At 37.2% G+C, this 115,343-nt stretch carries 99 protein-coding genes (1 of these 99 running past the window's edge); 28 read left to right on the top strand and 71 right to left on the bottom strand.

Going from position 1 to position 115,343, the window contains the following annotated elements; genetic code table 11:
• On the bottom strand, nt 1-2,097 hold a 2,097-nt coding region (locus IM793_RS18990), incomplete at its 3' end, for a putative Ig domain-containing protein (RefSeq protein WP_193424100.1).
• A gap of 388 nt (nt 2,098-2,485) precedes the next feature.
• Here IM793_RS18990 and IM793_RS18995 point away from each other — a divergent pair.
• Complete coding sequence (locus IM793_RS18995; protein ID WP_193424101.1) at nt 2,486-5,077, top strand: hypothetical protein; 2,592 nt, start codon at nt 2,486-2,488, stop codon at nt 5,075-5,077.
• A gap of 670 nt (nt 5,078-5,747) precedes the next feature.
• Here IM793_RS18995 and IM793_RS19000 read toward each other — a convergent pair.
• The 28 genes from IM793_RS19000 to IM793_RS19135 form a co-directional block, all read right to left on the bottom strand.
• Nucleotides 5,748-6,587 (bottom strand): OmpA family protein, encoded by an 840-nt coding sequence (locus IM793_RS19000; protein ID WP_132403022.1) that lies wholly within the window; start codon nt 6,585-6,587, stop codon nt 5,748-5,750.
• A gap of 129 nt (nt 6,588-6,716) precedes the next feature.
• A complete protein-coding gene (locus IM793_RS19005) occupies nt 6,717-7,379 on the bottom strand; it encodes a DUF2461 domain-containing protein (protein WP_193424103.1) in 663 nt (220 codons plus the stop codon).
• 129 nt (nt 7,380-7,508) lie between these two features.
• Nucleotides 7,509-7,907: a DUF983 domain-containing protein gene (locus tag IM793_RS19010; RefSeq protein WP_121283982.1), complete on the bottom strand. Its 399-nt coding sequence runs from the start codon at nt 7,905-7,907 to the stop codon at nt 7,509-7,511.
• A 4-nt stretch (nt 7,908-7,911) separates the two neighbouring features.
• The gene (locus IM793_RS19015) at nt 7,912-8,184 is read right to left on the bottom strand and encodes a hypothetical protein (protein ID WP_193424105.1); all 273 of its coding nucleotides are present in this window, start codon (nt 8,182-8,184) and stop codon (nt 7,912-7,914) included.
• 96 nt (nt 8,185-8,280) lie between these two features.
• Complete coding sequence (locus IM793_RS19020) at nt 8,281-8,664, bottom strand: hypothetical protein (protein WP_193424107.1); 384 nt, start codon at nt 8,662-8,664, stop codon at nt 8,281-8,283.
• 30 nt (nt 8,665-8,694) lie between these two features.
• Nucleotides 8,695-10,014, bottom strand: coding sequence for a hypothetical protein (locus IM793_RS19025; protein WP_193424109.1), 1,320 nt, complete (start codon nt 10,012-10,014; stop codon nt 8,695-8,697).
• 466 nt (nt 10,015-10,480) lie between these two features.
• Nucleotides 10,481-11,812, bottom strand: a complete 1,332-nt coding sequence (locus IM793_RS19030) for a DUF4302 domain-containing protein (protein ID WP_193424111.1) — start codon at nt 11,810-11,812, stop codon at nt 10,481-10,483.
• Nucleotides 11,813-11,884: 72 nt separating this feature from the next.
• Nucleotides 11,885-13,249 (bottom strand): substrate import-associated zinc metallohydrolase lipoprotein, encoded by a 1,365-nt coding sequence (locus IM793_RS19035; protein WP_193424113.1) that lies wholly within the window; start codon nt 13,247-13,249, stop codon nt 11,885-11,887.
• An 11-nt stretch (nt 13,250-13,260) separates the two neighbouring features.
• The gene (locus IM793_RS19040; protein ID WP_193424115.1) at nt 13,261-14,754 is read right to left on the bottom strand and encodes a RagB/SusD family nutrient uptake outer membrane protein; all 1,494 of its coding nucleotides are present in this window, start codon (nt 14,752-14,754) and stop codon (nt 13,261-13,263) included.
• A 10-nt stretch (nt 14,755-14,764) separates the two neighbouring features.
• On the bottom strand, nt 14,765-18,370 hold the full coding sequence (locus IM793_RS19045; protein WP_193424118.1) for a SusC/RagA family TonB-linked outer membrane protein: 3,606 nt from the start codon (nt 18,368-18,370) through the stop codon (nt 14,765-14,767).
• Between the two features lie 348 nt (nt 18,371-18,718).
• Nucleotides 18,719-19,876 carry a FecR family protein gene (locus IM793_RS19050; protein ID WP_193424120.1) on the bottom strand — a complete coding sequence of 386 codons (1,158 nt, stop codon included), beginning with the start codon at nt 19,874-19,876 and terminating at the stop codon, nt 18,719-18,721.
• A 62-nt stretch (nt 19,877-19,938) separates the two neighbouring features.
• Nucleotides 19,939-20,538 (bottom strand): RNA polymerase sigma-70 factor, encoded by a 600-nt coding sequence (locus IM793_RS19055; RefSeq protein WP_193424122.1) that lies wholly within the window; start codon nt 20,536-20,538, stop codon nt 19,939-19,941.
• Nucleotides 20,539-20,717: 179 nt separating this feature from the next.
• Nucleotides 20,718-21,260, bottom strand: coding sequence for a DUF420 domain-containing protein (locus IM793_RS19060; protein ID WP_132402995.1), 543 nt, complete (start codon nt 21,258-21,260; stop codon nt 20,718-20,720).
• Between the two features lie 73 nt (nt 21,261-21,333).
• Nucleotides 21,334-22,029 carry an SCO family protein gene (locus IM793_RS19065; protein WP_193424124.1) on the bottom strand — a complete coding sequence of 232 codons (696 nt, stop codon included), beginning with the start codon at nt 22,027-22,029 and terminating at the stop codon, nt 21,334-21,336.
• Nucleotides 22,029-22,382: a cytochrome C oxidase subunit IV family protein gene (locus tag IM793_RS19070; RefSeq protein ID WP_187591832.1), complete on the bottom strand. Its 354-nt coding sequence runs from the start codon at nt 22,380-22,382 to the stop codon at nt 22,029-22,031. The genes IM793_RS19065 and IM793_RS19070 overlap by 1 nt, the downstream gene beginning before the upstream one ends.
• Before the next feature lie 24 nt (nt 22,383-22,406).
• Nucleotides 22,407-23,114, bottom strand: a complete 708-nt coding sequence (locus IM793_RS19075; protein ID WP_132402986.1) for a cytochrome c oxidase subunit 3 — start codon at nt 23,112-23,114, stop codon at nt 22,407-22,409.
• Between the two features lie 31 nt (nt 23,115-23,145).
• A complete protein-coding gene (locus IM793_RS19080; protein WP_132402983.1) occupies nt 23,146-23,712 on the bottom strand; it encodes a cytochrome c oxidase subunit 3 in 567 nt (188 codons plus the stop codon).
• A 15-nt stretch (nt 23,713-23,727) separates the two neighbouring features.
• On the bottom strand, nt 23,728-24,636 hold the full coding sequence (gene cyoE, locus IM793_RS19085; RefSeq protein ID WP_193424126.1) for a heme o synthase: 909 nt from the start codon (nt 24,634-24,636) through the stop codon (nt 23,728-23,730).
• A 12-nt stretch (nt 24,637-24,648) separates the two neighbouring features.
• Nucleotides 24,649-25,707: a heme A synthase gene (locus tag IM793_RS19090; protein ID WP_193424128.1), complete on the bottom strand. Its 1,059-nt coding sequence runs from the start codon at nt 25,705-25,707 to the stop codon at nt 24,649-24,651.
• An 82-nt stretch (nt 25,708-25,789) separates the two neighbouring features.
• Nucleotides 25,790-27,670, bottom strand: a complete 1,881-nt coding sequence (locus IM793_RS19095; protein WP_193424130.1) for a cbb3-type cytochrome c oxidase subunit I — start codon at nt 27,668-27,670, stop codon at nt 25,790-25,792.
• Nucleotides 27,671-27,693: 23 nt separating this feature from the next.
• Complete coding sequence (locus IM793_RS19100) at nt 27,694-28,926, bottom strand: cytochrome c oxidase subunit II (protein WP_193424132.1); 1,233 nt, start codon at nt 28,924-28,926, stop codon at nt 27,694-27,696.
• Between the two features lie 69 nt (nt 28,927-28,995).
• Nucleotides 28,996-30,249: a quinol:cytochrome C oxidoreductase gene (locus tag IM793_RS19105; protein WP_193424134.1), complete on the bottom strand. Its 1,254-nt coding sequence runs from the start codon at nt 30,247-30,249 to the stop codon at nt 28,996-28,998.
• A 16-nt stretch (nt 30,250-30,265) separates the two neighbouring features.
• Nucleotides 30,266-30,871: a cytochrome c gene (locus IM793_RS19110; protein ID WP_193424136.1), complete on the bottom strand. Its 606-nt coding sequence runs from the start codon at nt 30,869-30,871 to the stop codon at nt 30,266-30,268.
• Nucleotides 30,843-31,379 (bottom strand): DUF3341 domain-containing protein, encoded by a 537-nt coding sequence (locus IM793_RS19115; RefSeq protein WP_187591840.1) that lies wholly within the window; start codon nt 31,377-31,379, stop codon nt 30,843-30,845. The genes IM793_RS19110 and IM793_RS19115 overlap by 29 nt, the downstream gene beginning before the upstream one ends.
• A gap of 2 nt (nt 31,380-31,381) precedes the next feature.
• Nucleotides 31,382-32,854 (bottom strand): NrfD/PsrC family molybdoenzyme membrane anchor subunit, encoded by a 1,473-nt coding sequence (gene nrfD / locus IM793_RS19120; protein ID WP_193424138.1) that lies wholly within the window; start codon nt 32,852-32,854, stop codon nt 31,382-31,384.
• A 26-nt stretch (nt 32,855-32,880) separates the two neighbouring features.
• Complete coding sequence (locus IM793_RS19125; RefSeq protein WP_193424140.1) at nt 32,881-35,919, bottom strand: TAT-variant-translocated molybdopterin oxidoreductase; 3,039 nt, start codon at nt 35,917-35,919, stop codon at nt 32,881-32,883.
• Nucleotides 35,920-35,967: 48 nt separating this feature from the next.
• Entirely contained in the window at nt 35,968-37,269 is a 1,302-nt protein-coding gene (locus IM793_RS19130) for a c-type cytochrome (RefSeq protein WP_193424142.1), read from the bottom strand.
• A 255-nt stretch (nt 37,270-37,524) separates the two neighbouring features.
• Entirely contained in the window at nt 37,525-38,505 is a 981-nt protein-coding gene (locus IM793_RS19135; RefSeq protein ID WP_121284005.1) for a deoxyhypusine synthase family protein, read from the bottom strand.
• Between the two features lie 530 nt (nt 38,506-39,035).
• Between IM793_RS19135 and IM793_RS19140 the strand changes: the two genes are divergently transcribed.
• Nucleotides 39,036-40,166 carry a BamA/TamA family outer membrane protein gene (locus IM793_RS19140; protein WP_193424144.1) on the top strand — a complete coding sequence of 377 codons (1,131 nt, stop codon included), beginning with the start codon at nt 39,036-39,038 and terminating at the stop codon, nt 40,164-40,166.
• A 355-nt stretch (nt 40,167-40,521) separates the two neighbouring features.
• Here the strand turns inward: IM793_RS19140 and IM793_RS19145 are convergent, their stop codons facing one another.
• The 6 genes from IM793_RS19145 to IM793_RS19170 form a co-directional block, all read right to left on the bottom strand.
• Nucleotides 40,522-42,900, bottom strand: a complete 2,379-nt coding sequence (locus tag IM793_RS19145; RefSeq protein ID WP_193424146.1) for a TonB-dependent receptor domain-containing protein — start codon at nt 42,898-42,900, stop codon at nt 40,522-40,524.
• A 5-nt stretch (nt 42,901-42,905) separates the two neighbouring features.
• A complete protein-coding gene (locus tag IM793_RS19150) occupies nt 42,906-45,080 on the bottom strand; it encodes a M56 family metallopeptidase (protein WP_193424148.1) in 2,175 nt (724 codons plus the stop codon).
• A gap of 11 nt (nt 45,081-45,091) precedes the next feature.
• Nucleotides 45,092-46,645 carry a M56/M15 family metallopeptidase gene (locus IM793_RS19155; protein ID WP_193424149.1) on the bottom strand — a complete coding sequence of 518 codons (1,554 nt, stop codon included), beginning with the start codon at nt 46,643-46,645 and terminating at the stop codon, nt 45,092-45,094.
• Nucleotides 46,642-47,010 (bottom strand): BlaI/MecI/CopY family transcriptional regulator, encoded by a 369-nt coding sequence (locus IM793_RS19160; RefSeq protein ID WP_193424151.1) that lies wholly within the window; start codon nt 47,008-47,010, stop codon nt 46,642-46,644. The genes IM793_RS19155 and IM793_RS19160 overlap by 4 nt, the downstream gene beginning before the upstream one ends.
• Before the next feature lie 775 nt (nt 47,011-47,785).
• A complete protein-coding gene (locus IM793_RS19165; RefSeq protein WP_193424153.1) occupies nt 47,786-48,454 on the bottom strand; it encodes a DUF1345 domain-containing protein in 669 nt (222 codons plus the stop codon).
• Nucleotides 48,455-48,458: 4 nt separating this feature from the next.
• Nucleotides 48,459-49,241, bottom strand: a complete 783-nt coding sequence (locus IM793_RS19170; RefSeq protein ID WP_193424155.1) for an O-methyltransferase — start codon at nt 49,239-49,241, stop codon at nt 48,459-48,461.
• A gap of 44 nt (nt 49,242-49,285) precedes the next feature.
• Here IM793_RS19170 and IM793_RS19175 point away from each other — a divergent pair, with 44 nt between their 5' ends.
• Both IM793_RS19175 and IM793_RS19180 read left to right on the top strand, forming a co-directional pair.
• On the top strand, nt 49,286-50,155 hold the full coding sequence (locus IM793_RS19175; protein ID WP_193424157.1) for a transglutaminase-like domain-containing protein: 870 nt from the start codon (nt 49,286-49,288) through the stop codon (nt 50,153-50,155).
• Between the two features lie 52 nt (nt 50,156-50,207).
• Nucleotides 50,208-51,302 carry a glycoside hydrolase family 18 protein gene (locus tag IM793_RS19180; RefSeq protein ID WP_193424159.1) on the top strand — a complete coding sequence of 365 codons (1,095 nt, stop codon included), beginning with the start codon at nt 50,208-50,210 and terminating at the stop codon, nt 51,300-51,302.
• On the opposite strand, the gene IM793_RS19185 is transcribed toward IM793_RS19180, so the two are convergent.
• From IM793_RS19185 to IM793_RS19215, 7 genes are all read right to left on the bottom strand, one after another.
• The gene (locus IM793_RS19185) at nt 51,269-51,751 is read right to left on the bottom strand and encodes a CAP domain-containing protein (RefSeq protein WP_193424161.1); all 483 of its coding nucleotides are present in this window, start codon (nt 51,749-51,751) and stop codon (nt 51,269-51,271) included. The genes IM793_RS19180 and IM793_RS19185 overlap by 34 nt on opposite strands.
• A gap of 66 nt (nt 51,752-51,817) precedes the next feature.
• On the bottom strand, nt 51,818-52,645 hold the full coding sequence (locus IM793_RS19190) for a glycoside hydrolase (protein WP_193424163.1): 828 nt from the start codon (nt 52,643-52,645) through the stop codon (nt 51,818-51,820).
• A 406-nt stretch (nt 52,646-53,051) separates the two neighbouring features.
• Nucleotides 53,052-53,963 (bottom strand): alpha/beta hydrolase, encoded by a 912-nt coding sequence (locus tag IM793_RS19195; RefSeq protein WP_193424165.1) that lies wholly within the window; start codon nt 53,961-53,963, stop codon nt 53,052-53,054.
• 2 nt (nt 53,964-53,965) lie between these two features.
• Nucleotides 53,966-54,355 (bottom strand): type II toxin-antitoxin system VapC family toxin, encoded by a 390-nt coding sequence (locus tag IM793_RS19200; RefSeq protein ID WP_193424167.1) that lies wholly within the window; start codon nt 54,353-54,355, stop codon nt 53,966-53,968.
• On the bottom strand, nt 54,337-54,537 hold the full coding sequence (locus tag IM793_RS19205; protein ID WP_193424168.1) for a hypothetical protein: 201 nt from the start codon (nt 54,535-54,537) through the stop codon (nt 54,337-54,339). The genes IM793_RS19200 and IM793_RS19205 overlap by 19 nt, the downstream gene beginning before the upstream one ends.
• Nucleotides 54,538-54,611: 74 nt before the next feature.
• A protein-coding gene (gene prfB / locus IM793_RS19210; RefSeq protein WP_132399187.1) for a peptide chain release factor 2 occupies nt 54,612-55,686 on the bottom strand; the annotation gives its coding sequence in 2 pieces (ribosomal slippage) (nt 54,612-55,625 and nt 55,627-55,686; 1,074 coding nt in all).
• A 141-nt stretch (nt 55,687-55,827) separates the two neighbouring features.
• Nucleotides 55,828-57,132, bottom strand: coding sequence for an amidohydrolase (locus IM793_RS19215; protein WP_193424170.1), 1,305 nt, complete (start codon nt 57,130-57,132; stop codon nt 55,828-55,830).
• Between the two features lie 274 nt (nt 57,133-57,406).
• On the opposite strand from IM793_RS19215, the gene pgi reads away from it, so the two are divergent.
• From pgi to IM793_RS19245, 6 genes are all read left to right on the top strand, one after another.
• Nucleotides 57,407-59,053, top strand: coding sequence for a glucose-6-phosphate isomerase (pgi, locus tag IM793_RS19220; protein ID WP_193424172.1), 1,647 nt, complete (start codon nt 57,407-57,409; stop codon nt 59,051-59,053).
• 886 nt (nt 59,054-59,939) lie between these two features.
• Nucleotides 59,940-60,485: a hypothetical protein gene (locus IM793_RS19225; RefSeq protein WP_193424174.1), complete on the top strand. Its 546-nt coding sequence runs from the start codon at nt 59,940-59,942 to the stop codon at nt 60,483-60,485.
• Nucleotides 60,486-60,765: 280 nt separating this feature from the next.
• A complete protein-coding gene (locus IM793_RS19230; protein ID WP_193424175.1) occupies nt 60,766-61,128 on the top strand; it encodes a hypothetical protein in 363 nt (120 codons plus the stop codon).
• A gap of 57 nt (nt 61,129-61,185) precedes the next feature.
• Complete coding sequence (locus IM793_RS19235) at nt 61,186-61,728, top strand: YceI family protein (protein WP_132399179.1); 543 nt, start codon at nt 61,186-61,188, stop codon at nt 61,726-61,728.
• 5 nt (nt 61,729-61,733) lie between these two features.
• Entirely contained in the window at nt 61,734-62,681 is a 948-nt protein-coding gene (locus tag IM793_RS19240; RefSeq protein WP_193424176.1) for a DUF5777 family beta-barrel protein, read from the top strand.
• A gap of 36 nt (nt 62,682-62,717) precedes the next feature.
• A complete protein-coding gene (locus tag IM793_RS19245; RefSeq protein WP_193424177.1) occupies nt 62,718-63,170 on the top strand; it encodes a ubiquinol-cytochrome c reductase iron-sulfur subunit in 453 nt (150 codons plus the stop codon).
• 59 nt (nt 63,171-63,229) lie between these two features.
• Here the strand turns inward: IM793_RS19245 and IM793_RS19250 are convergent, their stop codons facing one another.
• From IM793_RS19250 to IM793_RS19260, 3 genes are read right to left on the bottom strand one after another with little or no spacing between them, the layout of a single operon-like run.
• On the bottom strand, nt 63,230-64,372 hold the full coding sequence (locus IM793_RS19250; protein WP_193424178.1) for an ABC transporter permease: 1,143 nt from the start codon (nt 64,370-64,372) through the stop codon (nt 63,230-63,232).
• On the bottom strand, nt 64,372-65,508 hold the full coding sequence (locus IM793_RS19255) for a glycosyltransferase (RefSeq protein ID WP_193424179.1): 1,137 nt from the start codon (nt 65,506-65,508) through the stop codon (nt 64,372-64,374). Before IM793_RS19255 ends, IM793_RS19250 begins: the two co-directional genes overlap by 1 nt.
• Complete coding sequence (locus IM793_RS19260; protein WP_193424180.1) at nt 65,486-66,463, bottom strand: lysylphosphatidylglycerol synthase domain-containing protein; 978 nt, start codon at nt 66,461-66,463, stop codon at nt 65,486-65,488. The genes IM793_RS19255 and IM793_RS19260 overlap by 23 nt, the downstream gene beginning before the upstream one ends.
• 41 nt (nt 66,464-66,504) lie before the next feature.
• On the opposite strand from IM793_RS19260, the gene ruvC reads away from it, so the two are divergent.
• The gene (gene ruvC / locus IM793_RS19265) at nt 66,505-67,092 is read left to right on the top strand and encodes a crossover junction endodeoxyribonuclease RuvC (RefSeq protein WP_187591872.1); all 588 of its coding nucleotides are present in this window, start codon (nt 66,505-66,507) and stop codon (nt 67,090-67,092) included.
• A 118-nt stretch (nt 67,093-67,210) separates the two neighbouring features.
• On the opposite strand, the gene IM793_RS19270 is transcribed toward ruvC, so the two are convergent.
• From IM793_RS19270 to IM793_RS19280, 3 genes are all read right to left on the bottom strand, one after another.
• On the bottom strand, nt 67,211-68,110 hold the full coding sequence (locus tag IM793_RS19270; protein WP_193424181.1) for a DUF4349 domain-containing protein: 900 nt from the start codon (nt 68,108-68,110) through the stop codon (nt 67,211-67,213).
• Between the two features lie 507 nt (nt 68,111-68,617).
• On the bottom strand, nt 68,618-68,836 hold the full coding sequence (locus IM793_RS19275) for a hypothetical protein (RefSeq protein WP_193424183.1): 219 nt from the start codon (nt 68,834-68,836) through the stop codon (nt 68,618-68,620).
• A 57-nt stretch (nt 68,837-68,893) separates the two neighbouring features.
• A complete protein-coding gene (locus IM793_RS19280) occupies nt 68,894-69,658 on the bottom strand; it encodes a 5'-nucleotidase, lipoprotein e(P4) family (protein WP_193424185.1) in 765 nt (254 codons plus the stop codon).
• A 201-nt stretch (nt 69,659-69,859) separates the two neighbouring features.
• On the opposite strand from IM793_RS19280, the gene IM793_RS19285 reads away from it, so the two are divergent.
• Entirely contained in the window at nt 69,860-70,555 is a 696-nt protein-coding gene (locus tag IM793_RS19285; RefSeq protein WP_193424187.1) for a hypothetical protein, read from the top strand.
• Nucleotides 70,556-70,624: 69 nt separating this feature from the next.
• Here IM793_RS19285 and IM793_RS19290 read toward each other — a convergent pair whose 3' ends face one another.
• From IM793_RS19290 to IM793_RS19330, 9 genes are all read right to left on the bottom strand, one after another.
• Nucleotides 70,625-71,752 carry an ATP-binding protein gene (locus IM793_RS19290; protein ID WP_193424188.1) on the bottom strand — a complete coding sequence of 376 codons (1,128 nt, stop codon included), beginning with the start codon at nt 71,750-71,752 and terminating at the stop codon, nt 70,625-70,627.
• A gap of 205 nt (nt 71,753-71,957) precedes the next feature.
• Nucleotides 71,958-72,854 carry an ATP synthase F1 subunit gamma gene (gene atpG / locus IM793_RS19295; protein WP_193424189.1) on the bottom strand — a complete coding sequence of 299 codons (897 nt, stop codon included), beginning with the start codon at nt 72,852-72,854 and terminating at the stop codon, nt 71,958-71,960.
• 87 nt (nt 72,855-72,941) lie between these two features.
• Nucleotides 72,942-74,516 (bottom strand): F0F1 ATP synthase subunit alpha, encoded by a 1,575-nt coding sequence (gene atpA / locus IM793_RS19300; RefSeq protein WP_193424190.1) that lies wholly within the window; start codon nt 74,514-74,516, stop codon nt 72,942-72,944.
• A 135-nt stretch (nt 74,517-74,651) separates the two neighbouring features.
• The gene (gene atpH, locus IM793_RS19305; RefSeq protein WP_193424191.1) at nt 74,652-75,191 is read right to left on the bottom strand and encodes an ATP synthase F1 subunit delta; all 540 of its coding nucleotides are present in this window, start codon (nt 75,189-75,191) and stop codon (nt 74,652-74,654) included.
• A 92-nt stretch (nt 75,192-75,283) separates the two neighbouring features.
• On the bottom strand, nt 75,284-75,778 hold the full coding sequence (locus tag IM793_RS19310; RefSeq protein ID WP_121284033.1) for a F0F1 ATP synthase subunit B: 495 nt from the start codon (nt 75,776-75,778) through the stop codon (nt 75,284-75,286).
• A gap of 89 nt (nt 75,779-75,867) precedes the next feature.
• Nucleotides 75,868-76,080: an ATP synthase F0 subunit C gene (gene atpE / locus IM793_RS19315; protein ID WP_133260945.1), complete on the bottom strand. Its 213-nt coding sequence runs from the start codon at nt 76,078-76,080 to the stop codon at nt 75,868-75,870.
• A gap of 41 nt (nt 76,081-76,121) precedes the next feature.
• Nucleotides 76,122-77,255 (bottom strand): F0F1 ATP synthase subunit A, encoded by a 1,134-nt coding sequence (gene atpB, locus IM793_RS19320; protein WP_193424192.1) that lies wholly within the window; start codon nt 77,253-77,255, stop codon nt 76,122-76,124.
• Nucleotides 77,256-77,269: 14 nt separating this feature from the next.
• On the bottom strand, nt 77,270-77,659 hold the full coding sequence (locus IM793_RS19325; protein ID WP_227256322.1) for a hypothetical protein: 390 nt from the start codon (nt 77,657-77,659) through the stop codon (nt 77,270-77,272).
• Between the two features lie 211 nt (nt 77,660-77,870).
• A complete protein-coding gene (locus IM793_RS19330) occupies nt 77,871-78,092 on the bottom strand; it encodes an AtpZ/AtpI family protein (RefSeq protein WP_193424193.1) in 222 nt (73 codons plus the stop codon).
• Between the two features lie 110 nt (nt 78,093-78,202).
• On the opposite strand from IM793_RS19330, the gene IM793_RS19335 reads away from it, so the two are divergent.
• The 4 genes from IM793_RS19335 to uvrC all read left to right on the top strand — a co-directional run bounded on the left by IM793_RS19335 (nt 78,203) and on the right by uvrC (nt 85,966).
• Nucleotides 78,203-80,965 carry a gliding motility protein gene (locus IM793_RS19335; protein ID WP_193424194.1) on the top strand — a complete coding sequence of 921 codons (2,763 nt, stop codon included), beginning with the start codon at nt 78,203-78,205 and terminating at the stop codon, nt 80,963-80,965.
• Nucleotides 80,966-80,976: 11 nt separating this feature from the next.
• Nucleotides 80,977-81,705, top strand: coding sequence for a hypothetical protein (locus IM793_RS19340; RefSeq protein ID WP_193424195.1), 729 nt, complete (start codon nt 80,977-80,979; stop codon nt 81,703-81,705).
• 44 nt (nt 81,706-81,749) lie between these two features.
• On the top strand, nt 81,750-83,969 hold the full coding sequence (locus IM793_RS19345) for a transglycosylase domain-containing protein (RefSeq protein WP_193424196.1): 2,220 nt from the start codon (nt 81,750-81,752) through the stop codon (nt 83,967-83,969).
• A 194-nt stretch (nt 83,970-84,163) separates the two neighbouring features.
• Nucleotides 84,164-85,966, top strand: coding sequence for an excinuclease ABC subunit UvrC (gene uvrC / locus IM793_RS19350; protein ID WP_193424197.1), 1,803 nt, complete (start codon nt 84,164-84,166; stop codon nt 85,964-85,966).
• A gap of 296 nt (nt 85,967-86,262) precedes the next feature.
• Here uvrC and IM793_RS19355 read toward each other — a convergent pair whose 3' ends face one another.
• The 9 genes from IM793_RS19355 to IM793_RS19395 all read right to left on the bottom strand — a co-directional run bounded on the left by IM793_RS19355 (nt 86,263) and on the right by IM793_RS19395 (nt 95,381).
• Nucleotides 86,263-87,372 (bottom strand): serine hydrolase, encoded by a 1,110-nt coding sequence (locus tag IM793_RS19355; RefSeq protein WP_193424198.1) that lies wholly within the window; start codon nt 87,370-87,372, stop codon nt 86,263-86,265.
• 267 nt (nt 87,373-87,639) lie between these two features.
• Nucleotides 87,640-88,551 (bottom strand): gliding motility protein GldN, encoded by a 912-nt coding sequence (gldN, locus tag IM793_RS19360; protein ID WP_193424199.1) that lies wholly within the window; start codon nt 88,549-88,551, stop codon nt 87,640-87,642.
• Between the two features lie 7 nt (nt 88,552-88,558).
• Entirely contained in the window at nt 88,559-90,091 is a 1,533-nt protein-coding gene (gene gldM / locus IM793_RS19365; RefSeq protein ID WP_193424200.1) for a gliding motility protein GldM, read from the bottom strand.
• Between the two features lie 40 nt (nt 90,092-90,131).
• On the bottom strand, nt 90,132-90,938 hold the full coding sequence (gene gldL / locus IM793_RS19370; RefSeq protein ID WP_193424201.1) for a gliding motility protein GldL: 807 nt from the start codon (nt 90,936-90,938) through the stop codon (nt 90,132-90,134).
• Nucleotides 90,939-90,974: 36 nt separating this feature from the next.
• Nucleotides 90,975-92,300: an SUMF1/EgtB/PvdO family nonheme iron enzyme gene (locus tag IM793_RS19375; RefSeq protein ID WP_193424202.1), complete on the bottom strand. Its 1,326-nt coding sequence runs from the start codon at nt 92,298-92,300 to the stop codon at nt 90,975-90,977.
• A 183-nt stretch (nt 92,301-92,483) separates the two neighbouring features.
• The gene (locus tag IM793_RS19380; protein ID WP_193424203.1) at nt 92,484-93,254 is read right to left on the bottom strand and encodes a uroporphyrinogen-III synthase; all 771 of its coding nucleotides are present in this window, start codon (nt 93,252-93,254) and stop codon (nt 92,484-92,486) included.
• A gap of 13 nt (nt 93,255-93,267) precedes the next feature.
• Entirely contained in the window at nt 93,268-94,245 is a 978-nt protein-coding gene (locus tag IM793_RS19385; protein ID WP_193424204.1) for a DUF4271 domain-containing protein, read from the bottom strand.
• A gap of 90 nt (nt 94,246-94,335) precedes the next feature.
• Nucleotides 94,336-94,932 (bottom strand): mobile mystery protein B, encoded by a 597-nt coding sequence (locus IM793_RS19390; protein ID WP_193424205.1) that lies wholly within the window; start codon nt 94,930-94,932, stop codon nt 94,336-94,338.
• Nucleotides 94,923-95,381 (bottom strand): mobile mystery protein A, encoded by a 459-nt coding sequence (locus IM793_RS19395; RefSeq protein WP_193424206.1) that lies wholly within the window; start codon nt 95,379-95,381, stop codon nt 94,923-94,925. Before IM793_RS19395 ends, IM793_RS19390 begins: the two co-directional genes overlap by 10 nt.
• A 184-nt stretch (nt 95,382-95,565) precedes the next feature.
• Between IM793_RS19395 and hemW the strand changes: the two genes are divergently transcribed.
• The 6 genes from hemW to IM793_RS19425 all read left to right on the top strand — a co-directional run bounded on the left by hemW (nt 95,566) and on the right by IM793_RS19425 (nt 101,265).
• Complete coding sequence (hemW, locus tag IM793_RS19400; protein ID WP_193424207.1) at nt 95,566-96,699, top strand: radical SAM family heme chaperone HemW; 1,134 nt, start codon at nt 95,566-95,568, stop codon at nt 96,697-96,699.
• 98 nt (nt 96,700-96,797) lie between these two features.
• Entirely contained in the window at nt 96,798-97,580 is a 783-nt protein-coding gene (locus tag IM793_RS19405; RefSeq protein ID WP_193424209.1) for an SDR family oxidoreductase, read from the top strand.
• A 323-nt stretch (nt 97,581-97,903) separates the two neighbouring features.
• Complete coding sequence (locus IM793_RS19410) at nt 97,904-98,455, top strand: fasciclin domain-containing protein (protein WP_193424211.1); 552 nt, start codon at nt 97,904-97,906, stop codon at nt 98,453-98,455.
• Nucleotides 98,456-98,759: 304 nt separating this feature from the next.
• Nucleotides 98,760-99,545, top strand: a complete 786-nt coding sequence (locus IM793_RS19415; RefSeq protein ID WP_193424213.1) for a DUF3050 domain-containing protein — start codon at nt 98,760-98,762, stop codon at nt 99,543-99,545.
• A 127-nt stretch (nt 99,546-99,672) separates the two neighbouring features.
• A complete protein-coding gene (locus IM793_RS19420) occupies nt 99,673-100,551 on the top strand; it encodes a cupin-like domain-containing protein (RefSeq protein ID WP_131529445.1) in 879 nt (292 codons plus the stop codon).
• A 99-nt stretch (nt 100,552-100,650) separates the two neighbouring features.
• Nucleotides 100,651-101,265 (top strand): sugar O-acetyltransferase, encoded by a 615-nt coding sequence (locus IM793_RS19425; RefSeq protein WP_193424215.1) that lies wholly within the window; start codon nt 100,651-100,653, stop codon nt 101,263-101,265.
• 608 nt (nt 101,266-101,873) lie between these two features.
• Here the strand turns inward: IM793_RS19425 and IM793_RS19430 are convergent.
• The gene (locus IM793_RS19430; RefSeq protein ID WP_193424217.1) at nt 101,874-102,299 is read right to left on the bottom strand and encodes a DUF4440 domain-containing protein; all 426 of its coding nucleotides are present in this window, start codon (nt 102,297-102,299) and stop codon (nt 101,874-101,876) included.
• Nucleotides 102,300-102,392: 93 nt separating this feature from the next.
• Between IM793_RS19430 and IM793_RS19435 the strand changes: the two genes are divergently transcribed.
• The 5 genes from IM793_RS19435 (at nt 102,393) to IM793_RS19455 (ending at nt 108,188) form a co-directional block, all read left to right on the top strand.
• Nucleotides 102,393-103,274, top strand: coding sequence for a carbohydrate kinase family protein (locus IM793_RS19435; protein WP_193424218.1), 882 nt, complete (start codon nt 102,393-102,395; stop codon nt 103,272-103,274).
• A gap of 164 nt (nt 103,275-103,438) precedes the next feature.
• Complete coding sequence (locus tag IM793_RS19440; protein WP_193424219.1) at nt 103,439-104,536, top strand: VWA domain-containing protein; 1,098 nt, start codon at nt 103,439-103,441, stop codon at nt 104,534-104,536.
• Nucleotides 104,537-104,635: 99 nt separating this feature from the next.
• Entirely contained in the window at nt 104,636-106,123 is a 1,488-nt protein-coding gene (locus IM793_RS19445) for a sigma 54-interacting transcriptional regulator (RefSeq protein ID WP_193424220.1), read from the top strand.
• Between the two features lie 6 nt (nt 106,124-106,129).
• A complete protein-coding gene (locus IM793_RS19450) occupies nt 106,130-106,888 on the top strand; it encodes an AAA family ATPase (RefSeq protein WP_193424221.1) in 759 nt (252 codons plus the stop codon).
• Between the two features lie 58 nt (nt 106,889-106,946).
• Nucleotides 106,947-108,188: a metallophosphoesterase gene (locus tag IM793_RS19455; protein ID WP_193424222.1), complete on the top strand. Its 1,242-nt coding sequence runs from the start codon at nt 106,947-106,949 to the stop codon at nt 108,186-108,188.
• An 84-nt stretch (nt 108,189-108,272) separates the two neighbouring features.
• Here IM793_RS19455 and IM793_RS19460 read toward each other — a convergent pair whose 3' ends face one another.
• The 3 genes from IM793_RS19460 to IM793_RS19470 all read right to left on the bottom strand — a co-directional run bounded on the left by IM793_RS19460 (nt 108,273) and on the right by IM793_RS19470 (nt 112,619).
• Nucleotides 108,273-108,962, bottom strand: a complete 690-nt coding sequence (locus IM793_RS19460) for a response regulator transcription factor (RefSeq protein ID WP_193424223.1) — start codon at nt 108,960-108,962, stop codon at nt 108,273-108,275.
• Between the two features lie 97 nt (nt 108,963-109,059).
• Nucleotides 109,060-110,733 carry a sensor histidine kinase KdpD gene (locus IM793_RS19465; RefSeq protein ID WP_193424224.1) on the bottom strand — a complete coding sequence of 558 codons (1,674 nt, stop codon included), beginning with the start codon at nt 110,731-110,733 and terminating at the stop codon, nt 109,060-109,062.
• 2 nt (nt 110,734-110,735) lie between these two features.
• Nucleotides 110,736-112,619: a prolyl oligopeptidase family serine peptidase gene (locus tag IM793_RS19470; RefSeq protein ID WP_193424225.1), complete on the bottom strand. Its 1,884-nt coding sequence runs from the start codon at nt 112,617-112,619 to the stop codon at nt 110,736-110,738.
• Between the two features lie 229 nt (nt 112,620-112,848).
• On the opposite strand from IM793_RS19470, the gene IM793_RS19475 reads away from it, so the two are divergent.
• A complete protein-coding gene (locus IM793_RS19475) occupies nt 112,849-114,672 on the top strand; it encodes a tetratricopeptide repeat protein (protein ID WP_193424226.1) in 1,824 nt (607 codons plus the stop codon).
• A gap of 262 nt (nt 114,673-114,934) precedes the next feature.
• Here IM793_RS19475 and IM793_RS19480 read toward each other — a convergent pair whose 3' ends face one another.
• Nucleotides 114,935-115,343, bottom strand: the 3' portion of a protein-coding gene (locus IM793_RS19480) for a hypothetical protein (protein ID WP_193424228.1). It continues 248 nt past the right edge of the window; the window shows 409 of its 657 coding nt (coding positions 249-657); its start codon lies off the right edge, out of view; it ends in the stop codon at nt 114,935-114,937.

Below are 115,343 nucleotides of genomic sequence, written 5' to 3' on the forward strand. Positions count from 1 at the left end.
TAAAGTTTGCGTAGTGTAAACTGCTCCTTCTGTTCCATCTGGCAAAGTTGCAGCTGGCAACAACAATGGGTTATTGATGTTGATGGTATAATTGGTTGTCACCATTTTTCCATCAGCATCTGTTACTGTAACGGGCACTGTATAAGTACCAATAGTTGTTGGTGTACCGGTAATGGCTCTGGTTGATGGATTAAAAGTTAAACCCGGAGGAAGACCTGTTGCCGAATAAGTATAAGGTGTAGTTCCTCCGGCTGCACCTGGAATAATCTGCGTAGTATAAACTGTTCCTGTAGTTCCATCAGCTAAGGTCGCTGTAGGTAACAATAGAGGATCAGTAATTTTTATGGTATAGCTGGAAGTAATGGTATTACCGTTTGCATCAACAACCGTAACCGGTATCGTATATATTCCAGGTTGGGTTGGTGTTCCGGTAATTTCTCTTGTTGTTGGATTAAAACTTAAGCCAGGAGGAATACCTGTTGCTGTATAAGTGTACGGCCCTGTTCCACCAGTTGCAGCCGGGATAGTCTGTGTTGGATAAACAGTTCCTGTTAAACCATCAGGTAATGCGCCCGGTGTAAGTACCAATGCTGCGGTAACCGTTAAATTATAAGTTGCGGTTGCTTTACAACCTTTGGCATCAGTTGCAACTACAGAAAAAGTGTAAGCATTGGCTATGGTTGGTGTTCCGGTAATTACGCCAGCTGATGACAAACTTAAGCCTGTTGGCAGTGTACTTCCTGCAGCCAGGGCATAAGTATAACCCGCTGTTCCACCTGTAGCTACATCTAATTGTTTAGCATAGGCAAAACCTCGAGTGGCATTTATTAATGTTGCCCCATTAAAAATAATTTGTGGATTTACGGTAATTACAACGGGTATTCTTGCCGATTCGGCTGTACAGCCTACTCTTCTTGCAGCAACATAATAAGTTTTAGTAGCCGTTAATGCTGGTGTAGTAAAGGTACCATTAAAAGCAACTGTTTGTAATGCTGTTCCTCCTTCTATTGCTTCATACCATCTTAATTCGTTGGTATTTGGAGTAGTAGCGTTTAAAGCTACTGTAGTATTGTAACATGCGGCAATTGCTGCACTTACCGGCGTTGGCCTGCCCGCAGAGCGGATTACCCCATAAACATTAATGGTTTGTGTAAGGTTTAGCGCAACTACAGATCCCAATGTAACCTTCACCCTATCGTACACTACATTTGTACCTGGAGAAAAAGGTATCGATACTGGTTGCCCGCTATTTAGTAAACCTAATAAATCCAGATTTAAAGTATTTGGGAATGAGCCTGTGTATACCTGGGTACCGCCATTATATGCAGTTATAGAAATGTTTTGTAAAAGCCCTGCCGTTAGTAATGCAGGAGAAGCGCTAAGTCGCAGGTTAATATCTTCACCAGGATTTGATGCTGTTGCAAAATAGAAATTTTGGCTAATGGATGATCCCACGCCAAGCACCCCTAAACTAAGTTGAGAAAAATTATTTGGATCTGAATCTATTGCCCTTTCACTATTTGTTACGCCAGAACTTCCCAGCTGTAAGGCATCGAGTGTAATACCTGTTCCTTCATAACCAGTAGCAAATGCCTGGGCACAAGGATCAGTACCTGAAGTATAAAAAGAATAATAAACCTTTGTATTATTAGCAACCGAAACCAAAAGTGCATTGGTTACATCTTTTATAAATACCCTATCATAAGCTTGTGTGGGAGTTATTGCGATATAAAAAAAACCATTTGCATCTTTTACCAAACGCAGATTATCTGAAGAAAATCCATTAACACTGTTACCGCCGTTTGGGGGAACTGCAGAAGCACCGTTTCTGGCGCCCACCTGAAATGAATGATTCCCAAGAACTACCGTTCCGCCTACATTAGCCAGCAAGGTTCCCAAACTTCCCCCTAATAAACTGTTCAGTACACCTCCATCAAAATCTATTCTGATATAAGATGTTATTCCCGCAGCTACAGCTGCTTGATATTTTAATTCCAGTTCACCGCTATAAGAGCCTACACCAACGGCAATTCCGCCATACGAATTAACCGTAGCAAAAGTATTGTCGTTTAAAGTTGCATTTAATGCATTGTCCACTCTGCTCTGAGCAGATACAGTATTTGCAAAAATTTTAGTTTGAGCATACGATTTGGCAGAGAAGAGCGTTAATAGAACGATGAATGCAACACAAGTATTGCGAATTATCCCTAGTCGGGATGAGAAAGTACGGGTTTTCATCATGTCAGGCGTTATTTTGGAAGACTTACTATGTACTAATACTAGAGTTTGGTAATGTTTTTCATGTGGTATGATATCATCATGACAAATCTAAATCTAGAATAGCTAGCTATCCTATCCATTACTATTCATTTTTATCTTGTTGCATTTCATTCATTTTATTCATACGAGGCTTTCTCGATGAATAGATTTCTTCAATTGTGAAATTATGATGACATTAGCTGTAAGTCATCCCATCTGTTAATTAATGAACGCTAACGATCTCCTTATCGAACTCCGGAAGTTTGTCCTTTTAAAATCAGGTTTGAGAAATATCGACCCGGCTCATTGTAAGATTATTTCTGAGTATGTATATCAGGAAACCAAAAACTACGTAAGTGAAACGACGATCAAACGATTCTTTGGCTTTGCGAACACATTACATAAATTCTCATTATTTACTTTAAATAGCCTGTCACAGTATATAGGTTATAATGATTGGGACTCATTTTGTAAGGACAAAAAAAACCAAACCACCTCTGTTCAAAGTATCTGGCAGGATTTAAAGCTAAAAGCACATGCCATTACAGAAGTATCGTTAATTGCTAAAAAAAATAATTCAGGTGTGCCATTTAATGCTACTGCGAACAGAAGTTTTTTTTATCCTGACTTTGATTATTTCTTAAAAAACAATTACCAGTTTACAACCGTAAGTGCCCAACCGGGTCAGGGAAAATCAATACTGCTTGCACACATGGTAGAGTATTTTTTCTTTTCAGAAAATGCCCTTTATAAAAATGATATTGTTTTATTAATTAACTCTGCGAGCCTTAATACCATTATCCAAAATGGAGGTACTTTAAAAGAGTGGTTTTTAAAAGAATTTAAATTTCGAAGCCTTAGCGAATTAATCAGTTTTTTTAAAAAAAATCCTGAAAAGAGGGAAGGTCGTTTTATTATTATTGTTGACGGTATTGATGGACATTTAGCCAGAAGTCATCATTTTAAAGCATTTATAGACTTCTTATATAGCATAGAGGAAAATAATTTTGTTAAGCTCATATTTGGATTGCGAACCGATAGCTGGATTAATCTTCAGCCTGCTATTTATGGTTCTGCATCTTTAACTAAGGCCTGGTATATGGGCTTATTTTATGATGAAGACACCCTAAGTAATGTACCATCATTAAATGTTGAGGAAGTACTCTACACCTTAAGCCAAATAGAAAACAGGATTATCAATAGGGCAGACGTAAGTTTGCCCCTGTTGAACCAGTTTAAAACACCATTCTGGTTACAGGTGTATTTCAAACTCAAAGATGAGCAACAGCACCTTGAGCTGAATAACCCCTTGTTATGTTATGAATTAATTAGTTATTTTTTAGAAAGGCGCGTATTTATGGCAAAAAAAAGCACCGAAAAAATATTTCTCCTCAAAAAAATAAGTGATTGCATTTCAGAAGGAAATAAAAAATTAAGGGTTGCTAAAGAAAAAATCCTCAGCTACATCAATTGTTATCCTGATGCGTACGCAGAACTTTTAAATAATGGGATTATCATCGAAGAAAAAAGGTTAAGTACAACCATTCCTACAGAAATTGTCCGCTTTTTAAACGACGATATTTATACCTATTTTCTATTTATACAGATTACCGATAAATTTGAATATAAACCAGGTAAACTATTTTTCGAACACATCTTAAACAGTTTTCCTGGCCAAAATCCCCAAAGAGATCATATCCTTAACTGGTCGATCAGATTCGCGATCAACCGTAACGAAATTTCTGCTTTAAAAAACATCTTTAAACTGCCATTTTCAAACCGTGAAAAAAACAGTGCTTTTGATTTTATTTGCTCTGTATCGAAATACGAACTCAGCAAACCCAATTCTAACTTCAATAAGTTGAGCATTGGTATCGATTTTATCGACCTTATGACTACAGGGCGGACCATGAGCAACCTGTATAAAGAAACCATCAAAAACATATCGGAAAATGTACTGAATGAAGACGTTCAGATTATGCTGCATGTAATAGAATGCAACCTTAATCTTATTGATGTAGATAAAATTGGCTTAGCCAATACCATGCAGCTGTTAAAGAGAAATTATAAAAGATTAAACGAAATATTTCCAATTAATCCTTACGATTTAATCCTTTATTTTTATAATAACCTGATTAATAAACCTAACGAGAGCAAAAGCCTTGAAGATAAAATTGTAAAACTTTGCCAGGAGATAGATCAAAGTAAACCGCGAAGAAATGAAGAGATCACCTCTGCCGAAATACTCTCCTACAGATTGGTATTGACTGCCTTATTTTCTCAGAAAAATTATGCAGGATGCCATCGTTTTATTATGGCCATATTGACTAAATATCCCAATATTTTTTACGTAAGACATTCGGTATTTTCTCCTTTTTTATTGCTTCATTTAGGGCAAACCTACATCAAGCTCAACTATTTTAAAAAAGCGCAGCGCATTATGCAATTCGTAGATAAAATCATCAGCAGCGATTATACCTATTATACCAACTTTATATTGGCCAGCTTTAATGTTTTTAAAGCCAGCTTTTATAATGCCACACATCATTACGAACAAGCGCTTATAGAAACTAATATCGGCTTGAGTATTACCAGAAAGAATAATTTTAAGATGTTAGAAATAACCTTACTGTTAAGTAAGATCGATACCCTAAAACATACCGATGAATCGGAAGAAGTATCAAGCGTTATTAAAGAACTCCTAAACTTTTTAAATACTCATAAACTCTCCATGCCTGATTATTCTAACCTAAGCAGTCATGAGTTCGATCATACCTTTAAGATTTTAAAATCTTACCGCAGGCACCAAAACCAATAAAAGAGGCTTTCTCCTCCAAAAACTATATTCTCTTAATTCCTAATTAAAAACTTTTTCCCGTTTGGAGCGCAAGGCCTGTACAAAATACTAAATTTCTTCCCGTTTTTCGCGTTTACGCTTCGCTTCCTCGTACCTCGTTGCTGCAGGGTAAATGCTTCAACCGGGGCTAAAGGGGCTAAGACAGTTTTTCATTTTTGAGGCTTTAGGGTGTACAAACCCTTGTGCCTAAACCCGACAGCAGCGAAAATACTTTTTGTTGCAGCAACCCTGAATCTGCTGTCATGCTGAGGTACGAAGCATCTGTAACCTATGAACAGATGCTTCGTACCTCAGCATGACAGCGGCACAAAAAGATTGAAGTGAATGGCGGGGCTGCAAGATGCCAGAAACTACTGCACCTTCATTTCCTGATCATAAAAACATGATTATTCTAATAGCCTGAGTTCGATAATTATTTGCTGAAAATTATATCTTATTTACGCCTAATCCCGCTTTATCGTCCTGCTGAATTTATTTCAGCATCTTTTTAGCGTGAAAGACCCTGAAATAAATCCGATAGCTATCGGATCAGGGTGACGACCGCTTTAACAGAAAACTTGATTAAAATGCCACAAAATAAGATTTAATAATAGAACTCAGGTTAATAGGTTCTTCATTAATTATTGTTATCTTATTTAATCAAATTATACAGTTCATCCAGTTTTGGAGAAAGCACGATTTCGATCCTTCTGTTTTTGCTTCTTCCATCTGCATTTGCATTTGTACCCAAGGGTTGAAATTCACCTTTACCAGTTGCCGTCATCCTTACACTTTCTACTTTTTCATTCTCTGTTAAATAACGTACAACAGAAGTAGCCCTCAACACACTTAAATCCCAGTTGTCTTTAATCTGCCCCAGATTATTTATTTTCTGATTATCGGTATGCCCCTCAACTGCAATGTTAATTTCAGGCTGCTGTTTTAAAACATTAGCCAGTTGCGTTAAAGCTTGTTTACCCTTTTCATCAATGATGATACTTCCTGAAGGGAATAAGAGTTTATCGGTTAGCGAAACATATACCTTCCCATTCTTAATTTCAACAGTTAAACCGCTTTTGGTAAAGCCCAATAAGGCCTGCTGTAGTTTCTCTTTGAGTGAGTTGGTGGCTTCATCACGTTTGCGCAGCACCTCTTCCACTTCTTTTAAACGTTTCTCACGGGCAGCTAAATCGCCTGATAGTTTGGTGATCTCACTTGAAGAATTATTTTTAAGTTTTTTATAGTTCGCATCAACGGTATTGTAATTACTTTGCAAATCGCGAAGCTCTTCAGCCATTAAAGTCGTATCCTTTTTCAATTTTGCTACTTCTTTTTCAAGGTTTTCGATTTTAATTAAACCTTCATTAAATGCGGTATAAAGTGAGTCTTTAGTTCCCAACAAAGCTTTATACTTTTTTGGAGATAATACAACACAAGAAGTTAAGGAAGAAAAAAAGAGGAGAACGGCAAAGGCAAAAAAGGTATTTTTCATGTTTAAAGTTTCAAGAGTTTAGTATGTGGTATTCAGTAATAAGTATTCAGTAATAAGTATTTAGTAGCAAGTATCAAGAAGGTATTCTGTTTGATCATTGCTAATTGGTTATTGGTTATTTTTAATTAGTTATTGTTCTATTGCATTTCTTAAAAATGCAACTAATGGCTGTACTGTTTTAAAAGAACTTATCAACTTATTAACGAGGTTCGGTTTCAAAAATTCTTCATCATCGATTTTTGTGGTGGCTTCAAAGCTTTTCAGCTTTAAAAATTCGATGTTTGGATCTGCAGGATCATAACCTTTTGGTGCATTTTTAAGTGCATTATCCACACCTAGTTTAAAGTTTTTCTTAAAATCCTTTTCGTTGATAATTTCTTTAAAATCGCCAATATTATAATCAATCTCTTGTCTGATCAATTTTAAATGCGATGCTTCAGGCATCCAGTATCCACCCGCAATAAAGCTTTTTCCTGGCTGGATGTGCAGATAATAACCCGGTTCGTTCCCTCCTTTGCTTTTGGCCGAAAACCAGATACCGAAATTATTTTTATAGGGATCTTTATTTTTACTGAAACGCACATCGCGGTAAATACGTAAAAGGCTTTTTTTAGGATCAGCCTCTGCCGATAGCAGTGGATCTACCTTAGCCAGATCGGGGATTAATTTTGCTACAAGTTCGAGTACATCGGCTTTTGCAGCTTCATAAACATCTTTATTGGCAGCAAACCACTCACGGTTGTTGTTTTCCGCAACGTCTTTTATAAAGTTTAGGGTTTCTTTTTTTAACATTGCTAAAAATTGAAAGATTATATTTAAAATGGTTGATCGTTCATGGTCAATAGGCTAAAGCCCCATCAAACAGTTTCAACAGTCAACCTATACCTCTTGACTTCGGACTCCCGACCTCTGGCTCCCGACTTACTTATCGTAATATGGCTTATACTTAATGTTCGGCGATAACACATGGAGCAGTATAATTCTTGAATATCGATAGTTAAACGGGTACAGGATAAAACAACCTGCAAAAATAACAATCAGATAAGGCCAGAAAGTTTCATCGGTAAGCGGACCAAAAACTAAATAGGTGAGAAAACTGGCAAAAAGCATTTCGATTACATTCATCGCATAACTTACATACATCGCTGCATAAAAGTAACCAGGTTCAATTTCTATGCGTTGAGCACAATGCCCGCAAATTTCTTTAGTATGCTGAATGTTCCAGCCATACATACTGCCTGTAAAAATAGCTCCTCTGCGGCAATGCGGGCATTTACAATGTACAATAGCGTAAAGTTTTGAGGTAGTTTGCTCAGACATACTTTTAATTTAAATTAAAAGGTTCTTTTTTCATATTAAGATGGACATTCTTTTTGCGGTATTTCTTATACCAGACTACGCCAACAATAACAGCCATTAAATAGGGAATAGATAAAAGATACAATACGCCTGTATTTAAGCCTGCAGTTTGTGTATTCCCGTTTTTAACACCTTGTTCGGCATTAATGGTACACATGGAACATTGGGCGTTAACATTGGGACTTACCGCAAAGGTTAATACCAAAACAAACAGGATAAAAATTGCTTTCTTCTTCATCGTTTACAAATATAAGAATAAACGGATGGAGGGGTTTAAAAATTATGTCATAAAAAAACCTCACTTTTTAGGGTGAGGTTTTAGAGAGGATAACTTTTATTGTGCAATTAATGCCGAGTTGTTACTCGAGTTTAAAGTTAATGTAACGGAGAAACTAGAGCCAGAAGAACCATAAATATTTCCATCAAAATGGGTAATCTGATTGTTTATTAATGAACGTGATAAATTTCCATTCACTGAATTAATGGTATACATTCTATATAATCCACCTCCATTAGGAATTGCTTTACTTACACTTCCGCTTAAAAATTGGTCTGTTGCATCATCAAAGTACAATTCACCCGAGTAGCCATCAACGCTTACTGCGATAAGTACTGGCTCTGTGTGCCGTTGTATGGTTTGGTTTGAAAATGGTTCAAATGAGGATAATCCAACTACGGAAAATACACTCAATACAAAAAGCAATAATAATTTTTTCATGGTTATAAAATTTTATAATGACAAATAGACCTATCGATATACTGCAACGCCAGTTGATGCGACTTGACCATTAACAATACGATAATATTTTTTAGACAAAAGATCATCAGGTAACACATAATAACCATTTTCTAATAGAATTTGAAAAGCAGCGTCTGAATAGTATTTTCTATCCGTCGAACTGTAAAATATTGGCTTTTTACGAGATGGCTTTATTAAGTTTAAAACAACTAGAGATTGGGCATAATATACGGAATCTGGTAAAGGCTGTGGCAAAAAGATTAAATTAGCTTCGTTTTCTGAATCCTCAATTAAAGTAAAAGGTTGTGGACCAAATTCAGATGATGTTTTATCTGGTATGCAACCACCTAAGCAAAACCATCTGGGTGTGCATTTTTTACATATTTTATCATGAATGTAGCAGATTGGATGCCAAACTTTACAGCTTCCAACATAGTTACCACAACAACCATGATCACTACCGCTTGGCCACCAGCCTCCAAAACTATCGATCAACTCTGGATGTAAGGCTCGGTAAGTATCTATTTCTCGTAGAAAATCCTTAAGCGTAAAGGTTGACTGATTTATACCATTAAGTACTGTTTGAAAGATGTATAATCCTTTGCTATCTTGTCCAATAGAGGAAAGATCTTGAGAAATGACTAATAATAAATCTTCTTTGTTGATAATAATATCTTCATTCAAAATAAACGGAGACAAACCGATTGTTGTTCCCTCATAAACATCTTGCTCGTATAGGTAGGGTTGGATTTGGTTGGGTGGTGTATCAAAAGGATTTACAACAGTACTAAGAGTATTTTTATTGCGTAAACCAGTTAAATTTGGATACGTGGCCGATTTATTTTTCAATAATCTCCTTGCAAAAGACAGACTTAAATATAATCCCTGAATTTTAGGGCTTTTTATCTCATCAGGTGATAGTGATTCTATTTTTTTAGTAATCATATCTTTAATTGCATTGCAAATTATCTTTACATCGTTTGAACTAAGTTTATCATACTCAACATTTTTTGATTTCTCTTTCAAAATGTTAGCAATATTTTTATTAAAACTATTTTTCCGCATATCGATATCGAATGTTTCATCTATCTGCGTTAAGTGATTATCATTCTTGTAAACCTTAATTTTAAAATGCAATGTACTATCGGAGAGGCCGGCACTATAATCTATGCTGTGTGTGTTTGTGCTAAAATTGCTTTTTTCATTTTGATTCTCATCAAGAGAGTAAATTTTTCGACAGGCATTAAAGCAAAAGAGTAATGTAAAGATTCCAAAAAGAACAAACAAAATTTTTGTTCTTTGAGGCAATAGGGTAATACGTTTTTTCATATTAGAAGCTGTTTAAAGGTTAAAGATGTATTTAATAAGTGTCTTGTGTAAAGGAATGTTTCTATAAAACCTGAATCAAATTTGACATTAATATTGGCTATTTCCGGCAGGAATCAACTATTTATTAATAAACATAAAAGAAAAAATCAAAACAGATATTACAATTGTTGTTATTAAAAAAAATATTTGCTGTTTACTAGTAATCACTTTATATATTGAAAAACACAATATAGTCAGTTGAACGACTACCAATGGTATGGTAAAAAATTCGAATAGCCCATTGATTACAGGCGAATTAAGCTGCGAAAAGCCTCCATTAAACGTAAGGAAAAAATATAAACCGCTAAATATGCTGAAATAGAATATTATTTTTACTAAAAGCACATGTCTCATAAATCAATTTTAAAATACAGATATTATTTAAAAAGCCTCACCCCAAGGTGAGACTTTTAAGAGCTATTTAATATTATTGTAAAGCTCCTGAAAAAGTGAAATCTGGGTGTTGTACACTAATAAATTGCCCCAAAATGGCTCCTGTGGTAGGATTAATAAAATAATCAAGTTTAAAATCATCAGCATTTATACGATCAGCCAATAAAGGATTCATTCCCGGGATAATTAAAGATCCATTTCCATTGGCACCAATGTAAGTGAATTTAAATGTACCATCTGCTGCTTTAGCATAGGTGTAAGAATATACTGCTAAAAATCCATTCGCATTCTGATAAATGGCTGCATTTAATGTTAATGTTTTGGCTTTACCATTAAATATAAACTGCATCATATCCAACCTTAAATTGTAACCTCCAGTTAATATTGCAGAGGCAGCACTAGCCCTTCTGGTCACAAAATTTGCAGACCAGCCAGGATATTGCGTAGCATTTGGCAAGGTTAGAGACGAGTATACTGAGCCAATTAGGATATCTAATGGCAGTATAGGCGTATTTGAAACCAGAATTTGAACCTTAGTTCCTGTACTTGAAACCAGATAAAGTTTTTCAGCTACATTATCCCAGCTTAGACTCGTATAGGTTACATCGCCCTGCTTAACAGGTGTATTTAAACGTGCGCCCGCATCTGAAAATGAAAACACACCCGAATTCGTAATAATTTCGCCTGCGTTTGTAGAAATCAGCGCAAAAGATCTTGATCTAACATCCGGGCTCATTGATACCTGTATTTTTTTAGTATTATCTTTTGGATCTAAGATGTAGGTAAACGGATTATCAGCTAAGAAAGTGCTAATGCCCTCAATATTGTCAGAAAATTTATCGCTGGTATAAAATGCTTTCTGATCTGCTGTAGCTTTTACCAAAATAAGAGGTGCCTTACGTTTTTTACCAATCAATTTCAAGGTATCACCAACCTGCTCTCTAATTTCAAATTCAAAATCAGATCCATACCCTACTGAGTAATCTCCATCAAAAGAACCTGGATCTGGATCTTGTAATCGATGTAAAAGTGTATAGGTATCAAAAATCAAAGAAGGAGCCAATACCTGTTTTACCCTATAGGTGCTTTCTATTGTTTCAAGGGCAACATCGCTGTTGTAATCGGCTCGCATTACCACTCTATTGTTTTTGTCGAATGACATATAAAAATTATAGCCGCCACCAACTAGGGTTGTTCCTAAATATGCCACCCAACCATTTGGGCTACTGGTTAGTTCATTTCTGTACTTTTCCAAATTTTCTGCAACTCTTTCTTCCGGCCGTTTTCCATCAATTAACTCTTGATCTTTTTTACAAGCCTGAATAATAAGTAATGCAAAAAAACCTATTATAAATATTTTTTTCATGTATAATCTTATTTAAAGTAAAACACTTTTATTTTACGTGAATGATATAAAATTCATCAAACATGCCATTTGTTAGTTTCTTATTATTGTACCATAAAAACCAAGCTGATTGTTAGCTGTATCAAAAAACCCGAGCGATACATCTTTCGAGTTGGGAACAATGGTATCAACCCAGTTAAGCGCAAACGTTTTTGTAGTTAGATAATCTAATAATGGTTTAAATCGTGTTTGAAATGCGGTTCCATTCGAATATTGAGTTGCAGTACCTGGGGTTCCTAATGCATATTTTACCGTGTTTCCAGATACAGAAATTGTTCCTCTTAAATTATACCAAAACTCCACAGCAGTATTTGTTTTCACTTTAAGCACCATATCAGTTCTATTGGCTGCCCTGTTTACAAAACTGAGTTCAACAATATTCTGAATCGGGTAACCCCCTGCAGTAGTTAATGTATTGGTAGAATTAAATGCCGTAACATAAGCAGTTCCCTGGTTTGTTGCGGTTTTATCAATAAAAAATCCACCGTAAGAACCTGCGTTATAATTACTGATAGGAGGAGTGATAACTACCGGCGCATAAGTTTCCATTGCTAACTTAACCTTTGCTTGTAAAGCCCTGAAATCGATACCAAAAGCAGACTTAAAATAATCAACAACCATCTGTTCTTTTTTGCGCAACTTGGCAATTGCTGTAGGATCAGTAGCGGTACTTACGTAAGCATCGAATACATCTTGTCCCTCAACCAACAAAGTAGAGGTCATCTCAGCAAAATCTTCGTCCTTATTATTTCTAGAGTACCTGGTTATAAAGCCTAAAGATTTTGCGAGCGAAGCAGGATTACCAGCTCCAACCCAGGCAGAGCCGATATAGTTAGAAGAAATTGCTTCAAACGCTGGCGGAACTGGTATATTCTGGTTAAGAATATGGGTAAATTCATGGTGCATAGTATGAAATGCAGCTGGCCTGTCTAAAGTTCCTAAAACACTAAATCTATTATTTCTATCATATTGATTCACCTCGTAAAGGTTAATCTGCCTTCCGGCATCTGCAGTTCCCAATGTAATCTGCTCATCAGAATATTCGCCTGTACCAAAGAGTGCAATTTCTTTAGGTAAAATAGGCAGAAGAAAGGCTTTGTTTGTTATATCAAGATAGGGCTTTATAAATATAGCACTTACGCCTTCCATTATCGGCTGCACGTTTTCTTCCAATACTGGCGAAACTTCCTTATCAATACTGGCCTGGTACCGATCAAAACGATACAAAACCTCTATATTATATGGATTTAAAAAGTTTACATCCAGCCATTTATCCAGTTCGCCCTTCGCATAGGTATCTAAATTAGATTTTGTAATATCAACATTAAGTGCTTTCTCCTTTTTACATGACACCAATACTGTAGTTAACAGTGCAAGGCATAAAAAAATCTTTTTCATTTCTATATAATTTATCTAGGATTAAGAGTTAACCCTGCCTTAGTTGCAGGAATTGGTAATTGAAAAACCCTACGGGGGTCATCAGCCTTAAGCTCAATTGTAGTACTTGCGCCATTTTCATCTAAAACGCTATGCTTAACCGTCAAATCATGGCGGATAATATCAAACCAGCGCAAACCCTCTGAAATAAACTCAGCTCTTTTAAGATCCAAAATAGTCTTGATTAAACCCGCTTTAGGGTCAGTAATGCCATAATAAGCAGAAATTTTCTCTAAGGTAATACCATGTGTTGATGAGTTGTAGTTTGTAATCCTGGTACTTAAGAAAGTATTGATATCCTGTAATGCTAAATCATACTGATCTTTTGAGGCATAAGCTTCTGCCCTGTTCATAATCAACTCATCAGAAGTTAATAGCGGAACCATGATATATGGCTGTCCAAAACCTGAACCAATTTTACTTTCAAAGAATAGTTCGGAAAACTTACAGCTGTCGTAATAAGGTTCAACATAAGGAGTTGGCTTATATGAATAATTACCTCCGGTAATATTTGGACCTAACAAAATAGTATTACTGATTACTTTTCCCAGACCATATCTGATATAAAAGTTCCTTCCCCAAATTGAATTAGCTTCTCCCATCAGCAAATTAGAATTTTGTGAAGATTGCGTAAATGCTGTTCTTAAAGCGGCTGCAATGTAAGGTAGATAAGTACTGTTCCATGGCCTCAACATTCCTTTAGCTTGCGCATTATCCAACAATACTTTTCCACTATGTTCAATTACCTTATCGTAGTTACCTTTAAACAGATAGAACCTTGCAGCAAATGCATTGGCAGAATTGAGACTAAAGTGATATTTTTGTGCAGTTTTATAAACAGAATTATTGATAAGCGGTAAACCTTCAGTTAAATCGCGTTCTATTTTTGCATATACTTCTGCAACAGTACCTCTTTTGTATTGTGGGGAAACTTCAATTTCAGGATCGGTTACAAAAGGTACTCCCGGCGAATCATTTGCCTGCCCCGGTTTATATACTTTTGCATACAAGCTTACCAACATAAAATGTGCATAAGCCCTCGCCATTAGTGCTTCGCCTTTGTATGGCAATAAATCAGTTTCACCAGGATGTTTATCTATATATTGCAGGGCAGTATTAGCTGCCGCAATAGCCAGATAAGTTTTATTCCAATAATCATCAGTTGAACCGCTTATCTCCACTCCATTTTGGAAATCGCGCCAAAAATAGGCACTGGTCCACGATAACTCTGTTGAAACCGGAGAATAATCTGTTCTTGGTCCTTTATCTTCAGCATTATCAGAAGAATTTTCTGTAAAAGAGAGGTATTCTGCCTTTGGATATGCAGAAACTAGCAATTGGGCAACCTTTTCTTTAGAATTTAACTGCGTTCTTAAATCTGGACTTGTTTCCAGAAATTTCTTGCAACTGGTTCCAGCAATAATCATTACAGCAGCCAGTGTATAATATTTTAATGTTTTCATCATTTGTTATTAACTAAAAACCAACCTTTAACGATAAAGTATATTGACGTGGAATTGGCAATGCGACTCCTCCAGAACCAAAGAACTCAGGATCTTGACCGTTCAACTTTTTATCTGAATATATTAACCAAACATTATTACCTACAAAACCTACTGAAGCATTTGTTGCTCCTATAGCAGATGCCCATATTTTTGGCAACTGATAGAATAACATTACTTGTTTCAATCGCGCAAAACCACCATCTGCAACGCGAACGGTAGAGTAATTATAGGCATTGTAAGGTTTTTCGGTACCAGCGAAATTTCCAATAACAAACCGGTCAGCAATTGATGGCACATCTGTTAATAGCTCATCGCCTGGCTGTGTCCAGCGGTTTAAGAATTCTTTAGAAGTTGCGGTTAGATCGGTATAACGATCACTAAAATTAGGATTTAATCTTACAACATTACCTGCACTAAAAGTAACCAAAGCTGATAAGCTAAAATTTCCATAACTGAATTTATTTGAAAAACCACCGGTAATTTTAGGATCAACCTGTCCTTCGTACTTTAAATATTGTAAATTGTTACTCTGAAAATAAACTTCTGTAGCTTTCTTATTACCATTTTCATCAATAAATGTCGGCACGCCTGTGTTATGATCTAAACCATCAAACACTATAGAGAATAATCCACTTTGCGGATAGCCTAATCTATAGCCACCGCTAGGTGTAACTAATCTAAAAATATTAGGTTCGTAATCTAATCTGGTTACTTCACCTTTGTGGTAGCCAAAGTTTAAATTAGTACTCCATTTAAATTTATCCTGATTAATTACCCTTGCATTTAACGTAAATTCGATACCCTTTGATTTCATATCAGCATAATTGGCATCTTTTAATCCCTGACCACCAATACCTGCGGTTGGAAATTGACCAATTAAATCAAATCCATTACGTCTGTACAAATCTATTGATAGTGATAAGCGATCTTTAAAAAAGCCCATATCGAAACCCAAATTGGTATCATATGTTTTTTCCCAAGTCAACTGAGAGTTCTCTAAAGCATCAATATAGATTGATGATTCTTTATCAATATCGTCAGTTCTACGCGTTGTTTGATTACGTAAAATTAAGCTTGAGTTTTTAGCATTGGCTGTACTTGCAGTTAAGCCATAGGTTGCTCTGATGGTAGCTCTATTTAATATACTTTGGTTTTTAAAGAAATTTTCTTCGTGAATGTTCCATGCGCCCGATACGTTCCAGGTAGGTAGCCATCTTGCAGTAGGGGACTCTCCCAATAAATTGGACCCATCATAACGGCCAGTTGCATTAAAACTATACTTTCCTTTGTAAGAGTAAGCGGCCTTTAATGCGTATGAAAGGAAACGGTCATAATTTTTTCCCATTCCATAAGGGTATGAATTCGCTTCGATAGCCTGCTGATAGTAATCGGAATTAATAAATGGAACCCCGCCGTTATCGAACTGATAGCCGATACCATTACTAAAACGGTTTTGCCTATCGTTGGATCTCATTTCTACCACACCTAAAACATTGAATAAGTGATCTTCATTGAATACTTTATCATATTCCAAATCGTGACGCATGAAATAATTTACTAAACCGTTAGAAGTCACATTATAAAAACCTCCTTCAGGCAATACGATGCTTGGCAAAGATCCTGGCTTCGAAGGATCTCTGTACAAGAACCTGTTATTTTCTATCACATTACTATTACCATAAGCACGGTAGGCGTTCGCCGCGTTTGAGTATTCAGTAATGCTATGCTCCTGATCAGATTTAACATAACGATATGCACCAGTAAATGAATATTTAAGGCCGTCGATAATTTTATACTTTACACCGCCCTGAATTTTCAGATCGATTAATGTGGTTTTAATACTATTGTTTTCTAATTCCTGCAGGATGTTAAATGGTGCATAATTTTGAACAAAATACTCTCTGTTTCCATTCACATCATATGGCGTAAGCGTTCTACTGGTTCTTAAGGCATAATTAAAAGGATTAATATCGAAATCACGGTCTACCTGACCTAATACTTCATTATTTTCCTGATTGTTAGTACCTGGACTACGTTGATCACGGATTGATCCCTGAGATAGGATTTCGATCTGCAGACGGTCTGTTATATCAAAATTTCCCCTTAACATGCCGGTAAATCTTTTTACACCGTCGCCAACTGTCCAGCCATTATCATTTAAAAAACTGGTAGAGGCATAAAATTTAGATTTGTTCGTTCCTGCCATGATGCTTACAGAATGATCCTGCATTAACGAGTTGCGGAACAATACATCAAACCAATCGGTATTTGCATTGGCATATCTATTTAAAAACTGAAGACGGCTTGGGGCATCATTTCTCAAAGCGAATTGATCCGTTGCAGGATTATAATCATACATCGAATCATACATTTTACGGTATACTCCACCGCTTGCAGCTTTTGATACATCCGAATGTCTAAGCCATCCCTTATTTTCCATATCTAAATAAACCTGCATCTGATCTGCAGAATTCATAATATCGAACTGGTTATAATTCGGTTTTAAATAGGTGGTAAAGTTACCTGAGTAAGATACTATTGGTTTACCTTCTGTGTTTTTACCCTTTTTTGTAGTTACAACAACAACACCATTCATTGCTCTTGCGCCATACATAGCTGTAGCTGCCGCATCCCTTAAAATTTCAAAGCTCTCAATATCATCTGAGTTTAATCCGGCAACCGATGATCCGATCAACGTTGAAGCATCACCACTTGATAATTGTTCGTTTGATACATTCACTAAATCTTCAAGCATTATACCATCTACTACCCAAAGTGGCTTATTATCTCCATTTAATGAAGATGCTCCACGGATACGGATTTTTGGTGCAGCACCGAAAGTACCCGACACGTTTTGTACCGATACACCTGCAACCTGCCCTTCTAGCATACGGCTAATATCCTGTACACCATTTCTTTGTACATCAACTGCCTTTAATTTAGTCGAAGATCCTGTAAATAATTTCTTATTCAGTTCCTGATAACCTGTTGAAACTACATTTACCTCTTTAAGTTGGGCAGCATCCTCTTCTAAACTTACATTTACAATCGTTTTGCCACCAATTTCTACTTCGAGTGTTTTATATCCAATGTAGCTAAACACCAACGTAGCGCTCTCTTTAACAGAAATTGAATAATCTCCATTGGCACTGGTAGATACTGCATTGGCTGCTCCTTTTTCTCTTACACTTACACCAGGAAGTACCGCTCCATTTTTGTCTTTTACTTTTCCCGTTACCCTAACAGCAACGAAATAGCCCAATAACTTATCAAAAACAGATTTTTCTTTTAATTTAATTAAAATCGTTCTGTCTTCTACAGTATAGCTTAAGTCTCTACCGGAAACAATTTTGTCCATCACCTCTTCAACAGTAGAATTACTAAAGTCAACGTTTAAAGTGGTTGAGGTTTTAATTTTATTGGTTGATAAAAGAACATCATAACCAGATTGTTTTCTGATCTCTTTAAAAACCTTTTCTAAGGTTACATTTTTTTCTTTTAACGTAACCAGCTGGCCAAATGAAGCTGCGCTTACCTGCATTAAAGAGACAAGCAGTATGACCGTAACTAACTTCATAATTAATAGCAATTTAGGTATGTAGCGTCGGTGCGTACATAAAATTTCAATATAAATTTTGTACATTTAATAGTCTGTTTTTTTTTGCGAAGCGCAATGAAGTTTGGACGCCAAAAAGCGTTTCGCGGATTATCCAAGAAATAATTGATTTTTAATCGATTCCGGTTTCGGAATAGCTAAACAGATAATAAAGGGGGTGTTGCAAGCACTCCTTTTTTTATTCATTTATCTTCGAATCGTCAGGAGGTTTGTTGAGGTCTATTCATAATTTGTAAGGTTTAGGTTAAGGTTGATTAAGTTGTTTTATTTTTAGAGATAAAGGTTAGTTATGCCTTCATCTGTTATCATTTATTCTTTGTGAACAATTAATTTATTGCCCTTAATATCAAAATGCACCTCCCCTGTTTGTTCAAACTTGGTCAGCACTTTTGATATTTTTTCGAAACGGCTTACTGTTCCGTAATACATTACATCTTTTGCAGCAGGATCTGCATATTCTATTTCTACATTATACCAACGGGCAACTTTACGTAAAATGCTTTCCTGCCTTTCGTTATTAAACATAAAATAACCCTTTTTCCACGCTATTGCTTCTTCAACATCCACTTCTTTTATGGCAATACCCGAAACTGATACCAGTGATTGTTCTCCAGGTTTAAGTACTTCGCTCTCATTGGTATTTTTATGCAAAACACGCACACTTCCTTCCAACAAAGTAGTTTTAGTTACCTTTTCATCTTTATAGCTGTTAATGTTAAAGTGCGTACCCAAAACCTCAACAGCTTGTTTATCGGTTTCTACAATAAAAGGATGTGCTGCATTTTTGGCGACTTCAAAATAAGCTTCACCATCCAATTTAACTACACGCTGTTTTGCGGTTCCAATGTTTAATGCGTATTGAATTGAAGAGGCTGCATTTAGCCAAACCGTAGAACCATCAGGTAACTGGATTTGCCACTCGCCGCCATTTGGGGTCGAAATGGTATTTAATCTGGTATCATTTACATTTTCAGATCCGGCAACGTTATACACCAACTGGCCATCGGCAGTTTTAGTTATAGAGAAACCAGCTTCTTTGGCTATATCGCCTTTCATCGCGTCTGAAAGTGAAATTCTCTTTCCATCAGCCAGGGTAAGAATAGCTTTATTTTTTCCAGGCGCTACATCAGTAGCAAAAACATGCTCTTTCTTTTTCTGTAAAGAGAGATAAGTCGTTAAAGAAAATGCAATAAAAACAACAGCAGCGGCAGCCCATTTTAAACTATTCATTAAAATTCGCTTAGGCGACCGGGTTGGTTTATCTATCGTCAGAATTTTATTGAGAACAGGATTCCATTTTTCCTCAACAACATTAACTGCATGCGCTTCTTCTGCGATAATCATTTTCACGATTTCGTCAGAAAGTAGTGATGTGCTGTTTTCGGCCAAAACTAAAAGTTCTTCCTTTTCGGACAGACTTAAGGTCTTAGCTGTAAACTGTTGCAATAGATAATGTATACGTTCCATAAAGATTCTGATACTAAGAAGCAGCAAAAGAAAATCAGGACTATCGGGATATTAATTTTTTTCTATTTTATTCTCAAAAAGAAAAAAACAATTGGGAAAAAGAACACAATTCCATGTTGGTCGAGGTGTATACGTATCGATTTTAAGGCAATTACGAGTGCGTTTTTAACTGTATTAGGAGAAATATTAAGTATTTCTGCTATTTCAGGAATAGTTTTACCATCGCGCCTGCTCAATTGGTATATATTTTTCCGCTGATCAGGCAATTTATCAACTGCAACAGCAATAATCTTAGTTACCTCATTTAAATTAATAGTTTCTACAGTGCTATTATTGCTATTTTGTTGCTTAGCCGTAAATGCATCAACAACCCTATCTTCTTTTAATTTTTTACGCAGGTAGCTTAAACATTCATTAGAAACATATTTATATAAATAGGCCTTCACATGATCTACTTCTGCTAATTTATCGCGATTAAGCCAGACTCTTAAAAATGCATCCTGAATAATTTCTTCGGCAGCATCATCAGACTTGGTGAACTTAGTAGCAAAAATATGGAGTACAGGAAGATATTTGAAGAATAAAACAGAAAATGCCTGCTCATCTCCCTCTACGATTTTTTCTATAAGCTTACGTTCATCTTCTATCCTTCCTTGCGCCATAAATTAGTCGATTGGTTATTCATATACAAATTCTATGAATACCTTTGTGTGATATGATATACATAAAAGTGAAAAAAAAATTGGGTTAAAGCAAATATCTTCTGCAAGCAAAAATCTAATAACCAAAAAAACCTTACGTTTTTGAGTAAGGCTTTCAAATTTTTATCGCTAATATATCTTTAGTATTGATAATATGGCGAAATCATCAAATAAACCACCACACCAGTTATAGCAACATACAGCCATAACGGAAATGTTATCCGTGCAATTTTTCTGTGACGATCAAAACGCTCGGCTAAAGCCCTCACATAGGTAACCAAAACCAAGGGAATAATTGCAATTGACAATAAGATATGTGTTAATAAAATAAAGAAGTAAGCATATTTTATTGCACCATCCCCTCCAAACTTTGTAGAGGGCGTAGTCATATGGTATGCGATATACATTACTAAAAACAATAAAGAACAACCTATGGCTGTTTTCATTAAATTTTGGTGCAATTGTATCTTTCCATTTTTTATTGCCCAAACCGCAATTACCAATAGTATGGCTGTAATCCCATTTATGGTAGCGTATATTGGTGGTAAAAAAGGCAAGGTTGGTGCATCAATACCTAAATCTTTTAACTTTACTACAAATAAAAAGGCTACAGCTACCGGTATCAGGATAGAAAGAATTATGATCCATTTGTTATATTTTTTCTCAATCGGGCTATTTTCCATGAGTTTTTAAATCTCTTTTATATTAAATTATTTTGTATCGACTTCTGACTCCAAACGCTAACTGCCAAGCCAACTACCTACCATCTTTAACGTTCCTTAAATACTCCGCAATAAGCACTTTTATCTCATCTTCTAACTTAGCGTTCGCTCCTGAATCGTCGGCATCATAAATACCCCGTATACGGTGAAAATTATCGATCAGTACTATCTTATTGCTAAATATAAAGCTGTTCTTTCCATTGGACTCATTTGCTATTACATCAAGCAACAGGCCTTGCCTAATCAGTGGATAAGTTTGTGCAGTATCGCCAGCTAAAAAATCCCACTTACCTTCTTTTGCTTTAAAATTAGCTGCAAAATCTTTGATCTGACCTGTATCAGCCGGATCAACAGATAGGCTTACAAATTTAACCAGGGGCTTCTGTTCATAGCCATCAGAGAGTTGTTTGATGTATTTACTCGCCTGCTGTTTCTTCGCTCCGGAATGAAATAAGTTTAATACTACAATCTTGTTCTCAAACGATTTCCAGCTAACCGTGTCGCTATGTTGGTTTAAGAGTTTAAAATCAGGAACCAGATGGTAAATGGTATCGGGTATCTTCTTGCCCTTTACACTATGAAAAGTTGCGGCAACAACCTTTTCACCAAAGATTGGTAAACTCTTATACCTGTTTTTTGCAAAGTGTGGCAATAAGTAAAAAAACAAAAATCCCGGTATAGCTAAAATGCTTACCAGGATTATTACCTTTTTTATAGGGCTTCTTTTCATTAATGGTTCATCATGTGGATGTTTAAAAACCCACCTTCTATCAGCATTAAAACAATAAAGTAACCAATGAAAATAAATGAAACGGTTAATGCAAGCTGCAAGCCTAATTTCTCATATTTTAAGTGCATAAAGTAAGCAACAATATAAAAAGCTTTTACAAGTGTTAAAGCGATATAAATATAGTTACCTACATGCTGAGGAATATGATGACCAGGGATTGCCCATAGTGCTATGATAAACTCAATTGCAGTAATTAAAGTTAAAATACCAGCTACTTTCCAGATTTTAGCTTTATCTAATCCTGCATGTTCGCCATGCTCGTGTCCTTCTGTTGTATGTGAGTGATCTGACATATTAAATATTTTATATAATTGAAATTAAACCAAATAGAAGAATGTAAATACAAACACCCAAACTAAATCTACGAAGTGCCAGTATAAACCAACTTTTTCTACCATTAGATAATGACCTCTTTTTTCAAAAGTTCCGTTAATCGTCATGATTAAAATAATCACATTGATCATTACCCCACTAAATACGTGGAAACCATGGAAGCCTGTAATGGTAAAGAATAAGTTTGCAAATTGTTGCGCAGCAACCAAAGAAACTGGCCCATCAAATAAATGTTTTAACTCTTCAGCAGATGGAATTGTACCCCACCAGAAACCTTCATGGTGCAAATGGGTCCACTCTAATGCCTGACAGCCTAAGAACATAAATCCTAAAACAATTGTAGGAATTAACCAAGCAATTACTTCTTTTTTAGAACGACGATGTCCGGCCTCTACAGCCATAACCATAGTTACTGAACTTAAAATCAGGATAAAAGTCATGATCCCCACAAATACTAGTGGTGCACCTGTATCTTTAATACCAGGGATGGATTGGAAAACCAAATCCGGATCTGGCCATGTTAATTTAGAAAAACGCTGAGCGCCGTAGTAGATCAATAAAGATGAAAAGGTAAAAGCATCTGATAATAGGAAAAACCACATCATGATTTTACCATATTCTACCGACCACGGAGAACGACCACCATTCCATGGTCCGGTTTTAACTTGATCTAATTGTGATACTGCATTCATTTGGAAATAGTATAATAGTTTGTTAACAAATTTAACGGTTCAAAAGTAAAAAAACATACAGATATATCCATAATATATCTATAAAATGCCAAAAAATAGAGGCAATTTCCATTCTGTATTGGACTTTCGCAATAGGCAGGCTTTTATAGCTACCAGCTAAAGCATTAATAATAAGGCCTACCCCAGCAATAATATGCAAAAGGTGCATTCCGGATACCACATAAATAAATGATATTGCGGCGTTATTTCCTACCAGTGTAGCTCCGGTTCTCACCATACTCCCCCAGGCATTAAACTGCATCACACCAAAGGCAATGGCCAATATTACGGTAATCCAGAGCATGTTGCGCTGTAAGCTAAAATTTAGTTTTTTTAACGCCCGCGAAGCTAACACTAGAGTGATGCTGCTCGCAATAATAACCAAACTAGAGTAAATAAAGGCATCAGGCAACACCAAACCGTGTCCTTTTCCTTTTGAAGCGGCGAATACCAGATAATAACTGGTAAAGCCTCCAAACATAATTGTTGACGATACGACAAATAACCAAACAATAAATTTCCTTGGTTTAGGGTCAAACGTATCCTGCATCTTTTCCATTGTTAGCACCATAAATTATTTTGCTATAAAATTTAATAATAAGCCCAACTGTACAGCCGGGATGTAAAAAAACGAACAGAACATCACTTTCTTCGCGTCGATCAGCTCTCTGTTCATTAAAAGTTTAAAAGCCAGCCAGCTAAAAATAAGTCCTGCTATTAAAGATAAGCCAGCAATGTAATAACCACCAAAACCATAAATGGTTGGCAATAAACTTACCGGGATTAAAACCAGCGTACTTAAAAAAGTAAGCAGTGCTGATGTTTTATCTCTTTTCTTTGTTGGTAGCAGCCTAAAACCAGCTTTTTTGTAATCATCATCCAACACCCAGGCAATGGCCCAGAAGTGTGGAAACTGCCATACAAACTGGATTAGAAATAAGATAACAGCAATGTAATAATCAATTTCGTGGAACATCTCTGCCTTTAAACTACCAAAAGCAGCTAAATAACCAATAAGCGGTGGCAATGCGCCTGGAATTGCTCCTACAAAAACAGCAATAGGCGATTTTCTCTTTAATGGTGTATAGGCAAAAGCGTATAGCAAAATTGAAAATACAGATAACAAACCTGTTTCAAGATTTAAATGCCCCAATAACCAGGTACCTAAAAAAGCCATAAACACACCTAAAATCAGTCCTTGGCCTGTCGTCATTCTACCCGCAGGCATAGGACGATCTTTGGTTCTTGACATTAATTTATCCAGGTCTTTCTCAATAATTTCGTTAAAACAGTTTGCTGCGGCAGTTACTAAAAAACCACCAGCAATCAAGATTAGCCAGTTTCCCCAATCAATGCTAGGAATATGGCCTCTACCCACCTGCATTTTCTGCCCGATCAAAAAAGAGATCGACGCCGAAAACACCACCGTAAACGATAGTCTGAATTTGATAAGCTTAGAAAAATCTGAAAGATATTGCTTCAATTTTCTTAAATATTATTGTTTATATGTACTTGTTCTGTAAACCAATAAGTACAGGTAAAACTGTAAACTAAATAGCAGCGTAGAAAACAAAATATGTAATGCCTGCGCTACAGGCGGGAAAGCAATGTATGCTAAAGCTAAACCACTTAATAACTGAACTAAAAGCGTAATTAAAATAAATCTGGCTGTTAATAACGGAGCAGCTTTACCACTAAAACGATCAATAACCATTTTATAAACCACACCATTGGTGACTATTACCAATATAGCCAAATCGCGGTGATAAGAAAAAACACTTCCTATCTTCGATATCCATAATGCTTTTCCACTATAAGCCAGAGACTTTGCAATTACATCAACAGCTTCCCTCACATCAGTACCCAAAACGATCTGAACAATACTGACTACCAGTGTAAAGAACAAAAAGCCTTTCAGCCATAGTATCCTATACATAATTACTGAAGGTGCTTTATTGAGCTGTTTCGCGTAGTTGTATGTATATATAGATATCGCTAAAATAACCAGTGCTAAAAGCATGTGTACCGTTACTACCCATTGTGCCAGATTGGTTGATACCACGATGGAACCTAGCCAAGCCTGATAACCTACTACAAAGATGTTCAGGATACTTAGCAAAATAATCCGTTTTGCTGTTTTACGGTAAGTAAAAGAATAAACGGCTGTTAACAACAGGAATATTCCAGCTGCTACCCCAGCTAATCTGTTTAAGTACTCGGTCCAGGTTTTAGCCGGATTAAATTCTTCGGGTACAGTAATGCTCTGATCGTGCCTGATACTATCAGCTAAGGCTACTTTGCCCATGCTTTCTAAATACCTGGCAAACTTTTCATTCTTTTTTAACCTGCCTGCAACATATTTTTCTTTATAGTTGGCTGGAAGCTGAGATACATCAGTTGGCGGAATGTAACGGTCGAAACATTTTGGCCAATCCGGACACCCCATGCCTGATCCGGTACTGCGAACAATACCGCCGGCAAGTATAACCAATAGCGTAACTATGATGGTTATAAGATTAATTCTAATGAAACGTTGTTCTGATCTGCTGACCATATATCTATTAAGATGAAAAGGGTATCCGGATAAGCAGAAACTTAATCAGATACCCCTTTTAAAATTGTTTTTTAAGCTTAAACTAGCCTTTGTTTTCTTCAACAGGATTAGCTAGTTCCCAATCTTGCTGTATTTTTTCTGCTTCTTGATTTCCTTCAAAATCGTGAGGTAAATTAGAGCTCATGGTTTGCGAAAAAGGAACAGTTTGAGGAATAAAGTCCGCATCATGTCCTGGCTTACTATAATCATATGGCCATCTGTAAACAGTTGGGATTTCTCCTGGCCAGTTACCATGTAGATGTTCAACAGGTGCAGTCCATTCTAAAGTATTAGATTCCCATGGATTTTGAGGTGCAACTTTTCCTTTAAAGATTGAATAGAAGAAGTTAAACAAGAACGCTACCTGCGCAAGCGCGGCCATAATAGCTGCCCATGTTACAAATATGTTAACGGTTAACCATTTCTTCATGAATTCGAACTCTGTAAATGCATAATAACGACGAGGTACACCATCTAAACCTAAGAAGTGAAGCGGGAAGAATACCAGGTAAGCTGCAATAAAAGTTAACCAGAAGTGTAAATATCCCAACTTAGGATTCATCATTCTACCGAACATTTTAGGGAACCAGTGATACACACCTGCAAGCATACCGAAGATTGCTGCAGATCCCATTACCAGGTGGAAGTGAGCCACAACAAAATAAGTATCGTGTAAGTTAATATCCAACGAAGCATTTCCTAAGAAGATACCGGTTAAACCACCAGAGATAAAGAATGAAACTAAACCGATAGCAAATAACATTGCCGGAGTGAAACGGATATTACCACGCCATAATGTAGCCAAATAGTTGAATGTTTTTACAGCTGATGGTACCGCAATGATCAACGTGGTAATCATAAACACACCACCTAACAATGGGTTCATACCGGTTACAAACATGTGGTGACCCCAAACGATGAATGATAATACGGTAATACCAATTAAAGAGTAAACCATCGCGTGGTAACCGAAGATCGGTTTACGTGAGTTTACAGAAATAACCTCAGATGAGATACCCAAAGCTGGCATAATTACAATGTATACCTCAGGGTGACCTAAGAACCAGAATAAGTGTTGCCATAAAATTGGAGAACCACCTTCGTTTGGTAAAATATCAGTACCCATTACGATGTCTGATAAGTAGAAACTTGTACCAAAGCTACGGTCGAATACCATTAATACCACCCCGGCTACAAGAACAGGGAATGATAAGATACCTAAAATAGCGGTTAAGAAGAAAGCCCAAATGGTTAATGGCATTTTCCAAAGGTCCATACCTTTAGTACGCATGTTTAAAATTGTACTTACATAGTTAATACCACCCATTAAAGATGATGCTACGAAAAGTACCATACTGATTAACCACAAAGTCATACCCATTCCTGAACCTGGCATTGCCTTGGCAACAACAGATAGTGGCGGATAAACCGTCCAACCACCCGATGCAGGACCTGTTTGGATAAAGAATGATGACATCATTACTACACAAGCAGTAAAGAAGAACCAGTATGAAAGCATGTTTAAGAATGGAGAGGCCATATCTCTTGCACCGATCTGAAGTGGAATCAATAAGTTACTAAAGGTACCACTTAAACCGGCGGTTAGTACAAAGAATACCATGATGGTACCGTGAATGGTTACCAAAGCGAGGTAAAAATCGGGTTTGATACGGCCACCTTCTGCCCATTTACCTAAAAATGTTTCTAAGAATGGGAAGTTTTTATCTGGCCATGCCAATTGAATACGGAATAAAATGGATAAGCCCATTGCAATTACAGCCATAATAATACCGGTAATCAAAAATTGCTTGGCAATCATTTTATGATCCATACTAAAGATGTACTTTGAAATCAAAGTCTCTTTATGATGCCCATGATCAGCGTGATCGTGATTGTGTTCGTCGTGTAATGCTATTGTTGACATAATTCTTTCGCTCCTGCTTAATATTATTTATTTAAAGCCATTTGGTTAGTTTTCACAGCTGCTGAATCTTTAGCTGCTGAATCTGCTACTGATTTTACAGGCGCAGGTGCTACTGGCAAATTAAATTGTTTTCTTAAATCGTCGTTTAAGTATGTTTTCTGCTCTGCAATCCAGGTTTTGTATTCAGCTTCTGAAACTACACGTACCACTTTCTGCATGTTCCAGTGACCTGATCCACAGATTTTAGCACATAAGAAAAGGTACTTAAAGTTAGGATCATTGGTTTCTTGCTGCATTTCTGCAGTAGTTTTTGTAGGCGTAAACTCAAATATACTTCTCATACCTGGTACGGTATTTAACTGTACTCTGAAGTGCGGCATATAAAAACTGTGAATTACATCTTTACTGGTTAAGATCAGTTTTACCGGTTTTCCAACAGGAAGCACCATCTCATCAGCCATTTCATCATCACGGGAGTTGATATCTTTAAAATCGATACCCAATGGATTGGTAGCTGTAGTTAACTTGTAGTTTTTGTTACCTACTACACCATCAGCTCCCGGGTAACGGATAGACCATTTAAACTGCTCTGAAGTAACTTCGATCTGCAATGGTTTATTTTTAGGATCTTCAACTTTAAAGAAAATAGATCTCCAGGTTAAGAAACCCATTAACACCAAAACTGTTAATACTAAAGCCGGAACGATTGTCCAGATTTTTTCGATTGTATTATTGTGTGGGTAGTAGTAAGCTTTTCTTTTAGCTGAGTATTTATAGATATAAGAAAATCCAAACAATAAAATATGTGTAGCCACAAATACGATCGTTGTGATGATTAATGTTAAGTTAAACATCTCGTCAATTTTCTTTCCGTGCTCTGATGCTGCATCGGGAAGTAACATTGATCCATGCACTGTATATTCCCAATATACACCATATAAACCGATCACTAAAAACAGCGCAAATAAACTTGCGTGTACCCCGTTCCAGTTAATACCAACCGGTTTACCTTGTGCTTCGCGGCTTAACTCATACACTTTTATTGCTTTACCAATAATGGCAATGAATAAGCATATAGCAAGGAAAACCAGAATATAAAATATTACCGATTTATAAACCTCGCCCATATCAACCTTCGGTGCCGCGGCAGCACCTGCTGCTGCATCTTGCGCAAATACGCTAGTGTTTGCAAAAGCAGTAATCAATACTGCTAAAGCTGCGGTCGTTTTATTCGTTATAAACTTTCTTAAACTCATTTTCTTAAAAGTAGTACGCTGTACTGCTAATTATAATAATAATTAAATATTTGCCCTATCCTATCACCACTATAGTTGATGATGCAAACTTTCTTGTAATAATGGGTGATTCTTTGCAATTAACGGCTTCTTGCTTAACGATGTTAAAACCGTAAAGGTAAACAATCCTACGAAACCTATTGCAGTACCAATTTCAACTACACCAAAACCATTATGTCCTTCTTCTACTGCTCCTGGCATAATCATTTGGTAGTAATCTACCCAGTGACCTAACAATACCACGATAGAAACGAATAATAATTTTGCATCGGTTCTTTTGTTATCTCTATCCATTAATAATAATACCGGCGCTAAGAAATTCATGGCCAGGTTTAAGAAAAACCAGAACTTATAATATTCAAAACGCTTGTAGAAATATACAGTCTCTTCAGGCATGTTCGCATAGTAGATCAATAAGAATTGAGCAAACCATACATAAGTCCAGAAGATAGAGAAACCAAAAATAAACTGACCTAAGTTGTGCAAGTGGCTATTGTTAACCCACTGCATATAACCCGCTCTTCTTAATAAGATAATGATAATGGCGATAGTAGCTAAACTGCTTACCCACATTGCTGCGAAGTTATACCAACCAAACATGGTTGAGAACCAGTGTGCTTCTAATGACATGATGGTATCGAAAGCAAAAATCGGTGTTGTAAAACCGTAAATTACCAGGAAGATACAAGCATTTTTAAAGCTCTTTCTGTAAGAATTTAAACCACCAGTTAAATCTTCATTATATGAAAACTTAACAAACATCATTGCAAAAATGCTGTAAACACCTAAAAACAATAATTGACGACCTAAAAAGAAAGGCTTATTTAAAAATACAGATTTACCAGCAATAATAGCATCATAATGTTCAGAACCTTTTTCTGCTAAACCCTGAGTTGCCCAGTGTTTATAAAGATAAGGTACGCTAACGCTGTGTCCATGTTCTACAATTGTATGCTCCATGAATAAACCTGCAGATACGATAGCAATAAGTATGACTGCTGCAATTGGCAATGTTTTGGCCATTGCCTGTGGTACACGTAAAATTGATGCAGACCAACCTGCCTGAGCAACAAATTGAACAGCTAAGAAAAACATTCCCGACATACAAACGCATGCGAAGTAATATCCCATAAGCAACAGGTTGGCAAAAGTGCGCTCTTGAATGCCACTTAAGAAACCAAAAGCAACAGCTGCAATACCTAAAGCGATACCAACTATACTTAATGTTTTTACTTTACCTGTAAACTCAAACTGTTCACTAAAATTAATATTGTGAGTTCCCATTTATATTCTGCTTTACTTATTGTTGTTTTTGTAATTCCTGAACATACATCACCACTTTCCAACGATCCACTGGCGTGATTTGTGAAGCATGCGAGCCCATATTATTTACACCGTATGTAATGGTGTGGTAGATTTTACCGGCAGTAAGTGCTTTCATATCTCCACCTCTTGATGAACTTCCTGAGAAGTACGAAGGTACACCACTAAATTTCTCAATTTTAACCAGGTGTCCTTGTCCATCACCTTTTTCTCCGTGGCAAGGGCTACAGAAAACTTTGAACAGGTGTTGTCCCTGTGCTAAATTAATAGTATCAACTGGTAAAGGGTTAACCATGCTTACACCTGCAGCTTCATATCCTTCTTTTGTATTAGGAAACTCATCATACTCGGTAAAACCTACCGGTTTAGTATGCGCAGGTGGCAACTGTGCAGTTTTACCATCTTTAAAATTCTTATTTGGCTGATCCGGATTGTAAGCAATCGGATCATACATGTTTCTGGCATATTCTAAGCCAGTACTGCGCTTATCTTTACAAGCAGAAAAGGTTGCTGCAAAAGCGATAGCTAAAAACGCCGTGTAAACAAATTTATTATTATTCATAGCTAATGTACTTCCTTTCATTATACTTTACTTCTAAAGCACCTGCATCTTTTAACAATCCATCAATTACAGTGTGTGCTGCGTTGTCTTTTGCATCAATTGCAATTACAAAACGATCATCAGTAGCCCTTAAATCCATCACTCTTGGTGCTCTTCCTGGAAATAAGTGAGTAGATGCATAATAGGTTAACACCATACCGAAAGCACAGAACAGTACTGTAAGCTCGAACATTATCGGAATAAAATCCGGTAATGCGAATGATGGTTTACCACCTATGTTTACCCTCCAATCGATTACTGCGCAGAAATAAATCAAAGCGAACGCACAGCAAGTACCGGTAATACCAAAGCAAAATGCTGCGATATCGATTCTAGATCTTTTAATTCCTAATTTGGCTTCTATTCCGTGTATAGGCATTGGAGTATATACATCAAAAATGCTGATGTTATTTTCCTGAAGTTTTTCGATGCCATGCATCATTTCATCAGGATCGCCAAAGCTGCCTAAAATATATTTGATATCACTCATTGTTATATTTTTGCGTAATCTTCTTGTTTAACACTATCAAATTTTTCTAAAGACTCTATGTACTCAGCTACATATTCTTTATTCTCATGCCCTTCTTTAATCTGTTTCATTTTAGCTTGCTCACTTGCAGATTTCAATAATAATTTAACCTCTGCGATAGCGATTGATGGCAATACCCTTAAGAATAATAAGAATAAAGTAAAGAACAGACCGATTGAACCTACGAATACACTGATGTCAACCCAGGTTGGATAGAACATTGCCCAACTTGAAGGAATATAATCGCGGTGTAATGAAGTAACGATAATTACGAAACGCTCAAACCACATACCGATGTTTACTACGATAGACAAGATCCAGGTAGCACGGATGCTTAAACGGATTTTCTTGAACCATAACAACTGTGGAGAGATTACGTTACAGGTCATCATCATCCAGTATGCCCACCAGTATGGGCCTGTAGACCTGTTGATGAAAGCATATTGTTCATATTCAGAACCTGAATACCAGGCGATGAAAAACTCTGTTAAATAAGCCACACCTACGATTGATCCTGTTAAGATGATGATTTTGTTCATCGATTCAATATGGAACATGGTGATGTAGTTCTCTAAACCCAATACTTTACGTGCAACCAATAATAAGGTTAATACCATCGCAAAGCCTGAGAAGATCGCCCCAGCCACGAAATATGGAGGGAAGATGGTGGTGTGCCATCCAGGGATTACCGACGTTGCAAAGTCCATTGATACAATGGTGTGTACTGAAAGTACAAGTGGTGTAGAGATACCTGCTAAGATTAACGACACCGCTTCGAAACGTTGCCATGTTTTAACACTTCCACTCCACCCAAAAGAGAAGATAGAATAGATCTTTCGACGTGTGCCTACTGCACGATCGCGGATGGTAGCGATATCTGGCAATAAACCTGTGTACCAGAACAATAATGATACAGAGAAGTATGTAGAGATCGCAAACATATCCCATACCAATGGTGAGTTAAAGTTTACCCAAAGTGAACCGAACTGATTTGGTAAAGGTAAAACCCAATAGGCTAACCAAGGACGGCCCATGTGTGATACAACATAAGTTGCCGCACAGATTACGGCGAAAATCGTCATCGCCTCTGCCGAACGGTTAATGGAGTTACGCCAGTTCTGACGGAAGAGTAATAGTACTGCTGAAATTAGTGTTCCAGCGTGACCAATACCTACCCACCATACGAAACCGGTGATATCCCAAGCCCAACCTACTGTTTTATTTAAGCCCCAAGCTCCGATACCGTTCCAAAAGGTGTAGCTTACTGCAACCACCCAAAGTAAAGCACCCAATGAAGCAAAGGTGAAACCAATCCACCAAGCCTTGTTTGGCTTGTTTTCTACCGGGCCTAAAATATCATCCGTAATTTTTGCATACGTGATGTTATCGCCGGTAATTAATGGTTCTCTAAGTATTGATTCGTTATGTCCTGACATAATTTGTATTTTCTTTATACTAAAGCTTACGCTTGTACTGTTGTATCTGTATTTCTAATTTTTGTCATGTAGCCGATACCCGGTTTCACATTGATCTCTTCTAATACGTAATAGATACGCTCAGAACGTAATGCTTTTGAAACCTCTGAATTTGGATCGTTTGCATCACCAAATACAATCGCATTTGCTGAACAAGCTTCCTGACAAGCCATTTTAATATCGCCATCTTTTAATGGACGTTTCTCCAGTTTAGCTTTTAATTTGCCACCTTGTATACGTTGAATACACATTGAGCATTTTTCCATTACCCCTCTTGAACGTGTAGTTACATCAGGGTTTAAAACCAATTGGGTAAACTCGTTATTTAAATAGTTATCGAAACGTGAATCGTTCCAGTAGTTAAACCAGTTGAAACGACGTACTTTATACGGACAGTTATTTGCACAGTAACGTGTACCTACGCAACGGTTGTAAGCCATATGGTTTAAACCATCACTTGAGTGTACAGTTGCCAATACCGGACAAACTGTTTCGCAAGGTGCGTGATCACAGTGTTGGCACAACATTGGTTGGTGAACTACAGAAACGTGATCTAAGTCTTCTAACTTGGCGATTTCTTTCTCTTTGGTTACATCACCATCTTTAGTTTCGTAGCTGTAATAACGATCGATACGGATCCAGTGCATTTCACGACGACGGCGAACCTCATCACGGCCTACAACAGGAATGTTATTTTCTACGTTACAGGCAACAATACAAGAACCACAACCTGTACAAGCATTCAAATCGATTGCCATAACCCAGTTATTACCTGGTTTTTCGTATTGATCCCAAAGATCGTAATCTTTATGCTCGCCTTTTTCGTTACCAGCACCAGGATTTTTTAAGTACTCTTTGAAAGTAGCTTCTTTAATCACTGCACGGCCTTCGAAAGAGTGGTGAGTTTGTGTTTGTGCAAGCTCATAGTAACCGCCTGTTGGGGTAATGGTTACGTTTGTAGCATATTGCATGGTTCCGTTTACGAAAGAAACAAAAGGGAAAGCATTTTTACCCACATCGTTACCCGCTTTTCCAACTTTGGTACGGCCATAACCTACTGCGATAGATGCAGTTCCTTGTGCTTGTCCTGGCTGGATCAATACCGGAAGATCTACTGAATATCCATTGCTTCCTTTTACAGACACAACATCAAATTCTTTAACTTTTAATTTCTCTGCAGTTTTAGGTGCTAGGGCAACAAAGTTATCCCAGGTTACTTTCGAAACCGGATCAGGTAATTCTTGTAAAAATGCGTTGTTCGCATTTTTACCATCACGCATCGGTACATTTTCGTAAACCTGTAACTCAATCTGATCGCCACCTTTAAAGGCTTTGCTGCTGTTTGTAATTGAAGTAGCAACTTGTGCTAAAGATTGCGTGAATGAATAAGCACCAGCAGTTTTAGCTGTTGAAGTAACTACACCTTTTTCTAAAACCTCTTCCCATTTCAAACCAACAGCTGGTAACATTTTAGCTTCCCAGTTGCTGCGTACAAACTGATAGTAGTCTTTAACAGGAGCATCAGCCCAGGTTAATAAACTCTCTTCCGCCTGACGGCTATTGAAAACAGGGTTGATAGTTGGCTGAACGATTGAATAATACCCTTCGTAAGCATTTGCATCACCCCATGATTCTAAATAGTTATGGTTAATAGCAATAGCATCACAAGCGGTAGCCGTTTCATCTGCACGATCAGCGAATGAAATTTTTGCAGGAACTTTAGCTAATGCATCAGTAAATGCTTTTGTATTTGCAGCATCGTAAACCGGGTTGCTGTTTAAGAATAAAACAGCACCAACTTCGCCACGATTCATTTCAGCAACTAAGCCATTAAATTCGGCATCATTACCTGCATATAAATAACATGGGTTATCTAAATCGATAGTAGTACCATAACTTCCGATAGCGGCGTTAATGGCATTTACTAAAATCTGAGTAGAAACATCGTTCGAACCGCAAACTACAAGGCCTTTACCTTTAGCTTGTACTAATTCTTTAGCTACAAGTTTAATTACTTTATCGGCAGTAGTATTGTTACCTAACGTTCCGCCAGGTAAAGCACCACCGGTAATTGCATTATACAAAGCAATTAAAGCAGGTCCTTCTTCCGATAATTTAACCGGAACACGGGTATCTGCATTGGTACCTGTTAAGCTCATCCCACTTTCGAACTGAATGTGGCGGCTCATTTTTTTATTTTCTAACGATTTGTAGTTACGGTTAGCAGTATATTGAGCAGTAAACTCTTCTCCGCTAATCCAGGTTCCTAAGAAATCGGCACTGAAACTTACAATTAAATCGGCCTTATCAAAATTGTATTTAGGTAAAACTGCTTTACCGAAACTGTTTTGGTTAGCCTGAATAATACCAGTATAAGAAACTGCATCATACTGAACCAATTTAGCAGCAGGATATTTTGCAATAAACTGTGCAATAACGGCATTAGTTGACGGGCTGTTTACAGTTGATGATACAATACGGATTTTCTTTCCACCTGCCTGTGCTTTTGCCAACCCGCCTTTTACAAAGCTGTCGATTTTTGCCCAGGTAGTTTCTTCAACTTTTCCATCTTTTACTAAAGCTGGTGCTTTTAGTTTAGATACATCATATAAATCTAAAACCGAAGCTTGCGCTCTCGCATCTGTACCACAGTTAAATTGACCCGCATTTGGATTTGGTTCAATTTTAATTGGGCGCCCCTCTCTGGTTTTAACTAAAATACTCTGGCCATTAAAGCTCGAAGTATAATAGTTAGGAATACCTGGAGTAACCTCTTCAGGTTTTACCAGGTAAGGAATAGATTTATGAACAGGGGCAGTTTGACAGGCTGCTAAAGTTACTGCACCTAAACCAAAACCCAACGCCTTTAAAAAGTCGCGGCGTGGGGTAACGGTACTTAACCCTGCTTCATTTAAAACATCTTCTATTGGAAGTGGCTCGGCGAATTCGTTTTTGTTATTCTTAACAAAATCGGGTGTATTGTTATACTCCTCTAAGCCTTTCCAGTATTTTTTGTTGCTTTCCATTTAAGCTATATTACTGTTTATTCGAACGTTCTTACTAAACTCTATCTATTAATAGTGGCATTTACCACACTCTAAACCACCCAATAACGCTGGTGTAATTTTCTCGCCTTTTTTAATCTTTTCGTGCGCTTCGATAACCTTAGCGTAAAAAGCATTATTTTTCTGACCAGAAATATCTGTTTCTTTATGGCAGTTAATACACCATTTCATGGTTAATGGAGAATATTGATAAATTTCTTCCATGGTATTAACCGGACCGTGACAGGCGAAACATACAGGCTCGTTTGGTTGTAATCCTTTTGCTTTACGGATGGCATCTTCTGCAACAACTACGTGCTGAGAGTGATTGAAGTAAGCAAAATCAGGAAGGTTGTGTACACGTACCCACTCCATTGGCTTAGCTTTACTCTCATCATATTTCTGCGTTTCCGGATCGTAACCTAAAGCATTATAGATTTTTTTGATCTCAGGAGAAATCTCGCCATCATATTTATCTCTTGCCTGAACAGCTTTATGGCAGTTCATACAAACGTTTAATGATGGGATAGTTGCATTTTTAGATTTAAACGCTCCGTTGTGGCAATACTGACAATCGATCTGATTGATACCAGCGTGCAACTCGTGAGAGAATTTAATTGGCTGAACTGGCTGGTACCCGGTATGAACACCAGTATTCCACATGCCCATCCAACCGAATGAACCTAAACAGATGATTAAACACAAGATAAAGAACATCACAAATTTCTTGTTTTTGAACATCTTGCGCACACCAACCTTTAATGGCACATCTTCTTCAATCTCGATACCTTGTTTTTGTAAAATCAGGCGCTCTAACAATTTAGAAGCACGGCCTAAGATTACTAAAATAACAATCGCCAATGCAACGATAGCTACAATACCAGCAATTGATAAACCTGAAGTGGTATCATCTTTTGAAGCAGAAGCAGCAGAAGTAGCAGCATCACCAGGTGCTTTTGGCTCGCCTTCTTTAATGTATGCTAAGATATCTTTTACTTTCGCCTCATCTAACTCAGGGAAGGTAGTCATTGCTACTTTACCATTATCGTTAAACAATTTAACAGCTGCAGGATCTCCGGCAGCAATCATAGCCGCGTTGTTAGGAATCCATTTTAACAGGAACGCTTCAGGGTGACGATCGCTTACTCCTTCTAATGCCGGACCAATAACTTTGTGATCTAACGCATGGCACGAAGAACATTTTGCTTTGAAAAGCGTTCTTCCTTCTTTAGCATCCTGCGCATTTACGGTAGAAACCGCTATTACGGAAATTGCTGAAAATACGAATAACGACTTCCAAACGCTTTTTAAAATCATCGAGATATCTCTCATAATGAACACTTTATACTTATTTAATTTACTTTTTGTTGTGAAATTGATGCTGAACTAGGGGTAGCCCCACCAAAACTTGAACAAAAGTATAACTTATTAATAAATCCCATGACATAATAGTGACTTGAAATACAATTTATAATCATTCTAAACAAATGCCAATTCAAGCCATTCAGGCAATAAAAATGCCCATTTTTGACAGGTTATCTCCAATGGGCATACTATAAACCAATTTGGTTTATTTATTTTTTCTGATTATTGTTTTAATATCCAGGCAAACATTAACGGTGCTACAATTGTCGCATCACTTTCTACGATAAATTTTGGCGTGTGGATATCCAGTTTACCCCAGGTAATCTTTTCGTTTGGTACAGCACCAGAATATGAGCCATAAGAAGTGGTCGAATCAGAGATCTGGCAGAAATAACTCCAGAAAGGAATATTTTCCATTTCCATATCCTGATAAAGCATTGGCACCACACAAATCGGGAAATCGCCGGCAATACCGCCACCAATCTGGAAGAAGCCGATTCCTTTACCACCACTATTTGCAATATACCAATCGGCCAACCAGCCCATATATTCAATACCACCTTTTACCGTAGTTGCAGTAAGTTCCTTTTTCATTACATAAGAGGCGAAGATGTTACCCATAGTAGAATCTTCCCATCCTGGCACCACAATTGGCAAATTCTTTTCTGCCGCAGCTAACATCCATGAATTTTTAGGATCAATTTCATAGTATTGCTCCAAATCGCCGCTCAAAAGCATTTTGTACATAAATTCATGCGGAAAATAACGCTCACCTGCAGCTTCAGCATCCATCCAGATTTTATGGATGTGCTTTTGCAAACGGCGGAAAGCTTCTTCTTCAGGGATACAGGTATCGGTAACGCGGTTGTAATGGTTCTCTAAAAGATCCCATTCATCCTGCGGACTTAAATCGCGATAGTTTGGTACACGTTTATAATGGGAATGTGCTACCAGGTTCATAATATCTTCTTCAAGGTTTGCACCTGTACAAGAAATAATAGCCACTTTATCCTGGCGGATCATCTCTGCAAGTGAAATTCCCAATTCTGCAGTACTCATCGCGCCAGCAAGTGTGATCATCATTTTACCACCTTCATCTAAATGCGTTTCGTATCCTTTAGCCGCATCCATCATTGCCGCAGCATTAAAATGGAGATAATTACGCTCCATAAACTGAGATATTGGTCCTCTTGTATTGCTCATTTTGTTTTGTATTGTTTGCCGCAAAAATAGGTATTTAGGCCGAAAGGTGAAAACGTAAAAGCGTTTAGCGTTTGGGGCATGGTGTTTGGCGCATAGCGTTGGTTAGTCCAGAGTCCTCAGTCTGTAGTCTAAAGTCGATTAAATCATAAAAAGTGAGCTTTACCAGCGATCGTCATCCTGAACGAAGTCGAAGGATCTTTTTTGGAAAGCAATAGCCATAGCCATTATTAAAGTTAGTCCGGCTCGTTTGTAGTGCCGGCGTGAAGCCGGCAGCTACCACTTCAATCGGGTTTAGGTGGCGGCAGGCATTGCATGAAATCCCCAGCGATCGTCCTCCTGAACTTGTTTCAGGATCTGTGAAAAGGAAATTTAATAATAGGGATAATTTAATTTCAAGTTTAAACCAGTTAACCAACTTCTTACTAAATTTCCTTTTCTTTGCGGTAATGAAAACCATCATGAGCAAACCACTTACAATACGAGGATATGCTAATGATAGCTTCATCGCCTATAAAATCAAAAAAAACTTGATGAAAAAATATTATCTGATTATTTTACTTGCGCTCATTTCAGGAAATTCGTTTGGACAGATGAAACTGATCAAAAAAATGCTCTCAAACGAAAAAGATACTACCCGTAAAGCAAGCTTTTTACCTTTACCAGCCTTTGGCTATAGTCAGGAAACAGGATTTGAGTTTGGCGTGGGTGCGATTTATTCTTTTTATGTAGACCGTAAAGACACACTAAACCGCAGTTCGAACTTCGCGTTGAATACCACCTACTCCACCAAAAAGACAGCAAACTTTATGCTTAAAGGCGATATGTGGTCCAAAGGCAACAAATACCACTTTATTGGCGATATCCGTTTTAAAAACCAGCCCTTTAATTTTTATGGCATAGGCAACGATGCTAAAAAAATAGATGAGGACAAACTAGACCAAAGGATTTTTAAAACACTTTTTGATGCCGAAATGAATACTTTACCCAAAGCTTATACAGGTGTTTCATTAGGTTTTGAGAATTATCATTTTATAGACAAGCAAGCCGGAGGCATTTATACCACTAACCCACAAATTTTAGATAAAGATGGTGGTTCGGTAGCCTGGATCGGTGCATCGCAAAGTTACGATACCCGCAACAGCAACAATTACCCCACCAAAGGTTTTTTTGGGAGAGCAACCTACCAATATGCGCCTGATTTTTTTGGTGGAGAAAGTTTTAACGGCTCTCAAATTAAGTTAGACCTTCGTGGTTTCTTTAGTTTAGCTCCGAAAGTGGTTTTGGGCGTTCAGGGTATTTATTACACCATCCAAAGTAAAAGCACGCCATTTTATCTGTTGCAGCAGTTAGGGAACGACCAAATGATGAGAGGCTATTACAGTGGCCGTTACCGTGATGAAAACCTGATGGCAGCACAGGCCGAAATCCGCTACCGTTTTATGAACCGTTTTGGGATTGTGGCTTTCGCTGGTACGGGTAAAGTATTTGCTAATGGCCAATTTAATGGCGATGGATTAAAACCAAATTTTGGTGTTGGCGGTCGTTACTTTTTTGATCCGGCAAAAGGTTTAAGCGTCCGCTTAGATTATGGTATAGGAGAAAAATTGCCAAATGAAAAACGCCAGGCCGGGTTTTATATCAGTTTAGCGGAAGCGTTTTAAGGGGATGGACAATGTAAGAGGGAAAAGGGATGATGGCATTTTGAGTTCTTCCCATCTGTCTTGTCATCTTTAGGGGTTAATTATTGTATAAAATCAATATAAATGACATAGAAGCTTTAGGAGATAACTACCTCAAGTAATCGTCATTTCGAGCGGAGTGTAACGTAGTCGAGAACCACGAAGTGCTCAGCGAAGCTAAATCTGCCTAGATAGATCTCTCCATTCCGCTACGCTTCAGTCGAGATGACGACTTTTCCTTAGATCTATCATTCATAACGCAATCGAAAAATTTTAATCATAGATACACACGGATCAACACAAATCCCTTCCATCTTCCATATTACCTCTTCCATAATTAATTATTTCTCCTCCGCTCCTCTTCATTCCCCAACTTCCTATCCTGCTGTTTAATTTTCTCATTACCGAAATTATAACGGAAGGTAAGCCGTATCTGGCGGCTATCGTAATAGTTGTTGTATTCCTGCCTGATGTTATTTACCAGACTATTAAAACGGTAACGATTTGTTTTTAAAACATCACTTGCCGTAATCGCCAATTGTATTTTTTTATTAAGGAATAAAGCTTTAATCCCCAGATCGAGGTTATATTGACTTTTATTTTGATTCAATCCATCAACAGTTGGGAACTGGTACCAGAAATTGGCTTCACCCAAAATGGTTTTAGATTGGTTAAGCACAAATTGATTGAGCGTAGAAAAATAAGCGCCAAATCCGTTCAGACTACTTTGGGTTTGTGCAATGCCAGAATGAGATGCGGTATAAAAAACATCTGCTTGATTGATACTCTCCCACCATTTCAAAGGATTTAGCGTAATGGCATTGCTGAACTGGTAATGATATCCAGTGATAAAGTTCAGGGGTTTGGCAGCCTGAATATTCGTGCCAGCATCAATAAAATTGACATCATTAAAGCCGTTTGTGGTATGACTAAAAGATAATGTCGTGGTGAAGACATTATTGTAAGTATGAGAAATTTCGATGTTGTCGTTATACGATGGCTGTAAAAAAGGGTTTCCTTCGGTATAAGCATATTGGTTGCTATACCAGCGGAAAGGATTTAGTTTGCGATAAGCAGGCCGGTTGATCCGGCGGCCATAATTAGCAGAAAAAGTGCTTTTGTTATTTACACGGTAACCGATGTAAAGCGTAGGAAAAAGCCTGAAATACTCACTTCGATTTTGTTCATTAACCGAAACGCCATCAATCTGTGTGTATTCTCCTCTCAGACCAGCCTGAAAATCCCAGCGCTTTAGGCTTTTATTATAGTTAATGTATAGGGCTTGTGTGTTTTCCTGATAATTAAAGAGATTCGTTTGGCCGGGTTCCAACTCATAAACCGTATTGCCAACTTTATAAAAAGCAAGATCACTCTCATTATGGATAAAACTCAGCTTTGCGCCAAAAGATAGCTTAAAGGTTTTATAAGGCAAATCTACATCAGCTTTTACTGTAAATAAATCTATATTTTGTTTACTGGCCGATAGATATTCGGCAAAAGAATTCGGGCTCACTATTCCATTTTGGAAATAACTCGTGTTGTTAAAAAATCTTTCTTTATCATCCCTGTATCTAAACCAATCGCCATTTATAATCAGCTGTTTCCCTGCAAAATCTAAGGCTCTTTTTAAATAAACGTTGGCCGAGTGATAATGAGATCTGATTTTGGCATAAGCATCAGAATTCAGCACTGAATCTAAACTACCTGTTTTATTATAAACAGTAGTTTTAATATTTTCTTCAGAATGGAAGTTGGTTAAGCCACCGTTGTAAGAAAATCCCAGTACCGTTTTTCTGGAGGCCTGGTAATCCATTCCGATCTGTCCACTTGGCACCGTCCTAAAATTCCGGTCTTTATTTACAATGTTCCAGGTTTGTGTTGGATAAAAAACATCACTCTGCTCTAAAGGAACCAGAGATCCTTTCCGTATATTAAAGTTTGTGGAAAGCGTAATCTTATTTTTCCTGTAACTTAAACTCCCACCTGCAGATACCGTTGGATGAATAGCTTTTGTAAAAGCGGTATTTATCGACCCCTTAAATCCTTCGGCAGCAACTTTCTTTAGTACAATATTGATCAAGCCATTATTTCCCTGTGCGTCGTATTTTGCCGGGGGATTGGTAATCACTTCAATCCTGACGATGTTATCTGATGAAATTGACTTTAAATAATTAGACAGCTCATCATCAGATAAGAGCACCAATTTATCATTAATCATAATATTAACAGCACCTTTGCCCACCAATGAAACCCTATCATTCAAAACCCTAACTCCTGGCACTTTAGAAAGCAATTCCAAAGCATCTGTTCCGATGGCAGAAACACTGTTCTCCACATTAAAAACGGTCCGGTCGATCTGTTTTTCTATTAAAGTTTTTCTGGCACTGATCTGAACGTCAGTAAGCTTGTTTGGATTTTCCTGGAGCTGAATGTTGATCAGCGTATCTCTGCTTAAGGTCATCAACCTGTTCTCAACTTTGAAATTGAGTGCAGCATAAGTGATCGCATATTTTCCAGACTGCAAATTGCTGAACTGGTAAAACCCGAGGCTGTCTGTCTGTGTATAATTGACCTGATTTTTAGCGCCCGAAATTTTAACGGTAATGAATGGCAAAGCTTTATGCTCATGGTCAGTTATCTTCCCCGAGAGTTTAAATTGAGCATTGCAATTGGTCATGATAAAAAATGAAGCAAGAAGGGCTAATGTTCTTATCATTCAAACTATTTATTGCCCTGCCAAACTTCAACTTTACCATTAATATCAAATTCACCATAAGAACCGATCGTTGTTATTCCGGTTAGTTTGTTTCGAAGGATAAGATTTTTAGCCGTTATTTTTTCCGTATTCTTATTATAGGTAGCTTCATCGGCTGATATGGTAAAATTTTTATAATCCAATTTTGCTTTCCCATAAAGCGTAACAATTGATCTGTCCCTGCTCATCTTTACAGAATCCCGGGCACTATAAGCTGCATCTGAATTGTCGATATTATCAATATAAGCAATAGAATTAATCAATTTTTCAAGATCATTGCCTGTTTTAGTTTCATCACCGATATCAATACGATAATCTCCTTTTTTTAGGTCAAACGTCATGAGGTTAGACTTTACCATGACGTTTTGTTTAGAATTTTTAAGCGATGCATTTTTGGCGATCATTTTATTGTTAGCTTGATCCAACTCAACATACCTGGCCTCTAACCTACAGTTGCTAATATCAATAACCACATTTTCCAGGTAAGAAACTTTATGCTGCACATCACCAGTCATTTTTTTGAAGGAAATGATTTTAGGCTCAACCGGTTCCAAAACTTTTGCTGCTTCGTTTTTTACTACAGCTACTTTCTGTTTCCCGTCACTAAAATAAAACCGATTATAAAGTGCTTCATTTTTGATTGTATATTTTTTAGGTTCAGAATACAGCACAATCATTTTATCGGTAGTGTAAGTATTCTTCGACACCAATTTTTCGCCAATAAACTTAACCAATACATGATCGCCAATTTTTAAATAGTTGTTATGTATGTTTTGCACCTTAAGATTTAAGTTGATGGTAAAAAGGCCATCATTCAGAACGATCTTTTCAATCTTACCATTAACATTTTTCTCTATGGATTTAATTTTAGATGAGGCAGAACGCGCTTTATTGGCTTCGTATAAAAAGGCATGGTTTTCTATTTTCTGCTCGTAAATTAAACTTCCGGTTAAGGTGGTAACTTTTGATACGTTATAGATCGGCCCATTAGTTTCTGCGATAACTTTGCCGCTTTTATCCGTTTTTTTCATAATAAAGCCTTTCCCTGATATATAAACGATAAGTTCATCGCCAACTTTAATCTTTTCTTTAAAATTGGTGGCTTCAATCGGGTAAATTTTTCCATCCGATAATAAATCGAATGTATAAAGACCTATAGTTTCTTTTTTAATGTTAAGGACTTTCCCCTTCAAGGCTCCTTCGTAAAAGTCTTTCGAAGGCTTGCTTTCATCTTTTATATTTTGTGCGTACACTACCTGCACGGCAAATAACCAGACCAATCCCACAGCAACGGGGATAGCCAATAAGTACATTAATTTTTTCATGTTTTTAGATTTAGCGTGGAACAACATTTTAATCCGGGCCTTAATCGGGCTCTTCACAAAGTTGTGGATTAGTGGCATATTACTTTTGCTTATCGCCAGTTTTAAGAGTAGATTGGCGTATGCCCCACTCCCATAATCTGCGGAAGTAATCTCATCTGCCTCATATTCATGCGCCTGCTCTAAAGCTTTATCATATAAGTAAACTATGGGATTAAACCATAAAACGGATTTAAAAACCATTAAAATAATTTTATCTATCGAATGGTATTGCCTGGCGTGTACCTGCTCGTGTTTAAGCAGAACCGATAAATCCGTTGCACTTAAATCCGCATCGTTTATAAAAACATAGTTAAAAAAGGAGCAGTTGGTAAAACCTTCTGTTTTGGTAATCAGCTTTAGTCCACTACTATTTTTGGTATAATTCCATGTATGTTTAAGCAAAACGAATAAGCGCAATAGGCAAAGGAGCAATAAAAGAAAAGCGATGCCACTATAAGCATAAGCCATTATTCCCACCCAATCAATTTTAGATGTCACCTCTGGCTGGTATTCGACCATAATGGGCTGAATAAGTTGCACAGGGGCAGGTTGAATTGGTTTTAAATCAGGCATATCAACAAGCTCAGTTTCTAACATTGGCATTTCACGTTTGACCTCAAGCTGCAAAGCAGGAATAATAAAACTCAGGAATAAAGAAGCCAGCAAATAAAAACGGTTGATTTTAAAGAAGGTGAGCTTTCTTAAAACCACCAGGTAAAAACCAAAAAATAATGCCGTACAGGTAGTAACTTTAAGCAGATAGGTTAACCATTCCATAACTATAATTATTAACAGCCCCGTTTAGAAAAAGATACAAATCCATCCAAAATCAAATTACTGATTCTCCGGATATTTTTTTCCTGATTGATGTAATTTAATGTTTTACTGTCGGATATATTGCCGAGTTCAATTAAAACTGCCGGCGCCTTTGATTCTCTCAATAAAAATAAACTTCCGTTTTTTAAAGAATCTCTTACTTCCATTCCATTAAGCTGTTTTAACTTGCTTAAAATACCTGCACCCAGATCTTCAGCAGCCTTAATATTACTGTTCTGTTTCGAAACATAAACCTCAATACCATCGAAAGGCACAGGTGCATCTACCTTTGTTACATTATGATGAATGGATATAAATGCTGTAGCTTCTACCTTAGGTAAACGATCTCTAAGTGATAAAAACTGATCGGTACTCCTGGTTAATATTACTTTTATCCCTCTTTTTGCGGCTTCTTCCTGTAATATTTTCACCGCCCTTAAGTTCAGGTCTTTTTCTTTTTGCCCATCAAGTGCAGAACCAGCTCCGTCTTTCCCTCCATGACCAGCATCAAGAACCAATATAGGGTCTACTTCGTTATAAGCAGCATTTGGATTCACCTTAATATTGCTCTTTAAATAGTTCATAGCATAAACATTCGGCCTTACCGCCGCATCTGCAGAAGCCTGATTCCCTGCCGATTTTCTCTCAATAATAATTTCTTTTCGGTTTATAAATGCCATAAAGCAAAACATTAAAACCGGAACAATAACTAAATAAGCAAGCTTTTGCAGTTTTGCGTTTGGTTCTTTGTACAACATCATGATTCTGTTTTTTAATGGGAGTTTACTAAAACTATTCATAGCTAAATTTTGGGCTGGCATAGCCAGATTTAAAAGTAAAGAAGCATAAACCTTCTTATCTGCAACTTTAGCGGTTTCACGGTCGGCCAGAAATTCGTGATTATGATCAATGGCATTCCGCCAGAAATAAATAATGGGGTTAAACCAAAGGATTGCCGTAACGAAATTGACTAAAAGTTTGTCGACGACATGCAGCTGCTTCACATGAACCAATTCATGTTTTATGACCAGATTCTTTTCTTCACACTGCAAAGAGGAGTCGATAATAATCTGGTTAAAAAAAGAACAGTTTTTTATGTTAGATTTCTCATTAACCAGGATAACAGCTCCGCTCCTGTTAATAGCGTGTTTACGCAGCTGGATCTGAATACGTACCATCACAAACAGCATTCTAAAAACAAAAAAGACTAAAATTGAGCAATAACCATACATAAACACTTGATCCCAGTTTAGGCTATTATTGGCGGCACTGCCTTCATCCACAAAATCCTGCTCAACAACACCATCATTACTATAGGCCATTTTTGATGGAATCTCCTGGTTACTTACCATTATTTCATGGCGGTTTTCGATCGTAAGTGCTGGAATAGCAAAACTCAAAACCAACATCAATAATAAATAAATACGATTCAGGTTAAAAAACGTGAGCTTGGCAAGCAATAACCGATATACAGCAAAGAATATGAGTGTACAGGCCGAAACCTTTAATAAATAAATTAAAATCATGATTTCGAATCTTGGTTAATGATTTTCTTAATTTCTTCTATATCTTTTTCACTTAGTTTTTCCTCTTTTACCATAAATGACAACAGGCTGGTTGGAGAATTATTAAAATAGCCGGCAAAAAGCTTAGAGAAAGTGGTTTTGGCATATTCATCCTTTGTGATGCCCGGAAAGTACTCGTATGTTTTCCCGTAAGCTTTATAACCAACATAGCCTTTCTTTTCTAAAAGCCTTACAATTGATGAGATGGTATTATAAGGCGGTTTAGGTTCGTCTTCAAGTTCATCAATAATATCTTTCACAAATGCCTTCTGCAGTTTCCATAAAATCTGCATAATGCGCTCTTCTGCTTTGGTCAATTCTTCCATACTCAAATCTATAACTTACTTTTCAGTTTTACAACTAAAAAACAAGTTATATTACTGAAAAATCAGTTTAAAATCATAAAAATCTGATATACAGTGTTATAAAATTAAAAACATACACCTATTTGAAAATGAATGACCTGTGGCTCTTGGCTCTTGTAGCCCTGCCATTCGCTTTACTTCGTTACACTACATGTTCGCTGCTGACAGGTTTATGACCGAAAGGCTTGCCCCTGATATGGAGCCAAAAGTATTTAACTGTTGCTTCTAAACCCGATCGAAGCGGGATGCCGATTCTTCATCGGCAGAAGCGGGAGCGGGACCGAAGCCCGCCAAAAGAAAGGACTGCTCATTTCCTAATCCTAAACATTAACATTTTTATTTGAAAATGAACGGCCTGTGGTTCTTGGCTCTTGTAGTCCTGCCATCCGCTTTATCCCGATGAAAAAATCGGGATGTTCGCTGCTGTCAGGTTTATGACCGAACGGCTTGTCCCCTGGTATGGAGCCAAAAGTATTTAACTGTTGTTTCTAAACCCGATCGAAGCGGGATGCCGATTCTTCATCGGCAGAAGCGGGAGCGGAACCGAAGCCTGCCAAAAGAACTGGACTGTTCATTTCCAAAAACTGCTCTAACTGGTTGGAATAAATCTTTTCACGGCATCTCCTCCTGTTAAAAATGATGCATTTTAAAGATCCTTCACTGTGTTCAGGATGACAAAAAATGTGGGGTGATAGATATCTCCACTTCGCGATGCTTCAGTCGAGATGACGATTCGTTACTTGCTTAGCCCTGCCAATGCATTAATGGTTAATGCTACAATAACGGTATTGAAAATAAAGGCGATTAAACTGTGCAGGAGGGAAAGTCGTCTAAGCTCCCTATTCGAAATTTCGACATCAGAAACCTGGAAAGTCATGCCCAGAACAAAAGAAAAGTAGGCAAAGTCGATAAAATCAGGTTCATCATTGCCTGGAAACTCCAACCCCGAGCCACCTTTTTCCGATTTTTCCTTCCGCTTGCCGCCATAATACAAATGGGCATAACGCATGGTAAAAGTAGTATGTACTAAAAACCATGATAAAAACATGCCAAGTATGGCAATGATTAAATCTAGCGGTTCAATATCCTTATTAATTAGCAATAGAATTACCGCCAGTAAACCGGCGAAAGTAGAAACCACTACAATGACAAAAATTTCTCCACGGGTTTCATCCTGCATTTTGGCTTTTAAATGAGTTTCGGCAGCAGAGGTATGAAAAAACATATACCAATGGAGGGTATTTAACACCACACAAAAAACATCCCACCCAAACATAATATGCGTAAGGGTATCCATTTTACAAAGAAATGAAAGCAGGTAAGCTGCAATTCCTGAGAAAAGGCTAAGCAGCAAAACAAAAAGTGCTGATCGTTTTTGAATGCCTGCTAATTTCGGTTCCTGCATGGGTTTAAAACTTAAGTTTAAAATGTTCTTTAACCTGCCCCTTTTTAAAATAAACCAATCCAATCCAAAATAAATCGATGGTTACCGTAACATCAGGGTGGTTTTTAATTTCAGTCCAGGCTTCTTTCATTCCTTCGCTCCAATAAATATCGTCAAAAATGAGTAACGAATTTTCGGTAACTTTTGGCAGGCACCATTTAAAATAATTCAAAGTAGCATCTTTCCGGTGGTTTCCGTCGATATATACAAAATCGAGGCTGGGCTGGCGGGCAATAATATCGGGTAAAATTAAGTCAAAGTTGCCCACATGGAGTTCAATATTTTCTAAATCCAAATCCTGGAAATTTTTCCTGGCTACCTCTGCAGTCTGCGGACAACCTTCTATGGTGATGATTTCGATCTGTGGATCTGTTTTAGCAAGATAGGCAGTGGTAATGCCTAAACAGGTACCCAATTCAATTGCACTTTTTGCCTGGGTATTTTTAGCTAACCGATAAATAAGCTTAGCTAACTTTGGGCTTTTTAATGCATTCTTGGCAATCTGACTCACCTTCTTGGTACGGCTTTTATTAAGATGAGAACCTGCTCCAAGATCTGTAACGTTGATTATTGAATCGTCATTAAAAAGTTTTTTTCGTTGCTCTTCTATATTTTTATATTCAGATTTGTCGTTAAAGTCGTAAATTACCTCATCAGCGAGCTTGTACACAAATGGCGAATGCGTTCCATGTCTGCTCTTAGCTGTTAAACGGTGTTTAAGGTAATCTTTAATAAATTGAAATAGCATAATATTGCAAAAGTAATTAAACGCCGCAAACGTATGTATGTTTTATGGAAAATATCGCAGAGATAAGTGCTTTAGTAAAACTGTTGGATGATCCGGACGAGGAAGTATTCCAGCATGTAGAAAAGAAACTGCTTGAATATGGTGGTGAAGTAATCCACTATTTAGAAAATGCCTGGGAACAATCTTTCGATGGCTTGATGCAGGAGCGCATTGAAAATATTGTCCATCAAATTCAGTTCAAAACTGTTAAAGAAGATCTAAACCTTTGGTATTTAAGTGGTGCTTTTGATTTATTACAGGGCGCTATGATTATAAACCGTTACCAATATCCTGATTTAGACGAGCAAAAAGTAATTAACCAAATTGAAGAGATAAAAAGGGATATCTGGCTGGGGCTGCAGTACGAAATGAGTTCTGTTGAGAAAGTAAAACTGATTAACCACGTTTTATACCAGCAATATGGCTTTGGCGGCAACACCAAAAACCACCACGATCCTCAAAACTCTTACTTAAATCAGGTTTTAGAAAGCAAAAAAGGCAACCAGATTTCGCTGGCCATTATCTATTCTACCCTGGCTCAAAAGTTAGATCTGCCCGTATATGGGATTAATTTGCCGCAGCATTTTATTTTAGGTTACATTGATGATAGTAAGCAAGAGGGCGCTGAGTATGGTGTGCTATTTTATATCAATGCTTTTAACCGTGGTAATATTTTTGGCAAACATGATGTGGATCAGTTTTTGCGTCAGCTTAACTTAGAAGCTTTACCCGAATATTATAAACCCTGCAGTAATACCGATATTATCCGCCGCGTAATCAGAAACCTGATTTCGGCTTATGAAAATGCCGGAGCAACTGAAAAAGTAGCTGAATTAAACGAACTCCAAAACATTTTAGCAGAAAATAGCATTTAAATTCCCCCAACCAGTGTACAAGAAAATTAGTAGTTTACCTAGAATTTGCCTGATGGCTTTAATGCTTTTCGCTGGTAGCCTAAAGGCGCAAAAAACGGTAAAACCCAATGTAATTGCCTATTATAGCGGGCAAAATACGGTAATAGATCGCTTCCCGATTGAAAAACTGAGCCACCTGATTTACAGCTTTGGGCATTTAAAAGGCGATAGTTTAAACATCACATCAGCTGAAGATTCGGCTTTGATTTCGAAAATGGTAAAGCTCAAAAAACGTAACCCCAACTTAAAGGTAATGATTGCCATGGGTGGCTGGGGTGCCTGCGCTTCTTGTTCAGAAGTATTTAGCAGAGCTGATGGGCGAAAAACATTTGCTGAAACAACTAAAGCACTTTTAGATTTTTTTAAGGCCGATGGTATAGATATCGACTGGGAATACCCGGCTATTTCAGGTTATCCCGGGCACAGGTACACGCCTGATGATAAGCATAACTTTACTTTATTGATTAAAGAACTGAGAGAAAAGCTCGGCAAAGAAGCAGAGATTAGTTTCGCAGCCGGAGGATCCCAAAACAGCATCGATTCTTGCTTTGAATGGGACAAGGTGATGCCACTGGTAAACCGGGTAAATGTAATGAGTTACGATCTGGTAGGTGGATATGCATCACAAAGTGGACATCATTCACCTTTATATTCTAGCCCACAACAAACTTTATCAGCCGATTATGCTGTAAAAGCTTTAATTGGTTTGGGGGTACCTGCGCAAAAAATTGCTTTAGGAGCAGCATTCTACGCCCGTATTTTTCAAAACACGACCAATGCGAACCAGGGATTATACCAGCCAACAAAATTTTTAAGCAGCCTTGCTTTTAAGGATTTCAACAAACAGTTCTCAACCAAAAATGGCTATACTTATTATTGGGATGAGGTAGCGAAAGCTCCTTATTATTATAATCCGAAAACCCGGTATTTCGTTACTTTTGATGATCCAAAATCAATTTCATTAAAAACCAAATATGTAATTGATCAAAATTTAAATGGCATCATGTTCTGGGAATTAGCTAATGATTTGTATAGCAATGGCTTACTGAACGTGATTGATAAAACAATAAAAGATTATAAGGACCTACCAAAGGCTACTACCCAATAGTTTTGCGCCATACCTGCACCAGCTTCACTACTTTTAGCATCCATCATGGCTTTACAATGGCTTATACTATTTTTCCACGCGGTAATGACCTGATCTACCTTAGAATATCCCTTGGCTAAATTTTCTGCCCTAAAATCACCTTTATAACCTGCGCTTAATGCACGTTCGGCGGGAGTACCGCCATCTGGAGATAAATGATCAAAATAGTTTTGTTCTGCCATGTCTTTTGCATGCATTATTGCTGCATTTTGCAACTGGTTATTTGAAGATAAGCTGGGTACCGGTGCCATATATTCAGCTCCACAATTACATCCGCTCTGTCTTAGCAGATTAATCCTGTTAATCAATAAAGCAACATTGTTTTGTGGCGTTGTTATTTCATCCTTTTTGCACTGCGTTAGTAAAACACAGAGCAATATACCGCCAAGAAAGAATAAATATTTGTTCATATTTTATTTATGATACAAATGGAGGCAGCTGCAATGCTACCTCCAAATTAATTATTGTTTAAGCAACTAGAAAGCTCTTTCTCTACCCAGGTAAATGTTTTTACCAGTGTACAAAGTATTACCAGACGGACCAGGAGCGCCACTATCACCTTCCATTTGCATGTTGATGATTAGCCACATGGGTTTATTTACCGAATTACTCATGGTATGCTTGGCCACCCAAACATTATCAATGTAATAATGGCAATCTACATCAGTTGCACTTACTTTGTTGTACCAGCATTTATAATTGTGGTACGAACCTGCACTAGAAACTGCTGTAAGTTTATTTTCCCAACCACCATCATAAGTGTTTTGCCAATTGGTATTATTGCCTTTAAATTCCATAATATCGCTTTCTGGTGGCCACGAATTAACGCCCGTAATCCAGAATGCAGGCCAGGTACCTTTACTTGTTGGCACGGCAAAATCTCCTGAAATGGTATAACTGGGAAACTGATCATTAATGAGCACCTGTTGCTTGGCATGGCATGCGCCGGAGTTATACCAAATGGCCACATTGGTAAAGCCATTAGCTGTACTATTTCCAGGTGATGTAGCTAAGCGGGTAGCTTTAATTGTTAATACTCCTCCACTTAACGAGATCTGATTATGGTTAGAAGAACTGCCCACCATACGTGCCGAACCATTATGATCAGTACCCCAGGGATAGTTGTAATTCCACTGTGCCTCAAAATTAGCATAGCTGGCAAAAGAATTGCCATCAATTAATGTCTCCCAGGCTTTAACCTGGCCATTTTCAGATTTAATTTCAGCCTTATCTTTTTTGCAAGATAAAAGCCCGGTAAACAAGCATACCAATAGCAGGCTCCATTTCATTGTTTCTTTTCTCATTTTTTTTGAATTAGGTAAATATTTGGTTAATTGTAAAAGCATTACGTTTGACCTAACTTCATAAAAACTGAATAAAAGCATATTAAATTCAAAACTGTAAATCTGCTTGTATATTTTACGTATGTGGTTAGATCATTTGCAGCATCAAAGTCAAAAATGACATATACGTAAGCAAATTTATACAAACCATAACTAAAAAATAAGGGGTTAAATCGTAAAAATAGAGTGGTAAAATGGGATTTATAGCTTGTTCACCGAAAAATGTAAAAACGATATAAAAGCAAGAGCCTGACCACAAATCATGATCAGGCTTTATTTAAATGTTTAAATTTCTATTTGGCTTATCAAATAAGTTTAAAGTGGTTTAAATTAAATCAGGTGAAGAGGTTAAAAATCATTGAGGATATCAAAATTTCTCTTTCTTCATCCAGGTAGCCAATAAGTTAAACCAGTCTACATCTGAAGTTTTATTAATCAGACCAAAGCCATGTCCACCTTTTTCATATAGATAAATATCAGTATCTACCTTATTCTGCTTTAGTGCTTCATTCATTAAAACACTATTTTCATAAGGAACGGTTTTGTCATCTTTAGCATGTACAAAGAAAACAGGGGGCGTTTTTTTATTCACATTTTTATTGGCCGAGAAATAATGTTTTAAACTATCAGCAGGATTTGGCCCCAATAAATTCTTCATAGTACCTGTATGTACTGATTCTTCGAAACTAATTACAGGATAAATTAATGCAGCAAAATTTGGTTTCAGATTTATCTTTTCTGGATCAGAAATTTTGAGATCGTTATAATGAGCAATCAAAGTTGATGCAAAATGTCCACCTGCAGAAAAGCCCATAATCCCAATCTTATTGGTTTTAATCTTATATTTTTTCGCATTTTTTCTAACCAGATAAATGGCTTGCTGTGCATCTTGCAGCGGTCCATAGGTCTTATCAACCATAATTTCATCGCTCGGCAAACGGTATTTCAATACAAAGGCGGTTACTCCAATGGCATTAAAGCGTTTAGCTACATCAGTTCCTTCATGACTAAAAGCCAAGGCGCCATAACCACCACCCGGGCAAATGATTACCGCTGTACCGGTGGCAACGTTTTTAGGTGCTTCGAAAACAGTTAATGTAGGTATTGATACTTTGGTAATACTTAAAGTGCCATTTGAGCGAATTTCGGTATTTTCTAAATAATCAGCAGGAGTTGGCTTAGCACCTGGAATTTCTCCCTGGTATAGGGGCACAATTTCCTGGGCATTTGCTGTAATGAAATAAAGAAGCATTATTGATATTAAAAAAAGTTTATTCATAACTATAAAGTACTCGGATTAACACATTTCAAGGATGTAACTTTAGCAAAATCTTTATCATTATCTGCTATAAGAGTCAGGTTATTTACTAAACAAGTTGCAGCTATTAATGCATCAGGCAGTTTTAAGTTGTGTGTTTTTCTAACCCTAATCGTTTCAGCAATAATTCCATCCTGCAGGCCTAAAATAATTGAAATTGATACAAATTTTTGATATACAATAATATCATCTGGATTTGTTGGCTTCCATACCTGTAATTCTATTTCTGAAATAAACGACATCACAGATTCTACATCCACGATATCATCCATATATTTCAAACCTTTTGGAGAGAAGGTTCCATTTAAATATTTTATGGCCGCCGACGTATCAATTAAATATCTCTCTGCCATTCTCCACGCAAATCATTTAATTGTGCATCAATGGCTTTCTCATTCATCTGATTTTTAATTTGATTGCGAAGTTCAGAAGTTTTGATGTTTTTTTTAATCACTCGGATAAGATGCAATTCTTCCAATTCCTTCAAAAGTTTATAAGCTTTTTGATTGGTTAATTCTATGATCAATGTATCCATAATGGTTGAGATTAATAAAGCCCTGCTTTAGTCAAATATACAAAATTTACAATTAATTGAGCTGAGGGCTCAATTTAAAACTCCATTAAATAAGCCTTCAAAAAATCATTTATATCGCCGTTTAAAACTGCGTCAGGATTAGAGGTCTGGTAATTGGTACGGTGGTCTTTCACGCGCCTGTCGTCCAAAACATAACTTCTGATTTGCGAACCCCACTCTATCTTTTTCTTCGATCCTTCTACTGCAGCAATTGCTTCATTACGTTTCCGTTCTTCGATTTCATACAATTGAGATTTAAGCAACCGAATCGCATTCTCTTTATTCTGTAATTGCGATCGCGACTCCTGGTTTTTAATAATAATACCCGATGGTTTATGGTATAAACGTACTGCGGTTTCAACCTTGTTTACATTTTGTCCGCCGGCACCACCCGCCCTGAATGTTTCAAATTCAATATCGGCTGGGTTGATATCAATCTGAATGGTATCATCAACTAAAGGATAAACATATACCGAGGCAAAAGAAGTATGTCTACGGGCGTTCGAGTCGAAAGGCGATATCCGTACCAAACGATGCACCCCATTTTCACCTTTTAAATATCCGTAAGAAAAATCGCCATCGAATTGAAGCGTTACCGATTTTATCCCTGCAACCTCCCCTTCCTGGCTATCCTGCTCGGTAATTTTGTAACCGTTCTTTTCACCCCACATCATGTACATCCGCATGAGCATGTAAGCCCAATCGCAACTTTCAGTTCCACCAGCCCCGGCAGTAATTTGTAATACCGCAGAAAGCTGATCCTCTTTGCTACGCAGCATATTTTTAAGTTCGAGTTCTTCTACAGCAGTTTTGGCAATCTCGAACTGATCCTGAAGTTCAGCTTCTGAAGCATCTCCGGATTGAAAAAACTCAAACATCACCACTGCATCCTCTACCGCGTTGCTGGTTTGGTTAAAGCCATCCGTCCATTTTTTCTTTGAACTGATTTCGGCAAGAATTTTTTCTGCTTTTTTAGGGTCGTCCCAGAAATCGGGCGCCATTGTTAATTTTTCTTCTTCGCGGATGGCGTAAAGTAGCTCATCAACGTCAAAGATACCTCCTCAGCGACGTTACTCTGTCCCTTAAATCCTGAATATTTTCTTTGGTCATGGAACAAATATATAAAATCGCTTTGAGCATAGCGCATGGCAGAAAGCAATTTCAATTAAAACTGATCCTTATTGTTTGTTAACCAATTTTATTTTCTTTATTCATGCACCATGACTAATAAACCAATAACAAATGAACCTCTTATTTTTTCATCGACATATAATCCAACGTTAGATTAGAGAGTAATTTAACCCCTAAAACAAACCCGCTTTCATCAAGGTAAAAATCCGGAGTGTGGTGCGATGCTGCTTTTAACGGATCTTTACCTTTTGGCATCCCTCCTAAAAACACAAATAAACCAGGTACTTTTTCCTGAAAGAAAGAGAAATCTTCTGCACCGGTAACTGGTGGTTTTAATTTCACATGATTTTTACCTGCTGTTAATTCCATGCTTGGCAACATCTTTTCGGTTAGTGCAATATTATTAAAGGTAACCGGATAATGATTACTGTAAGGAATTTTCACTTCGGCTGTTGCGCCACCTGCCTCAGCTGTTTTGATAGCGATGGTTTTAATCCTTTCGATAAACATGGCCTCATCTTCCTTACTAAAGTTGCGCACTGTACCTAACATTTCTACTTTTTCGGGGATAATGTTCGATCGCACACCACCATTAATGGCTCCAATGGTAACCACTCCGGGGTTTTCGGTCACATTTAAATTCCTACTCACGATGGTTTGCAGGCTATTGATAATCTGAGCGGAAACCACCACCGGATCGATACTGCTCCAGGGGTAAGCCCCGTGCGCCTGGCGACCGATAACAGTAATCTTCATATCGTTAACTGCAGCCATTGTTCCACCCGGGCGATAAGTTACATCACCAACTTCAGTTTGAGAGTTGATGTGTAAACCGAAAATCACATCAACTTTAGGATTTTCGAGCACACCTTCCTTAATCATTAATGCTGCGCCACCTTCATCTCCCGCAGGCACACCTTCTTCAGCAGGCTGAAATATAAATTTCACCGTCCCTTGAATATCTTTTTGCATAGATGCCAGCACTTCTGCTACCCCCATTAAAATGGCCACATGACTATCATGCCCACAGGCATGCATGACACCAACCTCTTGTCCGTTATACTGTGTTTTCACTTTCGATGCAAATGGAACATCTACCCGCTCGGTAACCGGTAAGCCATCCATATCAGCACGTAAAGCTACTACAGGGCCTGGTTTCCCTCCTTTTAGCACACCAACTACTCCTGTTTTGGCAACGCCGGTGGTTACTTTTATCCCTAAAGATTCTAAATGTTTTGCAATAATACCGGCTGTTCTTACTTCGGTATTTCCTAACTCTGGGTGTTCGTGAAAGTCACGTCGCCAGGCAATTACTTTTTGTTCAATGGCATCCGCTTTTTTTGAAACCAATGGCCTTAAATCTGATTTTTGTGCAAAAGAATTTAACGCCAGTAGCGAAAAACCGATCAGGGATATTTTCTTCATAAATGAATGGTTTAGTTTAGGTTGCCCTAAGATAATCAATTTTAGGAAGAGATGGAATTTGGTTTTACCTGAACAGATAACGATAGGAGTCTGCAAGTATCGGCACTAAGGTTTCCAAAATGGATTTTAGAGTTGTCAACTTTAATGGCAGGTTTGCTATTAAAGTTGACAACTCTTCTTAGTTTAATCAACATTAAAAATTCTTATTGATTTAGAACAATAAAAAGACAATTTTAAATTTTTGCTTTATTACTTTTACAAAAAAACAAAGATTATGTTACCTAAAGTAAATTTCACAGAAACTGAGGCCTATAAGTATTTAGCCGATCATTTTATAGATATTAATCAAAAAAGCATTAAAGATCTTTTTGCTGAAGATGCAGATCGTTTCAATAAATTTTCTGTTTTTTTTGAGGATATTCTACTGGATTACAGCAAAAACCGCATAAGCGACGAAACATTAGCACTCTTAATTCAATTGGCGCGAGAGTGTAAATTGGATGAAGCCATAAAATCAATGTATAACGGTGATAAGATTAATGAAACCGAAGACCGTTCGGTACTTCACATCGCCTTACGTAATTTAAGCAATACGCCAATTTTAGTTGATGGCAAAGATGTAATGCCTGAAGTAAATGCAGTATTGACTAAAATGGAGAAATTTAGTAATAGCATCATCAGCGGTGAATGGAAAGGTTATACTGGCAAAGCCATTACTGATGTGGTAAATATTGGAATCGGTGGATCGGATTTAGGGCCTGTAATGGTTACCGAAGCTTTGAAACATTATAAAAACCACTTAAATATTCACTTTGTTTCGAATATTGATGGCACACACATCGCCGAAACTTTATCGGGATTAAATGCTGAGACGACTTTATTCTTAGTTGCATCAAAAACTTTTACTACGCAAGAAACCATGACGAATGCACACTCTGCCCGTACCTGGTTTTTAGATAAAGGCGGCAAAGAAAGTGATATTGCTAAACACTTTGCAGCATTATCGACCAATGCCAAAGACGTTTCTGCTTTTGGTATCGATACCGAAAATATGTTTGAGTTTTGGGATTGGGTTGGCGGTCGTTACTCTTTATGGAGTGCTATCGGCTTATCGATCTCATTAAGTATAGGCTTCGATAATTTTAAACAACTGCTGGCTGGTGCACACGCAACTGATAACCACTTTAAAACTGCCGAATTTGAAAGTAACTTACCGGTAATATTAGGTTTATTAGGCGTTTGGTATATCAATTTCTATAATGCTGAAACGCAGGTTATCTTACCTTACGACCAATATATGCATCGTTTTGCTGCTTATTTCCAACAGGGAGATATGGAAAGTAATGGCAAACATGTTGATAGAAACGGCAACGAGGTTGATTATGAAACCGGGCCGATTATATGGGGTGAACCAGGTACAAATGGTCAGCATGCCTTTTATCAGTTAATTCATCAGGGTACCCGGATTATCCCTGCCGATTTTATTGCTCCGGCACAGAGCTTAAACCCACTGGGCGATCATCATCCTATCTTATTATCGAACTTTTTTGCACAAACAGAAGCATTAATGAACGGTAAAACCGAAGAAGAAGTAACTGCCGAATTAAAGAAGGAAGGTAAATCTGATTCAGAAATTGAAAAAATTGCTCCGTTTAAAGTATTCGAAGGCAATCGTCCGACAAACTCAATATTGTTAAAAAAAGTAACTCCATATACTTTAGGTAGCTTAGTAGCCATTTACGAACATAAAATATTTGTTCAGGGAATTATCTGGAACATCTTTAGTTTCGATCAGTGGGGAGTAGAACTTGGCAAACAATTGGCCAAAAAGATTCTTCCTGAACTGGCGGACAACGAAAAAGTTTCGAGCCATGATAGTTCTACCAACGGATTAATTAACCAATATAAGTCCTGGAGATAAAATATATTAAAAAAAGCGAGTGTTAATACTCGCTTTTTTATTTAAAATCATGAAAGAAGACTGCAGCATATCCCACCATTAGGACAAACAAGACCTCCCATCGGCCAACCAGGTGTGCAAGGGTAACTTGTATCTTGAGGGCCAGGTATGCAAAATGTATGAAACATTGGCCCATTAGGCCCACAAATATCCTGCCCAGATCCTGTTCCAGATCCAGACCCAGTATCTCCTCCAAATACTTTTTTTAATTGTGCTCTAGTTAACACTTCACCTCTGTTAAAGGTGCTTGTACTTAATTTTAATTTTTTCATTGTTTTGTTTCTTATTAATAGTATTAAAACGATATAAGTAGTATCTATCCCAAGTGCCTTTTACTCAAATTAAGAATAAAAATAAAGAAATCAAAATTATTTTTTCACCTAAACAAATAATTATATTATTAAAAAGATGACTAACTTGAAAAAGTTTAGCTAATAAAATTACATAAGTCTCATAATTCACAAAATCATCCATATATTATAAACTACCAGTTGTATTAAATGAGCAAAAAAACTTAGATAAGTTGAATTGAAACCAATATCTCACGACGATAAAATATAAAATGAGAGTTTAAATAATTACTTTTTTCATTTAAACCCATATTTAAGTGGCAATCATTATTTTCTATTCACCCTCAATGGAAAAACCGAAATTAACTTATTTAGAAATAATTCCTCGCTTGTGCCTTGATCGTTTCGCATCATTAAAAACAATGAAACCACAATGGGTGCGATAATCTAAAACAGCGGAAAATATGCTCAGGATTTTGTCATAACCTCTATAAAAAATTAAGAAATTCTTTTTGCTTTGGCCATTTCCTTCATTACAGCAAAACGGTGAAATGGAAATGCAAGGTCAAAAGCTTGCCGTTACCATTAAAAATATGGCCCCTAACTTAAGCAGCATGGAAATTTCTATGGGTGGCCAAACTGCGATGAAACAGGCTTACAATGGTAAAACAGGATACACAATGCAAATGGGCCAGAAAGCTGAATTATCTGGCGATGATTTGACTGAAAAGAAAGAGGATAAAGGTTATGGTAATCAACTGTATTATGCTACTGATGGAACTAAAATTGAATCTGCAGGTACGGCAAAAGTTGGTACTGCTGATGCTTTTAAGTTAAACATCACTTCTCCTTCTGGCAAAAAGAAAACTGAATATTACGACACCAAATCGGGTTTACTTTTAAAAGATGAGCGTACCATTACCAAAGGTGGGGCTGAAATTAGTCAGTCTACCGAATATTCAAACTACAAGAAAGTTGGCGATGTGTTATTTCCGTTTACCTTAACTCAATCGGTGACAAGCCCACAAGGTTCCCAGGAATTTTCAGTTGTGATTAAAGACATTAAAGTTAATCCGCCTTTAAAAGCCGAAGATTTTAACTAGGTTTCAGATACAATTTATCCCGAAAGCCGTTCCGATGTAAAATCGGAACGGCTTTTTTTTTATTCCAGGCAACCAATCCCAAGAAAGCTACGTAACGATTAAGATTTCAGCAAAAATTACATAAAAAACTATGCTTATTTCAAAAACAGTTATGCTTTTCAAACAAACAGAACATAAATTTTAAAAATCGGCCATCGCCATAAAATTTCAATTGCACCTCAATCGAACATGAAGATATAGAAATGAATCTACCACCAATTTTAACCTTAATTAAATATCTATGAAAAAACAAAATTCAATCTTTTTATTAGCCGCAATTACGGCCTTACTTTTTGCCTGTTCTAAAAGGCAGGCTGAGGAATTAAAACCAGCAGCTCCTACGGGTCCGACAGCGGTAACCACTGCCAATGTAACCTATACCAATTTTGCAGGTGCACTTTTCCAAACCAAATGTAACAACTGTCATGGTCCAAATGGCGCACTTAAATCTATCTGGTTATTTAATGGCTTTGCCTCTGTAAAAAATGATACCCGCGTAGCTAATGCTGTTCTGGTTACCAAAACAATGCCAAAAGGTGGATCTCTAACAGCCAGTGAAAGAGAGTTATTACAAGCCTGGGTTGATAAAGGCATGCCAGAATAACAAATAAACATTAACGCTAAATCAAGATGTTTCCATTAAAATTTAAACAAAACACCGATGCAAAAACTATTTTTCACCTTAATAGCCTTGTTATTATGCACAGGCATAAAAGCGCAGATCTGGGTAAGTAAAAGCGTAACCTCTTCATTTTTTTCTTCAACACCTGTAGAAGATATCGATGCACAGAGTAAAACAGGTGCTTCGGCACTTAATACCAAAACCAACGATATCATTTTCAAAATCAACAATACTTCTTTTCAGTTTAAGAAAAAACTGATGCAGGAGCATTTTAACGAAAATTATATGGAGAGCGATAAGTTCCCAACTTCTGATTTTAAAGGAAAAATTGTAGAACAGATCGATTTTTCAAAACCTGGTACTTATCCTGTTACGGTTAAGGGTAACCTGCAAATCCATGGCGTAACCAAAGAATATACAACAAAGGGATCGTTAGTAATTACCGGCGATGAGGCAAAAGCTACTTCTACATTTAATGTAAAACTGGCCGATCATGGTATCAAAATCCCAACGATCGTTTTTAAACAGATTGCAGAAACCATACAGGTAAAAATGACCGCTATTTATCAACCCAAAAAATAAAACTTATGAAATTTCGTCTAAAATCTCTTTTATACCTATCTATTACCCTCTTGCCAACTTTAGCTTTTGCACAAGATTCGCTCGAAAAAGCATTACAAATGCCTGCTGAAAAAAAGAATGTACAGGCTACTTTTAAGGCAACCAAACTGATCAACATCCAAACCAATGAAACCATTTATAAAAATGAACTGGATTTTAGGGTAGATCACCGTTTTGGCGATATTGCAGGCAGTGCAGGTGGTACCAAAAACTTTTTTGGGCTGGATCAATCAACAGATATCCGAATTGGCTTTGAATACGGAATCAGCGATAGACTTTCCGTTGGTTTATCAAGGGCAAAAGGAGCCGGTGTGGTAACACAGCTTTACGAAGGGAATTTAAAATACCGTTTGCTGGAGCAAACTGCTGATGATAAAATACCTGTTGCAGTAACCTTATTCGGCAGCACTACCGTTTCTGCAGCGAAAGCTTCAACCGACCCCACCGCTGCAAATGCATTTAGCGAATTCCAGGATCGCTTAACTTATGTGGTGCAAGCCGTAATTGCCCGTAAGTTTAATTCAAACTTTTCAATGCTAATAATGCCATCGTATGTACACCGCAATTTTACCGTTTTTGGTGATCAAAACGATATGCTTGCCTTGTCTGTTGGTGGCCGTATTAAAATTACCAAACGCATGGCTTTTGTAGCCGATTATACCATTCCATTCAGGGATAAAAACAAAGAAGCTTATCTCGAAAGCACACTGGGAACACAATATTACAAAACGCTTGGTGCCGGGTTGGAGTTTGAAACCGGAGGTCACATTTTTCACCTCAACTTCACCAACGCCACCGCAATACAGGAATCACAGTTTATTACCGACACCAATACTTCTTGGCTTAAAGGGCAATACCGCTGGGGTTTTAGTATAGCACGTAGGTTTTCTTTCGATAAGAAAAAAGCAAAGTAGTTCAAAATCAACCAAAAACAAACCAACAAAACAATTATGGAACGTAATGAATTTATCAAATCTTTAGGCCTTGGCGTAGCCTTGGTATGCACAGGTGCCTGCTTTTCGGCCTGTGGAAAAAAAAGCGATTCACCAGAGCCCAGTAAACCAAATGGCGGTGGTGTTCCTTCAGGCACTACCGCAAGTGTTGATCTGAGCACGCAATTACTAACAGTTGGCGCATCTGTCACCGTAAACAGCATATTATTCATCCGTACTGCTGCTGGAAATGCCAACACCTCATTTGTAGCCACACAAGCGGTTTGCCCGCACCAGGGTGGTGCATTAAGTTTTATTCAGACCAGTAATTATATTCAATGTGGCTTACATAGTTCGAGGTATACCACTTCGGGAAGCATTTTGGCCCAACCAAGTGACGGCGGAACCACGAGCGCACTAAAAGTTTATCCGCTTACTGTTTCAGGGAACACGCTAACTGCAACGGCTTAACTTTTGCTTTTAAGGATAAAGCAGTATCGTAATGGTACTGCTTTTTTTATGGAAGAATTTTAGACAGTTACATTTTGCCCTTTTACATCAAAGGCATCACGTAAACCTATGGCAAGTACATTAAAGGCATATACTGTAAACATAATGGCTAAACCGGGCAAAACGGCGAGGTAAGCTGCATCCATAATAATATAACCATAATGTTCTTTAATCATGCTCCCCCAGCTTGGCATAGGTGGTTGCGCACCAAAGCCTAAAAAGCTTAAGCCGGTTTCTAACAATATAGCAGATGCAAAATTGGATGAGGCCACCACTAAAATCGGACCGGCGATGTTTGGCAATATGTGTTTGATAATCGTTCGGCTGGTGCTAAAACCTAAGGCTCTGGCAGCTTCAACAAACTCTACTTCTTTTAAAGCCATCACCTGCCCACGCACTAATCGGGCTACATCTACCCAGGTTGATAAACCAACTGCAATAAAGATCTGCCAAAAGCCTTTCCCCAAAGCGAAAGATATCGCAATAACGAGCAGCAATGACGGTAATGACCAAACCACATTCATAAACCAACTGACGGCTGCATCTACGCGGCCACCAAAATAACCCGCAATGGCTCCTAAACTCACGCCAATAAAAAGAGAGATGAGAACCGCCATTAAACCCACCGATAATGAAACACGAATACCTAAAATCAACCGGCTTAATAAATCCCGGCCATAAATATCAGTTCCTAAAATATAAGTCTTTTTGTATATATTATTTTTTTCGAAGAGTGCTTGTGGTGTTCCTGTTTTGGAGGGCACTATGCAAGCAGGGCACAAATCCTTAAGTTCATACCTGGTTCCCTTAGCTTTTTCATCCTCACCAATATATTCCTGTACAAAAACATCTTTATCTTTTATCTGGTAAGAAGTAATTGGGATACTTTTAAAGCTTGGTGTCTGCCCATTCAGCATCCGCTCAAAAAAGTTAAGCTTTTCTATTTTAGGGTTCCGGCTGATAATTAAAAATGTAAATGTACTCCCCGGTTTCTTTTTATTTAATTGAAGAATCTGAACATTTGCATTTGGAGAATCATCTGGCATAATCAGGTAGCCCAAAATGCCCATTATCATTAACAGTAAAATAAAAACCAATCCGCCGAAAGCAAATTTATTCCGCTTAAACTTTAACCATACTTTTTTTGACGGGCTATTATCCATTACCTAACCATTCTGCCTTTCCAATTGTATTTTCCGCTGTTTCCGGCAATGCCGATGTACACCATGTAAACTACATGAAGCACATTTAAAACAGGTATTAAAATGAGTAAACTGCGCCTTTTGGCAAAGCCGGTTACATCCCATAAAAATAATGTTTCTAAAACCATTTTAACCAATAATTGATAAAATGTGATGGTTAAAAAACCCGGAATAAAAAGTCCGGTAATAAAATTTGCAAGAATAGATAGGTTGAAGATCCAGATCAACACTCCCAAAACAATAATCGCCTTGTTTTTATAACGGGTACTCTTTGAAGCCCAACGTTTGCGCTGCTGTATAAACGAGCCTAAGGTTTCTTTTGCATGAGTGTACACAATGGCTTCTCTATTTTTAAGGAAACCAATCTGATCTGGATATTTGGCCGCAATTTTATGCAGCAGCAACTCATCATCGCCTGATGCCAGATCATCTATTCCCTGAAAGCCACCAACTTCATAAAAAGTTGTTTTTTCGTAGGCCAAATTTGCACCGTTACAAGTAGATGGCTGTTTGTTTCCTATAGTAGATGCTCCTAAGCCAATAAGATAAAGAAATTCCAAGGATTGTAATCGCTCAAAGAAACTTTTCTCCTGAAAATAAGCTACAGGCGAAGAGATCATTTTATAGTTCTTTTGCTCGTATAAATTTACAATGGTAACCAGCCAATTATTTCCCATCCTGCAATCCGCGTCAGTGGTAATGATCAGATCGCCGGAGCAGGTGCCGATAGCTGTTTGTATTGCTTTCTTCTTATACGAGTTTAATGCCCTATCCTCATTTAACTTAATTAGCTTCACATTACTGTCGGCATAGCTCAACACAATTTCTGCGGTTCTATCAGTAGAATGGTCATCAATAATAATAATCTCTGTTAAAACTTTAGGATATTGCTGAGCAATCAGGTCATTAATTGTTTTGGCGATATTCTCTTCCTCATCCCTTGCAGCAACTATAATAGAAGCTTTGGTTCGGGGATCAGATTTTTGTGGCGTAAAATAGACGAGGTTATGCCATCCTCTGATAAAATTAAGCACTAAAAAACCATAAATTAAGGTTAAAGCAGCAGATATAAGACTAATTAGATTTAAGATTTCCAAAAAAATTGAGTTTAAAAACGAAATAAGTGCCTAAGATAGCAGGAATTATAATATTTATGAGCCAGATACTTGCGGTACATGCAATAACAGCCACATGTTGATCGGTTACATGTTTAAACAGCTCAACTGCAGTAACACTTCTAATACCAACATCAAAAAGATCCAGTGAAGGCAGTGCCGATTGTACCAAAAATAGCAAACAGGTCATCATCACAATATCTGCATAGTGCAATCCAGGCACCAGCCAGATAAATAGAATAAAATATTGCGAACTGAATATCAGGTAACGGGCAAAACAATAAGTAATAATTTTGAATAGTTCCCGTTTTTTATACCTGGCCAAAATGCTATAAAATTTCTTATATTTCCTGGTGAATTTAAAGGATAATAAAATCCCGTTTAACCAACGGATGTTAAAGTAAAAAACCAGAAAAAACAGGCAAAAAATTACCGCAAAAAAAACCAAAGCAACAAATAGTACCCTATCGATCGGGATAAAGCGGTACACGAAAAAGCAGGCTGCAATGGCTCCGAAAACATTGGTCAGCACCAATTGACCGATGCTGCCCACACTCATGGCCACTATCCCAACAATTCTTCTTCGGGGAGAGAGGAAAAATACACGGCCTCCATATTCTCCTAGTCTGTTGGGTGTAAAAATAGCAAGCGTTAAACCACAGAAAACAGATTCGATGGCCCTGTAAAAACTGATGGGTTCGATATGGCTCATTAAGTATTTCCATTTACCTGCCTCTAAAAACCAGTTTACAAACATCAGAAATACCACTATACCGATTACCGAGATTATTTCTATCTGAGGGATATCTTTTAATAATGTACTGAAATCGTGAAGATTTTTATTCGCAACGAGTTTATGGTAAATAAACCAAAAGGCAAACATTACAATTGCAACTTTGATAAAAAGCGATAATATTTTTTTGTTCTTGCCTGTCAAGATTATCTTTTTAGTTTGCAAATATGCTTAATATTGCTGTAATGTTGAACGAAAAAAAGGAACGGGTGATTATGGGCATTGATCCAGGAACGGCGGTGATGGGTTATGGCGTAATTTTAGAAAAGGGAAATAAAACGGAATTGATCAGTTTGGGAGTGGTTAAAATGACCCACTTAGACGATCCATTCCTCAAACTTCAACGGATATTCGAAAAAACAGTGGTTTTAATCGATCAATATAAACCTGATGTTCTGGCTATCGAGGCACCATTTTATGGTAAAAATATTCAGGTTTTATTAAAACTTGGCCGTGCGCAGGGTATTGCTATTGCAGCAGCGTTGTCCAGAAATATTTCAGTTACCGAATACTCTCCACGTAAGATCAAACAATCCATTACCGGCAGTGGAAACGCCACTAAAGAACAGGTAGCAGCCATGCTGCAACGCTTATTAAATTTTAAGGAAACACCCGAATTTTTAGATGCTACCGATGGTTTGGCTGTTGCTGTTTGCCATTCTTTTCAGAAAATTACCACAGGCGGTAAATCAAAAACCTATTCGGGCTGGGAATCTTTTGTAAGCGATAATAAAACTAAGGTTAAAGGTATAGCGGTTAAGGCGAAAAAATAATCTTAAAGAATTCGTAGTTCGTGAGTCTCCGATCATAAGAGTGAAGCAATCTTTCTTGGTAGAGAATAAAATGGTTCGTGCGGACACGAACCATGGCGCGATAATGAAATGAAATAAGCTATTTATTGTTGGCAGCCTGATCAATCCTATTTTTAGTTGCTTCTTCGATTGCTAACTTTTTCTTACGAATAAAATATTTTACAGTGAAGAAGATTGCAAAACCAACTAATATTAACATCCATAAATTGGAAATTGCGATGATGATTTCTTTAAAAATCGTCCATCCGTTTACAATCCCCAACCAAAGCCTGTTTACAAATGCCGGGCGGTAGTCGTACAGATTGTCATTGGCCACAATCATGGTTTTTACTGTATTGTCCTGATAAAAATTAAGGGTAATGGTACTGAATTTCACACGGCTATCAATCTGCATGTTCTCAATTTTCTTATCTACATAATCATCTTTGATATAAAGAGACGATTCGACGTTGGCACTTTTTTTCGAGGCTACTTTATTAATTTTTCCAATCGCATCTACTCTGTTCTGCGCCTTTAGTTTATTGGCTAAATAAGCAATACTTTGATCGTCCATCTTCATCGATTGGTGATCGACAAAAACAGCCATTCTTGCAATGGTATTGGTAAATTCATCCAGCTTCTCTGACGGAACTTTTGCCACCAGATAACCCTGGGTGCGATAGGAAGTAATTTCTTTTAGTGAATCGGTAGATTGTTTAACCTTATCGGTTTCCTGGATAGTACTTTCGATCGAGAACTCTGCAACAGTTCCCCCTTCCGCTTTAATGGTTTTGCTAAGCTGTTCTTTCGTGTTTTGAACGTCTTTCACCCTAAACCGCATATCAGCAGTTTTGATGATTTTCTCAGCGGCAGTACTATCTGCAGATTCTTTGCTCAAAGGCTCCAGCACCGCGGTATCAGCGCTTGCATACTTTTCATTCGATTTCTGGCAGCCAAAAATTGTTAAAACTATGGCTATAGCAATAATATTCCTTTTCATGATTTTGTGGTTCAAAATAAATAATCATTTTAAATATTTGCTTCAAATGGCCATAAGAAGTGTAGCGTACTTGGTTAGTTTTAACGCTGTATTTACCCTTAATACGGAAATTATATTTAGGTAACCCAATGTTGGGTTTAGTGACGTGAGAAGGGTGTTTTAGCGGTTTCAGCTAGTATTAAACCTCGCAGGTTTAAATGAAGTTTTTATGGCGTTTTTTTTTGAAAAGCAGGTTACTGTGTTTATCGGTTCCGAAAGCCTTGCCATCCGCTTTACCTCACTACGTTCGGCGTCCGCTCCTGTCAGGTTTAGATTACATAGGCAGACCTTTCTATCATAAACCTGACAGGAGCGGCAGCCTCCGATTTTTCTATCGGAGCTACAGCGGATGGCGGGACTACCTTAACCTAATACCTACTGAATTTGCTTTTCAGAAAAGAAGTGTATATAAACAAAAAGCCGGTCATGAATGAACATGACCGGCTTTATATTTTGATAATAGAACGCTTATGCGTCTAATATTTTGAATACACCTTTAATAGCAATAATTGCACCAATGAACAAAACAATCCAGGATGCTAATGACACTTGCCACGAATCGTAAGCGAAACGTGCGTAAGTACCCACCATGCAAACCAGTACACCAAAAATTATTAATTTATAAATTCCTGGCTGGTTAGCCGTTTTCATACTTTCTGTATTGTGCTTTAATTCGTTGTTCTCCATAATGTTTATTTTTATGATGCTGCAAAAGTAATACTTATTGCTGAATAATTATAAAACTTAGTAACTTTTTAATCGTTCTAACCTTTGCTTCGCTTTATCTTTATCGCTAAGTTTTTCTCCCTGATATAAAGGCTTTTCCCAATCCCCGTACATTGGGTTGGGCAACACAATATACTTTTTTCCGAATAGGTGCTGATTTGTGTTTACCTGCTCGAAGGTATTTTTATTTTCGCGATAAAAAATGTTACTGAAATCGCTTAAATTATCGCCACATAGCAATAGAATATTGTGCGTTTCTGTAATTTTTTGGCGGCGCGGTTCTTTATTTGAGGTTCCTTTTGAAACCACTAAATGTGCATCATCTGCATAAGGAAAGCCAAAGTGCTGCAGATTTTTTAACGTAGCTGCATAGTCTTTCTCATCGCGATTACTCACATAAAATGTTTCGATGTTTTTTGATGCTGCAAACTTTAAAAAAGCCAATGCACCCGGAACAGTATCGGCCTGAGCAAGATTGGTCCATTCTGTCCAGTCTTCAGATACATAACTTAGTCCTTTTTTAATTTCGTGCCCCTGGAAAGCAGAATTATCCAAAACGGTTTCATCGATATCAACAATTACACAATTTGGTTTTTTACTGGTATCGGCCCATAAAGCTTCTTTTAACGATAAACGGGCAAAGTTATAAGCCTGGAAACATAAGGCCCTGTATTCGCCTGAAGTTTGCTGCCAAAGTACCGCATTGGTATAATCCCGTGCAGGATTTTGGGCTTTAACAAAAAATGGAACAGTTAATAAGATAATGAGGATGTATTTTTTCATAACCTGATATTAGGCTACAAAGATATTAAAAGCCAATAATTAACCGTACCAAAAAAAATCTATAAAATTTGAAACAAAATACATTTCCGTCATAGGATAACTACTAACCTTAGCCAATAATCAGAATAATTTTACTGTCAATTAAAATTTTAGTTATAAAAATAACTACTTTTGGGTACACACAAATAAAATCATTTTATCATGAAATCTAAAACTCTGATAGGGATGGCTATTGCCCTATTTTTCCTTGCGGCCTGCAAGAAGGAAAGTCCTAAAGTTGAACCAAAAGACTCATTAGAATTACTTAAAGATTCGGCATCATACTCAATTGGTGGAAAAACCTATAGTGCTATTGGTTTTGAAAAGAACTGGACTTATACAACGCAATCAAATCTTAAAATTACTTCTGGAGTAAACTTCAACTATCTATTAGAAGGGGACAAAGATTCTCTACTATTTGTAAGAGAATATAGTATTAGAGCACCATATACAAACATTGCTATCTCATTTATAAAAATATACAATAAAAATGAAACAGAATTAACAAATGAAAATAATGGTGGTCATCTAAATTATCCAATAAACAAAACAGATATATTTTCTCCTGGTTTATATAAATATTCAACTGAGTTTTATAGAAGCAATTCTGCTTCTGGAATTGCATTTACAGTTATAAATCAACAAGGTGTTTATAAATCATATAGTCAATCAGATTTAAGCAAACCTGCTTCAGTTACGCAACTTGATCAAAAGGATTCCAAATTTGAAATTATTAGTTTAAAAAAACGAAAATCAGGATATTTATTAGAAGCTAAATTTAATGTAAATGTCTTTGATGAAAATAAAAAACCGCTGAAAATAGAAAATGGATATTTAAGACTAAGCATACTAAAATAATTAATTCTCATTTATAAATCAAAAGTCCCAATTCAATTAAGAAATGGGACTTTTTTTTTGCAAAAACATTTAACCGTTCAAAAAAGTTCCCCTATCAGCTTTCGATATTAACAATGTTTCTGCATCGGGGTAAGCATGCGTAAAAGTAAGTGGAATTTTATTTTTTCCCCTTTCGCTCCATTTAAACTCGACAGCCAAAAATTTTTCTTTTGTTTTTTCTATATAATCAATTTCCTGTTGTTGCGTGGTACGCCAGAAAAAGCATTCTGCTTCTATCTGGTTCTGGTGCAAAAACTTCATCCGTTCAGCAATCATATAATTTTCAAATAGTGCGCCAACATCATTCCTGTTTGCTATCGGGTTAAAATTACGTGTAATTGCATTTACAATACCCGTATCATAAAAATAGATTTTCTTATTTTTTTTAATTTCGTTACGCACATTACCTGCAAAGGCAGGTAAGCTAAAAACCACGAAAGATTTTTCGAGTAGGCTGATGTATTTATCAACCGTTTTCTGATCGGCTTTTACCAGTTGGGCCAGTTCAGAAAAGTTAACTTCGCTACCAATCTGTAACGCCAAAGCCTTTACAATTTTTTCGAATAACAAAGGCTTTTTAACATCTTCCAAAGTAAAAAGATCTTTGTACAAGTAACTATCGGCAAGTAATTTTAAATGCTCTTCTGCGTTCTGCGAATCGTTAATAATCTCGGGATAAGAACCATAAATTAAACGTTGTTCCAATAATCTTTCTTCGGTAATAAAATCAGTATCATTTACCAGTTCTGCATATGAAAATGGCAAAAGCATCATTTCATATTTTCTACCGGTTAAGGGCTCGTTTATTTTACCTGACAACTCAAATGCTGATGAACCCGTAGCAATAACCTGAACAGGCTTAAAGCGATCTACAATAATTTTAATGAGCAAACCCACATCACTAATTCGTTGGGCCTCATCTATAAAAAGTACTTGGTAGCCTGCGAGCATTTGTGCGATTTGTGCCGCATTGGGTTTAGCCAAAGCTTCGCGCACGTCAGCATCATCCCCATTGAGGTACAGGGTCTTTTTATCAACCTTCGCCAATAACTGTTCAACAAAAGTAGTTTTACCTGTTTGGCGTGGCCCAAAGATGATAAAGGCTTTCCCTTTAAAAAGCCTTGAAAAAGCATAATCCAACTGTTTACGAACAATCATAATAAAAGATTCTTACACAAAAGTATAATAATTTTGGATTACAATCCATAAAAAATATAATAATTTTGGATTACAATCCATAAAAAACATAATAATTTTGGATTATAAAATCAAACGATAATAAAAAAGCCCATCTCAATTAAGAAATGGGCTATATATTTTATGCAATTAATACTGCAAACTCAACACTAAGAACTGCAAACTATTATCCGTTCAATGCTGCTGCACCACTTACAATCTCAGTTAACTCAGTTGTAATTGCTGCCTGACGTGCCTGGTTGTATGAAAGTTTTAAAGCTTTCAATAACTCCCCTGCATTTTCAGTTGCTTTGTCCATCGATGTCATACGTGCACCGTGCTCAGAAGCATGAGAATCTAAAACGGCTTTATATAACTGAATTTTTACTGATTTAGGAATTAACTGCTCTACAATTTCTTCTTGAGAAGGCTCTAAAATATAATCAACGTTTGTTGTTTTCTTATCAGTTTTTAGATCCGCTGCTGTTTCTTCTGTTTTAGGCAAAGGCAACAACTGCTCAGAAGTAATAATTTGAACTGCCGCATTTTTAAAACGGTTGTAAACAACCTCTACTTTATCAAAGTCTCCTTTAACAAAGCCCGCCATAATGGCATCGGTAATCTTAGTTACGTTTTCGAAAGTTAGAGCAGCATATACTTCATTATTATTACCAATTACGTTATAGTTACGTTTTTCGTAAAAATCCTGTGTTTTCTTACCGATAGAAATAATGCTCACATTACCGTTTTTCAACTGTTCGCTATATTTCTCAGCAATTAAATTGTTGGCCGCTTTAATTACGTTCATGTTAAAAGCACCAGCCAAACCACGGTTTGAAGATACAGTAACAATTAAAACCTTATTGGGCTCACGCTCCTGGATAAAAGGCGATGACGATCCCTCTAAACTTGCTGATAGATTACCTAAAATCTCTTTCAGTTTAGTTGCATAAGGACGTAAAGCGATAATTGCATTGGTAGCACGTTTCAACTTTGCTGCCGAAACCATTTTCATAGCTTTGGTAATCTGCTGTGTTGATTGTACCGATGCAATCCGGTTTCTTACTTCTTTTAAATTAGCCATTCTTTAAGTATCGAGTATTAAGTATCAAGTATCAAGATTGGATTCATTTATCTGTCTTGCTACTTGATACTCGCTACTTGTATCTAATTAATATTTACTTGAAATCTCTTTTGCTACAGTATCTAAAACACCGGTAATGGTATCATCAAATTTACCAGCTTTTAATGCCGCTAAAGTTTCTGGATGACGCATCTCCAATTGAGTTAAATATTCTGTTTCGAATTCCTTTACTTTATCTACTGGTACGCTACGCATTAAGTTTTTAGTACCAGCGTAAACAATTGCAACTTGTTTCTCAACAGTAAAAGGTGTAAACTGTGCTTGTTTCAACATTTGTACGTTACGTGCACCTTTATCTAAAACCGATTTGGTTGCAGCATCTAAATCAGAACCGAATTTAGAGAAAGCCTCTAACTCGCGGTATTGAGCCTGATCTAATTTTAAAGTACCTGCTACTTTTTTCATCGATTTAATCTGCGCATTACCACCCACACGTGATACCGAGATACCTACGTTAATTGCCGGACGGATACCTGAGTTGAACAAATTCGACTCTAAGAAGATCTGACCATCAGTAATCGAAATTACGTTGGTTGGGATATACGCTGATACGTCACCTGCCTGAGTTTCGATAATTGGTAAAGCTGTTAATGAACCACCACCTTTAACGATATGTCTGATTGATTCAGGTAAATCGTTCATTGCTTTAGCGATATCATCGTTAGCATTGATTTTCGCAGCTCTTTCTAACAAACGACTGTGTAAGTAGAAAACGTCACCTGGATAAGCTTCACGACCCGGTGGACGACGAAGTAACAGAGATACCTCACGGTAAGCAACTGCCTGTTTAGATAAATCATCATAAACAATTAAAGCTGGTCTACCTGTATCACGGAAAAACTCACCAATTGCAGCACCTGCAAACGGAGCATAAAACTGCATTGGAGCAGGATCTGCAGCCGAAGCAGCAACAACAACTGTATATGGTAAAGCGCCGTTTTCTTCTAATGTACGTACAATGTTAGCAACGGTAGAGTTTTTCTGACCGATAGCAACATAAATACAGAACACTGGCTGGCCTGCTTCATAAAATTCTTTTTGATTGATAATGGTATCAATACAAACGGCAGTTTTACCAATCTGACGGTCGCCAATAACCAACTCACGCTGACCACGACCGATTGGAATCATTGCATCGATTGCTTTAATACCAGTTTGTAAAGGCTCATTTACCGGCTGACGGTAAATTACACCTGGTGCTTTACGCTCTAAAGGCATTTCGTAAGTTTCACCCAAGATCGGACCTTTACCATCTAAAGGCTCACCTAAAGTGTTCACTACGCGGCCAAGCATACCTTCACCAACTTTAATAGAGGCAATTTTTTTGGTACGTTTAATCGTATCACCTTCTTTGATCTCGTCTGAAGCACCCAAAAGTACCACACCAACGTTATCTTCTTCAAGGTTTAATACAATACCTTGTAAGCCGTTTGCAAATTCAACTAACTCTCCCGATTGAACTTTAGTTAAACCGTAAACACGGGCAATACCGTCGCCCACTTGCAACACGGTACCAACTTCTTCCAGTTCGGTTTCTGATTTGAAGCCCGCCAATTGCTGTCTGATAATTGCCGATACTTCGTCTGGTCTTACCTCTACCATAATTTTACTTTATATCTTTTTGTAAATGTTTAGTGCTTAGCGCATGGCGCTTGGCATTTATTTGCCATCCGCTTATCGCAATATTTTTTTTGTTTGGCGTTTGCCGTTTTACGCTATACGCTTATCGCCTCGCGCTTACTGCGCAAATTCTTTTTTCAGTTTACTTAAACCGCTGGCAATACTTGCATCGAATTGCTTATCTCCAACTTTTAATATAAAACCACCAATTAGCTTCTCGTTAATTTTTTCGTTAACAATAACCTGGTTGGCGCCTAATTCTTTTTTTACAATCGCTATAATCTGTTCTTTAGCCTCCAGGTTTAAAGTAGATGCAGTAGTTACATCAGCAGTAACAATACCTTTAATTAAATTATATTGTTGTATAAACTGTTTTGCTGTGGCAAATAAAATCGCAGAACGACCTTTGCTCACCACAATCTTGAAAAACGAGATGGTTAGTTTGCTTACTTTATCTGCAAAAATTCCGTTTAAAATACCAGTTTTCTTATCTAAAGGTACAATCGGGTTTTTTAATATTGCTTCTAGTTCAGGGGTTTCATCAACCACTTTTTCAAACAAAACCATATCATTATAAGAAGTTTCTAAGTCGTTGTTTTCAACGGCTAAGTCTATTAATGATTTGGCGTATCTGCCTGCAACTTTAATTTCTGACATATTCTTAGGTGTGAGACCGGAGACGTGAGATGTGAGAATTAGCGTTACCACCCTATCTCATATCTAATATCTCAAATCTAGTATCTCAAATTCTAGTTTAATTCAACGTCTTTTAACAAGTTTGCGACTAAAGCTTCCTGCTTGGTTTTATCATCTAACTGAGTACGTAAAACACGTTCTGCAATTTCTAATGATAAAGAGGAAACCTGGTCTTTAACTTCAGCTAAAGCGGCTTTCTTTTGGTTTTCGATTTCGATTTTAGCTTTCTCAATCAATTTAGCACCTTCTACCTGAGCTTGTTTTTTAGCTTCGTTCAAGATACCATCTTTCAAGGTTTTAGCTTCCTTTAAAATCTCGTCGCGTTCTGCACGGGCCTGTTGCATCAAATCCTGATTCTGGCTGGTTAAACGAGCCATTTCTTGTTTGGCTAATTCAGCTTTGTTAAGGGCCTCATCAATGCTTTGCTCACGTTCGTGAATTGCACCTAAAATAGGTTTCCATGCAAATTTTCTAAGTAGGATCAATAAGCAGATGAATGCTAACGATGTCCAAAAAACCAATCCTATGCTTGGGGTTACTAAATCCATTTTTTATCTAATTTTTAAAAACAATCTTTTTAATAAGGCAGGGTAAATAACCAATCGTTAAATACCCAACCTAATTTCTTCAGTGCTTATTAACCGTTTAAGCCTAATAATGCAACTACCACACCGAATAAAGCAACACCCTCAATAAGGGCAGCAGCGATAATCATTGCAGTCTGAATTTTTGATGCAGCTTCTGGTTGACGAGCAATACCTTCCATTGCTTTACCACCTACTTGACCGATACCGATACCTGCACCGATTACTGCTAAACCGGCACCAATTGCCGCGATTGAACCTACCATAACTAATTTAATTTATATTAATTGTAAAAAATAGTTTTCTATTAATGATGCTCTTCTACTGCCATACCAATAAATAAGGCCGTTAATAATGTGAAAATAAAGGCCTGTAAAAACGCAACCAACAGTTCCAGTACATCCATAAATATTACGAATGCTACCGAAACAGGTGCAATAGCCAATGTTTCGAAAATAAAGATTAAGGAAATTAAACTTAATACGATAATGTGTCCAGCAGTCATGTTCGCAAACAAACGTACCATCAAAGCAAACGGCTTTGAAATAACCCCTACAACCTCAACTACAACCATTAAAGGCCATAACCAAAATGGAACATCTGGTAAAAATATGTGCTTCCAATAATATTTATTACCATTGATGTTAACAATAATTAAAGTTCCTAAGGCCATTACAAAAGTTAAAGCAATATTACCTGTAACGTTCGCACTGCCAGGAAAAATTGGCACCAAACCTAATAAGTTATTAAAAAGAAGAAAGAAGAATGTAGTTAACAAATACGGCATAAACTTTGCATATTTATGACCAATGTTCGGCTTAGCAATGTCATCTCTCACAAAAAGCACAATAGGCTCAATAAAAGACTGCAAACCCTTTGGAGCTTTACCAACGCGTTTTTTATATGATGATGCTACTGTAATAAATACGATAAGGATTACCAAAATGGCCACAAACATTGCTGCAACATTTTTAGTGATGGAGAAATCTAAAACAGATTTACTTGCTTCTTCATCAACTTTACCATCAGCAGCAACCACTTTAATATGATCTTCTTCTAAACGATAGTTATTGTATTTACCGTTATAATCGTGTTCGCCGTGGTGAAAATTCGCAGATGAGAAAACTTCTAAACCATTAGGCGTATACAAAATTACCGGAAGAGGTAATGAAGTATGCCCCCAAAGATGCCACATGTGCGAATCGGCAATATGTTCCATAATTACTTTGGTAGGCTCGAATTTTTCTTTACCATGATTGGCCTCGGCTCCATGCTCGCCAGAAACAGCGTGAGCAGACTCCGCAACAGTACTATCTATAGGTACAACAGCGCTATCAACCTGAGCGAAAGTATCAATTTTGATAGATAAAAACGCGATTAAAAGCGTAAAAACAATAGTTAGCCTTTTAACTTTAGACACAAAAACTCGGTTACAATCCATTTATTGGCAGTTTTTTACTTTAAATTTTGGTGGCGCAAGTTACGTAACAAACAGTAAACTTCAAAGACCGTAAACAATAAATATAAAGAAAAAAAATTAAGCAGAAATACAAGCCCAATTCCCTTTGCTTTTATACTGTAAATCAACACAAAAGCCATACAAAAAATCATCTTCACTGCAATTGATCCCATAATGGCCATAATACCCACTTCAGGATCACGTTTTACACCAATATCAACAAGCATGTAAGCGATGTAAGTGATACCGGCCAAAAAGCCAAACATCACCCAAAAGTTGTTTACAAAAAGCTGTTTATCGGGAAATAATAAAGGTAAAACGGCAATAACGCCTATTAATAAGCCTACGAAGATGAAATAGATACTGGTAAATTTGGCTAGAGTCAATGGAATAATTTCTTAGCATATAAAAACTTTTGCAAAGATAAGGTTTTTAGTATCAAGTAACTAGTTAGAAAGAGAATTATTGTGTAGATTGGTTAACCGTTTCAACTGGATAATCGGTTAACTGAGGTAAATACCCTATTGCTGAATTGTTAAATTGATTAATTGTTGGCTGCATCTTGTTCAACAATCTAACAATAAAGCCATTTAGCAATTATTTAGTCGCCTGCCTAATGGCCTGATACAACGCAATCCCCACTCCTGCCAAAGCAAAAGCCGCAGTAATTAGATTAGTTTTGCTGTTTCTGTGTTCATCAATTTTATAACCAATAAAAGTAAGGAGACCTATGGTGGCGATCATCTGGAAGCCGATAGCAGAATATTTAGCAGCTGCGTTTACCTTTTTATTTGTATTTTCTTCTTTCGGATTTTCCATTTTTTAATGCAATAATTAAATTAACTTTGAATAATTAAACATTTGTTGCCAAATAAATATTTTTCTACATATATTGTTTATTGTATATCAACCTAAGAGATTTATCATACTTGAAAAATTACGCTAACAAAAACTTAAATCCCTTCTTCATCTTTTTAAGTGTCCTCCTTGCATATGGCTGTGTCGCGAATAAAGATACAACGGTAGATCGCAGGTTTCAGAACTTAACAGCAAAATACAACTATATCTATAACTCCAATGTTTTACTAAGCGAGTACAATGAGAGCCTGTTACAAAGTTATGCAGATAATTACGAAAAAATCCTGCCTGTTTACCTCGATCCTGAGCCACAAATAAATCTGGTTTTAACGCCTGGTGTTGCTAATAAACAATTGGACGATGTGATCACAAAAGGACAAACCATTATCAACGATAAAAGTTTTAGTAACTATATTGATGATGCCTATATGCTTTTAGGCAAGGCAAATTATTTAAAAGGAAATTATTTTATCGCTTCTGAATACTTCGATTATACGGCAAAAACCTATAATAATGATTTAAAAACATTTATTATGGCGATGAACTGGAAAGCGCGTAGCCAAATGCAGTTGAACAATATGGTACTGGCCGATAAAATTATTGACACCATGTTGCGTGCTTCTGATGAATTAAAAAAGGATCTGGCAGAACCTTTGGCTACAGCCGCCCAGATGCGTATTTATCAGAAACGTAATAAAGAAGCCATCTTATTTTTAGAATCGGCAATTGCACTTCCAGCTGAAAAACAGCTTCGTATCCGTTGGCGTTTTATATTGGCGCAGTTGCAGGAAAAAGAGAAAAATCTTCAGGATGCCTACGCTAACTTCACTAAGGTAGAGAAAAGCAATGCCCCTTTTGAAATGTATTTTCATGCCAATTTAAACCGCATTAAGCTGAAAGCATTATTAAGTGGCGTTAAGCTAAATAAAGAGGAACAGCTTTTAGCATTACTTAAAGACGATAAAAATTTTGACTATACCGATCAGATCTATTATCAGGTTGGAGAACTTTTCTCTGCTGAAGTAAATTTTGTAAAGGCCGAAGAGAATTACCACAAGTCAGTTTTAAAAAGCACAAGAAACCAAACTCAAAAGGCGTTATCTTACTTAAGAATTGCAGATTTAAACTTTAAAGAGTTTAACAACTACATTAAAGCGAAACTGTATTACGATAGTACGGTAATGATTTTACCTAAAAACTTTCCTGATTACGAAAATATTGTTAGAAAGGCCAACAATCTTCAATATTTAACAGATAGGTACACCATTATCAGTAAAGAAGATACCGCTCAGGCCATTGCTAAACTTCCTGCCGACCAACGCGAGGCAAAGGTAAAGGCTTATTTAACACCAAAGGTGGAGGTGGTAAATACCGGAGCTGTAATTAGCAACCAGTATTTAAACGACCCGGATTTCCCTAATCAATCACTAAATGCTTCGAATAATGTTACTGGAAATACTTTTTATTTCAATAATAATGCAGCAATAAGCAATGGCTTTGGTGACTTCAAAAAACGTTGGGGTAACAGGCAGCTGGAAGACAACTGGCGCCAGAGTGTACGTTCATCTGCACAGGAAACCAACCAGGTTTTAGCTGGCGGAAAGGTAGCTACAGAAATTATACCTGCAAATGGGCAAACCAATGCGACTGCCTCCGACCAAACTTCATTAGAAAAGCAGTTTTTGGATGCTTTACCTACTACACAGCCGCTATTGGCAATATCCGACCAAAAAATTATTGATGCTTATTTTGAAATCGCCAGTTTTTACCAACAGGAACTGAACGATAAACCAGAGGCCAATAAAATATACCTGGAACTGATCAAAAGATATCCTGAAAATAATCACCTCGTAGCCATTTATTACAGTCTTTACCTCAATTATAAAGGTTTAGATGAAGCAAAATCTGATCAATACAAACAATTGGTGCTTACAAAATTCCCTGAATCTAACTTTGCGAAAAATATTTTAGACCCAACCTATTCTGCAAAGCAAACACAGATGGAAAACATTGCCATCAACAATTACAATGCAGCTTTTGATGCTTATGCAAGAAAAGATTATACCAATGTAGTAAAGCAGGCTAATGATAATATTTCAGCTTTCCCAAATAACGATCTGGCACCGCAGTATGCTTATTTAAAGGCAATAGCAGTTGGCCGTACCGCAAAAGCTGATGCCTTATTGACTGAATTTAACCTGATTACCACCAATTATCCAAACGATAAAATTATTACACCATTGGTTCGTGATCATTTAAAATACATCGAGGCCAATCTGGATGAATTTAAACAAAGGCCGGTTGCCCTTATTGATTTTGATGCAAATGAACCCCGTTTTGTTAGTCAGGCCGCCCCGGTTGCTGTTCCAACAAAACCTTTGGTAGTTGAAAATCCTGTAGCAAAAAAGGCTGAACCAACTCCTGTCGTCAAACCTATGGAGGTTAAACCAGTTGATCCAACCAAACCTGTCAGCATTTTCAGTGCTGCAAAATCAGAAGAGTATTATTATGTAATCGATGTGGCAGATGCCACTTTAACCCTAAGTTCATCGCGTTTCGGGATCGGTCAGTTTAACCGCGGAAATTATCCCGACAACGATTTGGAACATAAATTGGTAGAACTGGATAACGATCAGTTGATTTACATTACAAGTTTTATCGACCTTGAAGATGCTAAAATTTACGAATCGAGCATTACAGGCCAGCTAAAGAACATTATGAAGGTTCCGGCCAACCTGTATAAGGCTTTTATCATTAGTAAAGAGAATTTTGGTAAGCTTACCGATAGACAGCGGATTAATGAATATTTGGAGTTTTTAAAAGACAATTACTAAAAAAAAAAAACATGAAACTGTTTTTTATTTCAGTGCTGTTCATTACGGTTGTTTGCTCTTGTAAGTTTGCTGAAGATGAAAAAAACAGCGGGAATAAAAGTGTAAAACCAGCATTAAAGATTAGGTATCTCCACGAAAAAGACCCGGATTTTAACCTGCTTAATAATTCCATTGTAAATATTGGCAAAGGAAAAACAAAATTATTGATCGATGTTAGGACTAAGTCTTTGGAGCATTATATTTTTGCATTCAAAGAAAACATCATCAAAATAAGTAATTATGGTGGCGATAGTGTGGATGTATATGGTTTAGACAATAAACCGGTGAGAAAGGATTACGTTGAGCCGGTTTCCGATACCACAAAAATGCTAAGTGCGTTTATAATTAAAGAACAAAACAATAAATACATAAAAAAGTGCACTTTCCAAGATTCGGGTAGCGAACTTTATTATCCTACCTTTGAATATAAATATTGCCTGGCAGATGATATAGACAATGACGGACAGCCCGAATTCTATTTAACTTATTTTGGTGAAAGTGACGGATTAGATGCAAAACCATTAAAAGTGATTACCTATTATCATTTCAAGAAGGTAAAAGCAACAGCATATTATCCGGCAGGGAATGAAGAAGATGAATATTATATAGATTACGACAAAAACTGGAAAACACTGCCAAAAATAATTCAGAAAAAAGTAAACCATATTTTGGAATCGCGGAAGAGTGAAACAAAACTATGACTTAATGAATTATAACAACAAATATATTAACCTTATTTATTAAAATGAACAAATCCCTTTCTGCACAAGAAACAAAAAGATATAGTCTACTCATCTGGAAAATACTGATCGGCGGAATTGCGCTCTTCGCTATTTTCATTTCGATGATCGGATTAGGTCTGTTTGGTGCACTACCCTCTTTCAGAGACATAGAACACCCGAAAAGCAATCAGGCTTCCGAAATTATTGCCGAAGATGGTCGTCCCTTAGGCACTTATTTTGTTCAGAACAGATCGAATGTTACTTATAAAGACATTTCTGAAAATGTAATTAACGGATTAATTGCGACAGAAGATACCCGTTTTAAAGAGCATTCGGGCATAGATTTTAAACGTACTTTCACCATTATCGGCTATAATTTAATCGGCAAAAAACAAGGTGCTAGTACCATTACTCAACAATTGGCTAAAAATCTCTTTCCAAGAGAATCAAACTTAAATTTTTTCTCCCTGGTATTAACCAAATTTAAAGAGTGGATTGTTGCCGTTAAACTGGAACGCAACTATACCAAAGAAGAAATTATAACCATGTATTTAAATACGGTCGATTTTGGTAACCAGGCTTATGGCATTAAATCAGCAGCCAGGGTTTATTTCAATACCACTCCTGATAAGTTAACCTTAACACAGGCGGCAACTTTAGTGGGCATGCAAAAAGGAATTACCATGTATTCACCAACCCGCCATCCTGAGCGTTCAAGAGACCGTAGAAATACTGTAATGGCTTTGATGGTCAAAGCTGAGCTCTTAACCCAGACGGAATTTGATGAACAAAAAGATAAACCGCTCAACCTGCATTTTAATGCCGCAACTGTTAATGATGGTATTGCACCATACTTCCGTTCGGTATTGAAAAATGACATCAAAAACATTTTTCAGGAGCAGTCGATTACTAAACCGGATGGTACACCTTACGATTTAGACCGCGATGGTTTGAAAATTTATACCACATTAAATTATGACATGCAGGTATACGCCGAGGAAGCACAAAAAGAATATATGAAAGTGCTACAAGCACAGTTTATCGCCAGCTGGAAAGGCAGAAATCCTTTTAAGGATAAAGCTTTACAGATTGAGCAGGGCGTTAAAAGATCAGACCGTTATAAATCGTTAAAACTGGAAGGTAAATCAGACGATGAAATTAAAGATGATTTCAACACCAAAACAGAAATGACCATTTTTACCTGGAAAGGTAACATCGATACCATAATGAAACCGATCGATTCGGTACGTTATTACAAAATGCTTTTGCGTAATGCCATGATGACGATGGACCCAACCAATGGACATGTGAAAGCATGGGTAGGTGGAATTAATTACGAACACTTTAAATACGATCAGGTTAAAATGGGAACCCGCCAAGTCGGTTCAACAGCAAAACCATTTACCTATGCAGTAGCCATTGAAAATGGCTATTCACCTTGTTACACCGTACCAAATGTTCCGGTAACTATAGACGGTTACGGTGAACCGTGGACGCCAAGAAATTCAGGCAAACCACTACCAGGCAGCATTACTTTACAAAAAGCACTGGCTTACTCGCAAAACTTTGTTACCGCTTATTTAATGAAACAGGTTGGTCCTGTGGCGGTATCTACATTAGCCACAAAAATGGGGATCCCTAATGTTCCGGCATTTCCATCTATTTGTTTAGGTACGTTCGATTCTTCAGTTTATAATATGGTAGGCGCTTATGGTGCTTTTGCCAATAAAGGCACCTATACCAAGCCGATTTATTTATTGAGAATTGAAGATAAAAACGGTGTGGTGCTATTTTCACAAAAGGAAATACCAAAACCTGTAATGAGCGAAGAAGTTGCTTATGTAATGACCAGAATGCTGAAAGGTGTGGTTACCAACGGAACCGGATCAAGATTGAATTATAAATACAAAGTAAATGCACCGATCGGAGCAAAAACAGGTACTACCCAAAATAACTCCGATGGTTGGTTTATGGCCATTACCCCACAATTGGTAACCGGTATCTGGACAGGTTGTGAAGACAGGGCTTTCCACTTCATTAGCACCAGCCAGGGAGAGGGTGCAAATACTGCTTTACCAATTTTTGCAGGATTTATCAAAAGAGTTTACGCCAATCCAGCATTAAAGATCAGTCATGCTGATTTCGAAGCGCCAAAATCTGGTGTTTCCATTACCTACGATTGCAACCAATACCAGCAACAGGAAGAAGGTGCAACAGAATTGGACGAGAAGTTAGGTTTTTAATGTTTTGGCGGTTGCGTGAAGGATAGCAGTGGAAATCCTTTTGTTGTCGCCTCGAGCGCGGCCGAAAGGCAACAAAAGATTGTAACGGATAGCCTGACCCTTTGCGCAGCTTAGGGACACGCCCAAATTGTAAAATGTTGTACTTCGGGTTCATTTTAATCAAAATTATCTTTCGAATCCTATTTTTGTAAATAATGAGCAGTTTCGACCATAAAACAGCATTAACCGCAATTCCACATAAACCCGGTGTTTACCAGTATTGGGACGCAGATGGAAAGCTCATGTACATTGGTAAAGCGAAAGACCTGCGCAACCGTGTAGGTTCATATTTTAATAGCGATAGAAACCAGTTTAATGGCAAAACAAGAGTATTGGTATCCAAGATCCGGAAGATCACCTTTACCATTGTTGATACGGAAATTGATGCATGGCTACTGGAAAACAGCCTGATTAAAAAACATCAGCCGAAATTCAACATTAACTTAAAAGACGATAAAACCTATCCATGGATTATCGTTAAAAATGAGAACTTTCCCCGCATTTACTGGACACGTAAGGTTATAAAAGATGGCTCCACCTATTTTGGGCCTTATGGCTCGATAGGCATGATGCATACTATTCTGGATCTGATTAAAGAAACCTATCCATTACGTACCTGCAGCCTGCCCTTAACGGAAAAAAATATAGCTGAAGGAAAATTTAAAGTCTGTTTAGAATACCAGATAGGGAACTGTAAAGGGCCTTGCCAAAATTACCAGACTGAAACCGACTACGATAAAAACATAGGTGAGATTAAAGAAATCCTGAATGGTAAAATCGGGAATGTAATCAGGGATGTTAAAGGCATTATTAAGTCAGCATCAGAAAATCTGAACTTCGAACTGGCGCATCAATATGCAAGGAGATTAGAAGTACTGGAAAAATACCAGAGTAAATCTACCGTGGTAAATAGCGCCATTACCAATGTGGATGTGGTGAGCATTGCTTCGGATGAACGTTATGCCTTTGTAAACTACCTAAAGGTGATGAACGGAACAATTATCCAAACACAAACCATTGAGGTTAAAAAGCAGTTGGATGAAAGCGACGACGAGATTTTAACCTTGGCAATGTTAGAGTTCAGAACAAAATTTAATAGCACCTCGAAAGAAATTATTGTTCCTTTCGAACCTTCATTAGAAGATGAAAGTTTAAAATTTACTGTTCCTAAACTGGGCGAAAAGAAGAAACTTTTAGAACTCTCGCAAAAGAATGTACTGTTCTTTAAAAAAGAGAAGCTTAACCAATATGAAAAGCTGAATCCCGATTTACGTACCGACCGGATTTTAAGCACCATGCAGAAAGACCTGCGTTTAACGCAGCTTCCAAAACATATTGAATGTTTTGATAACTCCAATTTTCAGGGGAAGTATCCGGTTTCAGCAATTGTGGTATTTAAAGATGCCAAGCCATCTAAAAAAGACTATCGCCATTTTAATGTGAAAACGGTTGAAGGTCCTAACGATTTCGCGACGATGGAAGAGGCTGTTTTCCGTCGCTACAGGCGAATGTTGGATGAAAACCAGACTTTGCCACAACTTATCATTATTGATGGCGGTAAAGGCCAGCTTTCGTCGGCTGTCAAGAGCTTAAAGTTATTGGGAATAGAAAATAAAGTGACGGTGATCGGTATTGCCAAACGCTTGGAAGAACTGTTCTATCCAGGTGATTCTTACCCCCTGTATTTAGATAAAAAATCGGAAACACTGAAAGTCATTCAACAGCTCCGTGATGAAGCCCACCGCTTCGGAATTACCTTTCACCGCAAGAAACGCGATCAGGGTACACTTAAAACCGAACTGGAACAAATTGAAGGCATTGGTAAAACAACAGCTGATAAACTGTTAACACATTTTAAATCGGTTAAAAAGATTAAAGAGGCTACAGAGAAAGAATTGGCAGAAGTGCTGAACAAAAAACAGATGATTACGCTCCAGGCTTATTTTAATCAGGAATAACTGTGTTAAACTCAATTTTATTTGGGAGCTTATAGATTTTACTGCTTGCCAGATTAATATCATTATATAACACATTAGTTACCGCATATAAAGACTCAGATTATTATTTTGGATTGCACAGTTTGAATCAATATATACCTATCATCCAATCTTTGTTAAGCATTAATAATACCAGCCTCGCTATATCGCGGGTTTAGAATCTCCCATGGTAAGCAGGATGGGTAGATAAAGTAGAATCCACGTATTTAGGTTGAATTTCTTTTTTCCAGTTTTTCATAACTTCACTAAGTAATTGTTCATTTAATTAATAGTTCAGCAATTCTATTATTGAATGCAACTCCCCGTTCGCAATTTGTAAAAAAAACATATCCGTTTTGATTAGCCCTGTTAATTTTAAACCCTGATTGAAAATCTCCATTATTGCCCCCATGTTCATAGATAGTTCCGTACGTAACTGGTTTTATCGCTATTCCCAAACCCCAAGCAGTATCGCCATTAACAATGTAATGTGGTGTAGTTTTGTCTAAAACAACCTGTTGCTTAAACATTTCATTTAGAATGGGCTTAGACAAGCCCTTACCTTTCATTAAACCTATTAGAAATGCGGAAAAATCTAATGCTTCCGTATGCAATCCTGCAGCTGCGTCAAACCATGTTGAATCTTGCTCTGGAAAAGCGGTAGGCCACCCTTTTTTTGTCATCTTGCCATTTGCATGTCCCTGAACTTTATGAGCACTTATATAGTCGTTGCCGCTAAACCATGTATGTGTCATATGCAATGGTTTAGCCACTTCCTTTTGGAAAAGAGGATCCAATGTCTGAATAGATAAGCCGTTTAAATGAGCGACAACCAGCGATAAGTAAAGGTAACCTTCACCAGAATAGGCAAATTGCGTACCCGGGGTAAATTTGAGATATAATTCACCATATTTATAAATGTTTTCATCACGCTTGTCAAAATAACGCCAATTAGGGAATCCTGTAGTATGCGACAATACCATCCGAGCAGTAATTAATTTATAACGGTCATCTTTTTCAATGTCTTTATATGCCATATAACGATATAATGGTGTATCCAGTTCTAGTAGCTTTTTATCAACCATTCTAAGTACGAAATAAGTAAACACAGTTTTAGACATAGATGCTGCCTCAAAGATCGATTGATCATCAACTTTTAATTTGGTCTCTAAATTTGTTACACCATAGGATCTGTGATAAACAACCTTACCCTTATTAATAAGTGCAAATGATAAGCCCGGCATGGCAAGCGAATCCATTTGTTTCCTAATATACTTATCCAAGTATTCGACATTCAGTTTTCTCCCACTTAATGTTTGTAATTGGGAATAGCTCTTAAGAGTGACTATTAATAGTAGCAACAATATAATGGCAGGCAGTTTCTTCATGTTGATTCGACAACCCTTGCTTAGAATTGTTACATCACCAAAATATAAGAATTAGAACTGCTTCCATTATAAATAGGACAACTTAAGATGCTATATTTTAACGAATTGCGCAAGTAATACTATTAAAAATGGTCGTAATTACTGGCTATTCCTGGGATACTGTTCTTTTACTTTTTCACATTAAGTCAACTTGGATGTTAACTTATTTCAGTATAAAATACTGTTACCAAAAAAGCTCCGATTTTCATCGAAGCTTTTTGCAATATTTTAATATTCCCAAAGACCTTGTTCGTAATCGAGAACAGATTTTTTAATTCTTTCTGATTCGTACAACCTTTCCCTGGGATCGCTAATAATGTCTCTGATTTTATTGTCTCCGGGATTTGACTCTTTTACAATATAACTACTGAATAAGCGGCGAATAAAGAAATCATCGAAACTTAATGATGAAGCATCATTATTGGTATTAATCAAACGCTTCTTTGTTAAAATTTCCCTGGCTTCCGGATAGTATACCCAAAACACAGGTTGCCATTGTTTGGAAACCTCGTTGTATTTTAATGGTGCTATACCCACAATACGCGGTTCGAAAATAGAACGCTTGGTATCGAAAATCCAGTCTTCTTTTATTCTGAATTTCAGGAATAACTCTGGGTTAAAATCATTAACAACCGTAGTAACCATTCCGGTTTTATTGTTCGAAACCTCTGCTGTTCCTAAAGCTGATTTAGCTGCAGAATCTGCAGACATTGGATTAAGGAAAGCATCATCTTCGTTTAAGGCACTATCAATTGGCGAGTATGCTGTTAGTTCGTCTTTTTTAATTGCTGCAATCAAAACATCAATTAGTCGTGATTTAGGCGATTTTAAGGCCGAGTTAACCGTATCACGTAAATCAATTTCTCTCCAGATCCTTTTTGCATAAAAAACATCCTCCTCCCTCACATCAGCCAAAGGAACCATTTCAGTACTGTCAATGTCCTTACGGGCATAGAAACCATCTTTAGGTGGTACCTTTAATTTCTTTTTAGCTATTTTAACGGGAGCTTTCACCGTATCTGCTGCAGGAGCAGCAACTATTGGCGCAGCCTTCTTTGGCGCTAATTTGGTCGGCTTTTTTTGTGCAAAAGCAAACGCAGTTAACAAAACTAAAATAGCAATACTTAAAGTCCTTTTCATCTTCTTTTTATTTTACACTAAACGCTAATGAAGGCAAAATTCTTTGACGACCATCTGGTCCTACAGAAACAATATCTTCAAAAAACACCCTTGTTCCAGGCGTAATTGAGTTTATAGCACCTTTAACTGCACCAGCGAAATTTCCACCACTACCAGCAATGGTAACGGCATCGGAACGTGGTTTAATAATTGTTAATTTATAACGTTGTATTTTAAACTTAACATCGAAAGGAAAATCATCCAGATCTGCTTCAATTTCGGTTTCGCTCTTTAACTGTACCGAAGCGATATCGCCACCTGCACGTCCACCAACTTTGGCAACCGGTGCCGGAATGGCTTTCACCCTGAATTTTTGTGAGCCTAAGCTAATGGTTTTGCCAGCGTTATTTGCGGATACATTAATGGATACTTCCTGACCAACCATGCTACCTGGAACGTTTACATTAAAGTTCCCGTTGCCTCCACTCATCGAACCTCCAGAAATGGAAGCACGAACACTTTCCAATGGAAAACCTGCCGCCGATACTGTAAATGGATTAGCAATACCCGCATAAATTACATTCAGTTTTGTTGAAGAAACGGATGCTGATGGTTTTGCGACCTGATAAGTTTGCGGTTGAGTTCTGTATTCCTTTACCTGTCCATCAGTTTGACGAACACGAACAGTACCCACCCAGGTAAATTGACCAACGCTACTGGTGCCGCCTGTATAAGTTCCTTTACCATCTTTAACGGATAATTTACTTCCATTAACGGTAATATCAGGAGTTGATCTAGAATCGCTAGCTGTTAAAAATACTTCAGCGGTATAAGGTTGTCCCTGGATTACATAAGAAGTAGGCGCTACTGCAACTGCTGCAAACTGATCCAAGTTAACTTGCGCTTTATCCATATTTCCAAACAATTTTTTCACAACTTCTGCTTCAGCATTTTTAGTGTCCGTTTGCAGTTTGGTTAAAATAGTCATGGCAGCGGTTAACGGCGTTCCTTCACCGAAGTAAGTTTCTTGCCAATTGCCCTTTCTTTTTCTTTCCGGATCTTTAGCTTCAAGAGAGAAAGAAACATTCGCTCTATCTGCAGGATCTAATAAAGAGATTAATTTCTCTCTAGTCGCATTAATTCGCTTCTTTAGCTCATCAGCTTTCTTTTGATTAATCATGATATTCTGTGCAATATCCTGATTAGATCTATTTACCAAATCCTCAGTTTCAGGATCGATTCCGTCACCTGCCTGAGTAAATTCCTTTTTAATACTTTCAATATAATTATTTAAGTCATCAGCAGCTTTCTGAGCTTCTTTAGCCTTATCATAAATAGGCTGAGCGCGTGCCGGCTCTTCTTTCAACTTCGAATTTTCGAAGGCAGAAAACAGCTGATTAATACTTGTATTTACATTGTTTTTAGATGTATCCAAACTATCGTTGATATTTTTGAATGCATCTAAAATGGTATCTGATACGTTTAAGGCGAGCATGGCTAACAATACCAAATACATGATATTGATCATCCGCTGCCTTGTTGTTTCTTTTCCGCCTGCCATATTTGATGTAGCTTTCTTTAAAAATTAAAAACTAAACAAATTATACACGAGGGCTATTCATAGCCGATAACATATTGCCATAAATTGCATTAAGCGATGACAGGTTTTTAGCCAGCTTATTCACCTCTTCCTTAAACTGTTTAGAATCTTCCATTGATTCGCTAAAGTTCTGCATGGTTAATGATAAGTTTGAATAGAATTCGTTCATCGATTTTAGATGTGCACTCGAATCTTTTAATTCCACTTCGTAAACAGCATTTAAAGCCGATAAGTTCTTAGCCAAATTGTTAACCTGATCGTGGTAAGCCTGAGAATCTACATTGCTTTCGCCCATTGCTTTTAAATTAGCCGTAGCTTTTTCAAAAGATGCACTTAAATTATCAAAACCAGCTGATGCTGTTTTAATCTTACCTGTAAATTCGTTTGTTGCAGTAGATGCATCTGCAACATTAGAAATCGTTGCTACCTTATCACCAAAGGTACGCAAGCCAGCACCCAGGCTTTCGATCAATTCCGGACCAATTTTAGCGTCAGACAACATTTTATCTAAAGCTGCTGTATTGGCTGGTGCAACAGCTGCAACAGGTCTTGCTGAAGCTGTTGGTAATTCTCCTTTAAAATCTTCTTGTAGTTCAGGATAAACTCTTTCCCATGCTGGTTCTGGCTCTGGCGGGAAGAAACCTGTTAAAAAGAATAATAAAGCCTCTACTCCTAGACCAACGCCTATAATTAAATTTGCCCATGATCCACCAAGATGCGTAATTTTAAATAATGCTCCGATAATTACAATACTTGCTCCCCATGAAATCGCTACGTGTAACCAGCCTGGTTGTTTCTTTGCTGCCATAAAGTTTGATGTTTTTCTTTAGTTTTTTTGTTCGGTTTAACGTCTTAAATCGGTGCCAGGGTAAGATGAAACGCACCTGAAACCTATATATGACCTTTGTGTATCCTGATATTCGTATGTTGCTACAGCGTTTTGAAGAAAATAGCCTGTATCTTTCCAGGAACCGCCTTTAACAACTTTACGTTTTTTGTATTTGCTGTCGTTTGCACCAGCATCATAAGTAAAGTTCGGGTTTAAGTCATGCAATAATGGACTAGCCCCTTTGTTATATGCAGTTAAAGTCCATTCGGAAACGTTACCTGCCATGTTATACAAACCATAATCATTAGGGAAATATGATCTCACGCCTACGGTATAAATACCACCATCGCTCGAATAATCACCACGACCTGGTTTAAAGTTAGCCTGCAAACATCCTTTTGTATTCCTGATGTAAGGACCTCCCCAAGGATATTTGGTTTTGGTATTACCGCCTCTTGCAGCATATTCGAATTCTGTTTCAGCTGGTAATCTATAGTCTGACCTTGATCCTGCTGGCAATTTTCTTGCTGTAGCAACTCCATCGTACAATCTTGTTCTCCAGTGAGAGAATGCTTTTGCCTGCTCCCAGCTTACACCAACTACAGGATAATTATCGTAAGAAGGGTGGTTGTAGTAACCACGTACCATAGGATCGTTTTGTGAATAAGAATAATCTGTTTTCCATACCATTGTATCAGGGTAAATAGCAACGGTATAACGATCAATATAATCCTGGCGTTTGCTGTTTGGATCTTTATGTCCAATAGCAGCTTTCTCCATATTTAACTCAGCATAAGAATATTCGAATTTACGAACATCTAATTCTTTCTTGCCCGGAAGCGCATCCAAACCAGAGTAATACATACCGTCTAGTTGGCTCACTTGGGCTGCTGCTGCGCCCCTGCCTTTATTACGCCAAATGTTGGCACCGTTTGGTCCAACCTTTTTCCAATCGATATATTTTTCTCCACCTACAGCAGCTGCAGCATTTCCCCTTGGGGTAATCATAAATTGTTGCGGATTGCCCATCATCACAATTGCAATCGAATCGCGTACCCAGTTGGTAAACTGGCGATATTCTGCATTGGAAATTTCAGTCTGATCCATGAAGAATGCACTAATGGTAACCATTTTACTTGGTCCATTCTGAGAGAAAGTAATATCTTCATCCGAACCTCCTAGCGGGGTATGTCCTGGTGGTACATAAACCATTCCTAATGGGATTCTATCGTTTTTAAATTTTCGGTTATAAGCACCAACCAGCTCACCTTGACCACCCTGGCCACAGCTTGCTAGCATTACAGTTATACCTACAATAGCTAGAAGGTAGATTTTCTTCATATGTTTATAGTGTGCATAGCACGATTAGGAGCAATTTTATCAAAAATCACTGAAATTATCTATAAAAGCAAATTTTAAATTAAATGAACAACTTTATACGTTTTCATACAATATGCGTAACCCTCTTATTAACAATTAAGTTACGCATTTATTGTGTCGACTTATAATAAATTGCTTATCGTATTATTTATTAGATATTTTAATATAATTTTCAATGGCCATTGTCATTGATGGAACGCCTGGGGTTGGCGCAGCAATATCCACGATCAAATCCATATCGGCACAAGCTTTACTGGTATTGGTTCCAAAAGCAGCAATCCGGGTATTATTCTGTTTAAAATCGGGAAAATTTTTAAACAACGACTGAATACTTGAAGGACTAAAAAACGCGATAACATCGTAGAATACTTCAGCTAAATCAGATAGATCACTTACTACGGTCCTAAATAAAACTGCAGGTGTAAAATTATATCCGCTTTTTTCCAAAAACTTCATGGTGTCTTCGGTAGCCATATCAGAGCAAGGATATAAAAACTTTTCGTTTGCATGCTTCTTTAACACCTCTGCCAAATCAGCTGCAGTTTGTTTACCAAAAAAGATTTTACGCTTTCTGTATTGGATATATTTTTGCAAATACAAAGCAATGGTTTCAGAAAGACAGAAATATTTTAATTCTGCCGGCACCTCATAACGCATTTCTTCACAGATTCTAAAAAAATGATCTGCGGCATTACGGCTGGTAAAAATCACTGCCGTAAAATCGGCCAGGTTAATCTTATCCTTTCTAAAGTCTCTTGCTGGTACACCTTCAACATGAATAAAAGACCTGAAATCAACTTTTAAGTTGTGTTTTTTGGCCAAATCGTAGTAAGGAGATTTTTCTGTTTCAGGTTTTGGTAAAGTAACCAAAATACTTTTTACTTTGCGGATTCTAGAGTCGTTCTTTTCTTGCATTTTCCTTTTCCTGCTACAGTCCTATCGTTTTAATTAGTATTAAGACGGGACATATTTCGAGGGCGCAAAAGTACAAAAATAAATGCATTTTAGAAAACTTATTGTTAGAAAGTATCGTTATGCCAGCCCGCAAAAGCTGAAATGTAAAAATGATGCCTAATAACAAGAATGCCAATACGATATAAACTAAACCATATTTAAGTGGTGATAGGGCAAAAGCAACCACTAAAGGAATAAACAGTAATGAGGCATTGAAGTAGCTGAGGTATAAAATTGAGATATATTCGCCTACCGGTTTCTGCACATTAAATAAGTAACCTAAAAAGCGCAGGAGGATTAATTTTAGCGCATAAAAAACAATTATAGTAATGGATATACTAAAGAAAAATTTAAATCCATCTTTAGCCTGATACATATCATTCCACTGGGCCACCAGAAAAAAGAACATCCCAAAAACGAAGCCAAACTGCACAAAAAGCAACAAAAATGGCCATGAGCTAAACAGGTTATCTTCTTTGTTAATATTATTCAATATCCTGTTACTGAAAAACGATTGAACGATTGCCGATAGTTGCTTCGAAAAAGCATTTTTTAGAATCGCAAAGATGATGAGCATACCAAAAATAAAGCCCAGCAAACCTACGTTTCCCTTAGGGATTTTTGTACCCAACTGGTAAGGATTAGCTTTTTTCTTTAAATGCTGGTATTTCTTGTGCCACGCCCATAAATCCAGCTTTGGAGAAAGATATTCCTTTTCAATAGTATCTAAAAGTGCGCTTTTATTAATTAAACGATCAGGAAGTACCCAGGTGTGATGAATTAAAGAATCGGTAGCAAACTTCTGTTTGGCCAATGTTGCAGAATCAGGCCGATATCTTTTATATTGGTATTGATTTGCAGCTATACTATCACTTTGAACAGGATTTTTTTGTGCTGCTACAAAATTAGCAGCGCATACAAACGCAAATAAAAAGAAAATAAATTTCGGCATGCTGTAAATCAAAACTTAAGGATGCAAAAGTAGTCGAATAATCATGGTTTACCTAAAGAAAATAAATGGATTGATGAATATGCAGATCTATTACGACCTTGCAAACAGAAGAAGTTCTGTGTAATCGCCTTTATCTGCCAGTTTCAATGAATTAAGATATCCTCTCCTATTCTCACTTTCCTTCGAAAGATTTTCAGCTCCCCAGGTAAACACCATCCCATGAAATAGCTTTTCAATGATAATATCTGCCAATAACCTGCTATGCCTGCCATTTCCATTAGAAAAACAATGTACACTTACTATCCGATGTTTAAAGCGGATGGCTATTTCATCAGGAGAATAAGTATTATTTTCAATCCAGAATATGGTATCTTCTAATAAATTCTTTAATTCAATGGCAACCTGCCATCTGTCTACGCCGATGTTTTTATTTGTTTTGCGGAATGCACCTGCCCATTTCCAAACATCTTTATACATCCGCTTATGTATATCTTTAATAAAAGCCTCAGTTAATAATTTTTCAGGTTTAAACTTCTTGCCTAGCGTCCATTTTATAGCTTCTTCGATATTTTGTTGTTCAAATTCATCGAGTTCTTCTCTGGTTGCAATAGTAGAAATGAGCAAACCTTCTTTTTCTTCTTCATCCAAAGGGGTTTGCCCATCAATATAGTTCAAATCTAATCCCATAAAACCTTAGGCAGTTCGTTTTTAATTTCTTCAGTCCTTTCTTTTATAGCCTTCTCAATCCTTTCTTTAGTATTACCCTGATCTTCCAGCTGCATGGTATTCGAGGTACGAAGCACAATTTTTGTAGCCAATTCATTCGACTTTTTTTCAATCATTGCCTCTAATGATCCATCCTTAGGCACAAAACCATAAACAAGTTCCATGTCTAAAACCCTACCCAATTCCCTAAGAGACTTTATGGTAATCGAACCATCGACTTCTCTTTTTTCTATGTCTGAAACTCCTTGCTTACTAATAGATAATTTATTAGCCAATTGTTGCATGGACATACCTAACGTATTCCGGATCGCTTTAATCCAACCACTTGGTGGAATTGCAATTCTGCTCAAAGGTGCAAAACTTAAAAGTTTTCCATTTAGTTGTTGCAGCATTAGTGATTTTTTTCCCATATCATAGAAAGTAAAGCTATTACTTTACTTCACCAAAACAAAAGTAAAGCTATTACTTGACAAATACAATTAAAAAGTAAAGCTATCACTTTACTTAATTTATGAATTAATAATTTCATATCCCTAATCACCGATCATATATTTATGACAATAAAGAAAATTTAACTTCGCTATCTTTGCATCAATGTCCGGTATCTATATTCATATTCCTTTTTGTAAAAAGGCTTGTCACTATTGCGATTTTCATTTCAGCACCTCACTAAAATATGCTGACGAAATGGTTGAGGCTATTTGTAAGGAAATAAAAATGAAAAAAGACCGGATTAGCGGTCAGGTGGGAAGCATTTATTTGGGTGGTGGCACCCCTTCAATTTTATCTCAGGTGGCTTTGCAAAAAATTTTTGATGCCATTAACCATACTTTTTCTGTTGACGCAAACGCAGAAATTACCATCGAAACTAATCCAGATGATTTAACCAGCCAGAAATTAAAAGAACTGAAACAGTTGCCGGTTAACCGCTTTAGTGTGGGTATTCAATCTTTTTATGATGAAGACCTGATCTGGATGAACAGGGCACACCAAGCCCAAGAAGCGGAAGACTGCATCAGGAGAAGTCAGGATGCTGGTTTTGAAAACTTAACACTTGATCTGATTTACGGATATCCTTTATTAACGGATCAAAAATGGCTGAACAATATCCAAAAGGCAATTGAGCTTGAGGTTCCGCATATTTCTGCCTATGCACTCACGGTAGAACCCCGGACAGCTTTAGCTCATGCCATAAAAAGCAAAAAACAAACGCCCGTAAGCGATAACCAAAGTGCAGCTCAGTTTGTCATTTTAATGGATAAACTGATTGATGCCGGATTTGAACACTATGAAATTTCGAATTTTGCTAGGCCAAAGCACTATGCCGTGCACAACACCAATTACTGGAAAGGTGTAGATTATGTCGGCATCGGTCCATCGGCACATGGCTTTAATGGTCAGAACCGTTATATGAACCCCGCCAATAACACCCTGTATATGGAAACGTTAGGCCATAACAAACTTCCTGAAATTGTTGAGGAACTGAGTTTAAACGACAGGTTTAACGAGTACATCATGACTTCGCTCAGAACCATGTGGGGAACTGATTTACAAAAAATAAATGCCGATTTCGGTAAAGATTTTTTAGAAGAGACAAAACATAATCTTAAAAATTTCGGAGATAAAGACTGGCTGATGGTTGATGGCGATAAGATTTGTTTAAGTCAGAACGGGAAATTATTTGCCGATCATATTGCTTCTGAATTATTTATTGTAGGAGATGAATGAGTGAATTGAGAAGGATTGAATTAGAGAATGACTGATTTAGCGATCAAAACAACATTCACTCATTCAAAACTCACTCATTCAATAATTAATTAAAATATATGTCAAAAATTGTATGGATCACAGGCGCATCATCAGGTATTGGTGAAGCCCTGGTATATGAATATTTTAAAGCAGGCAACAAACTGATTATTTCAGGAAGAAACCGTGACGAATTGTTCCGCGTTAAAGGAAACTGCCAAAATTCCTTTAATGTTCACGTTCTCCCATTCGATTTAAGCGAAACAACTACACTCGAAAACAAAGCTGCCGATGCCATCCGTATTTTTGGTAAGATAGATCTATTGATCAATAGCGGAGGTGTGAGCCAGCGAAGTTTAGCCTTAGAAACCAACCTGGAAACTGAACAACAAATTATGAATACCAATTTTTGGGGAACGGTAGCATTGAGCAAAGCAGTTTTACCCTCAATGATTGCAAATGGTGGTGGACAAATTGCCGTCATCAGCAGTTTGGTTGGAAAATTCGGCACAAAATTCCGTTCTACTTATGCTGCTTCTAAACATGCATTACATGGTTATTTTGATTCGCTCCGATCAGAAGTTTACGACAAAAACATCGATATTACGATTATCTGTCCAGGCTTTATCAAAACAAATGTCACCTACAATGCACTTACCGCAGATGGGAAGCCATTAAATGTCATGGGCGAAGCACATGAAAATGCGATGACACCTGCCGATTGTGCCAAACAGATTGTACAGGCCATCCATAATAAAAAAGAAGAAGTTTATATTGGTGGAAAAGAAACGAAAGCGGTCTTATTGAAACGTTTTTTCCCAAATATTTTTTCTAAAAAGGTGAGAACAGCGAAGGTGAATTAACCAGGCGTTTTGCGGTTGGCGTTAAGCGTAAATCGCGGATTTCAAAAAGCAAGCGAATAGAAATAAAACCAACTTAACTAAACCCGGTTGAAGCGATATACTTTTGGTGTTATTCTGAGCGTAGTCGAAGAATAGCCAAAAGATTAAGCGAAAAACGGGAACCGCCTACCCGAAGAACCACTACCTCATTTTTACAAATCAAAAAAACAAAAATTAACAACCTCATAATCAAATTATTAAATAATAATTTTCATTTCTAAAAACCAAGTATCTGTAAGCCGTCGTAAATGGAATCAAATAACAGAAACTTAAAATTAGAAATAATGAAAAATTTAATCTTATCCGTATTCGCCGTAATTACAATGGCATTCACAACACAAGTTTACGCTCAGAAAAATCCAATGGTTGGTGGCGCAGCAATGTATGCAACTAAAGATATTGTAGACAATGCAATAAATTCAAAAGACCACACTACTTTGGTGGCAGCAGTTAAAGCTGCAGGTTTAGTTGAAACTTTAAAAAGTGCTGGTCCTTTTACTGTTTTTGCACCAACAAACGCTGCGTTTGATAAACTTCCTGCAGGAACTGTAAACAACCTGGTTAAACCAGAAAACAAAGCAACCCTGACTAAAATTTTAACTTATCACGTTGTTGCCGGTAAAATGGATAGCAAAGCAATTGCAAAAGCAATTAAAGCTGGCGGTGGCAAAGCCGAACTTACAACAGTAGAAGGTGGTAAACTTTGGGCTTGGATGGAAGGTAAAAAACTAGTTCTAAAAGACGAAAAAGGTGGAATGAGTACTGTAACCATTGCAGATGTTTACCAGAAAAATGGTGTAATCCATGTTGTTGATACTGTTTTAATGCCGAAATAACATTTAAATATATCCTTATCATCAACACAAACGTTCTGGCGAAAGTCAGAACGTTTGTGCTTTTATATAAAAAAGAGGATTAAGCCAAGCCTCTTTTTAATTTAGAAAAAATATTGACTAAATTTTTCATCATTAATTACTCGGGATAAAAGGTTGTATAACTTAATTTTACCGCGTAAATTCGCAGACTTTTGGTAGCTACTATCAATATAAGTACCTACAGCAAAAAGAATAGAAGCGAACGATTAAATTGGGTGATGAGGTTTGGATTCCAAACTCAACACTCCATACACCAAACTTAAGTATGCATTCCAATATTATAAAAATCCAAAAAGAAATAGAGCCACTTAGGCAAGAGATTATTAACCATAAGGTTTATTCGGCAATTAGTGAACTGGAAGACCTCCGCATTTTTATGGAACACCATATTTTCGCAGTTTGGGATTTTATGTCGCTGCTTAAGGCTTTACAGATTAACCTTACCTGCACCAGCTTGCCTTGGTTCCCGGTTGGTGATCCGGTTACGCGACAATTGATCAATGAAATTGTTGCTGGAGAAGAATCAGATGTAGATGCTGGTGGCGCCATTAAAAGCCATTTCGAACTTTATTTAGATGCCATGGATCAATGCGGAGCAAACACAAAACCCATTAATGATTTTTTAAATGCCTTAAAAAATGGCAAAAATTTTAATGAAGCGTTTGAAATTGCCGAAGTACCTGCAACTGCAAAAGATTTCGTGAATGCTACTTTCGAAACCATTAATAGTGGAAAAACACATTTACAGGCATCAAGTTTTACTTTTGGCCGCGAAGATTTAATTCCAAACATGTTTTTTAGCTTGGTAAATGACTTGAATAGCACGCAGGCTGACAAAGTTTCGATCTTTAAATATTACCTGGAGCGCCATATAGAAGTGGATGGCGATCACCATAGCCATTTAGCACTCTCCATGACGGAGAAGCTTTGTGAAAAAGATGAAGCCTTTTGGACCGAGGCAGAAGAAACCGCAAAACAGGCATTACAAAAAAGGATAGACCTTTGGGATGCTGCTTATGCTGAAATTGTTAAAAATAAAGTTGAAGCGTAATTATTAAATTGTTAAGTATTTGCTAATTTAGATTACGTGATTTTAGTCACATTTACCTGTTAACATCAATTTTGTAAAATAAAATTTACACATTTGTTGTTCGGCACAAATAACCGATTTTAAGCGCATGAGTTTCATTTTAAAACCTGTTGATATCGTTGAGAGCATCACTCCCGAAGATTTTAAGAAAAATTATCTGAAAACCAAACGTCCGTTAGTAATCAAAGGCCTAACTAAAGATTGGCCTGCCAGAGAAAAATGGACGACTGAATATCTAAAAGAAATTGGTGGCGAGCTTGAAGTTCCACTTTACGACAACTCCAAAGCCGATCCGTCAAAACCAATTAACGCCGCTACGGCACACATGAAATTTGGCGATTACCTTGACTTAATCAAACGTGAGCCAACCGAACTGCGTATATTCTTTTTTAACCTGTTTAAAAAAGTACCTAGTTTAATCAATGATGTAAAAATCCCTAAAGATTTAATGGGTGGCTTTATTGAAAGTATGCCTGCGATGTTTTTTGGGGGTTCTAACTCGGTAACGTTTTTACATTACGATATCGATTTACCACATATTTTCCATACACACTTCGGCGGTAGGAAACATATTGTTTTATTTGATAATAAATGGAAAGACAGATTGTATTGCCTGCCAAATGCAACCTATGCTTTGGAAGATTATGATGTAGCCAACCCTGATTTCGAAAAATTTCCGGCACTAAATGGTGTTGAAGGTTATGAAGTTTTCTTAGAGCATGGCGATACTTTATTTATGCCAACCGGAATGTGGCACTGGATGAAATATCTGGATGGTTCATTCTCACTTAGTTTAAGGGCCTGGGACCAATCAATTACACGTAAGGTAGCCAGCGTTTGGAGCTTATTTACACATGGTGCAATTGACAGTTTGATTAAAATGACTTTCAAAGAAAAATACGCCCACTGGAGAGAGAAAAAAGCTGTTAAAATAGCTGAAAAGGCTTTAGCCAAAGGCAGACCATAAAAACACTAAAAAATTAAAATACAACGGGGCATTGGTAACGATAGCCCCGTTTTTTGTTATTATTGCAACTCACAGTGCAAATTAAAAATCAGATTACGAATGGATACCAATATACTTACTGAAAAACAAAAAATGCTGGCAGGCAAAGCTTATCAGGCTGGAGGCGAAGAACTTTCGAAAGAAAGATTAAAAGCCCGTGAAATCGTTTTCGAGTTTAATAACCTTGCACCAAAATTTATCAAGCAGCGAAAAGAATTATTAAAAAGGTTGTTCGGAAAAACAGAAAGAATGTTTTATGTAGAACCTCCGTTCAGATGCGATTATGGGTATAATATCGAAATTGGCGATAACTTTTATGCAAACTTTAACCTTGTTATTTTAGATTGTGCCAAGGTAAGTATTGGTAACAGCGTTTTTATTGCACCAAATGTAGCCATTTATACTGCCGGTCATCCAATGCATGCGCATTTAAGAGATCAGGAATACGAATGGGCACAAGAAGTTATCATAGGGAACAGTGTTTGGATCGGTGGAAATGTAGTGATTAATCCAGGCGTAAAAATCGGATCGAATGTGGTTATCGGATCAGGAAGTGTGGTTACAAGGGATATTCCTGATAATGTTTTTGCTGCAGGAAACCCATGCAGGGTAATCCGCCAGTTAACAGATGCAGATAAAGATTATTATTATAAGGATTTTAAGCTGGGTGAATAAATTCATCATCTCCTAACTTTAGAGACCTTAATAAAAAACGGCGTCATCTCGACTGGAACGCAGTGGAATGGAGAGATCTATATAGACAGATTTAGCTTCGCTGAGCCTTCCGGTTCTCGACTTCGTTGCCGATGCAACCTGTAAAACAGGTAAGCATACTATAAGTAAAAAAACATATACTTAAATCGGTACAAGATGCACTCCGCGTATAATGAATTCATTTAAATAGCTGAAATTTTAGGTGTTTTTTTACCATATAAGACATTTAAGGTCATATAAGATTACATGTTCTATATGATCTTAAATGGTAAATTTTACGCACAGCCCTGCAAAAGGAATTTAACAACTTAGATGTTCTCAGGTGCCTTAGGTGGTTAATTGAATAACGGAGTCTTTAGTTTTATGACCACCTGAGCCACCTTAGTTCACCTGACTCTTGCCATTGCACATTATAAATCTAATAGTATGCAGCAGGCACTGAACGTCACCCCCATTTTTTCCAGGTAAGAGCCCTGATTGTTACTCCAAATGATGACGAAACGAGGGGAACTTCGCTACCAACACAACTTTGTCTCCCTTATCCATTTTACATCTCACCTCTTCCACACTTAGCTGCTATGATCGGCAACTACTTTCCATTCGCCTTTAATCTTTTTAATTAAGAGGGTAAAATAACCTTTAAGTTCGTCTTTTTCGCGTTTAACATTCCAGCTGCCCAATACAAAAGCCAGATCAGGATTTAAAAAATCGACTTTTTTAATTCCAAATACTAAAAAACCCATTGCCGATTTATCCGGGTAGCCTTTTTTATAATTATCAAGCGTTTTTTGCCAGCCGTAAGTTGGTCCGCTTTTACCTACAAAAAGTAAACTATCTGATTTTTCGTATCCCTGCATAAAAGCTTCAACATCACCTTTGTTCCAATCTGTACGTTGCTTTTCTAGTAAATTAAGTATGGCCTGTTTATCTTTCACATTTTGAGCAAAAGCGCTAAAGGAAGCTAAAAACAATGCAATTACAAGTATTTTTTTCATGGTTAATTGAGTTGAGGTAAAAATTAAAGATATGAAACAAATTATTTTGTTCAATGCGTAAAAATTCTTTATTTACGTGTCTATAAATCTTCTATGCAAAACAAAGTAATCACGATTGGCGAAATACTCTGGGATGTTTTTCCAGAAGGCAAAAAAGCTGGCGGCTCGAGCATGAACGTTGCGCTTAATTTACACAAACAAGGGATAGAAAGCCGCTTTATTAGTGCCATAGGAAATGATGAAAACGGCAAAGAGCTATTCAATTTTCTAGCCAGCAATCATTTTGCAACAGATTTGATTCAAGTTAACCATGAATTACCAACCAGTACAGTGGTAGTACAGCTGGATGAAAATCATCAGGCTACTTATACCATTAAACAACCCGTGGCATGGGATGAGATTAAAATCACCGGGGAAAACACATCAGCTGTAAAACAGGCAGATGCATTGGTATATTGTAGTTTAACCTGCAGGGAAGAAAAATCTAAAAAAACCATTCTGGCGCTTATAGAAAATGCCAATACTAAAATATTCGACATCAACCTCCGGGCTCCTTTTTATTCAAAAGAATTAATTGGGGAGCTGTTGGCAAAAGCAGATATCCTGAAAATAAACGAGGATGAAATTGTTTGGGTAAAAGAATCGTTTGGTTTAACGGGCAATACTGATGAACAGTTGTTAAAACAGCTTTCCAGTCAGTTCAATATTGAAATCATCTGCCTGACACTAGGTGATAAGGGTGCTTGTGTTTTAAAAGATGGCAAATTGTTTAAACATCCTGGTTACAAGGTACAGGTGGCCGATACTGTTGGTGCAGGAGATGCCTTTTTAGCCACATTTATTGCCTGCTACTTGCAAGGTTATCCCATGGAAACCACTTTGGATAATGCCTGCAAAGTTGGCGCATTTGTAGCATCGCAGCCTGGTGCAAATCCTGAATATAATAAAAAGATTTACCACATGGCGCTGGGATAAGATCTTTAGGTTTTTGAAAAAGGTCAGATCAGCTGGCAATTTTTAGTTTAGACCTCGCAGGTTTTAAAAACCTGCGAGGTCTTTGCGTCGCACCAAATATGACACCGCGCTTAAATTAATGCAAAGCGAAACTTTTATCTTCGATAAATCGTTAATATAAGCACATGAGAGGTTTTCGTTTTTCTGATTATAAGCCGGGCGATGCGCCAAAGGGTGGGTTTGAGGAGTTGCTGAAATTATTTAGCGAACTGCTGAATTATACGGCAGGAGATGCAGCGGAGGCTTTAAGCTGGCTGAACGAACTCGACAAACAATATAAATTAACTAATAATGATTATGGCATCGGTAATTTTATCGACGATCTTAAAGACAAAGGTTATCTTACGGAAGACAATCAATCTGGAGAGTTTAAAATTACGGCCAAAACAGAACAGACCATCCGCAAGTCTGCCTTAGACGAAATTTTCGGGAAACTGAAAAAATCTGGTCGTGGTAACCACAACAGTAACCAATCTGGTATTGGCGAAGAGAAAAATGCGGATAGGCGTGAGTATAGTTTTGGTGATAGTTTAGACCAAATTGATATGACAGCCTCTATCCAGAATGCTCAAATAAACCATGGAATAGGCGATTTCACATTAACCGACAGAGATTTGGAGGTAGAGGAAAAGGATTTTAAAACTTTAACTTCCACGGTATTGATGATCGACATTTCGCACTCCATGATATTATATGGCGAAGACCGCATTACCCCGGCAAAAAAGGTCGCCATGGCTTTGGCCGAGCTGATTAAAACGAAGTATCCTAAAGATACTTTAGATATTGTAGTTTTCGGAAATGATGCCTGGCCGATTAGTGTTAAAGACTTACCTTATTTACAGGTTGGCCCTTACCACACCAATACTTATGCAGGATTAGAGTTGGCTGCAGATTTACTCCGTAGAAGAAAAACCCATAATAAACAGATTTTCATGATTACCGATGGAAAACCAACCTGCTTAAAAGAAAATGGCAAATACTATAAAAACAGTATGGGTTTGGATAGAAAAGTAATTAACAAAACCCTGAACATGGCGGCGCAATGTAAGCGTTTAAAGATTCCAATTACTACATTTATGATTGCGAAAGACCCTTACCTGCAACAGTTTGTGCGCCAGTTTACCGAAATTAATGGTGGCAGGGCTTTTTATAGCTCGTTAAATGGCTTGGGAGAGTACATTTTTGAAGATTACATTAAAAATAGAAGAAAAACTGTAAAATAGTCGAAATTATTTAGTCCGAAGGCGGAAGATATAGTGCAAGTGCTAATTACCCAAACTTCGGATATCGGACTTTTCGGACTCTCAGATAAATAAAAAAAAATGCAAGAAAAAACATTAGGCGAATTAAAAACCACAGGATATAAATCGAGATCGGTAAAAGAAGAGCTCAGAGAAAATCTGATTAAAGTCTTACGTGATAAGAAAACAGAATTCGAAGGCATTATCGGTTATGATGAAACCGTAATTCCTGAGCTACAAACGGCCATTTTATCGCGCCATAATATTTTACTTTTGGGCTTACGCGGGCAGGCAAAAACACGTATTGCCCGTTTAATGGTAAACTTACTGGACGAATATGTACCATATGTTGCCGGAAGTGAAATTTTTGATGATCCGTTGAACCCAATTTCATGGTATGCTAAAAACGAAATTGCCACAAAAGGTGACGACACCGAAATTGCCTGGTTGCACCGCAGCGAAAGGTATACTGAAAAACTGGCCACACCGGATGTTACGGTTGCCGATTTAATTGGCGATGTTGACCCCATAAAGGCCGCTACCCTAAAGTTAACCTATAATGATGAACGTGTAATCCACTTTGGTTTAATTCCACGTGCACACCGTAGCATTTTCGTGATTAATGAGCTTCCAGATTTACAAGCACGAATCCAGGTGGCATTATTTAACATGTTACAGGAAAAGGATATCCAGATCCGCGGTTTCAAATTGCGTTTGCCTTTGGATATTCAATTTGTATTTACTGCAAACCCTGAGGATTATACCAATCGCGGAAGTATTGTTACACCGCTAAAAGATAGGATCGAAAGTCAGATTTTAACCCACTACCCAAAGACTATCGAAATTTCGCGCAAAATCACCTTCCAGGAAGCCAAATTAACAGCTGATCAGAAAGCCAATATTGAGGCTGATGGGTTGGTGAAAGATTTGATAGAGCAGATTGCTTTCGAAGCCCGTAAAAGTGAATACATCGACCAAAAATCGGGTGTATCAGCAAGATTAACGATCTCTGCTTATGAAAATTTAATCAGCACTGCAGAGAGAAGAATGCTAATCTCAGGCGAGAAAAATACTTTTGTACGTTTATCTGATCTTGCAGGAATTATCCCAGCCATAACGGGTAAAATAGAATTGGTTTATGAAGGCGAATTAGAAGGACCTGCGCATGTAGCCACTACCTTAATTGGCAAGGCAGTTAAAACTTTGTTTGCCCGTTATTTCCCCGACCCTGAAAAGGCAAAGAAAAGTAAAACGGCAAATCCTTATACTGAAGTAACCGAATGGTTTACTGAAGGCAATAATGTTGATGTTACAGATACTTTAACCAATTCGCAATATAAGAAGGCATTGATGCTGGTACCGGGCTTATATGATTTGGTCAGGAAATTTCATCCCAAACTGAGCGAAAACCAAACGCTGCTCTTAATGGAGTTTGTATTACATGGTTTAGCCGAATATTCACAACTGAGCAAAAACTTTTTAAATGGTGGCTTCGGCTTTTCTGATATGTTTGGCAGTTTATTTAATGCCGAATTTGACGAAGAAGAGGATGAAGACGATTTCAGATAAAAATTAATGGAGTTTAACGGATATCTTTTATCGCTGAGGTTAAAACAAGAGAACCTTCCTAATGGATATCCGTTTAATATTCCATGCTTAAAATCTTTTGAAAAATTAGACTTCCATCCTAATGTTACATTTTTTACCGGCGAAAACGGGGTTGGAAAATCGACTCTGATTGAAGCCATTGCGGTAAGCTTAGGTTTCAATGCCGAGGGTGGAAGTAAAAATTTCAATTTTGCAAGTAAAGCAACACACTCAGAATTACATCATTATTTAACCATTAGCAAAAGTTTCAGAAAACCCAAAGATGGTTTTTTCTTAAGGGGCGAAAGTTTTTATAATGTTGCAAGTGAGATTGATAAACTTGACGAAGATGTTCCTTTTTCTCCTAATGGACCAAAACTTATAGAATCATACGGTGGCGTTTCTTTGCACGAACAATCTCACGGGCAATCATTTTGGTCGCTGTTTATGCACCGATTTAGCGGCAGCGGTGTTTACATTCTGGACGAGCCCGAATCGGCGCTTTCGGCCACGAAACAAATCGCAATGCTATCAAAACTTGACAATTTGATTGATAAAAATGCACAGTTCATTATCACAACCCATTCCCCGATTTTGCTCGCTTATCCGAATGCAACGATTTACGAAATGGCAGATGGTAAAATAACGAAAGTAAAATATGAGGAGTCTGAGATCTACAGAGTTTATAAATCCTTTTTAGACCATCCGAAGCGAATTTTGGATAATTTATTTAGTTCAAATACTTAATTTAGGCGGGTCGTAAAAACCTGCCTTATTTTTTAATTTAAATCGAATAACCCGATATATGGGAAGATTACCTTTCATCATTGCAGCCTGCATACTCATTACAGCTTTTGATATTTATTTTTTTAAAGCTATTCTTTCAGTTTTTAAATGGAAACCAAGAACAAAAAAAATCTTCGGTATTTTATACTGGAGTTATAGCATTCTGTTAATCATTGGCGTTTTCGCAGGAATTTACCTTAATCTTTTCCTTACGCTTAGAGCCATCATTCTAGTCGCTTTCTTTTTAACAGTAGCCTGTAAAATGGCGATGCTGCCATTTCTAATTCTGGATGATTTACGAAGATTATTCATCAAATTTTTCAGAAAAAAACAAATCATAAAAGACCAGCCAATTAGCGAGGCAGAACCCATATCACGTTCACAATTTTTAGTAAAAGCAGGCTTAGTTGCAGCGGCCGTTCCTTTAACTTCTTTAAGCTGGGGCATTATTTCTGGTGCTTATGATTATCAGGTGAGAAGAGTTAACTTAATTCTTCCTAATCTGCCAAAGGCATTTGATGGCATTACCATGGGGCAAATTTCTGACATTCATTCGGGCAGTTTCTACAACAAAACCGCAGTAAAAGGTGGTGTAGAAATGTTATTGGGAGAAAAGCCTGATTTTATTTTTTTTACCGGCGATTTAGTAAACAACCTCACCAACGAAGTAAGGGATTACCAGGATATATTTTCGAAAGTTAAAGCACCACTTGGTGTATATTCATCATTAGGAAACCACGATTATGGTGACTATTATTTCGGGAAGGAATCATCGCCAGCTAAAGTAAAAAACCTGAAAGATATGGTTGAGGTTCACAAAATAATGGGTTACGATTTATTGATGAATGAAAACCGCAGGCTGAAGGTTGACGGAGAAGAAATCGGCATTTTAGGTATTGAAAACTGGGGAATGGGCCGCTTTCCAAAATATGGAAAAATGGAACTTGCCGTTCAAAATACAGATGATTTACCTGTTAAACTTTTGTTAAGCCACGACCCATCGCACTGGCGTGGAGAGGTTTTACAGAAGTACCCGCAAATCGACGCCATGTTCAGCGGACACACGCACGGCATGCAATTTGGTGTTCGTTTAAAAGAATATCAATGGAGCCCGGTGCAATACATTTACAAAGAATGGGCAGGTTTATATCAGGAGCAAAAACAACAGCTTTACGTTAACGTTGGCTATGGCTTTTTAGGTTATCCGGGCAGGGTTGGTATTTTACCTGAGATAACTATATTTACCCTTAAAAGGGCATAGATAATTTTGAATGAGAGAATGATGGAATGAGAGAATAGGGCGATATGCCTAAAACATTCTCTCATTCAAAACTCAATCATTTTCTTATCCCGCGTTAAAGCGATAACCTACCCCTCTAACCGTTTGTAACAACTGCGGATTATCAGGATTCAGTTCTATCTTTTTACGCAAGCGTACAATGTGCATATCAAGCGTACGGGTGTTTACATCAGAGTTGTAGCCCCACACCACCAACATTAGTTCATCACGGTTGATTACTTTGCCTGGATTACGCAGGAAATAAAGGAGGATGCGGTTTTCCAATATCGTTAATTCGATTTTCTTTCCATCCCTAAACAACGTATGGATGTTAGGATGATGCTCCATATTGCCAAAACGGTGAATTTCGGCCGAATCTTTATTTACGATAAACTTCACCTTGCTCTCTAACATGGCTACCAAAACATCCATATTAAATGGCTTAGTGATATAATCAGATGCACCAAAGTTATAAGCATCAATTTTATCTACATCCTGAGCCTTTGCTGTCATCATAATCACCAGGTTTTCGAAACCTTGCTTACGCACATTCTCACAAACCTCTGCACCCTGTTTGCCAGGCATCATCCAATCTAATAAAACAATATCAGGCTGATCGGCTAAAATCATTCTTTCACCAGCTTCGCCATCGTTTGCTTCAAGCATAGTATAACCTTCAGCCTTTAAACGGTGGGCCACCAGAAAGCGAAGATTTTCATCATCTTCTACGATTAATATTTTTACTTCTTTAGACATTTATGTGTGTTTATATTGTAATATTGAAATGTTGCCATGCTTGAAGGTTAATTCAACTTTACAACCTTCTAACATTTAACTTTTCAACCTCTAAAATTTAACTATTGTATGGCAGCACGATTTTAAATTCAGTACCGCTACCTACTTTACTTTTTACAGAGATTTCTCCCTCCATAAAGTTAACCAGTTCTTTGCAAAATGCCAAACCCAGACCTACGCTACCCATTTGGTTATATTCATTCTGTATCCTGAAAAACTTCTTAAATATATTGTTTAATTCTGACGATGCGATGCCTATCCCTTTATCGGCAAACCTGAAAACCAGTACCCCTTTAATCAGCTTTGCACTGATGTGTAATTTTTTCTGTTCTGGTTTTGAATATTTGTAGGCATTCTCTGCCAGATTATCGAACAAACTCCCTAATAACACCGGGTCGGTGATAAAGGTTTTAAAGCCAACCACCTCGTATGTTATTTTAAAATCGGGGTGTTTTAACGTATGCGATTCGATCGTACTTTCAATAAAGTCTACAATATTAACTTCTTCCTGATTCAATTTAATGGCCTTATTTTCAATTTGCGTAAAGGCCAGTAATTTATTCATTAAACCATTCAGTTTGTCGGCTTCTTCGTCCAGGATCTTGCCATAGAGCTGCTGCTCCTTTTGGCTTAATGTAGCAGCACTTTTAATGTTGTTTCCTGCAATTTTAATTACGCTAACGGGCGTTTTAAACTCATGTGTAAGGTTATTCACAAAATCATACTGCAACTTAAACATTTTACTATTGATGTTCAGATTACGGTAAATCAAAAAAGCAACCAATAAAAGCACCCCATATACCAGCAATAACACCAGGGCAATTGGCATGAAGTAAATAAAAATTTCTTTCTTGATATAAGATTTTGATGAAATGAGGTATAACTTAAAATCAGAAAATGCACCCGGCAGTGCTATTTCAGTATTAATATTTTCGTCTGAGGTATCAATCGGATCATAAGTTAGGGGTTCAATCCTGATCGTTTGGTACAACAATGGCCTGGTATTGATGATTTTAATTTTATGCGCATCAAGATTAAAAACCAGTACATCCTGTTGATAAACAGGTGCAGGATTTAACTTCCGCCTGATCATCTCTTTATAAACCCTTAAATCTTCACGTCGGGGAATATTTAAGTAAGTGATTTTATTTTCATTAGAATTAACAATAGAAAAGTTGGTAAACAGTTCTTCTTGTGTAGGTACTGATACGGTATCGAGATCTTCAACAAAAGTGGCAAGTTTAATCGCGATTGCATTAAAATCACTTCCCACATTAAAAGATCTCGTATCATCTTCAGAATACAACTTTACCGAATCGGGCCTTATTCCTTTCCCAAACTGGAAAATAGATTTTGGACCAATACCCAGATGGTTTGCATTGATCCCATCTTTAACAGGAACATTCTTCACTTCTGTATCGTAAAAAGTAACCTTCGAGATAAAGGGATATTTTAACATCACGGTATCTACAAACTTTGCTGCAGTAGAAGAATCCAAATAGCCATTGTAATAAGATATCTCAGGCATTTTGTTCTGAAAAAAATCATTGTAAGGCTTAATACTCTGTTCAAGCACATTTACCTTTTCGGAAACAAAATCATTCTCTATCGATTTTTTGCTATAGTTGAACGCAAGAAAAAGCGATAGGATAAAAAGAATGGAGATGAGTACAATGAAGGTTACCCCTAAGGAGAAATTTTTACGGTAACTGCTTTTCTTATCTAAGGCCATACCTATTTCTTACCTAGATTTTCTTTTAAAAACTCTTCCAGGGCTTTGTACAAAGCCGTTCTGCTTTGTTGGCGCACTACAGGATCAGGGCCTTCCTCTTTTTCAATATAAGTAACCTGAACATTCCTTTTTTTAAGTTCTTTGATAAACTGTACGCCTTCTGCTACATTAACACTTGGGTCTTTAGGGTTTTGGGCAATAAAAACAGGAGATTTAAACCGGTCTGCATGAAAAACAGGTGAAGCAAAACGCATATAATCAGTTTCGGTTATCGGATTGCCTACAATTTCATAGTACATCTGTAATTTGGCCTTTAAAAATGGAGGAAAAGTTTTCAGGTAACTAAAAAGGTTAATCACGCCAGAATTTGATCCGCCACATTTATAAAGATCGGGATTTTTATACAAACAATTTAAAGCAATATAGCCTCCAAAACCATTACCGTAAATGGCAATTTTTTTAGGATTAGCAATTTTTTCTGTAACCAGCCATTTAACACCGTCGTTAACATCCTCCTGTATTTTATCGCTCCATTGTTTAAAACCTGCAGCATAAAATGATTTCCCATAACCGGTGGAACCGCGGTAATTTACCTGCAAAACGGCATAGCCACGGTTGGCTAAAAATTGTACTTCAGCATTGTAGCCCCAGCTATTTCTCGATTTAGGACCATTATGTGGCAGCACAACCACGGGTAAGTTAACCACGTTTTTATTTTTAGGCAGGGTTAAATAGCCATTAATGGTTAAACCATCGCGGCTTTTGAAGCTGATCGGCTTCATGGCATTCATATCTTCCGGTTTAATGGAAGGACTTACATCAGTAAGCTTTTTAAGCCTTTTGTCAACAGCTGTGTACAAATAATAAGAACCAGGATTTTTATCAGTAAAGGTGCGTATCACAAAAACTTTATCCGTTTTATCCCTATCCATAATTACCCATTCAGTACCGGGTAAAAGTTTATCAATCCTTGAGTAAGCTACTTTTGTACTGTCATCAAGGTAAAATTTTTCTCTTTTCCAGGTTTCGCAGGTTGCAAAAAGCATCTTTTTCCGGAAACGGGAGTAGGTTGCATCTACCACGTTTAAGGTATCGTTTGCAAAAAGAACCTGTTTTTCTTTACCGTTTTTTAAATCAAGCGCTACCAGTGCATTTTTATCGCGGTTAACGCTTGAGATCGCATAAAGTACATTCGGTTGATCTTCTGAAAAGGCAATTGGCTGAAAAGTAGTTTCGAAATTATTGGTAATTACGGGTGCAAAAGCCTGATTTTCCTTTTCGCGGTACATCAGGGTTTCGTTCACTCCATCGCTGGCAATGGCAATTTTAAGAACACCTTTACTATCGGTCATCCATTTAGTAATATTACCAGAATTTTTTGCAGCGATCTCCATTTTTCCATCCCGCACGTTTAAGCGGTACACATCAAAAACTGTCGAATCGCGTTTATTGGAAGCTACAATAATGTATTTATCATCAATCAGCTGATCCTCTATCACCCTCAGCCTATTTTTCTCATTGGCACTCAACTGCACCTGCTTGCTCCCATCTTTATTGATCACAAAAATATCAGACCTGCGTTCTTTAGATCCATCCTCGGTATAATAAATCAATTCATTGTTGCTGGTCCAGAAATGGAAACTGATATTCTTCCCATTGAGATGGGTTAACTGAATGCTATTTCCGGTGGCAAGATCTTCTGCAAAAAGATCAAGTTTTTTATCATGAAGCTTTAAATAAGATAAACTTTTCCCATCTGGAGAAATGCGATAGTAGGCTTTATCCTGTGTTTTAAAAAAATCGTCTACAGGAATAGTATCATGGTTTGTGCCTTTACAAGCGCAAATCAATGCAACCATTAACAAGAGAAAAATCCTTTTTAGCATAAATAAATTCTTTATGGGATGGCAAAAATAAGCATCACAACTACTTAACCCCGATTTACACCAACAATGTTACCTTATGCAATCAATAATAAGTTGTGGTTCAATTTAGTATTTATAAAATATCTACAAAATAAAATACAGGTAACATTTAAAATACGTTTAATATCAATTGACGGTTTAGCTAAAGAAGTATTAAAATGTTACATTTAAAACTTATAATTTAGGGTTTATGAACCGCTTGTTTTTCATCGTAGTCTTATTTCTATCGCTTGGGGCCAATGCGCAGATCTTTCGTTCCAACCGGCAGGTTGCACCAGATGAAAGTAGTCTGGCTATTCAATATTATCAGGATGGAGAATATGAAAAGGCAATTGTGCTACTGGAAAAACTCTATGCCATCCCCAATAACGAAGCTTATTTCGATATTTATTTTAATGCCTTGTTAAAATTAAAACATTATGATGTAGCAGAGAAAGTGGTTAAAAGGGAAATTAAAAAAAATCCACAAAGCGAGCTTTATCCCATAGCCCTGGGCAAGCTGTACCAGGAAAAAGGCGATATACAGGCGGCCAATAAAATTTTTAATGAGGTAATTTCAAAACTACCAAAAGAAGAATTTAGGATCAGAAACCTGGCCAACAGTTTTTATCGTTTTGAAAATTACGATTTTGCTGTTCAAACCTTTAAACAAGGGCGAAAATTGTTGGGCAACGAGCAGGCTTTTACTTTCGAACTGTTGAATATTTATCGTTTCAAAAAAGACAAGCCCATGCTCATGCAAGAGTATCTTGATGTACTTGCAGCAATGCCACAGCTTTTACCGCAGGCAGAAACTGTATTATCTTCTATTTTTGAAGATAAAAACGATTATCAAATTTTTCAGACAGCTATTTTAAAAAAAGTACAGAAAGAGCCTGATGCCGAAATTTATATCCAGTTACTTACCTGGAACTATATTCAACAACAGGAATTTGACATGGCCCTGCGCCAGCTTATCGCATACGATAAACGTACCAAAGCTGACGGGGGCAGCCTGTTTAACACCATTTATACCTTTGTTGATAATGGCGCTTATGAAACAGCGATTAAAGCCTACGATTATCTGCTAACCAAAGGGAAAGATAACCAGTATTATCTTCCTTCAAAAATAGAAATGCTGAATACCAGGTACAACCTACGTACTACAGGGAAATATACCGTTGCGGATCTTGATCTGCTGGCGAAAGACTATCAGGCATTATTGAGCGAAAACGGCAAGAACAGGAACACACTTTTTGCCATAAAAAAACTGGCAAACTTGCAGGCTTATTATTTAAATCAACCCGGCAGTGCTGAAAAAGAACTGGAAGAAGCAATAAAAATGCCTGGGATTAACGATCAGGACTTAGGCCACCTAAAACTCGATTTAGGCGACATTTACATTTTAACCAACCAACCCTGGGAAGCTTTTTTAGTGTACGAGCAGGTAAGCAAACAGTTCGAAGGGCAGTCTGTAGGCAACGAAGCCCGTTTCCGCAGCGCCAAACTCTCCTTTTATCAGGGCAATTTCGAATACAGCAATGGTCAGTGTTTGGTTTTAAAGGCCGCTACTTCACAACTTATTGCGAATGATGCATTAAACCTGAGTTTATTGATTAGCGATAATATCCAAACACCAGCTGATAGCAACGCCTTAAAAATGTATGCTGATGCAGAAATGTTCTTATTTAGAAATCTACCCGAAAAAGCAGTAAAAAAAATGGATAGCATTGCGATTGCCTATCCTCAAAATAGCTTAACTGATGCAATAATGATGAGTAAAGCGCGAATTTTTATTAAAGCGAACGATTTTCAAAAAGCTGCTGATATCCTTAAAAAAGTAACCGAAGATTTTAAAGAAGGAATCTGGACAGATGATGCACTATTTACACTGGGTGATCTGTACGAAAAGAAACTGAACGATATTGCACAAGCGAAAATATATTTTCAAAAGCTGATTACAGATTATCCTGGAAGCATGTTCAGCGCTGAGGCAAGAAAGAGATTTAGGAATCTACGCGGAGACGGGGTCTAAAGGGTTCATTAGTCATTGGTTCATTGGTGGTAAACGGGTTAATTGGTTAAATGAATTATAAACTGCAAAATGCTTATTGGTCAATAGTTGATAGTCAAAACGGTTAATTGTTTAAACCGGTAACTGACTCCAAACGTCTATCGCTAAACTATTATCGTCATCTAGATCCGATAGCTATCGGATGAAGTGCAACGAAATGGAGAGATCTACATCCACTAAAACCATTAAAATTTTCTTAGTAAATTAGCTAATTTAACTTGCCCTAAATATATTTAAAGCATTGATATGTAGCTGAAAGAATCAGTGTGAGAACGCCGATAATCAAAATTCTTTCCCCATGCGCTCTGTCTGAAGCGGCGTAACCAAAAACCCTTTCTCCGTTAGGCAATGTTCTTTTATGCGTTCGTAAATAAGCTCCGATAATGATGGCAATTAATCCGCCAAAAAAAGCCAAAATATAGCCTGCTACAATCAGCACCTTTGGACTTTCTACAGGTTTAGCTAACGCTTCTAACCTTTTTTCTTTAAATGTTTGTATCTGACTAACATTTACCTCTACACCGCGTTCTTTTAATATCTTTTTGGCCAGTAAAAAATCTAAACTGCTCCACTCATCCTGTTTTTCAATAATTTCTTTTAGTTCTTCATTACTGAAATCAAAAATATAGTAA

Origin of the sequence: Pedobacter sp. MR2016-19, assembly GCF_014947265.1 — a bacterium.
Lineage (GTDB): Bacteria > Bacteroidota > Bacteroidia > Sphingobacteriales > Sphingobacteriaceae > Pedobacter.

Coding starts and splice junctions, on each gene's coding strand:
- atpH (WP_193424191.1), bottom strand. CDS start 75,191: ATGTCAGAAATTAAAGTTGCAGGCAGATACGCCAAATCATTAATAGAC.
- IM793_RS19285 (WP_193424187.1), top strand. CDS start 69,860: ATGAAATCTAAAACTCTGATAGGGATGGCTATTGCCCTATTTTTCCTT.
- IM793_RS19195 (WP_193424165.1), bottom strand. CDS start 53,963: ATGAATAAACTTTTTTTAATATCAATAATGCTTCTTTATTTCATTACA.
- IM793_RS19100 (WP_193424132.1), bottom strand. CDS start 28,926: ATGAGTTTAAGAAAGTTTATAACGAATAAAACGACCGCAGCTTTAGCA.
- IM793_RS19475 (WP_193424226.1), top strand. CDS start 112,849: ATGAACCGCTTGTTTTTCATCGTAGTCTTATTTCTATCGCTTGGGGCC.
- hemW (WP_193424207.1), top strand. CDS start 95,566: ATGTCCGGTATCTATATTCATATTCCTTTTTGTAAAAAGGCTTGTCAC.
- IM793_RS19145 (WP_193424146.1), bottom strand. CDS start 42,900: ATGATAAGAACATTAGCCCTTCTTGCTTCATTTTTTATCATGACCAAT.
- IM793_RS19330 (WP_193424193.1), bottom strand. CDS start 78,092: ATGGAAAATCCGAAAGAAGAAAATACAAATAAAAAGGTAAACGCAGCT.
- IM793_RS19015 (WP_193424105.1), bottom strand. CDS start 8,184: ATGAAGAAGAAAGCAATTTTTATCCTGTTTGTTTTGGTATTAACCTTT.
- IM793_RS19060 (WP_132402995.1), bottom strand. CDS start 21,260: ATGGAAAATAGCCCGATTGAGAAAAAATATAACAAATGGATCATAATT.
- IM793_RS19420 (WP_131529445.1), top strand. CDS start 99,673: ATGAGTTTCATTTTAAAACCTGTTGATATCGTTGAGAGCATCACTCCC.
- IM793_RS19040 (WP_193424115.1), bottom strand. CDS start 14,754: ATGATGAAAACATTAAAATATTATACACTGGCTGCTGTAATGATTATT.
- IM793_RS19140 (WP_193424144.1), top strand. CDS start 39,036: ATGAAAAAATATTATCTGATTATTTTACTTGCGCTCATTTCAGGAAAT.
- atpE (WP_133260945.1), bottom strand. CDS start 76,080: ATGGTAGGTTCAATCGCGGCAATTGGTGCCGGTTTAGCAGTAATCGGT.
- IM793_RS19290 (WP_193424188.1), bottom strand. CDS start 71,752: ATGATTGTTCGTAAACAGTTGGATTATGCTTTTTCAAGGCTTTTTAAA.
- gldN (WP_193424199.1), bottom strand. CDS start 88,551: ATGAAAAGGACTTTAAGTATTGCTATTTTAGTTTTGTTAACTGCGTTT.
- IM793_RS19340 (WP_193424195.1), top strand. CDS start 80,977: ATGAAACTGTTTTTTATTTCAGTGCTGTTCATTACGGTTGTTTGCTCT.
- IM793_RS19105 (WP_193424134.1), bottom strand. CDS start 30,249: ATGGGAACTCACAATATTAATTTTAGTGAACAGTTTGAGTTTACAGGT.
- IM793_RS19185 (WP_193424161.1), bottom strand. CDS start 51,751: ATGAACAAATATTTATTCTTTCTTGGCGGTATATTGCTCTGTGTTTTA.
- IM793_RS19135 (WP_121284005.1), bottom strand. CDS start 38,505: ATGAGCAATACAAGAGGACCAATATCTCAGTTTATGGAGCGTAATTAT.
- IM793_RS19435 (WP_193424218.1), top strand. CDS start 102,393: ATGCAAAACAAAGTAATCACGATTGGCGAAATACTCTGGGATGTTTTT.
- IM793_RS19050 (WP_193424120.1), bottom strand. CDS start 19,876: ATGGAACGTATACATTATCTATTGCAACAGTTTACAGCTAAGACCTTA.
- IM793_RS19355 (WP_193424198.1), bottom strand. CDS start 87,372: ATGAAGAAACTGCCTGCCATTATATTGTTGCTACTATTAATAGTCACT.
- IM793_RS19155 (WP_193424149.1), bottom strand. CDS start 46,645: ATGATTTTAATTTATTTATTAAAGGTTTCGGCCTGTACACTCATATTC.
- IM793_RS19430 (WP_193424217.1), bottom strand. CDS start 102,299: ATGAAAAAAATACTTGTAATTGCATTGTTTTTAGCTTCCTTTAGCGCT.
- IM793_RS19445 (WP_193424220.1), top strand. CDS start 104,636: ATGCAAGAAAAAACATTAGGCGAATTAAAAACCACAGGATATAAATCG.
- IM793_RS19440 (WP_193424219.1), top strand. CDS start 103,439: ATGAGAGGTTTTCGTTTTTCTGATTATAAGCCGGGCGATGCGCCAAAG.
- gldM (WP_193424200.1), bottom strand. CDS start 90,091: ATGGCAGGCGGAAAAGAAACAACAAGGCAGCGGATGATCAATATCATG.
- IM793_RS19390 (WP_193424205.1), bottom strand. CDS start 94,932: ATGGGATTAGATTTGAACTATATTGATGGGCAAACCCCTTTGGATGAA.
- atpB (WP_193424192.1), bottom strand. CDS start 77,255: ATGGATTGTAACCGAGTTTTTGTGTCTAAAGTTAAAAGGCTAACTATT.
- IM793_RS19460 (WP_193424223.1), bottom strand. CDS start 108,962: ATGTCTAAAGAAGTAAAAATATTAATCGTAGAAGATGATGAAAATCTT.
- pgi (WP_193424172.1), top strand. CDS start 57,407: ATGTTACCTAAAGTAAATTTCACAGAAACTGAGGCCTATAAGTATTTA.
- IM793_RS19070 (WP_187591832.1), bottom strand. CDS start 22,382: ATGTCAGATCACTCACATACAACAGAAGGACACGAGCATGGCGAACAT.
- IM793_RS19065 (WP_193424124.1), bottom strand. CDS start 22,029: ATGAAAAGAAGCCCTATAAAAAAGGTAATAATCCTGGTAAGCATTTTA.
- IM793_RS19380 (WP_193424203.1), bottom strand. CDS start 93,254: ATGCAAGAAAAGAACGACTCTAGAATCCGCAAAGTAAAAAGTATTTTG.
- IM793_RS19165 (WP_193424153.1), bottom strand. CDS start 48,454: ATGCAGGAACCGAAATTAGCAGGCATTCAAAAACGATCAGCACTTTTT.
- IM793_RS19275 (WP_193424183.1), bottom strand. CDS start 68,836: ATGGAGAACAACGAATTAAAGCACAATACAGAAAGTATGAAAACGGCT.
- IM793_RS19170 (WP_193424155.1), bottom strand. CDS start 49,241: ATGCTATTTCAATTTATTAAAGATTACCTTAAACACCGTTTAACAGCT.
- atpG (WP_193424189.1), bottom strand. CDS start 72,854: ATGGCTAATTTAAAAGAAGTAAGAAACCGGATTGCATCGGTACAATCA.
- IM793_RS19020 (WP_193424107.1), bottom strand. CDS start 8,664: ATGAAAAAATTATTATTGCTTTTTGTATTGAGTGTATTTTCCGTAGTT.
- IM793_RS19415 (WP_193424213.1), top strand. CDS start 98,760: ATGCATTCCAATATTATAAAAATCCAAAAAGAAATAGAGCCACTTAGG.
- uvrC (WP_193424197.1), top strand. CDS start 84,164: ATGAGCAGTTTCGACCATAAAACAGCATTAACCGCAATTCCACATAAA.
- IM793_RS19425 (WP_193424215.1), top strand. CDS start 100,651: ATGGATACCAATATACTTACTGAAAAACAAAAAATGCTGGCAGGCAAA.
- gldL (WP_193424201.1), bottom strand. CDS start 90,938: ATGGCAGCAAAGAAACAACCAGGCTGGTTACACGTAGCGATTTCATGG.
- IM793_RS19110 (WP_193424136.1), bottom strand. CDS start 30,871: ATGAAAGGAAGTACATTAGCTATGAATAATAATAAATTTGTTTACACG.
- ruvC (WP_187591872.1), top strand. CDS start 66,505: ATGTTGAACGAAAAAAAGGAACGGGTGATTATGGGCATTGATCCAGGA.
- IM793_RS19035 (WP_193424113.1), bottom strand. CDS start 13,249: ATGAAAAAGATTTTTTTATGCCTTGCACTGTTAACTACAGTATTGGTG.
- IM793_RS19245 (WP_193424177.1), top strand. CDS start 62,718: ATGGAACGTAATGAATTTATCAAATCTTTAGGCCTTGGCGTAGCCTTG.
- IM793_RS19130 (WP_193424142.1), bottom strand. CDS start 37,269: ATGAGAGATATCTCGATGATTTTAAAAAGCGTTTGGAAGTCGTTATTC.
- IM793_RS19010 (WP_121283982.1), bottom strand. CDS start 7,907: ATGTCTGAGCAAACTACCTCAAAACTTTACGCTATTGTACATTGTAAA.
- IM793_RS19345 (WP_193424196.1), top strand. CDS start 81,750: ATGAACAAATCCCTTTCTGCACAAGAAACAAAAAGATATAGTCTACTC.
- IM793_RS19280 (WP_193424185.1), bottom strand. CDS start 69,658: ATGAAAAAATACATCCTCATTATCTTATTAACTGTTCCATTTTTTGTT.
- IM793_RS19075 (WP_132402986.1), bottom strand. CDS start 23,114: ATGAATGCAGTATCACAATTAGATCAAGTTAAAACCGGACCATGGAAT.
- IM793_RS19160 (WP_193424151.1), bottom strand. CDS start 47,010: ATGGAAGAATTGACCAAAGCAGAAGAGCGCATTATGCAGATTTTATGG.
- IM793_RS19455 (WP_193424222.1), top strand. CDS start 106,947: ATGGGAAGATTACCTTTCATCATTGCAGCCTGCATACTCATTACAGCT.
- IM793_RS19125 (WP_193424140.1), bottom strand. CDS start 35,919: ATGGAAAGCAACAAAAAATACTGGAAAGGCTTAGAGGAGTATAACAAT.
- IM793_RS19115 (WP_187591840.1), bottom strand. CDS start 31,379: ATGAGTGATATCAAATATATTTTAGGCAGCTTTGGCGATCCTGATGAA.
- IM793_RS19215 (WP_193424170.1), bottom strand. CDS start 57,132: ATGAAGAAAATATCCCTGATCGGTTTTTCGCTACTGGCGTTAAATTCT.
- IM793_RS19235 (WP_132399179.1), top strand. CDS start 61,186: ATGCAAAAACTATTTTTCACCTTAATAGCCTTGTTATTATGCACAGGC.
- IM793_RS19030 (WP_193424111.1), bottom strand. CDS start 11,812: ATGAAAAAAATATTTATAATAGGTTTTTTTGCATTACTTATTATTCAG.
- IM793_RS19190 (WP_193424163.1), bottom strand. CDS start 52,645: ATGAGAAAAGAAACAATGAAATGGAGCCTGCTATTGGTATGCTTGTTT.
- IM793_RS19180 (WP_193424159.1), top strand. CDS start 50,208: ATGGCTTTAATGCTTTTCGCTGGTAGCCTAAAGGCGCAAAAAACGGTA.
- IM793_RS19465 (WP_193424224.1), bottom strand. CDS start 110,733: ATGGCCTTAGATAAGAAAAGCAGTTACCGTAAAAATTTCTCCTTAGGG.
- IM793_RS19095 (WP_193424130.1), bottom strand. CDS start 27,670: ATGTCAACAATAGCATTACACGACGAACACAATCACGATCACGCTGAT.
- IM793_RS19055 (WP_193424122.1), bottom strand. CDS start 20,538: ATGGCGCAAGGAAGGATAGAAGATGAACGTAAGCTTATAGAAAAAATC.
- IM793_RS19310 (WP_121284033.1), bottom strand. CDS start 75,778: ATGGATTTAGTAACCCCAAGCATAGGATTGGTTTTTTGGACATCGTTA.
- IM793_RS19175 (WP_193424157.1), top strand. CDS start 49,286: ATGGAAAATATCGCAGAGATAAGTGCTTTAGTAAAACTGTTGGATGAT.
- IM793_RS19410 (WP_193424211.1), top strand. CDS start 97,904: ATGAAAAATTTAATCTTATCCGTATTCGCCGTAATTACAATGGCATTC.
- IM793_RS19090 (WP_193424128.1), bottom strand. CDS start 25,707: ATGGTCAGCAGATCAGAACAACGTTTCATTAGAATTAATCTTATAACC.
- IM793_RS19080 (WP_132402983.1), bottom strand. CDS start 23,712: ATGGAAAAGATGCAGGATACGTTTGACCCTAAACCAAGGAAATTTATT.
- IM793_RS19270 (WP_193424181.1), bottom strand. CDS start 68,110: ATGAAAAGGAATATTATTGCTATAGCCATAGTTTTAACAATTTTTGGC.
- IM793_RS19395 (WP_193424206.1), bottom strand. CDS start 95,381: ATGGGAAAAAAATCACTAATGCTGCAACAACTAAATGGAAAACTTTTA.
- IM793_RS19450 (WP_193424221.1), top strand. CDS start 106,130: ATGGAGTTTAACGGATATCTTTTATCGCTGAGGTTAAAACAAGAGAAC.
- IM793_RS19205 (WP_193424168.1), bottom strand. CDS start 54,537: ATGGATACATTGATCATAGAATTAACCAATCAAAAAGCTTATAAACTT.
- IM793_RS19200 (WP_193424167.1), bottom strand. CDS start 54,355: ATGGCAGAGAGATATTTAATTGATACGTCGGCGGCCATAAAATATTTA.
- atpA (WP_193424190.1), bottom strand. CDS start 74,516: ATGGTAGAGGTAAGACCAGACGAAGTATCGGCAATTATCAGACAGCAA.
- IM793_RS19250 (WP_193424178.1), bottom strand. CDS start 64,372: ATGGATAATAGCCCGTCAAAAAAAGTATGGTTAAAGTTTAAGCGGAAT.
- IM793_RS19225 (WP_193424174.1), top strand. CDS start 59,940: ATGCAAGGTCAAAAGCTTGCCGTTACCATTAAAAATATGGCCCCTAAC.
- IM793_RS19405 (WP_193424209.1), top strand. CDS start 96,798: ATGTCAAAAATTGTATGGATCACAGGCGCATCATCAGGTATTGGTGAA.
- IM793_RS19000 (WP_132403022.1), bottom strand. CDS start 6,587: ATGAAAAATACCTTTTTTGCCTTTGCCGTTCTCCTCTTTTTTTCTTCC.
- IM793_RS19470 (WP_193424225.1), bottom strand. CDS start 112,619: ATGCTAAAAAGGATTTTTCTCTTGTTAATGGTTGCATTGATTTGCGCT.
- IM793_RS19240 (WP_193424176.1), top strand. CDS start 61,734: ATGAAATTTCGTCTAAAATCTCTTTTATACCTATCTATTACCCTCTTG.
- IM793_RS19230 (WP_193424175.1), top strand. CDS start 60,766: ATGAAAAAACAAAATTCAATCTTTTTATTAGCCGCAATTACGGCCTTA.
- IM793_RS19025 (WP_193424109.1), bottom strand. CDS start 10,014: ATGAAAAAACGTATTACCCTATTGCCTCAAAGAACAAAAATTTTGTTT.
- IM793_RS19005 (WP_193424103.1), bottom strand. CDS start 7,379: ATGTTAAAAAAAGAAACCCTAAACTTTATAAAAGACGTTGCGGAAAAC.
- IM793_RS19375 (WP_193424202.1), bottom strand. CDS start 92,300: ATGAAGAAAATCTACCTTCTAGCTATTGTAGGTATAACTGTAATGCTA.
- IM793_RS19045 (WP_193424118.1), bottom strand. CDS start 18,370: ATGAAGTTAGTTACGGTCATACTGCTTGTCTCTTTAATGCAGGTAAGC.
- IM793_RS19150 (WP_193424148.1), bottom strand. CDS start 45,080: ATGGAATGGTTAACCTATCTGCTTAAAGTTACTACCTGTACGGCATTA.
- IM793_RS18995 (WP_193424101.1), top strand. CDS start 2,486: ATGAACGCTAACGATCTCCTTATCGAACTCCGGAAGTTTGTCCTTTTA.
- IM793_RS19385 (WP_193424204.1), bottom strand. CDS start 94,245: ATGCCGAAATTTATTTTCTTTTTATTTGCGTTTGTATGCGCTGCTAAT.
- nrfD (WP_193424138.1), bottom strand. CDS start 32,854: ATGTCAGGACATAACGAATCAATACTTAGAGAACCATTAATTACCGGC.